We start from the raw sequence: 112608 nt of genomic DNA, 5'->3' as shown, positions 1-112608 counted from the left end.
AGGCGATTGCGCTCGACGGAGAGCTTTACGCTCTTTTTCCCGATAACCAACCCAAGACGGGGGTGATCAAGATCGTTGTTGCGCGCAAGGAGCAGGAGATTTTTCCCCGGAACCTTGCCGGTAGGGGAGTCAAAGACTGCCTTGAAATGCCGGGGAGTAAGCAGACGCTTTTCCCGACTGAAGTCCTGACTCACCTCCAGTGCCGGATTATCAAACTGCCAGACGCGCACGACCTTTGGCGCGACGACGCGACAGGACGGCACGACCGTTCTTGGTAGCCATGCGAGCACGGAAACCGTGGGTACGAGCGCGTTTGATAGTGCTTGGTTGGAAAGTACGTTTCATTGTCGTGTTACCTGGTTCGTCCACAACGGGCCGGAATGGCCCCCGTTTTAAGAGACCGGGGATTCTAGAGAAAGCAAGCCTCTAGGTCAATTTCCAACCAGCGTTTCCTTATAAATAGATCTCCAGACGTTTTGGTCGAGTCTCACTCCTTCGCTAAACATAAAAATAAAGAAGGAGAGTATTTAAAGCTTTTCTGTAAAGCTTATAAAGGCTAGGGGCACGATCATCTGTGGATAAGTGACCTCTGCCCTTATTTCACGTGCTGTACAGAGAATGACAACTACAGTGGAAAACGGTGATCAGGCTGTGCTGCGCTGTCGGAAAACCTGTGTGTGAAAGGTGCTGTTATCCACAGGCAGGTTATCCACCGAGTTTCACCCCCGGTTGTGCAATGAGCTCAGACCGGGTTATCCACAGAGCTTATTCACAGACCATTGGTCGTCTTTTTTGCGTATAAAACGTTGATTCTTCTTGGTCGATGGCCCACCTACGTGTGGATAAGTCAGCGACTGGTCGTTACAATGGGCGCTTGTTTTTGCCTCACCGGCTTTCAACTTAGGGGATATCCGTGTCAGTGGAACTTTGGCAGCAGTGCGTGGAGCTTTTGCGCGATGAACTGCCTGCCCAACAATTCAACACTTGGATCCGTCCACTACAGGTCGAAGCCGAAGGCGACGAGTTGCGTGTCTACGCACCCAATCGGTTTGTCCTGGACTGGGTCAACGAAAAGTACCTGGGTCGCGTTCTGGAATTGCTGGACGAGCATGGCAACGGGATGGCGCCTGCACTCTCCTTATTAATAGGCAGTAAACGCAGTTCTGCGCCGCGTGCTGCTCCGAATGCACCTTTGGCCGCCGCTGCTGCTGCGTCCCAGGTCCAGGCGGCTCCGGCCTCAATCAGTACTCCGGCACAAGCACCGGTTAGCGCCCCGACCAAGCGTGCGACGCAAAAAGCCACTGAGGTCATTGAGGAGGAGCCGTCGCGCGACAGCTTCGACCCGATGGCCGGCGCCAGTTCGCAACAGGCTCCGGTTCGTGCTGAACAACGCACCGTGCAAGTTGAAGGTGCGCTCAAGCACACCAGCTACCTGAACCGCACCTTTACCTTCGAAAACTTCGTTGAGGGCAAGTCCAACCAACTGGCCCGGGCTGCGGCCTGGCAAGTGGCGGACAATCCCAAGCATGGCTATAACCCGCTCTTCCTTTATGGTGGTGTGGGTCTGGGTAAAACCCACTTGATGCACGCTGTGGGTAACCATCTATTAAAGAAGAACCCGAATGCCAAGGTCGTTTACCTGCATTCCGAGCGCTTCGTGGCCGATATGGTCAAGGCCTTGCAACTGAATGCCATCAACGAGTTCAAGCGTTTCTACCGCTCGGTGGATGCCTTGCTGATTGACGACATTCAATTCTTCGCCCGCAAGGAACGTTCTCAGGAAGAGTTTTTCCACACCTTCAATGCCCTGCTTGAAGGTGGCCAGCAAGTCATTCTCACCAGTGACCGCTACCCGAAAGAAATCGAAGGCCTTGAAGAGCGCCTGAAATCCCGCTTTGGTTGGGGGTTGACGGTAGCCGTCGAACCGCCGGAGCTGGAAACACGTGTGGCGATTCTGATGAAGAAGGCCGATCAGGCCAAAGTCGAACTGCCCCACGACGCGGCGTTCTTTATTGCCCAACGCATTCGCTCCAATGTCCGTGAACTGGAAGGCGCGCTTAAACGCGTCATCGCCCATTCGCACTTCATGGGCCGCGATATCACCATCGAGCTGATTCGTGAATCCTTGAAGGATCTTTTGGCGCTGCAAGACAAGCTGGTCTCTGTGGATAACATTCAGCGCACCGTCGCCGAATACTACAAGATCAAGATCTCCGACTTGCTGTCAAAACGTCGTTCGCGTTCGGTCGCCCGCCCGCGTCAGGTCGCCATGGCGTTGTCCAAAGAACTGACCAACCACAGTTTGCCGGAGATCGGCGATGTGTTTGGCGGACGTGACCACACAACGGTTTTGCACGCCTGCCGCAAGATCAACGAACTTAAGGAATCCGACGCGGACATCCGCGAGGACTACAAGAACCTGCTGCGTACACTGACCACTTGATGAACACCAGCGCAGCTAATTAAGGCAAGGGACTAGACCATGCATTTCACCATTCAACGCGAAGCCCTGTTGAAACCCCTGCAACTGGTCGCAGGCGTCGTCGAGCGCCGACAGACCTTGCCGGTGCTTTCCAACGTGCTGCTGGTTGTCGAAGGCCAGCAACTGTCGCTGACCGGTACCGACCTGGAAGTCGAGCTGGTCGGCCGTGTTCAACTCGAAGAGCCCGCAGAACCGGGTTCCATCACCGTGCCTGCACGCAAGCTGATGGATATCTGCAAAAGCTTGCCCAATGATGCGCTGATCGACATCAAGGTCGACGAGCAGAAGCTTGTGGTGAAGGCTGGTCGTAGCCGCTTCACCCTGTCGACCCTGCCGGCCAATGACTTCCCGACGGTGGAAGAAGGTCCAGGCTCGCTGACTTGCAGCCTCGAGCAAAGCAAGTTGCGTCGCTTGATCGAGCGGACCAGCTTCGCCATGGCCCAGCAGGACGTGCGCTACTACCTCAATGGCATGCTGCTCGAAGTCTCTGCCGGTATCATCCGTGCCGTGGCCACCGACGGCCATCGCCTGGCCATGTGCTCGATGCAGGCCGATATCGGTCAGCCTGATCGCCATCAGGTCATCGTACCGCGCAAAGGTATTCTGGAATTGGCTCGTCTACTGACCGAACCGGATGGCATCGTCAGCATCGTCCTGGGTCAGCACCACATTCGCGCCACCACTGGCGAATTTACCTTCACCTCGAAACTGGTCGACGGCAAGTTCCCTGACTACGAGCGCGTGCTGCCGAAGGGCGGCGACAAACTGGTGCTGGGTGATCGTCAGGCGCTGCGCGAAGCCTTCAGCCGTACCGCAATTCTGTCCAACGAGAAGTATCGCGGTATTCGTCTGCAACTGGCCAACGGCCAACTGAAGATCCAGGCGAACAACCCGGAGCAGGAAGAAGCGGAAGAGGAAGTGGGTGTTGAATACAACGGTGGCTCCCTGGAAATCGGCTTCAACGTGAGCTACTTGCTCGACGTGTTGGGCGTGATGACCACCGAGCAGGTTCGCCTGATCCTGTCCGACTCCAACAGCAGTGCGCTGGTGCAAGAGTCCGACAACGACGACTCGGCCTACGTTGTTATGCCGATGCGTCTGTAATCATGCCCAGCAGAACCTAGATGTCCTTAAGTCGCGTCTCGGTCACCGCGGTGCGCAATCTGCACCCGGTGACCTTCTCCCCCTCCCCCCGAATCAATATTCTTTACGGCGCCAACGGCAGCGGCAAAACCAGTGTTCTGGAAGCCATCCACCTGCTGGGGCTTGCCCGTTCGTTTCGTAGCACCCGGCTGTTGCCGGTCATTCAGTATGAGCAATTGGCGTGCACGGTGTTCGGTCAGGTCGAACTGGCCGAGGGTGGGCACAGCGCCCTCGGTATTTCGCGCGATCGCCAAGGGGAGTTCCAGATCCGTATCGACGGGCAAAACGCTCGCAGTGCTGCGCAGTTGGCGGAAATCCTGCCTCTGCAGTTGATCAACCCCGACAGTTTTCGCTTGTTGGAAGGTGCACCCAAGATTCGCCGGCAGTTTCTCGATTGGGGTGTGTTCCACGTGGAACCCCGGTTCATGTCTACCTGGCAGCGTTTGCAGAAGGCCCTGCGCCAGAGAAACTCTTGGCTGCGGCATGGTACACTTGACGCCGTTTCGCAAGCGGTTTGGGACAGGGAACTGTGCCAGGCCAGCGCTGAAATCGATGAATACCGTCGCGCTTATATCAAAGCCTTGAAACCAGTCTTTGAACAGACCTTGAGTGAACTGGTTGAACTCGAGGGCTTGACGCTCAGCTATTACCGAGGATGGGACAAGGACCGTGAGCTGAGCGCTGTGCTCGCCGGTTCCCTCCAACGGGATCAGCAGATGGGGCATACCCAAGCCGGACCGCAACGTGCAGATTTGCGTCTCAGACTGGGCGCACACAATGCCGCGGACATCTTGTCCCGCGGACAGCAGAAGCTGGTGGTTTGTGCGTTGCGGATTGCCCAAGGGCATCTGGTTAGCCAGGCCCGGCGCGGTCAGTGTATTTATCTGGTGGATGACCTGCCGTCCGAACTGGACGAGCACCACCGTCGCGCGCTTTGCCGCTTGCTGGAAGACTTACGCTGCCAGGTGTTTATCACCTGTGTAGATCACGAATTATTGAGGGAAGGCTGGCAGACGGAAACGCCAGTCGCTCTGTTCCACGTGGAACAGGGCCGTATCACCCAGACCCACGACCATCGGGAGTGAAGGCATTGAGCGAAGAAAATACGTACGACTCAACGAGCATTAAAGTGCTGAAAGGCCTGGATGCCGTACGCAAACGTCCCGGTATGTACATTGGCGACACCGATGATGGCAGCGGTCTGCACCACATGGTGTTCGAGGTGGTCGACAACTCGATCGACGAAGCTCTGGCCGGTCACTGCGACGACATCAGCATCATTATCCATCCGGATGAATCCATCACCGTTCGCGACAACGGCCGCGGTATCCCGGTAGACGTGCATAAAGAAGAAGGCGTCTCGGCAGCCGAGGTCATCATGACCGTACTGCACGCCGGCGGTAAGTTTGACGACAACTCCTACAAAGTTTCCGGCGGCCTGCACGGTGTAGGTGTCTCTGTAGTTAACGCCCTGTCTGAACAGCTTGTACTTACCGTGCGCCGCAGCGGCAAGATCTGGGAACAGACTTACGTTCATGGTGTTCCTCAAGAACCGATGAAAATCGTCGGCGACAGTGAATCCACGGGTACCCAGATTCACTTCAAGGCTTCCAGCGAAACCTTCAAGAACATTCACTTCAGCTGGGACATTCTGGCCAAGCGGATTCGTGAGCTGTCCTTCCTCAACTCCGGCGTGGGTATCGTCCTCAAGGATGAGCGCAGCGGCAAGGAAGAGCTGTTCAAATACGAGGGTGGCCTGCGTGCATTCGTTGAATACCTGAACACCAACAAGACTCCGGTCAACCAGGTGTTCCACTTCAACATTCAGCGTGAAGACGGCATTGGCGTGGAAATCGCCCTGCAGTGGAACGACAGCTTCAACGAGAACCTGTTGTGCTTCACCAACAACATTCCGCAGCGCGATGGCGGTACTCACCTGGTGGGTTTCCGTTCCGCACTGACGCGTAACCTGAACACCTACATCGAAGCTGAAGGTCTGGCGAAGAAACACAAAGTTGCCACCACCGGTGACGATGCCCGTGAAGGCCTGACAGCGATCATCTCGGTGAAGGTGCCGGATCCGAAGTTCAGCTCCCAGACCAAAGACAAGCTGGTCTCTTCCGAAGTGAAGACCGCTGTCGAACAGGAAATGGGCAAGTACTTCTCCGACTTCCTGCTGGAAAACCCGAACGAAGCCAAGCTGGTTGTTGGCAAGATGATCGACGCCGCGCGTGCCCGTGAAGCGGCGCGCAAGGCCCGTGAGATGACCCGCCGTAAAGGCGCGCTGGACATCGCCGGCCTGCCGGGCAAACTGGCCGACTGCCAGGAAAAAGACCCTGCCCTGTCCGAACTGTACCTGGTGGAAGGTGACTCCGCGGGCGGCTCTGCCAAGCAGGGACGTAACCGCAAGACCCAGGCGATTCTGCCCCTCAAGGGTAAAATCCTGAACGTCGAGAAGGCACGTTTCGACAAGATGATCTCGTCCCAGGAAGTGGGCACCCTGATCACCGCCCTGGGCTGCGGCATCGGTCGCGAAGAGTACAACATCGACAAGTTGCGCTATCACAACATCATCATCATGACCGATGCTGACGTCGACGGTTCGCACATTCGTACCCTGCTGCTGACCTTCTTCTTCCGTCAGCTGCCGGAGCTGATCGAGCGTGGCTACATCTATATCGCCCAGCCACCGCTGTACAAGGTCAAGAAAGGCAAGCAAGAGCAATACATCAAAGACGACGACGCCATGGAAGAGTACATGACGCAGTCGGCCCTGGAAGACGCGAGCCTGCACCTGAACGAAGATGCACCGGGTATTTCCGGTGAAGCGCTTGAGCGCCTGGTGAATGATTTCCGTCTGGTAATGAAGACCCTCAAGCGTCTGTCGCGCCTGTATCCGCAGGAACTGACCGAGCACTTCATCTACCTGCCGGCCGTCAGCCTGGAGCAACTGTCCGATCACGCAGCGATGCAGGATTGGCTGGCTCAATACGAAGTACGTCTACGCACCGTCGAGAAATCCGGCCTGGTTTACAAGGCCAGCCTGCGTGAAGACCGTGAACGTAATGTCTGGCTGCCAGAGGTCGAGCTGATCTCCCACGGGCTGTCGAACTATGTCACGTTCAACCGCGACTTCTTTGGCAGCAATGACTACAAAACCGTCGTTTCCCTGGGGGCTCAGCTGAGCACCCTGCTGGACGAAGGCGCGTACATCCAGCGTGGCGAACGTAAGAAAGCGGTCACCGAGTTCAAGGAAGCCCTGGACTGGTTGATGGCGGAAAGCACCAAGCGTCACACCATTCAGCGATACAAAGGTCTGGGCGAGATGAACCCGGATCAGCTGTGGGAAACCACCATGGACCCAAGCGTACGCAGGATGCTGAAGGTGACGATCGAAGACGCCATCGGTGCAGACCAGATCTTCAACACCCTGATGGGTGATGCGGTCGAACCTCGTCGTGACTTCATCGAAAGCAACGCCTTGGCGGTTTCCAATCTGGATTTCTGAGTCCGGACCCCGCCAAACGAAAAGGCCAACGCACCCTCGTTGGCCTTTTTTATTGTGTGCGAAGAATGTCTGGGCACTGTTTTCACTTCGCTTTCTACGGCGATGAAACAGCACAATCGCAGGCATAAAAAAACCGGCTATATCAGCCGGTTTTTTTGCGTCCGAAAAAAACTTATGCACGTTTTTCGGCGTTTTATCTGTTTATGAAATATGTATATAAATCATATGGTTGCAGTAAAAATACGACGTCTTTACGGAAAACGGTACACAGGTTATCCACAGAATCTCAGACAACCGCCTGATCGTTGGAAACCGGTGCTTGCGGCGCCGGTGGCAGCGAGCCCATTTCCCGTTGCATCTGCTCGTTCCAGGCCTGGACCCGATCGTTCAAATCGGCAATGGCGCGGGGTCCGTTACCTTCGGCATACATCGGTGCGCCGATGATCACGGTAATCACCCCCTGCTTCTTCGCCCAACCGGTCTTCGGCCAGAACTTGCCGGCGTTGTGGGCAATCGGCAGCACCGGTAGCTCTGCATTGACCGCCAACGCCGTCCCGCCCCGGGAGAATTTGCCAATGGTGCCGTAAGGCACGCGCGTGCCTTCGGGGAAGATCAGCACCCAGACGTTATCCTTGAGCAGCTCGTCGCCCTTTTTCGCCACGTGCTTGAGTGCCGCTTTCGGGTTATCACGGTCGATGGCGATAGGACGCAGCATGGCCATGGCCCAGCCAAAGAACGGCACATACAGCAACTCACGCTTGAGCACCTGGCTCAAAGGCTCGAAGTACGCCGAGAGAAAGAATGTCTCCCAGGTGCTCTGGTGGTTCGATTGAATCACGCAAGGCCGGTCAGGCACGTTCTCTGCGCCCTTCACTTCGTAGCGGATACCGAGAAACACCTTGCTCAGCCACAAGGCGCAGCGACACCAGTACACATTGATGAAGCGATAGCGCGCCTTGAACGGCAGAAAGGGCGCGATGAAAAAGCTCAGGCTGCACCACAGCAAGGAGCTGGTGCCCAGCAGCAGGTAAAAGAGGAAGGTTCTGATGGCCTGCAGTATCGACATGGCGACGTTTACCGTTACGGGCACTGCCCGACTGTTCAAGCGCACTCCCGATCTGTCGAAAGCGCTCTAATTGTGGATAAGTTCTGCGGCAATCGCCGCCAGATCGTCGAAAATCAAAGTGCCTGCCGGTAGGGTCTTGCCCAAAGTCTTTTCGCCTTTCCCGGTCTTAACTAAAACAGGCTGAGAATCGACGGCTTTGGCGGCTTCCAGGTCACCGAGACTATCGCCGACGAACCATAGATTAGTCAGCGACACGTTGTAATGTGCGGCGATGTTTTTCAACATCCCGGGTTTTGGCTTGCGGCAATCGCAACCCTCGTCCGGCCCGTGCGGGCAATAGACGATCAGCCCGACTTCACCACCCTGCTGCGCCACCAGCGAACGCAAGCGTTCGTGCATGGCATCCAGGGTGGCGATGTCGTAATAGCCGCGAGCGATGCCCGACTGGTTGGTAGCGACCGCTACCGTCCAGCCGGCCTTGCTCAACTGCGCGATGGCTTCGATCGAACCGGGCAGTGGAATCCACTCCTCCACCGACTTGATGTAAGCGTCGGAGTCGTAATTGATCACTCCGTCCCGATCGAGAATCAGCAGTTTCAAACAGTCTTACCCCAGCAACGAAATGTCGGCGACGCCAAGGAACAAGCCACGCAGACGCGCCAGTAGCGCATAGCGGTTGGCGCGGACCTTGGCATCTTCAGCGTTCACCATGACTGCTTCGAAGAACGCATCGACCGGCTCTCGCAAGGCAGCCAGGCGTGCCAGGGATTCGCTGTACTGACGCGCCGCAGCCATCGGCTGAACAGCCTGGTCTGCCTGCTGGATCGCCGAGTACAGGGAGAACTCGTTGGCATTGTCGAAGTACTTGGCTTCCACGACCGTCGGCACGGAGCCTTCGACCTTGCTCAGCAGGTTCGACACACGCTTGTTCACTGCAGCCAGTGCGGCGGCTTCCGGCAATTGGCGGAACGCTTGCACCGCTTGCACGCGCTGGTCGAAGTCCAGGGCGGAGCCCGGCTTCAGCGCGCGAACCGACAGGTAGGTCGCGACATCAACGCCTTCGTCTTCGTAACGGGCACGCAGGCGATCGAAAATGAATTCCAGCACGGCATCGTTCAGACCGGCCGCCTTGACCTTGGCACCGAACGCATTCACGGCGAAAGCCACGGCGTCGTTCAGGTCCAGATCCAGTTGCTTCTCGATCAGGATGCGCAGCACGCCCAGTGCGGCACGGCGCAGGGCATACGGGTCCTTGCTGCCGGTCGGCAGCATGCCGATGCCGAAAATGCCGACCAGGGTGTCGAGCTTGTCGGCGATGGCCACCGCAGCACCGGTCAGGGTGGAAGGCAGTTCAGCGCCAGCACCGCGCGGCATGTACTGCTCGTTCAGCGCCAGCGCGACATCTTCCGGCTCACCGTCATTAAGGGCGTAGTAGTAGCCGGCGACACCTTGCATCTCCGGGAACTCACCGACCATTTCGGTCGCCAGGTCGCACTTGGACAGCAAGCCGGCGCGAGCGGCCCAGGAAGCATTGCCGCCAATCCGCGCGGCAATGTAGGCGGCGAGTTTGGAAACGCGCTCGGCCTTGTCATAGACGGTGCCGAGTTTTTCCTGGAACACCACGTTTTGCAGGCGCTGGTTGAAGTCTTCGAGCTTGTGCTTCTTGTCTTGCTTGAAGAAGAACTCGGCGTCGGTCAGGCGCGGGCGAACCACTTTCTCGTTACCTGCGATGATCTGTTGCGGGTCTTTGCTCTCGATGTTGGCCACGGTAATGAAGCGTGGCAGCAACTTGCCGTCGACATCCAGCAGGCAGAAGTACTTCTGGTTGTCCTGCATGGTGGTGATCAAGGCTTCTTGCGGCACATCGAGGAAACGTTCTTCGAACGAGCACACCAGTGGCACTGGCCACTCGACCAGCGCGGTCACTTCGTCGAGCAGGTCCGGTGGAACGATGGCGGTGCCTTCCTGGCGGGTCGCCAGCTCTTCGGTGCGTTTGCTGATGATGTCGCGACGCTCATTGGCATCGGCCAGTACGTAAGCGGCACGCAGGTCGGCCAGGTAGCTGGACGGCGAACCGATGCGCACGTTTTCCGGGTGGTGGAAACGGTGACCACGGGAGTCGCGGCCGGCCTTCTGGGCGAGGATGGTGCAATCGATGACCTGGTCACCGAGCAGCATCACCAGCCACTGGGTCGGACGAACGAATTCTTCCTTGCGCGCGCCCCAGCGCATGCGCTTGGGAATCGGCAGGTCGTTCAGGGAGTCTTCGACGATGGTCGGCAGCAGGCTCGCAGTCGGCTTGCCGGCGATGCTCTGGCTGTAGCGCAGTTTCGGGCCGCTCTGATCGATTTCGCTCAGGTCGACGCCGCACTTCTTGGCAAAGCCCAGTGCTGCTTGCGTCGGATTGCCTTCGGCATCGAACGCCGCCTGACGTGGCGGGCCATCGAGGTTGATGCTGCGATCCGGCTGCTGGGTGGCCAGCGCGGTGATCAGCACGGCCAGGCGACGTGGCGCGGCATAAACGGTTTTGGTCTCGTAGTTCAGGCCGGCAGCTTGCAGGCCCTTGTCGATACCGGCAAGGAACGCCTCGGCCAGGGTGTTCAGGGCTTTGGGTGGCAGTTCTTCAGTGCCCAGTTCAACCAGAAAATCCAGAGCACTCATTGTGCAGCCTCCAGCTTGGCCAGTACTTCGTCACGCAGGTCCGGGGTCGCCATCGGGAAGCCCAGCTTGGCACGCGCCAGCAGGTAGGCTTGCGCAACGGAACGCGCCAGGGTGCGAACACGCAGGATGTATTGCTGACGCGCGGTCACGGAAATCGCCCGGCGCGCATCCAGCAGGTTGAAGGTATGGGAGGCCTTCAACACCATTTCGTAGCTTGGCAACGGCAGCGGCTGGTCGAGTTCGATCAGGCGCTTGGCTTCGCTTTCATAGAAATCGAACAGCTCGAACAGTTTTTCGACGTTGGCGTGCTCGAAGTTGTAGGTCGACTGCTCCACTTCGTTCTGATGGAACACGTCGCCGTAAGTCACCTTGCCGAACGGACCGTCAGCCCAGACCAGGTCGTAGACCGAGTCCACGCCTTGCAGGTACATGGCCAGGCGTTCCAGACCGTAAGTGATCTCGCCGGTCACCGGGTAGCACTCAATGCCGCCCGCTTGCTGGAAGTAAGTGAATTGCGTCACTTCCATGCCGTTGAGCCACACTTCCCAGCCCAGACCCCAGGCGCCCAGGGTCGGCGATTCCCAGTTGTCTTCGACGAAACGGATGTCATGCACCAATGGGTCCAGGCCAACGTGCTTGAGGGAGCCCAGGTACAGTTCCTGGAAGTTGTCCGGGTTCGGCTTCAGGACGACCTGGAACTGGTAGTAGTGCTGCAGACGGTTCGGGTTTTCGCCATAGCGGCCGTCAGTCGGGCGACGGCTTGGCTGCACGTAGGCGGCGTTCCAGGTTTCCGGGCCAATGGCGCGCAGGAATGTAGCGGTGTGGAAAGTGCCGGCGCCTACTTCCATATCGTAGGGCTGAAGTACCACACAACCTTGCTCGGCCCAGTATTGCTGGAGGGCGAGGATCAAGTCTTGGAAGGTACGCACGGCTGGCGTAGGCTGGCTCACGAAATTCACCTGTTTCTTGGGCTGCGATTTAAAGAGCGGGAGTATACCCGATTCATTGCTGCGCACGCCCCCTGGAGCCTTATGCCACGCTGCTTTTGGTGTTCCGAAGATCCGCTGTACATGGCTTATCACGATCAGGAGTGGGGCACGCCGCTACGCGATGCGCAGGGTTTGTTCGAGTTGCTTTTGCTTGAAGGGTTCCAGGCCGGGCTTTCCTGGATCACCGTGCTGCGAAAACGCGAGCACTATCGCCAGGTGATGTACGGCTTCGACGTGCAGCGTGTGGCCCAGATGAGCGACGCGGAAATCGATGAATTGATGCTTGATCCGGGCATCATCCGCAATCGTCTGAAGCTCAATGCGGCGCGGCGCAATGCCCAGGCCTGGCTGGCGCTGGATGAACCGGTGGCATTTCTCTGGTCCTTCGTCGGTGGTGTGCCGAAGATCAATCATTTCAAGGATCGCAGTGAAGTGCCGGCCATCACGCCCGAGGCGGTGGAGATGAGCAAAGGCCTGAAAAAGGCTGGCTTCACCTTCGTGGGGCCGACTATTTGCTACGCGCTGATGCAGGCCTCGGGCATGGTCATGGACCACACGCAGGATTGCGATCGCTACGCGATGCTGGCCAACGGCGGTTAGAATAGCCGCCTCGCGCACAGCACAAGATCAGGAGTGACCTGTGGATAAGTTTAAAGGCGCCTTGCTGGTAGGCGCTCTGCGGCTGTTTGCCCTGCTTCCGTGGCGGGCAGTGCAGTCCGTCGGCTCGGCGATTGGCTGGGTGATGTGGAAAACCCCCAACCGTTCCCGCGATGTGGTGCGGATCAACCTCTCCAAGTGCTTTCCGGACATGGACCCCGCCGAACGCGAGCGTCTGGTCGGCCAGAGCCTGAAAGACATTGGCAAGTCCCTGACCGAAAGCGCCTGCGCCTGGATATGGCCCGCCCAGCGCTCCATCGACCTGGTGCGCGAGGTCGAAGGCCTCGACGTGTTGAAGGACGCCCTCGCCTCCGGTAAAGGTGTCGTCGGCATCACCAGCCATCTGGGCAACTGGGAAGTGCTCAACCACTTTTATTGCAGCCAGTGCAAACCGATCATTTTCTATCGTCCGCCCAAGCTGAAGGCGGTGGATGAATTGCTGCAAAAGCAGCGGGTGCAACTGGGCAACAAGGTGGCTGCGTCCACCAAGGAAGGCATCCTCAGCGTCATCAAGGAAGTGCGCAAAGGTGGTGCAGTGGGCATTCCCGCTGACCCGGAACCGGCCGAGTCCGCCGGGATCTTCGTGCCGTTCTTCGCCACCCAGGCCCTGACGAGCAAGTTCGTGCCGAACATGCTTGCCGGCGGCAAGGCGGTCGGCGTGTTCCTGCATGCCCTGCGGTTGCCGGACGGCTCGGGCTACAAAGTGATTCTGGAAGCCGCGCCCGAGGCCATGTACAGCACCGATACCGCCACCTCTTGTGCTGCCATGAGCCAGGTCGTCGAGCGTTATGTGCGGGCCTATCCGAGCCAGTACATGTGGAGCATGAAGCGTTTCAAGAAGCGTCCTCCGGGTGAAGAACGCTGGTATTGAGGCGATTGGCATGATCTGTGGATAACCTTGGGTCCGAGGTTATCCACAACCGTTCATTCAAGGGCGCATCAGATGTCCGAACAGCGCAAATCATTTCGCATCAAGATCACTCACGAAAGCGTGGGCGAATGCCTGGGGCAGACGCGCAATCTGACGACCACGGGGGTTTACGTCAAACACCCGGCATTGTCTGCATTACCTAGAGGCGCCGTGGTTTACGGGCAGGTCCAGGGCCTACCCACAGGCGCGCCGCGGGTGCGCATGGAAGTGGTGCAGGTAGACGCCGATGGCATTGGGCTTCGCTACCTCTGATCAGTGCGCCTGACGGTCGAGCTTCTTCAGAAACACCGTCATTTCCTTCTCGGCCTGTTTATCGCCATGGGCTTGTGCGGCTTCCAATCCACGCTCCCAGGCCTGGCGCGCAGCCGCGTAGTCCGTCAGCGCCAGATGAGCCTTGCCCAGCAGTTTCCAGGCCGCCGAATATTTGGGATCGAGTTCGACGCAGCGCTGGAAATGTTCCACAGCCTTGGTGTTCTCCCCCAGATCCAGATAGCCCTTGCCCAGGCCGAAGCGCAGCAGCGGGTTATCCACACCCTTGGCGAGCATTTTTTCCAGGGATTCGATCATCGGTGGATTCCTTGTTGAAGTATGTCAGGGAGAGATCTGTTTTGGTGAGATTGCCTTCGCGAGCAGGCTCGCTCCCACAGTTGATCTTCTGTGAACACAAATGTTGCGTACAGCCGAGAACTCCTGTGGGAGCGAGCCTGCTCGCGAAGGCGCCCGCCCGGCAACCCCAAATGCCGTTCAGAAAAAGCTCAACCCCACATGAAACAGTTTTTCCACATCGCGAATATGCTTTTTATCCACAAGGAACAGAATTACATGGTCCCCGGTCTGGATCACCGTGTCGTCATGGGCGATGATCACTTCTTCGTCGCGGATGATCGCGCCAATGGTGGTCCCCGGCGGCAGGCCAATGTTTTCGATGGCCTTGCCGACGACTTTGCTCGATTTCGCATCGCCGTGGGCAATCGCCTCGATGGCTTCCGCGGCGCCCCGGCGCAGTGAGTGCACGCTGACGATATCGCCCCGCCGCACATGGGCCAGCAGGGTGCCGATGGTTGCCAGTTGCGGGCTGATGGCGATGTCGATATCGCCGCCCTGGATCAGATCGACGTAAGCCGGGTTGTTGATGATGGTCATCACCTTCTTCGCACCCAGGCGCTTGGCCAGCAGCGACGACATGATGTTGGCCTCGTCGTCGTTGGTCAGGGCCAGGAAGACGTCCGCGTCGGCGATATTCTCTTCCAGCAACAGATCGCGGTCCGAGGCGCTGCCTTGCAACACGACGGTGCTGTCGAGGGTGTCCGAGAGGTGGCGGCATCGCGCCGGATTCATCTCGATGATCTTCACCTGGTAACGGCTTTCGATGGCTTCGGCCAGACGTTCACCGATCTGCCCGCCTCCCGCGATGACAATGCGCTTGTATGTTTCGTCGAGACGGCGCATTTCACTCATGACCGCGCGAATGTTCGCCCGGGCGGCAATGAAAAATACTTCGTCGTCCGCCTCGATCACGGTATCGCCCTGGGGCAGGATCGGCCGGTCACGACGGAAAATCGCCGCGACGCGGGTTTCGACGTTTGGCATGTGCTCACGCAACTGCCGCAGTTGCTGGCCCACCAGCGGTCCGCCGTAGTAGGCACGCACAGCCACCAGTTGCGCCTTGCCTTCGGCGAAGTCGATCACCTGCAACGCGCCCGGATGCTGGATCAGGCGCTTGATGTAATGGGTGACCACTTGCTCCGGACTGATGAGTACGTCGACCGGAATCGCTTCGTTATCGAACAGCTCGTCGGCGCGAGTCAGGTACGCGGCTTCGCGCACCCGAGCGATTTTTGTCGGCGTATGGAACAGCGTGTGGGCGACCTGACAGGCCACCATGTTGGTTTCATCACTATTGGTCACGGCGACCAGCATGTCGGCATCATCCGCACCGGCCTGGCGCAGCACGCTAGGTATGGAGCCGCGCCCCTGGACCGTGCGGATGTCCAGGCGATCACCCAAGTCGCGCAGGCGTTCGCCGTCGGTGTCGACCACTGTGATGTCGTTGGCTTCGCTGGCCAAGTGTTCCGCCAGCGAACCACCGACCTGCCCCGCACCGAGGATGATGATTTTCATCCAGTCACTCCATTGAATCCGGTTAACCGCGCGCGGCGGCGATCTTGATCAGCTTGGCGTAATAGAAGCCATCATGGCCGCCTTCCTGTGCCAGCAATTGGCGTCCATGGGGTTGCTTGATACCGGCCGCGGTCGCCAGGTCCAGCTCACGGGCACCCGGTGTGCGGGCGAGGAACGCTTCGATCACTTCGGTGTTCTCGGTCGGCAATGTCGAGCATGTCGCGTAGAGCAAGATGCCGCCGACCTCCAGGGTATTCCACATGGCGTCGAGCAATTCGCCTTGCAGCAGCGCCAGTGCGGCAATGTCATCCGGTTGGCGGGTCAGCTTGATGTCCGGATGGCGACGAATTACCCCGGTGGCCGAGCACGGTGCGTCCAGTAGAATGCGCTGGAATGGCTTGCCGTCCCACCAGGCTTGAGTGTCGCGGCCGTCGGCGGCGATCAGTTCGGCACTCAGGCCGAGGCGTTCGAGGTTTTCCCGTACCCGCACCAGACGCTTGGCTTCCAGGTCCACCGCCACCACGCCGGCCAGTTTTGGCTCGGCTTCGAGGATGTGGCAGGTCTTGCCGCCCGGCGCGCAGCAGGCGTCCAGCACCCGCTGGCCCGGCGCCAGGTCGAGCAGATCGGCCGCCAGTTGCGCCGCTTCGTCCTGCACACTGATCCAGCCTTCGGCGAAACCCGGCAGGCTGCGTACGTCGGCGGCGGCGTCGAGGATGATACCGTCGCGGCTGTAAACGCACGGTTGGGCGGTAATGCCGGCCTGGCTCAGCAGCTCCAGATAGGCATCGCGCGTTTGATGGCGGCGGTTGACCCGCAGAATCATTGGCGGGTGCGCGTTGTTCGCCGTGCAAATGGCTTCCCACTGCTCGGGCCAGAAGGCTTTCAGGGATTTTTGCAGCCAGCGCGGGTGGGCAGTGCGTACCACCGGGTCGTGTTCCAGCTCTGCCAGCAGCGCTTCGCTTTCCCGTTGGGCGCGGCGCAGCACGGCATTGAGCAAGGCTTTGGCCCAGGGCTTTTTCAGCTTGTCGGCGCAACCGACGGTTTCCCCGATGGCGGCGTGCGCCGGAACGCGGGTATAGAGCAGTTGGTAGAGGCCGACCAGCAGCAGTGCTTCGACATCGGCGTCGGCGGCCTTGAACGGCTTCTGCAGCAGCTTGGCCGCCAGCGCCGACAAGCGTGGTTGCCAGCGTGCGGTGCCGAACGCCAGGTCCTGGGTGAAACCTCGGTCGCGGTCCTCTACCTTGTCCAGTTGCGTCGGCAGTGAACTGTTGAGCGAGGCTTTTCCGTTAAGAACAGCAGCCAGTGCCTTGGCGGCGGCCAGACGCGGGTTCATTGAGTGTCCGCCGTTTGACCCAGTACGGTACCGGTGGCGAATTTCTCACGACGGCTGTTGAACAAATCGCTGAAATTCAGCGCCTTGCCACCGGGCAATTGCAGGCGGGTCAGGCACAGGGCCTGTTCACCGCAGGCGACGAGCAGGCCGTCCTTGCTGGCGCCGAGGATTTCCCCCGGTGCGCCCTTGCCTTCAGCCAGGTTCGCAGCCAGGACTTTCAGCGCTTCGCCGTTCAGCGTGCTGTGGGTGATCGGCCACGGGTTGAAGGCGCGTACCAGCCGCTCCAGCTCAACGGCCGGGCGCGTCCAGTCGATGCGGGCTTCGTCCTTGTTCAATTTGTGCGCGTAGGTGGCGAGGCTGTCGTCCTGCACTTCGCCCTCCAGGGTTCCGGCGGCGAGGCCGGCAATTGCCTGCACCACCGCCGGCGGACCCATTTGCGCCAGACGGTCGTGGAGACTGCCGCCAGTGTCTTCGGCGCTGATTGGCGTGGTGACTTTCAGCAGCATCGGCCCGGTGTCCAGGCCTGCTTCCATGCGCATCACGGTCACGCCACTTTCGCGGTCGCCCGCTTCGACGGCGCGCTGGATCGGCGCCGCACCGCGCCAGCGTGGCAGCAGGGAGGCGTGGCTGTTGATGCAACCCAGGCGCGGAATATCCAGCACCACCTGCGGCAGGATCAGGCCATAGGCGACCACTACCATCAGGTCCGGTTTCAGCGCGGCCAGTTCGGCCTGCGCGTCTGCGTTGCGCAGCGTTGGCGGTTGTAGCACCGGGATGCCGTGCTCCAGCGCCAACTGCTTGACCGGGCTCGGCATCAGCTTTTGCCCACGACCTGCCGGGCGGTCCGGTTGGGTATAGACGGCGACGATCTCATAAGGGCTATCGAGCAGGGCCTTGAGGTGTTCGGCGGCGAATTCCGGGGTGCCGGCAAAGACAATGCGCAGTGGCTCGGTCATGGGGGGCTCTCTATTGCAAAGCTTCTTGAAAAGAAAAAGGCTTGCCGCGGCAAGCCTTTGAAGAGGGGCATCAGGCGTTCTGGCGATGAAGCTTTTCCAGTTTCTTCTTGATGCGGTCGCGTTTGAGCGTGGACAGGTAATCGACGAACAATTTGCCGTTGAGGTGGTCGCATTCGTGTTGGATGCACACGGCGAGCAGATCCTCGGCGATCAGTTCGTAAGGCTGGCCGTCGCGGTCCAGTGCCTTGACCTTGACCCTTTGCGGGCGATCGACGTTTTCGTAGAAGCCCGGTACCGAAAGACAGCCTTCCTGGTACTGGCCCATCTCGTCAGTCAGCGGTTCGAGCTCGGGGTTGATGAACACTCGTGGCTCGGTGCGGTCTTCGGACAGGTCCATCACGACGATGCGTTTGTGTACGTTGACCTGGGTCGCGGCGAGGCCGATGCCCGGTGCCTCATACATTGTTTCAAACATGTCATCGACCAACTGACGCACTTCGTCGTCCACTACGGTCACCGGTTTGGCGATGGTGCGCAGGCGCGAGTCAGGGAATTCGAGGATGTTCAAAATGGCCATAGGCTTGATGACTGCACGTGTGAAGTAAGGTCGGGCCGGTGGCCTGGCGAGTCCGAAGAGGCAGGCTACCGTTGTAAAACGTAGCTCCCTTCTTTTCATAAGCAAGCGGGGAGCGAGCCACTGACGGCTCTGGCGTTTCACGCGAACGTACATAATAAAGGGATTCACCGCATGAGGAAATCACTACTCGCCCTGCTCCTTCTGGTGTCCGCCGGTTTGGCGCACGGGCAAGTGCAACTCAGGGAAGGTTTTCCACAGCAATACACCGTGGTATCGGGGGACACACTCTGGGATATCTCGGGAAAATTCCTCCGTGAACCGTGGCAGTGGCCGCAGTTGTGGCAAGCCAATCCGCAAATCGAAAATCCCAACCTTATCTATCCCGGCGATACGCTTTCGCTGGTCTACGTCAACGGTCAGCCACGCCTGACCCTCAATCGCGGCGCCTCCCGGGGCACCCTCAAACTGTCGCCACGGGTGCGTAGCAGCCCGGTGGCTGAGGCGATTCCGAGCATTCCGCTGAAATCGATCAACAGTTTTCTGCTGAGCAATCGCATCGTCGACAAGGTCGAGGATTTCGACAAGGCGCCTTACATCGTGGCCGGTGATGCCGAGCGCGTGCTCAGCGGTACGGGTGACCGAATCTTCGCCCGCGGCCACTTCGATCCGGCGCAACCGGTGTACGGCATCTTTCGCCAGGGCAAGGTCTACACCGATCCACAGACCCGGGAGTTTCTCGGAATCAATGCCGACGACATCGGCGGCGGCGAGATCGTCGCCACTGAAGGCGACGTGGCTACCCTGGCGTTGCAGCGCACGACCCAGGAAGTGCGCCTTGGTGACCGGTTGTTCAGCGGCGAAGAACGCTCGATCAATTCAACGTTCATGCCCAGCTCACCGAAAAACCAGATCGACGGATTGATCATCGATGTGCCGCGCGGGGTGACCCAGATCGGCGCACTGGACGTGGTCACGCTGAACAAGGGCCAGCGTGACGGCCTGGCCGAAGGCAATGTGTTGGTGGTGATGAAGACCGGCGAAACCGTGCGCGACCGGATCACTGGCCAGCCGCTGAAAATTCCTGATGAGCGCGCCGGTCTGCTGATGGTTTTCCGTACCTACGACAAGCTCAGCTACGGACTGGTGCTAAAAGCCTCGCGCTCGCTGGCGGTGATGGACAAGGTGCGAAACCCGTAAGCGTGCTTCACAAGTTACCAACAGAGTTATCCACAGCTTATTCCCGCTTGGGCGGGTGCTTATAACGATCAAGGATGATCCATGCCGCAATCTGCATTTACACCCGTTTCCCCGGCGGAACTGGAAGCTCGTTTACGCCTGCATCGTTTGCCGGAACTCGGTGCGGCGCGGTTCAAGAAGTTGCTGGAGGCCTTCGGTTCGGCGTCAAAGGCCATCAGCGCGCCGGCCAGTGCATGGCGTGCGCTGGGCTTGCCGCTGGCCTGTGCCGAGGCTCGGCGCTGCGCTGATGTTCGTGATGGCGCGAGCCATGCATTGGCTTGGCTCGAGCGTCCGGCCCAGCATCTATTGATGTGGGACCAGCCTGACTACCCGGCGCTGCTGGCGCAAATCAGCGATGCTCCACCATTGCTGTTCGTCGCAGGCAACCGCGAAATTCTGGAAAAGCCGCAACTGGCGATGGTGGGCAGTCGACGTGCGTCAAGGCCGGGCATGGACACCGCCGCCGCGTTTTCCCGCAGCCTGGCCAGCGCCGGTTTTGTCATCACCAGCGGTCTCGCCCTGGGTATCGACGCCGCCGCACATCAGGCGGCATTGGACGTTGGCGGGCAAACGATCGGTGTGCTTGGCACGGGGCTGGAAAATTTTTATCCACAGCGCAATCGACGGCTGGCGGATGCGATGATCGCCTCCGGCAGCACAGTGCTTTCCGAGTTCCCGCTGGACGCTGGCCCGACTGCCAGCAACTTCCCGCGGCGCAATCGAATCATCAGTGGTTTATCCCTCGGCGTTCTGGTGGTCGAAGCCAGCATCGCCAGCGGTTCATTGATCACCGCGAGGCTGGCGGCGGAACAAGGACGTGAGGTGTACGCGATTCCGGGGTCGATCCATCACCCCGGCGCCAAGGGCTGCCATCAGTTGATTCGTGACGGCGCGGTGCTGGTGGAAACCATCGAGCATATCCTCGAAGCCTTGCGCGGCTGGCAACAGCTGCCTTTATCCACAGGCACGCCAGCGACCGCTGTGCCCCATCCTTTGTTGTCGTTGCTCCACGCCGCACCGCTCACCAGTGAAGCGCTGGCCGATGCCAGCGGCTGGGCGTTGCCCAAAGTGCTGGTGGTGCTGACCGAGCTGGAAATGGAGGGTTGCGCAGTCTGCGAAAACGGGCGCTGGTTTGCGCGGGTGAGCTAGGTTTTATAAGGAAGATCGGTAAACTGCACAGAGCCTTATTCTGGAGCGTTTTTCATGGTCAACAGTTGGCGTGTGCAACAAGCCGCACGAGCCGTTCGCGCAGGGGCGGTCATTGCCTACCCAACCGAAGCCGTCTGGGGTCTGGGTTGCGACCCGTGGGACGAAGAAGCGGTGGATCGATTGCTACTGATCAAGGGCCGGTCTGTGGATAAGGGCTTGATTCTGGTCGCCGACAACATTCGCCAGTTCGACTTCCTGTTCGAGGACTTTCCCGAGCTGTGGATGGATCGCATGGCCAGCACCTGGCCGGGGCCGAACACCTGGCTGGTGCCACATCAGAATCTATTGCCGCAGTGGATTACCGGCGTGCATGAAACGGTGGCCCTGCGGGTCAGCGATCACCCGCAAGTGCGGGATTTGTGCGCCCTTGTCGGCCCCCTGGTGTCGACATCCGCCAATCCGCAGGGACGGCCGGCGGCGCGCACGCGGATTCGCGTCGAGCAGTATTTCCGTGGGCAGGTCGATTTGGTGTTGGGCGGGAATCTCGGTGGGCGCAAGAACCCGAGCGTGATTCGTGATCTGGCAACGGGCCACGTTGTGCGCCCGGATTAATACCGCGGCGACCCCAATCGCGGGCAAGCCCGCTCCCACAGGTATTTGGTTGGAATACAGATTTGTGACCCAACCGAGATCCTGTGGGAGCGGGCTTGCCCGCGATGAGGCCCAGGCAGACGCTGAAAATTTTAAGGCAACAGAACAACCGAACCCGTCGTACGCCGCGCCGACAACTCGGTCTGCGCCTTCGCCGCATCCGCCAGTGGATAACGCTGGCTGATGTCCACCTTCAGCTTGCCGCTGATGATCATCTCGAACAGCTCATCGGCCATGCGCTGCAGGTTTTGCGCATTGTTGGCGTAGGTCCCCAGGGTTGGCCGGGTGACATACAGCGAACCCTTCGCCGCCAGAATCCCCAGGTTCACGCCATCCACCGCGCCGGATGCATTACCAAAGCTCACCACCAGTCCCCGTGGCGCCACGCTGTCGAGGGAGGTCAGCCAGGTGTCCTTGCCGACGCCGTCGTACACCACCGACACTTTTTTGCCGTCAGTCAATTCCAGTACGCGTTGTGCGACGTTTTCATGGCTGTAGTCGATGGTCGCCCAGGCACCATTGGCCTTGGCCAGTGCGGCTTTCTCTGGCGAACTTACCGTGCCGATCAACTTGACGCCCAAGGCTTTGGCCCATTGGCAGGCCAAAGAGCCCACACCGCCGGCCGCGGCGTGGAACAGGACGGTTTCGCCACCCTTGAGCTCATAGGTCTGACGCAGCAGGTACTGCACGGTCAGGCCTTTGAGCATGACCCCGGCAGCCGTTTCGAAGCTGATGGCGTCCGGTAGTTTGACCAGATTGGCTTCGGGCAAGACGTGAACGTCGCTGTAGGCGCCCAATGGGCCACTGCCGTAAGCCACGCGATCACCGACCTTGAACCGGGTGACTTCGCTGCCGACCGCCTCGACCACGCCTGCGCCTTCGGAACCCAAGCCCGATGGCAAGGCTGGCGGTGGATAGAGACCGCTGCGGTAATAGGTGTCGATGAAGTTCAGGCCAATGGCCTTGTTGGTCACGCGGACCTGCTGCGGGCCGGGCTCGGCGGGTTGGTAATCCACATACTCGAGCACTTCGGGGCCGCCGTGGGCGCGGAACTGGATACGCTTTGCCATTTGCCTTCTCCTTGGGTCGTCAATGCGAAGCTCCCTATCGGACTCCTAAGCTTGATCTTCGTCAACTGCGACGAGCGTATCGGCGGTGGTATGCTACGCGCCCATTTGCGCAGGCCGGCTCCAATGGAGCGCCGCGTAGCTTTGCCCGATTCAAGGTGATGCCATGACTACCCGCACAGAGGCCGTAAAAGCCTACCTGCTCGACCTGCAAGACCGTATTTGCGCCGCTCTGGAAGCCGAAGACGGCGGCACGCGCTTCGTCGAAGATGCCTGGACCCGGCCTGCCGGCGGTGGCGGGCGGACGCGGGTCATCGAAAACGGTACGGTCATCGAAAAGGGCGGCGTCAACTTTTCCCACGTGTTCGGTAGCGGTCTGCCACCGTCCGCCAGTGCCCATCGGCCGGAACTGGCCGGGCGTGGTTTCGAAGCCCTGGGCGTGTCGCTGGTAATTCACCCGCACAACCCCCACGTACCGACTTCCCACGCCAACGTGCGTTTTTTCATCGCCGAGAAGGAAGGCGAAGAGCCGGTCTGGTGGTTCGGCGGTGGTTTCGACCTGACGCCCTACTACGGCAACATCGATGACTGCGTGCACTGGCACCGCGTGGCCGAGCAGGCCTGCGCGCCGTTCGGTCCGGACGTCTACCCGCGATACAAGGCGTGGTGCGACAGCTATTTCCACATCAAGCATCGCCACGAGCCGCGGGGCATCGGCGGCCTGTTTTTCGATGACCTGAACGAGTGGGATTTCGACACCAGTTTCGCGTTCATGCGCGCCATTGGTGATGCGTACATCGATGCTTACCTGCCGATCGTGCAGCGCCGCAAGAACGATGCGTTTACCGCCCAACAACGGGAATTCCAGGAATTCCGCCGTGGGCGCTACGTCGAGTTCAACCTGGTTTATGACCGCGGCACCTTGTTCGGCCTGCAATCGGGCGGGCGTACCGAGTCGATCCTCATGTCCCTGCCCCCGCAAGTACGCTGGGGTTACGATTGGAAAGCCGAGCCTGGCAGCGAAGAGGCGCGCCTGACCGAGTACTTCCTGCAAGATCGCGATTGGTTGGCCGAGGCCTGAACGAGGAATGTTGATGGACCGTTATGTCGTTTTCGGTAATCCGATTGGCCACAGCAAGTCGCCACTGATTCATCGGCTGTTCGCCGAGCAGACCGCGCAGAAACTCGACTACAGCACCCTGCTGGCGCCTCTCGACGATTTTTCCGGCTGCGCCCGGGCATTTTTCCTCGAGGGCCGCGGAGCGAATGTGACGGTCCCGTTCAAGGAAGAAGCCTATCGCCTGGCGGATCACCTGACCGCCCGTGCGCAACGGGCCGGTGCGGTGAATACCCTGAGCAAGATGGACGACGGCAGCCTGCTGGGTGACAACACCGACGGCGCCGGCCTGGTGCGGGATCTGACGGTCAACGCCGGGTTCAGCCTCAAGGGTAAACGCATTCTGCTGCTCGGTGCCGGCGGCGCGGTACGCGGGGCACTGGAGCCTTTGCTGGCCGAGCAACCGGCGTCGGTGATCATCGCCAACCGCACCGTGGACAAGGCCGAGTTGCTGGCGGAACTGTTCTGCGATCTGGGACCGGTATCGGCCAGCGGTTACGACTGGTTGCAGGAATCGGTGGACCTGATCATCAATGCCACGTCCGCGAGCCTGACCGGCGATGTGCCGCCGATCGCCGCCAGCCTGATCGAGCCGGGCAAAACGGTGTGCTACGACATGATGTATGGCAAGGAACCGACCTCGTTCTGCCGCTGGGCCAGCGAAAACGGCGCGGCAGTGGCAATGGACGGCTTGGGAATGCTCGCTGAACAAGCGGCGGAAGCGTTCTTCCTGTGGCGTGGAGTGCGTCCGGACACGGTGCCGGTGTTGGCCGAGCTGCGCCGACAACTGGCCGTATAAAACGCGCCCTGTGGGAGCAAGGCTTGCCCGCGATGGCGATCTCAAGAACGCCATCGCGGGCAAGCCTTGCTCCCACAGGGTTCAGTGTTTCAATCTTCGAATTGGATCGGGCACTTCTCCGCCCCTTCGAGCTTCCTCAACTCTTCCACCACCTGCGGCCGTGCCCGGCGCAGGGTCAGGCTGCGGTCCTGGCGCAGCAGCCGCCGTGCTTCCTGATGCAGCATTTCCACCCCTGAATAATCGATGAAGTTGATCTGCTGCGCCTCGATCACCACGCGCGCGCCGTGCATCCGTTGCAGGCGTACCTGCAGGTAGTGACTTGCGCCGAAAAAGATCGAACCGCCCACCCGCAAAATGTCTTCATCGCCGTCGCGCACATGTTGTACCCGCGGTTGCGAAGTCCGCTTGAGGTAAAAGAATAGGGAGGCCAGCACCCCGGCATAGATTGCCGTCTGCAGTTCCAGCAACAGGGTGGCGACACAAGTGAGGGCCATGACCACGAACTCGGCGCGACTGACCCGCAGCAGCGCGCGAATGCCACGATGATCCACCAGGCCCCAGGCGATCAGCAGAATGCTGCCGGCCATGGCCGGAATCGGAATGTGCGCGATCAGATTTGCACCGAAGATCGCGAAAAGTGCCACCCACAGCGCCGAAAAAATACCCGCCAAGGGTGAGCAGGCTCCGGCTTCGTAACTCAGGCCCGAGCGGGTGAAAGAACCGGCAGATAGCGATCCGGAAAAAAATGCACCGACGATGTTGGATAAACCCTGGGCGCGAACTTCCTGATTGGCGTCGAGCAATTGCTGCGAGCGTGCCGACAACGAGCGGGCGATCGACAGGCTGGTGACCAGCCCGAGCATGCCCACTGCCACGGCACTCGGCAGTAGACGCAGGATCAGGTCAAGGTCCAGCGGCAGCGGGCTGAAGGGCGGCAACTTTCCGGTGAATGCGCTGACCAGCTCCACATGGCCGAACATCGATGGCCAGAGCCAGACCAGCAACGCGCCCAGCACGAGGGTGATCAACAGTGTCGGCCAACGCGGCAGCCACAGCTTGAGGATGACGCCTACCACCACGGTCGCCAGCCCCAGCATGAGCGATGGCTTATCGATTTCCTCGAGGTGTCTGAACAGCAGAATGAAGCTGTCCAGTGCAGTGGCCTGGCTGGGCAAGTCCAGCCCCAGCAGGTTGGGCAACTGGCCGATGGCAATGACTACCGCGGCACCGAGGGTAAAGCCGAGCACCACTGAATGCGAGACGAAATTCACCAGCGCCCCAAAGCGCAGCAGGCCCAGCAGCCACTGGAAAATCCCGGCCAGCAACGTCAGCAACAGGATCAAGGTCACGTAGTCCTGTGTCGCCGGAACGGCCAGAGGACTGACGCTGGCGTACAGGACAATGGAGATCGCCGCCGTAGGACCGCAGATCAAATGCCACGACGAACCCCACAGACAAGCGATCAATACCGGGATGATCGCCGCGTACAAGCCGTATTCCGGTGGGAGACCGGCGATCAGGGCGTAGGCAATGGATTGCGGCAACGCGAGAATCGCGCCGCTGAGGCCGACGATCAGGTCACGGCCGACGCTGGCGCGGGTTTGCCGGGGCAACCAGGTGAGGAAGGGGAAGAGTGAATGGCGGCTGGGAAGGGCCATGAAGCCTCTCGGGTTGGGTTTTGCACAAGGGTATCAGCACCAGACATTGTGGGAGCGAGCCTGCTCGCGAATGCGGAGTTTCAGTCGATGCAAATTTTGGATCTGATGGCCCCTTCGCGAGCAGGCTCGCTCCCACAGGTTCAGAGCTTGGCTTTCACCGCCGGCAACGCATCCTTGCCATCCACGGTTTTCACGCCATCGAGCCATTTATCCAGCACGGCCGGATTGGCCTTGATCCACGCCTTGGCCGCGTCGGTATTGCTGACTTTCTTGTTCACCACCTCGGCCATGATGCTGTTCTCCATCTCCTGAGTGAAATTCAGGTTGGTCAGCAGTTTGCCAACGTTCGGACAGGCCTGTGCATAACCTTTGCGGGTCAGGGTGTGAACGCTACCGGTGTCACCGAAGTATTGCTCGCCGCCCTTGAGGTAATGCATTTTCAGCTGCACGTTCATCGGGTGTGGGGTCCAGCCGAGGAAGGTCACGAATTTCTGTTTCTTCACTGCGCGGGACACTTCGGCGAGCATCGCCTGCTCACTGGATTCGACCAGTTTCCACTGGCCCATGTCGAAATCGTTTTTCTTGATGATCTCTTGCAGGGAAATGTTGGCCGGTGCGCCAGAGCCAATACCGTAGATCTTCCGGTCGAATTTGTCCGCGTATTTGTTCAGGTCGGAAAAGTTATGCACACCCGCGTCCCAGACGTAGTCTGGAACGGCGAGGGTGAATTCGGTGCCGTCGAGGTTTTTCGCCAGTTGAGTGACGTCGCCCGTGGCCACGAACTTGTCGTAGAAGCCCTGCTGCGCCGGCATCCAGTTACCCAGGAACACATCGACCTGGCCATCCTTGAGCCCGCCAAAGGTGATCGGCACCGCGAGGGTATCGACCTTGGCCTTGTAGCCCATGCCGTCCAGCAGAAAGCCGGTGATGGCGTTGGTCGCGGCGATGTCGCTCCAGCCAGGGTCGGCCATCTTCACTGTCTCGCAGCTTTGATCGGCGTATGCCGACGCGCTGCCCAGAGCCAGAAGCCCGACCGTCAGTACTGTGGATAACCTTTGCATGGACTTCCCCTTAACATTATTGGTTTTGGCAGGGTTGTGGATAACGTGCTTTACGCTCCAGATCATCAAGGTCGATGTGGTTGCGCATGTATTGCTGGCTGGCGTCCACCAGCGGCTGGTGATCCCAGCTCTTGAGCTTGCCGATGGTCAGGGCGTCGGCGACGAAGCGCCGGCGCCGCTGGCTCGCGAGCACCTGTTGGTGTATCGCCGGGATATCCCATTTTGCCCGTGCTTCGGCGAGAAAGTCGTCGAACAGCTGGCGATATTGCGGTGATTGGCTGAGTTCTTCCAATTCGTGCGGATCATTGTGCACGTCGAAGAGCAGGCAGGGATCATCTTCGCTGTAGATGAATTTGTAGTTGCCACGGCGAATCATCATCAGCGGGCCGATGGTGCCTTCGGCCATGTATTCACCAAACACTTCGTCGTGACCGCCCTGCCCTTGCAGATGCGCAACCAGCGAGCGGCCATCCAGCGGCAAGCCCGGTTCCAGTGTGCCGCCTGCCAGCTCCACAAAGGTGGGCAGCAGGTCGGCGGTGGACACCGAGGCGCTGACCCGTCCGGCAGCGAATTGCCCCGGCGCACTTATCAACAGGGGCACCCGCGCGGCCATTTCATACCAGTGCATTTTGTACCAGAGGCCACGCTCGCCCAGCATGTCGCCGTGGTCGCCGGAGAACACGATGATGGTGTTATCGATCAGCCCGGTATCTTCGAGCGTTTGCAGGAGTTTGCCGACGTTGCTATCGATATAGCTGCATGCACCGAAATAGGCGCGACGTGCGTCGCGGATCTTATCCACAGGCAGTGGCTTGTCCCACAGGTCATAGACCTTGAGCAAACGCCGGGAATGCGGATCGAGATCGTGCTGCTCTGGTGTTGCAGGCAATGGGATGTCGGCGTCGTCGTACAGATCCCAAAAGGCCTTGGGAATCGTGTAAGGGTCGTGAGGATGAGTCATCGAGACCGTCAGGCAGAACGGCTGATCGCCCTCCTCTCGAATGTGATCGAACAAATATTGCTGGGCCTTGAACACTACTTCTTCGTCGAAATCCAGCTGATTGGTGCGTACACAAGGCCCGGCTTGCAGCACTGACGACATGTTGTGGTACCAGGTCGGACGGACATCCGGTTCATCCCAATTCACCGCCCAACCATAGTCAGCGGGATAGATATCGCTGGTCAGGCGTTCTTCATAGCCGTGCAATTGGTCCGGGCCGCAGAAATGCATCTTGCCCGATAGCGCGGTGCGGTAGCCGAGACGGCGCAGGTAGTGGGCATAGGTGGGTACATCGGCCGGGAAATCCGCCGCGTTGTCGTAGGCGCCGATCTTGCTCGGCAGTTGACCGCTGACCAGAGTAAAGCGTGACGGCGCGCACAAGGGGCTGTTGCAATACGCAGAATCGAACACCACGCCTTGGGCGGCAAGGCGGCTCAAGTTCGGCAACTTGACGGGCGAAGGGCCGTAGAACGGCAACATTGGCGCGGCCATTTGATCGGCCATGATGAAAAGAATGTTCTTGCGCTTCATGTGATCGCGGCATTCCATAGTCGATGTTTATGCGAAAGTGCTGGGATCGAGAATGAAACCCCCACACTTTGCGGTAAAGCCCATGCGTGGCAATGACTAGGATAAGCACAGCTTATGTATGACGCCCTCGGTGACCTGTCCCTGGATCTGCTCCGCGCTTTCGAAGCGGCCGCGCGACAACGCAGCTTCACCGCTGCGGCGGTTGAGCTGGGCACCACGCAACCGGCCATCAGCCAGCAAATCAAACGCCTGGAGGAACAACTGGCAATCCGATTGTTCGATCGCATCTACCGCGGCATCGAATTGACCGAGGCCGGGATTATTCTTTTTGAGCAGGTTCAGCTCGGTTTACAGCAAATTGATGGCGGATTGAGCGCGATCAGCGCCCAGCAACAACATGAGGTGCTGCAGGTCGCCACCGATTTTGCTTTTGCCGCGTATTGGTTGATGCCGCGTCTGCACCGCTTTCACGCGGCCAATCCGCAGGTGGATGTCAGCCTGGTAACCAGTGAGCGCAGCCACAACATGCTGCGTACCGATATCGATGTGGCAGTGTTGTTCGGCGATGGTCGCTTCAAACAAGGCGAAAGCCATTGGTTGTTCAGCGAAGAAGTGTTTCCGGTCTGCAGCCCGCAACTATTGAATGAGCGTCCCCTGCCCTTGCCCGTTCAGGCATTGCTGGAGTTTCCGCTGCTGCACTTGCGCGGTGAGCACAGCAGCAACTGGTTTGACTGGAGTGGCGTGTTTCGCGAGTTGGGGATTACCTCGCCTCCCGCCCCCGGGCAGTTACGCTTCGACAATTACACACTGCTGATTCAGGCAGCGATTGGTGGTCAGGGCGTGGCCATCGGTTGGCGGCATCTTGTGGATAACTTGCTGGCGCAAGGATTGTTGTGCCGACCGATTGCCGAAACGGCGATGTCCAGGCTGGGATATTACGTAGTATTGCCGCAGCGCAAGCGGCGGGGGGCGTTGATTCAGCAGTTTGTCGATTGGTTGATGGCCGAGCAGGCCGGCAGTGCGCAATCGCTCAATGGTCTGGCGCTGCCATCTATTGCGGTTTAACCATCAGTTGCGACAAAACTGACGTGCTCACCGATGTGCAGGTTCAAATGCAATTCATCGGCAATTCCTGTAGCCGTGCGCCTCAGGCGTTCCAGCGGTTCGGTCAGACCGGGCTCCAGGGTGCTGCCGACCTGGCTGAAATGCTCGATGGTCAATCCGGGCACTCCGCGCGGAGCATTCACCAGTGTCCACTTCAAGGCGCTGCTTTGCAGGGCCTCGCGGATTTCCTCGGCAGCATGACGTTGCAGTGGATCGAAAGTGTCGGGATCGTCCAGTACGTCGAAGTCCCCCACCAGAAACAACCGGGCAATGCCCGCCGCCTGCATGCCATCGATCAATGCATCCGCCGCCAATACCTGCTCGACCGGCCCCGGCACGATGTTCTTTTCCACGTGCTCACTGTTGTACGGCAACCCCGGTGCGTCCAATAGACAAATGACCGCCGAACTGCCCGCCACGCTTTGCTTCACCCGTTCAGCCTCGAACAAATCGCCGGTCTTGGTGCGCAAACCCGGACGCGCCGCGAGCGCCGTCAGGTCATCGAGAATGGCGATCACTTCATGTTGGCGCCGCAGCATTTCCACCATCAGCGCACTGCCCAGGCTACTCATGGCACCATAAAGCACCACTTTTACTACCGGGGTTTCGGCATTCTTCATGGCTGCGCTCCCTGTTTTTCACCAATATGGCGTCTGACCTTTAGGTAACACCGAGGGTTCGAACCGATTCAGAGGCTTTCAGATGCGAACGATCAAGGGTTACCACGCCCATGTCTATTTCAACGCCGGCACCGTCGAGCAAGCACGCGCCTTGTGCGAGCAGGCAGCGCAGTTGTTTGCGCTGAAGATGGGCCGCATGCACGAGCGCCCGGTCGGTCCGCATCCGGACTGGAGTTGCCAGCTAGCCTTCGGGCCGGAGTTGATCGGCGACGTGCTGCCGTGGCTGGCGCTCAACCGCAAGGGGCTCGTGGTGTTTCTGCATCCGGACACCGGCGACGACTTGCTGGACCACAGCGAGCACGCGATCTGGATGGGTGCGATTCGCCCGCTGGATCTGTCTATTTTTTGATCATATTCATTATAAACCTAGAGGGTTTCTTCCGGCTCGCCGGGTAAATGCTCATCCAGGTGCAGCCACGGCAAGCGGCTGTCGGTCCAGATGTGCCGCTCGGCGGGAGCCAGTTCGGGGTGGTCGAGGGTTGCGATGGTCACGTCGATGCTCTCGGGGCTGAGGTGTGTGGTCAGCGCCAGTTGCGCCCCACAGTTACCACAGAAATAGCGCACGCTCGTTGATGAAGAGTCGTACAGCGCCGGTGTCCCGGTCAGCCAATGGAAAGCCGACGCGGGCACGGTGATCCATGTGGTCACGATGCCGCCGCTGACCCGTCGGCAAATCGAGCAGTGGCAGTGGGCGATATCGCGTAATGGCCCGCTGAATTGATAGCGCAACTGCCCGCAGTGGCAGCCGCCTGTATGAATTTTTGCCATGCAGTTCCTCCTGATGTGTATTGACGGACGCCTTCGGCGAGCAGGCTCGCTCCCACAATGATTTTGCGTACGACACAAAGCCTCTGTGGGAGCGAGCCTGCTCGCGAAGAACTCGACTCGGTCTACCTCCCTGCCCCCGTCCGACGACCGGTCGTACTTCCGGTCAACGCTTTCATTGCCGAAAGCTGGCTGAAAGCTTCCCCGATTAGGATCGCCCCCACTGCCGGCAATAGACCGGTTGGCCAATGCGAGTGTTCGATTGCTCGCCAGGTCCATTTAACAACAACAATGGTGATCCTGATGTCCTTTACTACCCGCCGCTTCGCTGTCACTCCGTCCGTACGCCTCGTGCTTCCCGTTTTGCGCTGATCACACCCGGTCCGCTCATTCCCTAGCCGCGCCACGCCTGGAGTATTCCCATGCTGACTTTCCTTGGCTTCGCCATGGTCATCACCTTCATGTTCCTGATCATGACCAAGCGCCTGTCCGCGCTGATCGCCCTGATCATCATTCCGATCGTCTTCGCCCTGTTCGGTGGCTTCGCCCCGAAAATCGGCCCGATGATGCTCGAAGGCATCACCAAGCTCGCCCCGACCGGCGTGATGCTGATGTTTGCCATTCTGTACTTTGCCCTGATGATCGACTCCGGCCTGTTCGACCCGGCCGTGCGCAAGATCCTGAAGATGGTCAAGGGTGACCCGCTGAAAGTTTCGGTCGGCACCGCCGTACTGGCGCTCGTCGTTTCCCTCGATGGTGACGGCGCGACCACTTACATGATCTGCGTGGCCGCCATGTTGCCGCTCTACAGCCGCATTGGCATGAGCCCGCGAATCATGGCCGGTCTGATCATCCTCGCCGGCGGCGTGATGAACATGACCCCATGGGGTGGCCCGACCGCCCGTGCGGCCAGTGCGCTGCACGTGGACCCGTCGGCGATCTTCGTTCCGATGATCCCGGCGATGGCTGCCGGCGTCGTGGCCATCCTGGCCATCGCTTACTTCTACGGCAAACGTGAACGTGCGCGTCTGGGTGAGTTGCACCTGATCGGTGATGAAATCGACCACAGCGAAATCAGCGTTTCGCAGTTCCCGGATGCCCGTCGTCCCAGCCTGATCTGGTTTAACGGTGCTCTGACCCTGGCGCTGATGTGCACCCTGGTCGCCGGCCTGCTGCCGCTGCCGGTGCTGTTCATGGTGGCCTTCAGTATCGCGATGATCGTCAACTATCCGTGCCTGCAAGCACAAAAGGATCGCGTTGCAGCTCACGCCGGTAGTGTGCTGGCAGTGGTGGGGCTGATCTTTGCCGCTGGTATCTTCACCGGTATCCTGTCGGGCACCGGTATGGTTGATGCCATGTCGAAAAGCCTGTTGTCGGTGATCCCGGATTTCCTCGGCCCGTACCTGGCCGTGATCACGGCGCTGGTGAGCATGCCGTTCACCTTCTTCATGTCGAACGATGCATTTTATTACGGCGTGTTACCGGTACTTGCCGAAGCCGCCAGTCACTACGGTATAACCGCCGTGGAAATGGCACGTGCCTCGATCGTCGGTCAGCCCGTCCACTTGCTGAGCCCGCTGGTACCCTCGACTTACCTGTTGGTGGCCCTGGCCGGGATCGATTTTGGTGATCACCAGCGTTTCACCCTGAAGTGGGCAGTGCTGGTGTGCATGTGCATACTGGTCGCCGCGTTGCTGATGGGGATTTTTCCGCTGTTCAGCACTCTATAAGCCCAAGACTCACCACCTGGGGTCCAGGCTTCGCTGATTGAAGTCCGGGCCCCTTGTGGTTTAACACTCGCTCAAAGGAATACACATGGAATGGCTGACCAACCCTGAAATCTGGGTTGCCTTCTTCACCCTGACCGCCCTGGAAATCGTCCTGGGTATCGATAACATCATCATGATTTCGATTCTGGTCAGCCGCATGCCCAAGCACATGCAGGCGCGCACCCGGATCTTCGGTCTGGCGCTGGCGATGGTCACGCGGATTCTGTTGCTGTTGTCGATCACCTGGGTCATGCGTCTGACTGCCGACCTGTTCGTAGTGTTCGGCCAGGGTATTTCCGGGCGTGACCTGATCCTGTTCTTTGGTGGTCTGTTCCTGCTGTGGAAGAGCTCGCAGGAGATGTACCACGCGCTGGAAGGTGAAGACGAAACCAACGACGAGCCGAGTGGCAAGGGCGGTAACTTCCTCTACACCATCATCCAGATCGCGATCATCGACATCGTGTTCTCCCTCGACTCGGTGATTACCGCGGTCGGCATGGTGTCCCACGTACCGGTCATGGTTGCGGCGATCATCGTGGCGGTGCTGGTGATGATGTGGGCTTCCGGCACCATCAGCGAGTTCATCGACAAGCACCCGTCGCTGAAAATGCTGGCACTGGCGTTCCTGCTGATCGTCGGTACCGTGCTGATTGCCGAATCCTTCGACGTGCATGTGCCAAAAGGCTACGTCTACTTTGCCATGGCGTTCTCGCTGGCGGTTGAAGCGATCAACATCAAGATGCGTACCGCGATTGCGAAAAAGAAAAAGCAGCAGGATCCGGTGAAACTGCGCAAGGACATTCCGGGGCAGTAAATCAGGATGTGAGAAAGGGGCCTTCGGGCCCCTTTTTCATGCCTGCATGAAGCTGTTTTCATGACAGTTTTATTTCAATCACTTGTTTAGCTATGCGATGCTGGCGCCCAGACCGTTAGCCAACTACAGCTTAAGTACAAAACGTAGAACGTCGCGGTACCGTCAACTTGCTCCTTTGGGGCGATACCATCACAGGGGGCCGTCATGCTCACCCTGCTCAATTTGCTCTCAGCCGTGGCCTTGCTGATCTGGGGCACGCACATCGTCCGAACCGGCATCCTGCGGGTCTACGGCTCCAACCTGCGCCATGTGATCGGCCGGAACATGTCCAAGCGCTGGCTGGCCTTTATCTCAGGGATCGTGGTCACCGCCATGGTGCAGAGCAGCAATGCCACCGCCATGCTCGTCACCTCGTTCGTCGGTCAGGGCCTGATGGCGCTGACTCCGGCGCTGGCGACCATGCTCGGGGCAGATGTCGGTACGGCGCTGATGGCGCGGGTGCTGACCTTCGACCTGTCCTGGCTGTCGCCGCTGCTGATCTTTATCGGGGTGATTTTCTTCCTGTCGCGCAAACAGACCCGATTGGGCCAGCTGGGCCGGGTTGCAATCGGTCTGGGGTTGATCATTCTGGCGCTGCAGCTGATCGTCGAAGCCGCCGCGCCAATCACCCATGCCAAAGGGGTAAAAGTGATCTTTGCCTCCCTGACCGGCGACATCCTGCTCGATGCCCTGATGGGGGCACTGTTCGCCATGATTTCCTACTCCAGCCTGGCGGCGGTGCTGCTGACCGCGACGCTGGCCGGTGCCAAGGTGATCGGCCTGCCGGTGGCCCTCGGCCTGGTCATCGGCGCCAACATCGGCAGCGGTGTGCTCGCGTTCCTCAGCACCAGCATGCAGAACGCCGCCGGGCGTCAGGTGGCACTGGGTAGCCTGTTATACAAACTGATCGGCCTGTTGCTGATCATTCCGGTGCTCGGCCCCTTGGTGCACTGGATCGACAGCCTCGACTTCAGTCCTCAGGAAATGGTCATCGGCTTCCACCTGCTCTACAACACCACGCGCTGCCTGATCCTGTTGCCCAGCGTCGGGCCGATGGCCAGGTTCTGCGCCTGGGTGCTCCCGGAGCGAGCGCAAGTCAATGGCATGGCCAAACCGCGTCACCTTGATCCGAGCGCGCTGGTAACCCCCAGCCTGGCGCTGGCTAACGCGGCTCGGGAAACCTTGCGCATGGGCGATCTGGTCGACAGCATGCTCGAAGCCATGCTCGATGTGTTACGTGGCAAGCAAACCGCCGTCACCCAGGAAGTGCGTCGCCTGACCGATGATGTGGAATCGCTCTATAGCGCGATCAAACTCTATCTGGCGCAAATGCCCCGGGAGGACCTCAGCGACCAGGACAGCCGGCGCTGGGCCGAGATCATCGAGCTGGCGATCAACCTGAAATTGGCCAGCGACCTGATCGAACGCATGTTGCGCAAGGTCCAGCAGCAGAAAACCGCGCAGCGACGGTCGTTTTCCGAGGTTGGCCTTGAAGAATTGGCGGGGCTGCACGCTCAGCTGATTTCCAACCTGCGCTTGGGGTTGTCGGTGTTTCTGAGCGCCGATAAGGAAAGTGCCCGCCAGTTATTGCGTGAGAAACGTCGCTTTCGCGCACAGGAGCGCCGTCTGGCCCACGCTCATGTCAGTCGTTTGCAACGTAAGATTGTGCAGAGTATCGAGACCAGTTCGCTGCACCTGGAACTGATCGCCGACATGAAGCGTCTGAATTCGCTGTTTTGCAGCAGTGCTTACGTGGTGTTGGAAACGTCCGACACGGGGGCACTGGCTGCCGACGATTTGGCGGACACCACGCATTCGCCTTGAACGTCTGGCAGTGTGGTCAGTCAGTAACATGGATTCGGGTTCAAAATCATCGCGAGCAGGCTCGCTCCCACAGTTGATAAGTGGCCAATGTGGGAGCGAGCCTGCTCGCGATGGCTGCCTGGAAAGCGACACGGATCTCCAATCAGCTGTATGGAAGCTCGTTATGCGTTGCCTGTTGTTCGTCTGCCTGTTGCTGGGCTCAATACCATCATTTGCCCTGGATCGCTTCCAGGTCGAGGGCTACACCCTGCGCAATGGTTTGCAATTGCTGCTCAAGCCCGGCACGGAACGGGGGCACGTGGCGATTCGGCTGGTGGTGGGCGTCGGTATCGATGATTTCAGCTGCGCCGAGAAAGAACTGCCACACCTGCTCGAACACTTGCTGTTCAGTGGCATCGACGCCAGCGGCGAAGGCGGTCTGGAGGAGCGCATGCAAGCGCTGGGGGGAGAATGGAACGCCTTCACCAGTAACGCCGACACCACCTTCGTGATCGAAGCCCCGGCCAAAAACCAGCGCAAGGTCCTCGACCTGCTGTTGGCGTTGCTGACCCAGACCCGCTTCGATGACAACGCCATCAACGCCGCCAAGCAAGTGGTCGAGCGCGAAGACGGCGGCCACTACTCGCATTTGCAGCGCTGGCTGGATCGCCAGGATCTGGGGCATACCGCCAGTAAGCAACTGGCCGTCGAACTGGGCCTCAAATGCCCCGAGCGCGCGGAAGTCGATCAACTGACCCGCGAACAACTGGAGAAATTGCGCAAGGATTGGTACGCGCCCAACAACATGACACTGATCGTGGTCGGTGATCTTGACCGCTTGCTACCGGCCTATCTGGATCGAACCTACGGCGCGCTGAAGCCGATCGAGCCGACGGGCCATCCGGCACTGCCACAAATCCAGGCCAGTGCCGCCCATGAGCGCAACTTGACTCGTGGCTTTGTCGGCGGTGGGGCCAAGCTGCACTGGCTGGTACCGGAGCCGGTGCTGGAAGATCAGCACGACGAAACCTTCGATTTGCTCAAGGACTATCTGGATTGGGCGCTGTATCGCCAGTTGCGCCTGGCGCACGGCTTGTCTTACGGACCATGGGCCGAGCGTGAAGTGTTCGGTGGTGTGGGCTTCATGAGCCTGAATGCCGATCTGGAGCGCGACGACGTCGACGAGGCGCTAAAGGTACTGGATGAGTTGAAGGCCGGCTTGCTCAAGGACGGCCTGAATGCCGAGACCTTCAACCGCCTCAAACAAGCCGCCATCGCCCGCCAGGCCTGGGCGGTGCAAGGCAACAGCGCGCTGGCCGATTACTACTGGAGCGCCATCGGGGACTACGAGGATGGCCGCTTCGCCGACCCGGCCCGGGAACTGCAAGGGGTGACCCTGGCGGAAGCGAACAAGGCGATGCGCGAACTGCTCCTGCAACCGGGGTATGTGCGGATCGAAAAGCCTTTGCTGAGTGATGATCAGGTGCTGTGGGCGATTGCCGGGGTGTTGGGGTTGTTGGTATTGAGCTTGGCGGCCTGGCGTTTTCATCGCAGAGAATAACCGGTCCTTGTGGGAGCGAGCCTGCTCGCGAAGAGGACGGCCCTTCCAACATTGATGTCGACTGTTAAGCCGCCTTCGCGAGCAGGCTCGCTCCCACAGGTTATGTGCGTTGCTAACCACCGCCCCTCGCCATACCGCCCCTCCAGCGTTACCCTGTCGAGGTTTTTTCCTACGACTATTGTGAACCTCCGAATGCCGACCCTGACCCTTTTCGTACAGCGCATCCTCGAACTGATGAAGCGCTACCCCGGGGTCATTGCGCTCGGTGGTTTCATCTCCGGGGTCGGCAGTTTCATCCTGGTGGATCGGCAGCAGGGGCTGGCAAGCTGGATCACCACCATCATGCTGATCAGTTGGGTCTGGCTGATGCTGGAAAACAGCCTGACCAGGCTGTTCACCCGGATCTTCAAGCGGGAAATTCCTCAACCACTGCTGCGTTATGCGACGCAGATGATCCACCAGGAAAGCCTGTTCTTCGTCCTGCCGTTCTTTTTCATCACCACCACCTGGAACAGCGGCCAACTGTTTTTCACCGGGCTATTGGGCATCGCGGCGCTGATTTCCATCATTGATCCGCTCTACTACAAGTGGTTGGCGCCGCGGCGCTGGGCGTTCCTGGCGTTGCATACGCTGACGCTGTTCGCCGCCCTGCTCACCGCGTTACCGGTGATCATGCACCTCACCACTTCGCAAAGTTTCAAATGGGCGCTGGGCATCGCCGTGGTGCTGTCATTCCCGAGCCTGGCGTCGATTTTCCCGATCCGCACGGTACGCAACGCACTGGCGATCCTGAGTATCACCCTCGGTATCGGCGGCGTGGGTTGGGTGCTGCGCTCGTGGGTACCGCCGGCGACACTGTGGATGACTGACGTGGCCATCAGCACGCAAATGCAGGACCGTACGCCCGGCAAGAGCCTGGAAGAAGTCAGTGCCGAACAGATCCGTGGAGACGGGTTGTATGCCTATACCGCCATCAACGCCCCGCGCGGCCTCGACGAGCGGATTTATCACGTCTGGCAGTTCAACGGCAAAGAGGTCGATCGCATCGCGCTGGATATCCATGGCGGGCGCAAGGAAGGCTATCGTGCCTGGACTCACAAACAGAACTTCCCCGGCAACCCGGCGGGCGAATGGCAAGTCAGGGTGCTGACCGAAGACGGGCAGTTGATCGGCGTGTTGCGTTTCACCATCACCGACAGCACACCGATCAAAGAAAAGTAAGGCGGTTCGTGCTATTACGTAGGTCTGCGTAAATAGCCGAGAAAGCACGGAGTTTATGACCAGCAATACAGTGGCCGGCAATGCCCGACTGGACACCTCGCACACCCCGCCTCAGATACGGGTGACGGGGGACTGGACGCTCGCCCATTACGCCGACCTCAAGCGCCTGAGCGAAAAGCTCGAAGGCCAGTACGACGACAGCACCCGCATCGACCTCAACGGCCTCGGCGCCCTGGATACCGCAGGTGCATCGCTGTTGGTCGAGCTGCTGGGTTCCGAGCGCCTGAGCCGTTCCGCCGAACACCCCGACTGCACGCTCTCTTCCGCCGACCGCGCACTGTTGCAAACGATCTATCGCTCCCTGACGGATTTTTGCGTACCCATCAAGGAACCGGAAATCAGCGTCGGCATTCAATTGCTGACTCGCATCGGCCGCGCTGTGGAAGTGGTCTGGCAGGACACCCTGCAACTGCTGGGTTTCGTCGGCCTGATTCTGGAAACCATTGTCCGCGGTCTGTTTCGTCCGAAATGCTGGCGGGTCACGCCGATGGTTGCGCACATCGAACAGACCGGCCTCGACGCGGCGCCCATCGTCGCCCTGCTGACATTTCTGGTGGGCGCCGTTGTGGCCTTTCTAGGAGCGACGGTATTGGCCAACTTTGGTGCCACGGTGTTTACCGTGCATCTGGTGGCATTCTCCTTCCTGCGTGAGTTCGCGGTGTTGCTGACGGCGATCCTGATGGCCGGACGAACCGCCAGTGCCTTCACCGCGCAGATCGGTTCGATGAAAGCCAACGAAGAAATCGACGCTATCCGTACCCTGGGTCTCGATCCCATGGAGCTGTTGGTGGTGCCCCGGGTCCTGGCCCTGTTGGTCGCGTTACCGATGCTGACGTTTCTGGCGATGGTGTCGGGGATTGTCGGTGGTGCCTTGGTCTGTGCGGTGTCGCTGGATATTTCCCCGGCGATGTTCCTGTCGTTGCTGCAATCGAACATCGGTGTTCAGCACTTTCTGGTGGGGATCATCAAAGCGCCGGTGTTTGCCTTCCTGATCGCTGCCATCGGTTGCCTTGAAGGCTTCAAGGTCAGTGGCAGCGCCGAGTCCGTCGGCGCGCACACTACCTCCGCTGTGGTGCAATCGATTTTCGTGGTGATCGTGCTCGACGCCGTGGCCGCGTTGTTTTTCATGGAGATCAGCTGGTGAGCCGTATGCCCCGAGTGCCCGCCGACGCGGTGATCGAAGTCCGCGGGCTATGCAATCGCTTTGGCCGGCAGAGTGTGCACGAGAACCTCGATCTGGATTTGTACAAGGGCGAAATCCTTGCGGTGGTTGGAGGCTCCGGTAGCGGCAAGTCGGTGCTGTTGCGCAGTATTGTCGGCCTGCGCCAGCCCAGCGAAGGCATGGTGAAGGTCTTCGGTAAAAACCTGCCGAGCTTGTCCGAGCGCGAACGCTCGTTGGTGGAACGGCGCTTCGGCGTGCTGTTTCAAAAAGGCGCCCTGTTCTCTTCGTTGACCGTGACCGAGAACGTCGCCCTGCCCCTTATCGAACACGCCGGTTTGAGTCGTGACGACGCCGAGCATCTGGCGGCGGTGAAAATGGCCCTGGCCGGTTTGCCACTGTCCGCGGCGGACAAATACCCCGCATCCCTGTCCGGCGGCATGATCAAGCGAGCCGCACTGGCACGGGCCTTGGCGCTGGACCCGGACATCCTGTTCCTCGACGAACCCACCGCCGGCCTCGATCCGATCGGTGCCGCCGCCTTCGATCAACTGATTCTGACCCTGCGCGATGCCCTGGGCCTGAGCGTTTTCCTGGTGACCCACGACCTCGACACCCTCTACACCATTACGGATCGGGTGGCGGTGTTGGCGCAGAAGAAAGTGCTGGTGGCCGATGCCATCGATATCGTCTCGGAAACCGATGACGCGTGGATTCACGAATACTTCCATGGCCCTCGCGGCCGCGCGGCGCTGACAGCCGCCCAACAGCTCAACGAGGTCTGACGTGGAAACCCGAGCCCATCATGTGTTGATAGGCCTGTTCACCGTTATTGTGGTGGCAGGTGCCCTGCTCTTCGGCCTGTGGCTGGCCAAGTCCAGTGTCGACACCGAGTTCAAGGATTACGAAGTAGTGTTCAACGAAGCGGTCAGCGGCCTGTCCAACGGCAGCTCCGTGCAATACAGCGGGATCAAGGTTGGCGATGTAGTGTTGCTGCGTCTGGACCCGGAAGATCCGCGTCGGGTGCTGGCGCGGATTCGCCTGGCCGGCGATACACCGGTCAAGGAGGATACCCAGGCCAAACTGGCGCTGACCGGCGTCACCGGCACGTCGATCATCCAGCTCAGTGGCGGCACACCGCAGAGTCCGGCGCTCAAGGGTAAGGACGGCAAGCTGCCGGTGATCGTTGCCATGCCCTCGCCCATCGCTCGTTTGATCAACGACAGCAATGATTTGTTGTCCGGGGTCAACTCGCTGATGCAGAACGCGAACCAGATGTTTTCCGAGCAGAACATCGAACATATCAGCAAGATCCTTGAACATCTGGACGTCACCACGGGCACCATCGCCGACCAGCGCGAAGATATTCGCCAGGCCATGCAGCAACTGGGCTCGATCGGCAAGCAGGCCGGCGGCATGCTGGAACAGACGACGGCGTTGATGCGTAATGCCAACGGGCTGCTCAACGACCACGGCAAGGAAATGATCGGCAGTGCCGAGCAAGCCATGAAGTCGCTGGAACAGAGCAGCGCGACAATCAACAAGCTGATCACAGCCAACCAGGACTCGCTCAACAGTGGCATGCAGGGCCTTAATGGCCTGGCGCCTGCGGTGCGCGAGCTACGTGAAACCCTGACCTCACTGCGGACCATCACACGACGCCTGGAGGCCGACCCCAGCGGTTATCTGCTGGGTAGCGACAAGCACAAGGAATTCACCCCATGAAGCTGACCCGGCTTGCCCTCCTCGCCAGCTTCACGCTGCTCGGCGCCTGCTCTATCCTGCCCGAGCCCGAGCCGTTCACCCTGTATCGATTGCCCTCGGCGCAGAGCGCCATGCCCGCCAATCATGGCGCGTCGCAGCGCTGGTCGTTGCGCTTGAACAAACCCCAGGCCAGTGAGGCGTTGAACAACCCGAACATTGCTGTCATCTCCCAGGGCGACGTGATCAGCAGCTACAAGGGCTCGCGTTGGAGTGACCCGGCACCCGTCCTGCTGCGTAATCGTCTGCTGGATGGTTTCCAGCGCGATGGCCGGGTGACGTTGCTCAGCACCGACGACAGCAACTTCCAGGCAGACCTGGAGCTGGGCGGCAGCTTGCAGGCGTTTCAGACCGAATACCAGGGCACCAGCGCTGGCGTGGTGGTGCGCCTGGATGCGTTGCTGGTGCGTGGCTATGACCAGCGCATCCTCGCCAGTAAACGCTTTGAAGTGCGCCAGCCATTGAGCGACGTGAAGGTGCCGGCGGTGGTCGCCGGGTTTGGCCAGGCCAATGATCAACTGACGGCGCAGGTGGTGGCCTGGGCGGTGGAACAAGGGCAGAAACTCGCGCCGGCACCAAGGCCATAAGATCAGCGCAGGACCATTGTGGGAGCGAGCCTGCTCGCTCCCACAGGGGATTTGTGGTTAGCCGAAGAACCAGTAGCAGACGCCAATAGCGCCCAACACACCCGCCAGTTCCGCCAGCAACGCACACCCCACCGCATGCCGTGCGCGCTGGATGCCCACTGCGCCGAAATACACCGCCAGTACATAGAACGTGGTTTCGGTACTGCCCTGAATCGTCGCCGCCACCAGCGCCGGAAAGCTGTCCACGCCGGACGTTTTCATGGTTTCGATCAGCATCGCCCGGGCGGCGCTGCCTGAGAAAGGCTTGACCATCGCGGTCGGCAGCGCATCGACAAAGCGTGTATCCCAACCGGCCCATTCCACCAGGTGACGAATCCCGTCCAGGCCGAAGTCCAGTGCCCCGGAGGCTCGCAGTACGCCGACGGCACAAAGCATCGCCACCAAATACGGCAGCAGGTTCTTCGCCACGTCGAAACCTTCCTTGGCACCTTCGACGAATGCCTCGTAAACCTTCACCTTGCGCAGTGCACCAATCACCAGAAATAGCATGATCAAGCCAAATAGCGTCAGGTTGCCGAGGATCGACGACAAACCGGCCAGCGCACTGGCCGAGAGCGTTGCCAGCAGCGCCATGAAACCACCGAGGGCGAGGGCACCGGGAATCAAATAGGCCAGTACCACCGGGTCCCAGACGCGCAGGCGTTGCATGACGGCTACCGACAGGAAGCCCACGATGGTCGAACAGCTGGTGGCCAGCAGGATTGGCAGGAACACCAGGGTCGGGTCGGGCGCGCCTTGTTGGGCGCGGTACATGAAGATTGTCACCGGCAGCAGGGTCAGGGATGAAGCGTTGAGCACCAGGAACAGGATCTGCGCGTTACTGGCGATGGTGTCGCTGGGGTTGAGTTCCTGCAGGGCTTTCATGGCCTTCAGGCCGATGGGCGTGGCGGCGTTGTCCAGGCCCAGGCCATTGGCGGCGAAGTTCAGGGTGATCAGGCCGATGGCCGGGTGGCCGGGCGGCACTTCCGGCATCAACCGAAGAAACAACGGCCCAAGCGCTTTTGCCAGCCACTCGACGATCCCGGCTTTCTCGGCGATCCGCAGAAAGCCCAGCCAGAGGGTGAGGGTGCCGAACAGCAGGACCATGACTTCGACCGACAACTTGGCCATGGCGAAAATGCTTTCCACCATCGCTGCGAAGATCCCGGCGTTGCCACCGATCAGCCATTGCGCCAGCGCCGACACGGCGGCCACGATGAAGAAGCCAAGCCACAGGCCATTAAGCATCAGTCAAATCCCCCAAAAGATGGGCGAATGATAGCGGGGTGGCCAGAAACGACAAACCCCGGATTTCTCCGGGGTTTGGTTTGTTGAATACATGCAGATCATTGTGGGAGCGAGCCTGCTCGCGAAAGCGGTGTGTCATTCGACGCATATGTTGAATGTGCCGGCCTCTTCGCGAGCAGGCTCGCTCCCACAAGGGGTATTGCGTTAGTTGCTGGAGGTCTCGCCCGCCGGCAGCTTCTCTTTGCTGCGCCAGTGCGGCAGGGAGTTCCAGTAGCGCTGACCCTTGGCCTCGTCGTACATGCCTTCCCAGCGGGAGACGACCAGTACGGCCAGGGCGTTGCCGATCACGTTCAGTGCGGTACGGGCCATGTCCATGACGCGGTCGACACCGGCGATGAACGCCAGGCCTTCCAGTGGAATACCCACGCTACCCAGGGTGGCCAGCAGTACCACGAAGGACACGCCAGGCACACCGGCGATGCCTTTGGAGGTGACCATCAGGGTCAGGACCAGCAGCAGCTGCTGGCTGATCGACAGGTCGATGCCGTACAGCTGGGCGATGAAGATGGCCGCGATGCTTTGGTACAGGGTCGAACCGTCGAGGTTGAACGAGTAACCGGTCGGCACCACGAAGCTGCAAATGGCTTTCGGCGCACCGTAGGCTTCCATCTTCTCGATCACGCGTGGCAACACGGTTTCGGAGGAGGCGGTGGAGTAGGCCAGCACCAGCTCATCCTTGAAGATGCGCATCAGCTTGATCACCGAGAAGCCGAACAGGCGGGCGATCAGGCCCAGTACCACGAATGCGAAGAAGGCAATGGCGAAGTAAACCAGGATCACCAGTTTCGCCAGCGGTAGCAGCGAGGCGAAGCCGAAGTTGGCCACGGTCACCGCGATCAGTGCGAATACGCCGATCGGGGCGTAGTTCATGATCATGTGAGTGACCTTGAACATGCTTTCCGATACGCCCTGGAACATCGTCACCAGCGGATCGCGCAACTCGGGCTTGAGGCTCGACAGACCGAGACCGAACAGCACGGAGAAGAAGATGATCGGCAGCATTTCGCCGCGGGCCATGGCCGCGAAGATGTTGGACGGGATCAGGTTGAGGATGGTTTCGATGAACGCGTGTTCATGCTGAACTTCGGCCGCCGTTGCCTGGTACTTGGAGATGTCCACGGTACCCAGGGTGCTCATGTCGATGCCGGCACCCGGATGGAACAGGTTGGCCAACAGCAGGCCGACGACGATGGCGATGGTGGTGACGATTTCAAAATAGACGATGGTTTTCAGGCCGATGCTACCGAGCTTCTTCGCATCGCCCACGCCGGCAATACCGACAACCAGCGAGGAAATCACGATCGGGATCACGATCATCTTGATCAGACGGATAAAGATATCGCCTGCTGGTTGCAGGATATTGCTGATCCACCAGGCTTTCTCGGCACTGAAATGGTTGAGCAGCGCACCAATTGCAATCCCCAATACCAGACCGATGAGGATCTGCCAGGCGAGGCTAAGCTTTGCCTTCTTCATATCTTTACCCTTACTTCAGTTTGACTCGGGCAGATGCGCGAACTGGAGCGCTTGTGGCGCAAAAGTCGTGTGCATCTGCCCCCGTATAAGGAGCCCCGGAGCGTTTGTTGATAGCTCTCTGGCAGGCGAAAAAAGGCGCAACTATTCCGATGCAAGGAAGCGACGTCTAATGCCGTAAACGCCTACCCTATGCCGAATCGGCATGAGGTTTTTTAACTAAAACCGACGTCGCAAACGGTTCGAATATGACATTTCGGCGGGTATAAGTGCCGTGAACCGGCCATCACAGCGTATATTGAGTGTTTTTTGATCAGTCGGATTCGAGGGGAATTTCAGGAAAATCCCGCAGCGTACGGGAAGGATTCCCGGCAAAAGCCGGGCAATTTTTCTCGATATACGGTCGCTGGCGAGTCATCGGGAAAAGCATTTTCCCGGAAAAGGCGGCCGGTTTATCGAGAGGAGGGGACGAATAGGGTGGATCGCTCTAATTCAACGCTTTGCGTATAGAAGCCCTTCGCAAGTTCGTCGGGTCATGTTTGACCGGCGAACTTGCTACGCAGCTTTCCTGACCCGGCCCTTGCGCAGGCACTCCCTGTACCCGTAGGTCACTCCGCCCCTGAAACAGGCAGAACGTCCCGACCCCTTGGTCATGCGCCGACCTTCCTCGGGTGGGCGCAAGGGAAAGAAGCGATGGCTCCTTTCGTGTATCTGAAATCAGTACCAGTTGCGGTCCGTCTTTAACTTCTCCATCAACAATTCCTGCAGACCCTGGTCCGGTTTGCCGAGGAATCGGTCGTGTGACTGCCCGTCAATGGCGGCAATCGCCACGGCACTTGCACTTGGGGCAGCACCGCCCAACAGTCGGGCGGCTGCCAAAGTCTTTACCTGAACGCTCATGTTCAGCTTCGGCCGCGACGGCCAAAGAAGAAGGAAGCAATGAACATCACCAGGAACACGACAAAGAGAATCTTGGCGATACCCGTGGCGGTGCCCGCGATACCACCGAAGCCCAGTACGGCGGCGACAATGGCAATGATCAAGAATGTGATTGCCCAGCTCAACATGGTGATTCTCCTTACGCTTGTTATCAGAGGTGCGATTCCCGGCGCATCGAGCGCGCCAAGTGTGTGTACTTAGAACACCCAGCGCTCCTGACGAGGCATTTCATTCGCCTGGTGTTGGTCGACGTCCATCATTCGCATCGAAGTGTTGTCGGCCATGCCGCTGCCGGCGGCGCTAAAGTGGGTTTGGGTCGGGTGCTGAAACGACACGCTAGGCCCTTCTTGCTGCTGACTCTGCTCCCAGCGCATGAACTGTTGGCCGCCGATCAACGTGATCAACAGGGCCAGTACGGCAAACAAACCTTGGCGCAGAAGCAGTGGCGAGAGATGCAATGGGGTGGCACGTTGGCGATTCATCCTGAAGCTCCTCCCACACGGGGGTAATCGGTTTGAGGGCGTTTTTTATTGCCCTGCGATATTTGTGTCGTTGCAGTCGCCATGCCAGATTTTTTTCATAAAAAAACATATAAAAATCAACTGGTTATAGGTGTGCACCCAGGGGGCTCGGACGCATCCTGCACGATGGGCCATGACGCGGTCGTGCGTAATGCACGATCCGCGAGGCATGCCGTGCAATATTTTTGAATTGAGAGGAGGGCGTAGCTGTCAGAAAGGGACGTGCTCGTCATGTGAAAAGCAGCTATCTATAAAAGGCATCAAAAATCAGGGGAAAACCGGCGTCAGGGAGATCACTACCTGCCATGACGGGAATGGATCAGAATGAACCATGCAACTTGCCCGATTTTTCCGAGACTAACCAAGATCATTCATTAGGGAGCGTAGGAAAATGGAATCCGCCACTGAGCATCAAGGCCGCATTCTTCTGGTGGATGATGAGTCCGCCATCCTGCGTACCTTCCGTTATTGCCTCGAGGATGAAGGCTACAGCGTGGCAACCGCCAACAGCGCTGCCCAAGCCGATGCGTTGCTGCAACGTCAGGTGTTCGACCTGTGCTTCCTCGATTTACGCCTGGGTGAGGACAACGGCCTCGATGTGTTGGCTCAGATGCGCATTCAAGCGCCCTGGATGCGCGTGGTGATCGTCACCGCGCACTCGGCGGTGGACACTGCCGTCGATGCCATACAGGCCGGTGCTGCCGATTACCTGGTCAAGCCGTGCAGCCCCGATCAATTGCGTCTGGCCACTGCCAAGCAGCTGGAAGTGCGGCAATTGTCGGCGCGCCTGGAAGCCCTTGAAGGCGAAGTGCGCAAACCCCAGGATGGCCTGGACTCCCATAGTCCGGCCATGAAGGTGGTGCTCGAGACGGCCCGCCAGGTCGCCAGCACCGATGCCAATATCTTGATACTCGGCGAGTCCGGCACCGGTAAAGGCGAGCTGTCACAGGCGATTCACGGCTGGAGCAAGCGGGCGAAGAAGTCCTGCATTACCATCAACTGTCCATCGCTGACCGCCGAGCTCATGGAAAGTGAACTGTTCGGCCACAGTCGCGGAGCGTTCACCGGAGCCAGTGAAAGCACCTTGGGTCGTGTCAATCAGGCTGATGGCGGTACGCTGTTTCTCGATGAAATCGGCGATTTTCCCTTGGTTTTGCAACCCAAGTTGCTGCGTTTCATTCAGGATAAAGAATACGAACGTGTGGGTGACCCGGTCACCCGTCGCGCCGATGTGCGCATCCTCGCGGCCACCAACCAGAACCTCGAAGACATGGTCCGCGATGGCCGTTTTCGTGAAGACCTGCTCTATCGCCTGAACGTCATCACCTTGCACCTGCCGCCGTTACGCGAGCGCAGGGAAGACATTCTCACCCTTGCCGACCGCTTTCTGGCGCGCTTTGTCAAAGAGTACGCACGCCCGGCCCGGGGGTTCAGCGACGAGGCCCGCGAAGCACTGTTGAGTTATCGCTGGCCGGGGAACATTCGCGAACTGCGCAACGTGGTGGAGCGGGCGAGCATTATTTGCCCGCAGGAGCGGGTCGAGATCAGTCACTTGGGCATGGCCGAGACGCCGGTCAACAATGCGCCGCGCATTGGCGCGGCCTTGAGCCTGGATGAACTGGAGAAAGCCCATATCGGCGCCGTCCTCGCCACCGCAGGCACTCTGGATCAAGCCGCCAAGACCCTGGGTATCGACGCTTCGACTCTGTACCGCAAACGTAAACAGTACAACTTGTGAGCCGCCACCGATGAAACTGGCGATGAAGTTGCGGTCCCGGTTGTTCCTGAGCATTTCCGCGCTGATCACCGTTGCGCTGCTTGGGCTGATGCTCGGGCTGGTCAGCGTGATGCAAATGGCCGGGAGCCAGGAAGCGCTGGTGCGCAACAACTTCGTCACCCTGGATATAGGGCTCAAGCTGCGTCAAACGCTGGGTGATCAGTTGATCATCATGCTCAGCGAGCAGCATGATGCTTCCGCCTTCGAAGCCTCCAAGCAGCATTACTTCCAATTACTGGAGGAAGGCATTGCCCAGGAGCCGGTGGGCGAGGGCAGCGAATACGGTTTCAAAAAAGCCAAGGCCGACTATCTGAGCTTTATCAAGGCGTATGAAGTTTCGCCTGATACGACGCATGTGCTGAGCGGCAACGATGAACTCACCGAAAAATTCAACGCGCTGCGCAATGGATTGATCACCGAACACAAGCGCGCGCTGGATAACATCAACGATACCGAGCGCCAGGCCCGCGAACACGCATTGCTGATTGCCGGGCTGTTGGGTCTGGTTGGGCTGGCCGTGCTGATCATCGGCTTCGTGACTGCCCATGCCATCGCCCGGCGTATCGGCGAGCCCATCGAGGCTCTGGTACAGGCGGCAGACAACATCGGCCAAGGCAATTTCGACGTCACCCTGCCGGTTTCCTCGGCGGTTGAACTGAGCCAGTTGACCAAGCGCTTCGGGATCATGGCCGAAGCGCTGCGTGAGCATCAAGCCACCAATGTCGATGAACTGCTTGCCGGTCAGCAGCGTTTGCAGGCGGTACTCGACAGTATCGACGACGGTTTGCTGATGATCGATCGCCAGGGGCATCTGGAACACCTCAACCCGGTGGCGCAGCGCCAGTTGGGCTGGGATGACGACCGGGTCGGCCTGGGGCTGGGCGCGGCGCTGCAACGTCCCGAGCTCGATGAACAGCTGCAATTGGTACTGCGTGGCGGCACGCTGGAGCGAGTCCCGGAGGACTTGAGTGTCGAGGTCGATGGCGAGACGCGGTTACTCACCTTTAGCCTGACGCCGGTCATCCATACCCAGGGGCATATTCTCGGCGCGGTGATGGTGTTGCATGACGTTACCGAACAGCGGGCGTTCGAACGGGTGCGCAGCGAGTTCGTATTGCGCGCCTCTCACGAGCTACGCACGCCGGTCACCGGCATGCACATGGCGTTCGGCCTGTTCCGCGAGCGCGCGCACTTTGCCCCGGATACCCGCGAAGCCGATCTGCTGGATACGGTGAACGAAGAAATGCAGCGACTGATGCAGTTGATCAACGACCTGCTGAACTTCTCGCGTTATCAGAACGGGTTGCAGAAACTCACACTGGCGCCGTGTTCCATCGAGGACTTGCTGGAGCAGGCGCAGATTCGTTTCACCAGCGGCGCCGAGGAGAAGGGCATCGAGCTGTTGGTGGAAGTGCAGGGGCCATTGCCGCGGCTGCAGGCCGATCAGCCGCAATTGGACCGGGTGCTCGACAATCTGCTCGACAATGCGCTGCGTCACACCGCCTCGGGTGGCCTCATACGTTTGCAGGCCCGGCGTCATGGCGAGCGGGTGATCATCAGTGTTGAAGATAATGGGGAAGGCATTGCCTATGGGCAACAGGGAAGGATCTTCGAGCCCTTTGTACAGGTCGGTCGCAAAAAGGGCGGGGCCGGGCTTGGCCTGGCACTGTGCAAGGAAATCGTGCAACTGCACGGCGGGCGGATGGGGGTTTATTCGCGGCCGGGGCAGGGCACGCAGTTCTACATGGCGTTGACGGTGTAACGCGCTTTACGCTTCGTCATCCAGTCGTCGACTGGTCCGCCGGCGACCACGGGTAATCAGCTCGATCAACTGCACAGCACTCAACGCATGGGCGAACAACCAGCCCTGACCGAACTTCACACCTTCACTGCTGAGGAGCGCCGCCTGGGCTTCATGTTCGATGCCTTCGGCAATGACGGTCAGGTGCAGTGATTGCGCCATGTGGATGATGTGCGGGGCCACTCCGCTACTGGCCGCGTCATGGCCCAGTGCATCAATGAAGGCCTTGTCGATCTTCAGGCAATCTATCGGCAGGGTTTGCAGATAGGCGAGGCTGCAATAGCCGGTGCCAAAGTCATCGATCAGCACCTGATGCCCGACATCGCGCAAGGCCTGCAGGTTTTCCCGGGCGACCACCACATCGATCAGTCCCCGTTCGGTGACCTCAAAAGCAATCTGTTTGGCGGCGACCCGGTGCAGGGTCAGCAGGCGCGCCATTACCTGGCCAATTCGCGGCACCATCACATCACAGGCCGCCAGGTTGACCGAGATGTACAGCTGCGGATTGGCCCGCAGCAATTGCCCCAATTGCTCCAGCAAACGTTGCAGGACGAAGTCGGTCATCTGGCGGATCTGCCCGGTGTTTTCCGCCATCGGAATGAACAGGTCAGGGCTGGTCAGGGTTCCGTCCGGCCGACGCCAGCGCAGCAAGGCCTCGGCTCCGACGCAATTGCGGCTGTCGAGGTCGAAAATGGGTTGATACAGCACCTGCAATTCGCCCCGGCGTATGGCGCCCGTCAATTCGGCATCCAGAGACTGGCGCTGGCGCACCAAAAGAAACACCAGGAAACCCACGCATATGGCCAACCCCAGGCAGACCGGCAATAACCACCACCAGACTGGCGGTATGTGGGCACCGCCACGCGGGCTGATCAACACCAGTTGGTATTCCGGGTTGTCGGTAGGCATGCGGTAAATCAGACGCGAATGCGTGACTTGCAGCGCATCACGGCTTTTCGGCGGCCAATGCTCAATCGGTGGCCAGGCCTGGGATACACCCAGCACCGGAATCGCCCGAGTGCCATGGTCAAGTACCACCAGCAGGCTGCTGCCCGGAGACAGGTCGACCATATCGGTCAAATGCCCACGCGATGTCGCGACCCGGAAATTGCCGCGCCCGAGCATCAGCGCAGCCCGGTTTTCATCGGGTTCGGTGGTGGTGTTCAGCCAGTAGCTGTAGGTGGGGCCTTTGATGTCCGGTGGTTGTGTCAGCGACAAACCTTCCTGGCGCGGGCGATTGGTGCATACCCGCGAGCCGTCCATGTAGGCGGCTTCGTACACGAAGCGGTAATTGAAACTGACCTGCTGCAGCGTCGCGACCATTTCGTCATTGCAGCTGCGTAGCGGCTGGGCTTCGAGGTCGTCTAGGCTTTCGCGCAATTGCCCGAACAATTGCTCCAGGCGGGCGAGGAAGCGTTCACCCTGGGCGTTCATTTCCTGGCTTTCGTTCTGCTCGACCTGATGCAGGGCGATGAACAGGCTGCCGGTCATCAGTAGTGTTGCGCTCAGGACAGCCGCCAGCATCGCCAAAAACCATGGGCGATAGAACCAACTACGGAGCGTCTCTCGAGCAGCAGCCATTATGAAAATATCCGACGAATTACCAATGAGTTATAGCTGCTGATTGGGAAAACGCGCTGACCGTCGGGCGGGCGTCATTATTTTGTCTGATTCAACACCTGTAGCAGCGCCGCCGTTTGCGCATCCGGCGTACCGTCGAAACGGGCCGGACGGAAATGCATCTGGAAGGCGGCGATCACATGGCGCGTGGCGACATCCAGTTCGCCGGTCTGGGGTGTTTCATAGCCGACGCGGGCCAGTTGTGCCTGGTACCAACTGATGCTTGGCAGCTGTGTTTCGAACCCTGCCTGCTGTCGCGCCACGGCCTGTTCGTTCGGCCAGATACCGATACCTTCCGCAGCCAGGCGCTTCCAGGGAAACAGCGGCCCCGGATCGAGCTTGCGCAGCGGTGCAATGTCGCTGTGACCGACGAAGCTGCGAGGACTGATGGCGTAGCGTTTGCTGATGTCCTTGAGCAGGACAATCAGCGACTGGACCTGCGCTTCGCTGTAGGGATACCAGAGGCGCCCGGTCGGTGTGTCCTTGAAGCCCGGGTTGACGATTTCGATGCCTATGGAACTGGAGTTCAGCCAGGTCCGACCTTGCCATTGGCTTTCCCCGGCGTGCCAGGCCCGCAGGTTCTCATCCATCAATTTGTAGATGGTTGCCTTCTTGTCGTCGCCGATCAGGTAATGACTGCTGACTTCTCCACGGGTCAGCAGTTGCAGCGAGCGCTCCATTGAGGCGTTGGTGTAGTGCATCACCACGAACTGGATACGGCTGTCGTGATTGGCTGAAGGATGACTGGTGTCGTAGCGGGGGCCGCTGGCACAACCGGCCAGGAGCAGAAGCGACACAATGAGAGAGAGAAATTTCATGGTGGGAGGCGATACACGCAAGACAGTAATGCAACAGTGTAACGTACTGTCCTGCGTACAGAGGGCAATCCGGCAGTTTTAAACAAAATGGAACAATTGCCTCAGCCCAGCTCCACCCGGTTACGACCGGCATTCTTTGCACGATAGAGCGCCTGATCGGCTCTTTTGAGTACCAGGTCGCTATGCTCGCCAGGTTTGAACGCTGTCAGGCCCATGGAAATAGTGATCGTTACCCGCTCACCCTTGAAGTGGAACGGGCAGGCTTCGATCGACGCGCGCAGGTGTTCCAGCAATTTCATACCCGCTGCCGGCACTGTCGAAGGCAGCAACAGGACAAACTCTTCACCGCCAAACCGGGCAATGAAATCCGTCCCGCGCAGACGTTTGCTCAGCACCGTGGCAATGATTTTCAGCACTTTGTCACCCGCCAGGTGACCGTAGTTGTCGTTGATACGCTTGAAGTGATCGAGGTCGAGCATGGCCAGCATCAATGTGTTGCCGTGTTGTTGCCATTGGCTGATTTCATGGTCGAGCCGCTCGCTCCAGGCTGCGCGGTTGGGCAGGCCGGTCAATGGGTCGATCAAGGCTTTCTGGCGCTGCTCCTCGAGGTGTTCTCGAAAGCCAAGGGCTTCCTGCTCCATGTGCGCCACCCGTTCGGCCAGGCTGTGCAGGCGTGCCGCAACCTCCTGCTCACGCTCGTCGCGCTGCTTGCGATGCTGGTCCATGGTACCGAGCAGGCCTTCGAGGTGGTTTTCCAGTACGTGCTTGAGATCCTCCAGGTCGGCCGCTTCGTGCATGCTGGTCTGCAAGCCGTCGACCTGCTCGCGGATCTGCGTGTCCATGGCTTCTGCGGCGGAACGGCTGTCGGCATGCCCGGCGCTGGCGGCTTGCAGATTGCTCTGGAACGACTCGAGACGCTCATTGAGGCGCAGCAGGTAGGCTTCGAATTCATGTTGGCCACTGTCTGAAATCGCCAGCATCAAGGTAGCCAGATCGTCGAGAATCGGCAGTAATTCGTACCAGTTCAAACCGTTTTTCAGCCGATCGCGCATCGACTCGGCTTGCGGGCGGTGACGCTCGGGGAGCGTCAGGTCGTCGAGCAGGCCCAGCAATGTGTCTTCGATGTGCCTGGCCACCGAGCTGTAGGAGGGTTCGGGGGAGTCCGGCAGCGCGTAAAGCAGTTCGTGCCCTGTCAGGTCCTGCTCACCGGAAGCCAGGGCTGAAGGCTGTGGCAGGGGGGCGGGAAGCGCAGCGGGTGTCAGTTCGTCGGGATTGATTGTCGGCTCGAATTGGGGCGCTGGTGCCTCGGCAAGTACTGACGCCCCGTCAGGCTGATCAACATGAGCGGGTGCCGTGGGGAGTGGCGCAGACTCCTGCTGCGAATCGAGGGGTTCTGGCGAATCGGATGATGCCTGGATGACTTGTGGCTTGGCGGCCACGACGCTCGGATCTGAAGCTTCGACGTGCGGTTCATCGACAACCGGTGCGGGTTCGGCGGTTGCGGACGGTGTCGCTGCCATTGTCACGGGGATCGTTTCCGCAGACTTTTCGACAGGGTCATGCCCGGCGACAGGCGTGAGCGGTGTAGCGGCATCCTCGGCGTCCCGATGACCGAACAGCCGTTGCAACAAGCCAGGGCGACCGGATTCAGCAGGGCTCTCCACCTGACTCAAGGCTTTACCTTGCAAGCCGCTCAGTTCACTGAGCAGCAACGGAATCTCGCGAGCCTGGCTGACGCGGCTATCCAGCTGTTTGGCGAAACTCTTCAGCGGTCGGCTGACTTCCCGAGGCAGCGGCAATGTTTGCAGCTGAGTGACCAGTGCGGTCAGTGCCGCGCTGGTCTGGTTCACTCGGGTTTCCCGGCGTTGCTCGGAGTCGAGCACGGCTTTTTCCAGGCGCGGGATCAGGGCGGCCAGTCCGGCGTCCATGTCATCGGTACGCACGACTTCACGCATTTCCTTCATGCACTGGTCGACGGCGCGGTCGGTACCTTCTGCCGCCAGGGTGCTGCGTACCAGTCCGCGACGCAACAAGTCGAGGCGGGCATCCCAACGACGTTCGAGTTTTTCCTGTTGTTCGATGCTTTTGAGGTACTTCTCTTTCCAGCGCTGTGCTTCGTCGCTCATTCAGGGGTTCCGCGAAGGGCAGGACTCAGCGCGGGCAATGCATCGGCCGTGAGCGAACCCGGCAGACGAATCTCTACCGCGACCGGCAGGTGATCGGAAATGGGTTGAGCCAATACCTCGACCTTTTCAAGGGTCAGGGTCGGGCTTAGCAGAATATGGTCCAGGCAGCGTTGCGGGCGCCAACTGGGGAATGTCGCTTCCAGTTGCGGCGCGAGCAGGCCGAGGTCGCGCAATGGCGAGTGCTGCAGCAGGTCACTGGCATGGGTATTCATGTCACCCATCAGGACCTGATGTTTATAACCGCCAATGACTTCGCGGATATAGGCCAATTGCATGCTGCGGGCTCGCGCACCCAGTGCCAGGTGCATCATGACCACTACCAGTGCTTCCGGACCTTCGCCGAAGCGCACCAGAATCGCCCCGCGACCCTTGGGCCCCGGCAGCGGATGGTCTTCGATCGCCCACGGGCGCAGGCGACTGAGCACACCATTGCTGTGCTGGCCGAGGCGTCCGAGATTGCGATTGAGTTGTTGATACCAGTAGGGGAAGGCGCCGAGCTGGGCCAGGTGCTCGACTTGATTGACGTAGCCTGAGCGCAGGCTGCCGCCATCAGCTTCCTGCAAGGCGACCAGATCGAAGTCACCCAGCAGGTTGCCGATTTTCTGCAGATTGTCGGCGCGCCCTGTGTGCGGCAACAGGTGCTGCCAGCCCCGGGTCAGGTAATGCCGATAGCGCTCGGTACTGATGCCGACCTGGATATTGAAACTGAGCAGGCGCAAACGGCTGTCTGCGGGCAAGCCCGTCGATTCCAGGTGATGCTCGTTGACCCGCGGATCATGCAGGCCAACGACGCGTTCGGTTCCCCAGCGGCGCATGGCGGGTACTGCCCTTAGTTGGCGGCAGCCTTGTTAGCCGCTCGCTCTTTGTCGATCAGTTTGTCGGCCAGTTGCAGGGCTTGTTCTGCACCGCCGGCGGAGCCTACGTCAAAGCGGTATTTGCCGTTGACGATCATGGTTGGAACGCCAGAGATTTCATACTTTTTGGCCAGTTCACGGGCCTTGACGATCTGGCCCTTGATAGCGAAAGAGTCGAAAGTCGCGAGGAACTTGTCCTTGTCCACGCCTTGGGTGGCGAGGAAGTCGGCCATGTCATTCTTGTCGGTCAGTTTTTTGTGCTCTTTCTGAATCGCGTTGAACACCGCTGCGTGAACATTGTGCTCCACGCCCATGGCTTCAAGGGTCAGGAACATTTGCCCGTGGGCATCCCATGGGCCGCCAAACATGGCAGGAATACGCACGAAATTCACATCGGAAGGCAGCTTCTCGACCCAAGGATTGATCACCGGCTCGAACGCGTAGCAGTGCGGGCAGCCGTACCAGAACAGCTCCACCACTTCGATCTTGCCCGGAACGGCGACCGGAACCGGGTTGCTCAGTTCGACGTAAGGGGCGGCGGGGGCTTCGGCGGCCTGGGCAGTCATGCCGAACAGGCTGGCAGCGACGAGTGCGGCGCTGATGATCAGATTACGCATGCTTTACTCCTGGACAAATTTTTTCGCCTCGCGTGACCTGTATTCAGACAGGTCATGGCGGGCCAGAGTTCTGTAGTGTAACGGCAGCGGCCACAAAAAAGGGCGGCCAAAGCCACCCTTTTTATACTTGCTGCGACGGATTAATCGAGCGTTAACGTTGCAGGCGTTGGATGCCTCGCGCATCGCCCGGTTCGTCAGACTTAGTGCAGGCCTTGAATGTAGCTGGACACGGCGGCGATGTCTTCGTCGCTCAGTTTCTTGGCAATGGTCTGCATCGGTTTGGTATCGCCGTCGTTCGCCCGGCCACCTTCTTCTTTGCGGAAGTCAGTCAGTTGCTTGGCGATGTATTGAGCGTGTTGGCCACCCAGGTGCGGGAAGCCGGCGGCCGCGTTGCCGGCGCCGTTTGGCGAGTGGCAACCGGTGCAGGATGGCAGGCCCTTGTTCAGATCGCCGCCACGGAACAGGGCTTCACCACGAGCCACGACTTTCGGGTCGGCGGCGCCGACGCTGCCTTTCTGGCTGGCGAAGTAGGCGGCGATGTCCGCCAGGTCCTGATCGCTCAGGTTGGTCAGCAGGCCGGTCATTTCCAGAACGGTGCGCTTGCCCGACTTGATGTCGTGCAGCTGCTTGGTCAGGTAGCGTTCACCTTGCCCCGCCAGTTTTGGAAAGTTTGGCGCCATGCTGTTGCCATCCGGGCCATGACAGGCGCCACATACGGCGGCTTTTGCCTGGCCTGCGGCGGCGTCACCAGGTTTCACTGGCTCACCTGCAGCATGGGCAATGCCGGAGATTCCCACGGTCAACAGCAGACTCACGATCAATTTGTTCATCAGCTAATCCAACTACGGCTAAGGGTTAAGAGTTATGGACCGGGTTTACTCGCTCATCCACTGGATGATGGCGCGGTAATCCTCGGCACTGCAGTCCATGCACAAACCACGCGGCGGCATCGCCTTGAAACCCTGGGTCACGTGTTGCACCAGCGTCTCCATACCTTTCGCCAACCTCGGCGTCCAAGCTTCCTGATCGCCTTTTTTGGGCGCCATGGGTAGTTGGCCGGAATGACAGGCACCACAAACACGGTTGTACACAGCTTCCGGATCCTGTGTAGCCTGAGCGCTGTAAAGCGGCATCAAGACACCGGCAACTAGCAGCCACTTCGTCATAAAACGACCTTTTCAGGGTTGAGAGCGTGTTGCGTTCTAGTGCGCAATCAAGGTCTGTCGCTCTCGTGAACTTCATCCTACGCTGGGACAAAGCGCACACAAAATCTGCGGCATTATATACTGGCGTCACTGAAACGGAAGCGACACTGCTTGCCGCGCCCATTCCCGGCGCCACCCACATCGGAAATCCCATGCAACTCAAGAATCCCATCCTCGGTCTGTGCCAACAGTCCACCTTCATGCTCAGCGCCGCCAAAGTCGACCAATGTCCGGACGACGAAGGTTTTGAAGTCGCCTTCGCCGGGCGTTCCAACGCCGGCAAGTCCAGTGCGCTCAACACCCTGACCCATGCCAGCCTGGCGCGTACCTCGAAAACACCGGGACGCACACAGCTGTTGAACTTCTTCAAGCTAGACGATGAACGCCGTCTGGTCGACCTGCCGGGTTACGGTTACGCGAAAGTACCTATCCCGCTCAAGCAACACTGGCAGCGTCACCTTGAGGCTTATTTGGGTGGCCGCGAGAGTTTGAAGGGGCTGATTCTGATGATGGACATCCGTCATCCAATGACTGACTTCGACTTGTTGATGCTTGATTGGGCCGTCGCTGCCGGCATGCCGATGCACATTCTGCTGACCAAAGCGGACAAATTGACCTACGGCGCAGCCAAGAACACGCTGCTCAAGGTGCAGTCGGAAATTCGCAAGGGTTGGGGTGACAGCGTGTCGATTCAGCTGTTTTCGGCGCCGAAACGCATGGGTCTGGAAGATGCCTATACTGTACTGGCTGGCTGGATGGAGCTGGCGGACAAGGGCGCCGAGGTTGCCGGATAAAAAACTGGCTGTGATGCGTTCAGGTAAGGCAAAAGCTTTGCCTGAGCGCGCCACAGCCAGTTTTCAGGCAAAAAAAACCCCGGACTTCTATGGGGAGGGGGAAGTTCCGGGGTTCAAGTTCTAGACCGCTAGGGCGGGGTCCAGATATCTGCCAACACTTAACACAACATAGGAGCATCGAAGGGCTTCACCAGCCATTCAGTAACTCTGAGTAGCAAATCTTCGGATTAGTTCATAATTTTTTCAAATACGTTTGGAATAACCCTAAGCGCGTTCTGGACTAAGAGCTCTTCGCCCACTGCCGCGGCGCTATCTGTAGGAGCTTGCTCGCGATGATGTATCGGGCGTAGCGATCAGCCTGACACTCTTTCGCGAGCAAGCTCGCTCCTACAGGGAGTCAGTGAGCCTCATCCCAGTTATTGCCCACACCCACTTCGACCAGCAGCGGAACATCCAGCTTCGCCGCACCACTCATGTGGATTCGAATTTCATCTCGGACCTGCTCGACCAGGTCTTCGCGCACCTCAAGCACCAGTTCATCGTGCACTTGCAGGATGACTTTGGCGTCGAGGCCCGACTCTGCCAGCCAGTTGTCCACCGCCACCATGGCTTTCTTGATGATATCGGCCGCGGTGCCCTGCATCGGCGCGTTGATCGCCGTGCGTTCGGCAGCGGCACGCTCTTGCGGCTTGTTGGAATTGATCTCCGGCAGATACAACCGGCGCCCGAAGAACGTTTCCACGAAACCCTGATCCGCCGCTTGGGCGCGTGTGCGGTCCATGTACTCACGCACGCCCGGATAGCGGGCGAAGTACGTATCGATGTAAGCCTTGGCGGTCTTGGTATCGACACCAATGTCTTTGCCCAGTTTCTGGGCACCCATGCCGTAGATCAGGCCGAAGTTGATCGCCTTGGCACTGCGGCGCTGGTCGGAGGTCACGTCTGCCAACTCGACTTTGAAGACCTCGGCGGCGGTGGCGGTGTGCACGTCCAGATTGTGGCGGAAGGCGTTCATCAGGCCTTCGTCACGGGACAGGTGCGCCATGATCCTCAGTTCGATCTGCGAGTAGTCCGCCGCCAGCAATTTGTAACCGGTCGGCGCCACGAAGGCCTGGCGGATGCGACGCCCTTCAGCGGTGCGCACCGGGATGTTCTGCAGGTTCGGGTCACTGGAAGACAGGCGTCCGGTGGACGCTACTGCCTGGTGATACGAAGTGTGGATGCGCCCGGTGCGCGGGTTGATCTGCTCCGGCAGACGGTCGGTGTAGGTGCTTTTCAGCTTGCTCATGGAGCGGTATTCCATCAGCACCTTGGGCAGCCGGTAGTCGTCCTCGGCCAGCTTGGCCAACACCTCTTCGGCGGTGGACGGCTGGCCCTTGGCGGTTTTCTTCAGCACCGGCAGGCCGAGCTTCTCGTAGAGGATCACGCCAAGCTGCTTTGGCGACCCCAGATTGAACTCCTCGCCGGCAATCTCGAAGGCTTCACGCTCCAGCGCCACCATCTTGTCGCCCAGTTCGATGCTTTGCACGCCCAACAGCGCGGCATCGACGAAAGCTCCCTGGCGTTCGATACGCGCCAGCACGGGCACCAGCGGGATTTCGATGTCGGTCAATACACTGGCCAGGCTTGGGATGGCGGTGAGCTTCTCGAACAGCGCCTGGTGCAGACGCAAGGTAACGTCGGCATCTTCAGCGGCATAAGGGCCGGCCTGCTCCAGGGCGATTTGATCGAAGGTCAGCTGCTTAACGCCTTTGCCGGCGATGTCCTGGAAACTCACTGTGGTGTGATCCAGGTACTTCAGCGCCAGGCTGTCCATGTCGTGGCGGGTGGCTGTGGAGTTGAGCACGTAGGATTCGAGCATGGTATCGAACGCAATGCCGCGCACGGTGATGCCGTTGGCCTGATCGCCACCGATGGCGCAGTTGGCCAGGATGTTCATGTCGAACTTGGCGTGCTGGCCGACCTTGAGTTTGTTCGGGTCTTCCAGGATCGGCTTGAGCGCGCGCAGGACCGTGTCGCGATCCAGTTGCTCGGGCACGCCGATGTAGGAGTGGGTCAACGGGATGTAGGCGGCTTCGTTGGCCTGCACCGCAAACGACAGGCCCACCAGTTGCGCCTGTTGCGCGTCGATGCCGGTGGTTTCGGTGTCGAAGGCGAACAGCGGGGCGTTATTGAGTTTCTCCAGCCAGGCGTCGAACCGTGCCTGATCGAGGATGGTCTCGTAGCGGGTTTCAGACGTTGCCACCGGCGCTTCGGCCTCCGCGATGGCTTCGGCGGCGCTGAACAGGTCGACGACTGGCTCAGGTTCGGCGGCAGTGCTCAGTTCAATGCGCTTGGCGTCCCGTTGCAGATCGTTCAACCAGCTCTTGAATTCCAGCAGGTTGTAGAGCTCGGTGAGCTTGACCGGATCTTCCGGGCCCATTTGCAGGTCATCGAGGCCGACGTCCAGCGGCACATCCACTTTGATCGTCGCCAGTTGATAGGAGAGGAACGCCATCTCCTTGTGTTCTTCAAGCTTGGCCGGCAGCGTCTTTGCACCGCGGATCGGCAGGGTCGGGACAATATCAAGCTGCGCGTAGAGCTCGGTCAGGCCGCCATTCACGCCGACCAGCAGCCCGGAAGCGGTTTTCGGACCGATGCCCGGAACGCCTGGAATGTTGTCGGAAGAATCGCCCATGAGTGCCAGATAGTCGATGATCTGTTCCGGAGCGACGCCGAATTTCTCCTTCACGCCCTCCACGTCCATGCTGCTACCGGTCATGGTATTGACCAAGGTAATGTGGCCGTCGACCAGTTGCGCCATGTCCTTGTCGCCGGTGGAGATGACGACCGGACGATCGGCGGCGGCACTGCTGCGGGCCAGGGTGCCGATCACGTCATCGGCTTCGACACCTTCGACGCACAGCAGCGGGAAGCCCAGGGCGATCACGCTCTGATGCAGCGGCTCGATCTGCACGCGCATGTCATCGGGCATGCTCGGGCGGTTGGCCTTGTATTCGGCGTACATTTCATCGCGAAATGTCCCACCCTTGGCGTCGAACACCACGGCGAACGGGCTGTCCGGGTACTGCTTGCGCAGACTCTTGAGCATGTTCAACACGCCCTTGACCGCGCCGGTCGGCAGGCCTTTTGAGGTGGTCAGCGGTGGCAGCGCGTGAAAGGCGCGGTACAGGTAAGACGAACCGTCCACCAGGACGAGGGGGGCTTGGCTCATGAGCAGGATCAACCTTTTCGGCGGGTCCGGCGCTAGAATAGCGGGACCGTTGACGACAAAGGGACAAGGTTATCATGCGCACACTAAATCGCCTGTTGCTGGCTGGGTTGTTTGCAACCGCACCGTTGGCCGTGATGGCGGCGAACGATGCGCCATCGCCTGAACCGGATGTAACCATTCGCACGGAAGGCGATAACACCATCAAGGAATACCGCCAGAATGGCTTTCTGTACGCCATTCAAGTAACGCCGAAAGGCGGAAAGCCGTACTTTCTGGTGCGCGCCGATGGATCGGACGGTAACTTCATCCGCTCGGATCAGCCGGATATGCTGATTCCGTCGTGGAAGATTTTTGAGTGGAAATAGTTTCTTAATTTCAATCGGCGCTGGCTCAACAGCGGCGCCCGTACTGGCAGTTTAAACATGTCTGTGTTCACCCCCCTGGCTCGGCCCGAGCTGGAAACTTTTCTCGCCCCTTATGGCCTCGGCCGCCTGCTTGATTTCCAGGGGATTGCCGCCGGTAGCGAAAACACCAACTTCTTTATCAGCCTGGAGCAGGGCGAATTTGTCCTGACTCTGGTCGAGCGTGGCCCGGTCCAGGAGATGCCGTTCTTCATCGAATTGCTCGACGTGCTGCACGAAGCCGATCTGCCGGTGCCCTACGCCCTGCGCACCACTGATGGGATCGCGTTGCGTGAACTGGCGGGCAAACCTGCGTTGCTGCAACCGCGTCTGGCCGGCAAGCACATCAAGCAAGCCAATGCTCAGCATTGCGCGCAGGTGGGCGAGTTGCTTGCCCACCTGCATCTCGCGACCCAAGCCAACATGATCAAGCGCAAAACCGATCGTGGCCTGGACTGGATGCTGGAGGAGGGCACGCAGTTTCTGTCGCACCTCAATACCGAGCAGAAAGATCTGCTGGAACGGGCGCTGGATGAAATCACACTGCAGAAAGAGAAAATTCTGGCGCTGCCACGGGCCAACATCCACGCCGATCTGTTCCGCGATAACGCGATGTTTGAAGGCACGCACCTGACCGGTCTGATCGATTTCTACAACGCCTGCTCGGGGCCGATGCTCTATGACGTGGCGATTGCGCTGAATGACTGGTGTTCGGACGATGAAGGTCTGATCGACGGACCTCGGGCGCGGGCGTTGCTCGGCTCTTACGCAGCGCTGCGTCCATTCACGGCCGCCGAAGCCGAGCTGTGGCCGACCCTGTTGCGGGTGGCCTGTGTGCGCTTCTGGTTGTCGCGCTTGATCGCGGCGGAGTCATTCGCCGGGCAGGATGTGTTGATTCACGATCCGATGGAGTTTCAGCAGCGGTTGGCGCAGCGGCAGACGGTCAATACGCCGCTACCGTTCGCCCTCTAAAAGCTTCGCGAGCAGGCTCGCTCCCACAGTTGACCGATGTGAACACAGATTTTGTGTCCGCGAGGGATCCCTGTGGGAGCGAGCCTGCTCGCGAATGGGGCGACACAAGTTCCGGAGTTACAACGACTCCAGACACCCCGCCAAATCATTCCCCAACTTCTCCAGCACCTGCTCATACCCCTGAGCGGTTGCCGGCGTGTACCCACCCAGCGCATCCAGCTCCGCCAGTTTCACGGGCAGGCCGGCCACCAGGGTTTCCGCCAGGCGCGGGCGCAACGGGGGTTCGCTGAACACACAGGTCTTGCCGACTTCCTGCAACCGCGCACGCATCGCTGCGACATGCTGGGCGCCGGGTTGCACCTCGGCGGCGACGCTGAACACCCCCGCGTGCTTGAGACCGTAGGCGTCCTCGAAGTAGTCGAAGGCTTCGTGGAACACAAAGTAAGGTTTGCCTTCAACACCGGCCAGGCGCTTCTTCAGCCGCAGGTCGAGGGCATCGAGGCGTTCATCAAAGGCCTTGAGGTTGCTCTCATACCGCGCGGCATTGGCAGGATCGGCCGCGCTGAGGTCGGCGGCCATTTTCGTGGCGATGACGCGTGCGTTGATCGGCGACAGCCACAAATGCGCATCCAGGCTGCCCGGACGGTGATCGTGGTCGTGCTCGTCGGCTTCTTCGGCGTGGGAGTGACTGTCCTCGGCGAAACGGCGCAGTTTCATACCGGGCAAATCCTGCACGGCGACGCTAGGCAGCGTACGACCATTGAGCACCCGAGGCAGGAAACCTTCCATGTCCGGCCCGATCCAGTAAACCAGATCCACGGACTGCACCTTCCGTACGTCGGAAGGGCGCAAGGCATAGTTATGCGGCGACGCTCCGGGTGGCAACAAGACTTCCGGAATCGCTACGCCGTCCTGCACCGCCGCGGCGATCAGCTGCAGCGGCTTGATGCTGGTGAGGACCTTGACCTCGGCTTGCGCCTGACCGATCAGCAGAAAACTTGCGAAAAATGCGACAAAGATTGAAAAAAGTCGGGACACGATGACCACTCGAAGAGGCGAGAACGGGTAACATAATAACGTCTCTCACAATAATCGTCGCCGCTCATGCCTAAAACACCGATTGCCAGCCGTCCCCACGACCACTCTCATTGCGTGCACAGCGCATTGTCTGAGGCCGATGCCCTGTGCGCGCGTCAGGGTTTGCGCCTGACTGCATTGCGGCGGCGGGTGCTGGAACTGGTGTGGCAAAGCCACAAGCCGCTGGGTGCCTACGACATTCTCGCGGTGCTCAGCGAGCAGGATGGTCGCCGTGCGGCGCCGCCGACCGTGTATCGCGCGCTCGACTTCCTGCTGGAAAACGGCCTCGTACACCGCATCTCTTCGCTCAACGCCTTCATCGGCTGCAATCACCCGGAACACGCGCACCAGGGGCAGTTCCTGATCTGCCGCGACTGCCACGCTGCCATTGAGCTCGAGCAGAAATCCATCAGCGACGCGATCATTGCCAGTGCCCAGGATGTCGGGTTCGTCGTTGAAGGCCAGACCGTCGAAGTGATCGGTCTCTGCTCGGGTTGCCAGGAGGCTTGATGAGCAACGCGCTGATCCGCCTCGAGCAGGTTGCTGTCACGTTTGCCGGGCAAAGTGTGCTGGATAACATCGAGCTGAGCGTCGAGCCAGGTCAGATTGTCACCCTGATCGGCCCCAACGGCGCCGGCAAGACCACGTTGGTGCGCGCCGTGCTGGGGCTGTTGAAGCCCGACAGTGGCAGTGTCTGGCGCAAACCGAAATTGCGGGTCGGCTACATGCCGCAAAAACTGCATGTCGATCCGACCTTGCCGCTCTCGGTCCTGCGTTTCTTGCGACTTGTGCCTGGGGTGGATCGTGCGATGGCCTTGGCCGCGCTCAAGGAAGTCGGCGCCGAACAGGTGATCGACAGCCCCGTGCAAAGCGTCTCCGGCGGTGAAATGCAGCGCGTCCTGCTGGCCCGTGCGCTGTTGCGCGAACCGGAGTTGCTGGTGCTCGACGAGCCGGTGCAAGGTGTCGACGTGGCCGGCCAGGCCGAACTCTATAGCCTGATCACCCGCCTGCGCGACCGTCACGGCTGCGGTGTGCTGATGGTCTCCCACGATCTGCATCTGGTGATGAGCACCACCGATCAGGTGGTTTGCCTCAATCGTCACGTTTGCTGCTCCGGCCATCCCGAGCAGGTCAGCGGCGATCCGGCCTTCGTCGAGCTGTTCGGGAAAAACGCACAAAGCCTGGCGATTTATCACCACCACCACGACCATGCCCACGATTTGCACGGCTCGGTGGTCAAAGCGCCCGGATCGGGCCATACCCATGTTCACGGAGATAGCTGCAAGCATGGCTGATTTTCTGCTCTACGCCCTGCTTGCAGGTCTGGCCCTGGCAGTGGTCGCGGGTCCGTTGGGTTCTTTCGTGGTCTGGCGGCGCATGGCCTATTTTGGCGACACCCTGTCCCACGCGGCGTTGCTCGGGGTTGCGTTGGGCTTCCTGCTGGATGTCAGCCCCACCGTTGCGGTCACCGTAGGCTGTTTGCTGCTGGCGGTGATGCTGGTGACGTTGCAACAGCGTCAACCGCTGGCGTCCGACACGCTTTTGGGAATTCTCGCACCGAGCACCCTCTCTCTGGGCCTGGTCGTACTAAGCTTCATGCACGAAGTGCGGATCGACCTGATGGCCTATCTGTTCGGTGACCTGTTGGCGATCAGCCCTGTCGATCTGGCCTGGATTCTGGGTGGCAGTGCGGCAGTGCTGGTGTTGCTGGTGACGTTGTGGCGGCCACTGTTGGCAATCACCGTGCATGAGGAGTTGGCCAGGGTCGAAGGCTTGCCCGTGGCGGGGTTGCGCATGGCGTTGATGCTGCTGATCGCCGTGGTGATTGCCGTGGCGATGAAAATCGTCGGTGTATTGCTGATTACTTCGTTGCTGATCATTCCGGCGGCTGCGGCACAACGACACGCCCGCTCGCCGGAACAGATGGCACTGGGTGCGAGCCTTCTGGGCATACTCGCCGTATGCGGCGGGCTGGCTCTGTCCTGGTTCAAGGACACTCCGGCCGGCCCGTCGATTGTAGTGACAGCCGCCGCGCTGTTTCTGCTGAGTTTTGTTCTGCCCCGCCGAGGGGTGTAGACTTGCTCGTTTTTTGCGCATATAGAGAGTCGCAGGAATGAAGTCGTTCCCCTCCCGTTATCTGCTCCTTGTCGCATTTTCTGTGCTGCTGGGCGCTTGCCAAAGCACGCCACCGGCAGCCACCGAGGCCCCGGATGCACGGGCCACGGCTATCGCACAGCTTGAGCAAAGCCTGGCCAGCAGCGAACTGGCCACCGCCGAAGATCAACTGGCCGCTTTGCAGGCTCAATCGCCCAACGATCAATCCCTGGAGCAATACCAGCGGCAATTGGCCGAAGCCTATCTGATGCGCAGCCAGATCGTGCTGCAAAAAGGTGACGTCAACGCAGCTGCTACTGCCCTGGCTCGGGCCCGCGCGCTGATGCCCAAGGCTCCGGCGCTGACTGGCGGGGTCAACGGTGCCATCGCTCAAGCCCGTAAGGCTGAACTGGATAAGGCCGAAGCGGACCTCAAGTCTGCCGAAGCCAAGCGCAAAGCCAAGGTCATTGACCCGGAGGCTGAAAGCACCACGGTGAAGCTGAAAATCACCGATATGGGGAAAGTGCGTCGTCAATTGGATGCCATCGCCGCCGATGTGGTGAATTTTCAGTGCGACGTGAGCATCCAGGTGCCGCGTACCGATGATTATCCTTGGTTGGCGAACTTGCTGACCAAGCGGGTGAACAAGCTTGATCCACAGTTTGATCTGAAGCTGGACCGACAGATCAATCGCAGCGTTCCGGCACAGATGGTTTTGAGTCCGCGCAAACAGCCTTAACAGCATCGCGGGCAAGCCTTGCTCCCACAGGTTTTGAGTCGCCCACCTGATTGATGAACGACCCATACCCTGTGGGAGCAAGGCTTGCCCGCGACGGCGTCCTCTGAATCAACACAAAAACCTAAGCCGGAATGGCTTTGGCCTTCGGCTCCCTCTCCCAAACCCGATGCTGCCCGATCGCCGCAAAAAACGCCTTGAACAGCTTGGCGTCCGTTCCCACGATCAACCCCGCATCAACCTCCAGCTTCAACACATCCATCAACTGCTTCGCCTCGCCATGCAACGCAATCGCCTTCAAATGCTTGTAAGCCTCCAGCAAGTAGTGCAACGCCACGCCATCAGTGCTCAGCGCTTTGATCGAGGCCGCGCCACCGGGCACGAACACCGCATCGAACGCCACTGACGGCAAGCCTTCCATCGATGCGTCCACCGGCAACGATTTGCCTTCGGCGGTCTTCACCGGGGCCGAGCTCGGGCCGAGCAATTTGGCGTGCGCACCTTCAGCCTTCAGCGCTTTCTTGAGCACATCAATCGCTGCGCCATCTACCCCATTGGCCGCCAGAATCGCCACTTTACGGGTCTTGATATCGGCGGGCAGCAAGTTGACCTGGCTCAACGCCGGTGAATGCTCCAGGGACGTTTTGGGTACATCCACCGTCCCGGCTTTCGGCGCCGGCAGGCCCAGGTTCTGTGCGACCCGCCTGGCCAGTTCCAGATCAATGTTGGCCAGAATCTCATTCACCTGCCGTTCGCGGATGAATTCACGTTCCACCTTGCCCAGCTCAAAGCTGTACGCCGAAATGATGTGTTCCTGCTCGTGCTTGCTCATGCTGTGGAAAAACAGCCGCGCCTGGGAGAAGTGGTCGCTGAACGACTCGCTGCGCTGGCGGATTTTGTTGGCGTCGATGCGCTCCGGATAACTCTCGAAACCGCCATCCTGTGCAGACGGCGGGGTTTCCTTCGGCCAGCCGCCATCGATGGAGTTGGGCTCGTAGGCCGCGCGCCCCTTGTCGATGGTGGTGCGGTGCAGCGCGTCTCGCTGGCCATTGTTCAGGGGGGAAATCGTACGGTTGATGGGAATCTCGTGAAAGTTCGGCCCACCGAGTCGGCTGATCTGCGTATCGGTGTAGGAAAACAACCGGCCTTGCAGCAGCGGGTCGTTGGAGAAATCGATCCCCGGCACGATATGCCCCGGGCAGAACGCAACTTGCTCGGTTTCGGCAAAGAAGTTGTCCGGGTTGCGGTCGAGCACCATTTTGCCCAGCGGCGTAATTGGCACGATTTCTTCGGGGATGATCTTGGTCGGGTCGAGTATGTCGAAATCGAAGGCGTGTTCGTTTTCTTCCTCGATGACCTGAACACCCAATTCCCATTCCGGGTAGTCCCCCATCTCGATGGCTTCCCAGAGGTCGCGTCGGTGGTAGTCGGTGTCTTTTCCCGCGAGTTTTTGCGCTTCATCCCACACCAGCGAACAGGTGCCGGCAGTGGGTCGCCAGTGGAATTTGACGAAGCGCGATTTGCCTTCGGCATTGATCATGCGAAAGGTATGCACGCCGAAACCCTGCATGCTGCGCAGGCTTTTGGGGATCGCCCGGTCGGACATGGCCCAGATCACCATGTGCGCCGATTCTGGTTGTAGTGAAACAAAGTCCCAGAAAGTGTCATGGGCCGAGCCGCCGGTGGGTATTTCATTGTGGGGCTCGGGTTTGACCGCGTGTACGAAATCAGGAAACTTGATGGCGTCCTGAATGAAAAACACCGGCATGTTGTTGCCCACCAGGTCGTAGATGCCTTCGTCAGTGAAGAACTTCACGGCGAAACCTCTGACATCACGCACCGTATCGCCTGACCCGCGAGGGCCTTGCACCGTGGAAAAGCGCACGAACACGGGCGTCTTTTTGCCGGGATCCTGCAGGAAACCGGCCTTGGTCAAAACACTGTGATTCTCATAACTCTGGAAATAGCCATGGGCACCCGTCCCGCGGGCGTGGACGATGCGTTCGGGAATGCGCTCATGGTCAAAATGCGTGATCTTTTCACGCATGATGAAGTCTTCCAGCAGTGACGGCCCACGGGCGCCGGCTTTCAACGTGTTCTGATTGTCGGCCACCTTCACGCCTTGATTGGTGCGCAGCGCTTCACCTGTGGCATCGGAGCGGAATTTTTCCAGGCTATCGAGCTTGGCGTTGGTGTTGCTGCGGTCCAGGGTATCGGTCCCGGCCAGTGCGCTCTTGGTGACGGCAGGTTTCTTGGTGCTCATCAGGCATGACTCCTCGGCTGTTTTCGAGTTGCCTAAGTAGTGACTGATGACGTTTTTAGCCGTTCCTTTTATCTGACCTTTGATCGCGTTATTGCCAAATCGCTGGTTGAATACGAAATAAATGCTAAGAACCTCTATACGGACAGGCTAAAATGCGCGCCCCGGCTAACCGCTGATCCTTTTTCAACGCGCCCCACAAGGTTCGCTACGTGATCGAGTTTCAAAACGTCCATAAAACCTACCGCGTCGCCGGTAGGGATATCCCCGCCCTGCACCCGACCAATCTGACGATTGAGAACGGCCAGGTCTTTGGCCTGATCGGCCATTCCGGTGCGGGAAAAAGTACCCTGCTGCGTCTGATCAATCGCCTGGAAAATTCCAGTGGCGGCAAGATCATCGTCGATGGCGAGGAAGTCACAGCGCTCGACGCCAACGGGCTGCGCCGTTTCCGTCAGCAGGTAGGCATGATTTTCCAGCACTTCAACCTGCTGGCCTCTAAGACCGTGGCCGATAACGTCGCGCTGCCGCTGACGCTGGCCGGTGAATTGTCCCGCAGCGACATCGACCGGCGCGTCGCCGAGTTGCTCGCCCGAGTTGGTTTGTCCGATCACGCCAACAAGTACCCGGCGCAGTTGTCTGGTGGCCAGAAGCAGCGTGTCGGCATCGCCCGCGCCCTGGCAACCAAGCCGAAAATCCTGCTGTGCGACGAAGCCACCAGTGCACTGGACCCGCAGACCACGGCGTCGGTCCTGCAATTGCTGGCCGAGATCAATCGCGAGTTGAAGCTGACCATTGTGCTGATCACCCATGAAATGGACGTGATTCGCCGGGTCTGCGACCAGGTAGGGGTGATGGACGCAGGCGTGATCGTCGAGCAAGGTTCGGTGGCCGAGGTGTTCCTGCATCCAAAACACCCGACCACCAAGCGATTCGTACAGGAAGACGAGCACATCGACGAAAGTGAACAGCGCGACGACTTTGCGCATGTGCCGGGTCGCATCGTGCGTCTGACCTTCCAGGGCGAAGCGACCTACGCGCCATTGCTGGGCACCGTCGCCCGCGAAACCGGCGTGGACTACAGCATTCTCGCCGGTCGTATCGATCGCATCAAAGACATCCCTTACGGGCAACTGACCCTGGCCGTGACGGGCGGTGACATGGAGGCGGCTTTCGCCCGCTTCACCGCAGCGGACGTCCACATGGAGGTGCTGCGTTAATGGAAGCCCTGACAAGTTTCTTCGCCAATATCGACTGGTTTGAAATCTGGCTGGCCACCGGCGATACCCTGCTGATGCTCGGCGGTTCGCTGTTGTTCACCGTGTTGCTGGGCCTGCCGCTGGGCGTGTTGCTGTTCCTCTGCAGTCCGCGTCAATTGCTGGAAGCCAAAGGCGTCTACGCGATGTTGTCGTTGGTGGTGAATATCCTGCGTTCGCTGCCGTTCATCATTCTGCTGATCGTGATGATCCCGTTCACTGTGTTGATCACCGGCACCTCGCTGGGTGTCGCCGGTGCGATCCCGCCACTGGTGGTAGGCGCCACGCCGTTCTTTGCGCGACTGGTGGAAACCGCGTTGCGTGAAGTGGATCGCGGCATCATCGAAGCGACCCAGTCGATGGGCGCGACCACGCGGCAGATCATCACCAACGCTTTGTTGCCCGAAGCCCGTCCGGGCATCTTCGCGGCGATTACGGTGACAGCTATTACACTGGTTTCCTACACGGCAATGGCTGGTGTGGTGGGCGCCGGTGGTCTGGGTGACCTGGCGATCCGTTTCGGTTACCAGCGTTTCCAGACCGATGTGATGGTGGTCACGGTGGTATTGCTGCTGGTGCTGGTGCAGGTTCTGCAAACCGTCGGCGACAAATTGGTCGTCCACTTTTCCCGTAAGTAAGACATGAGCCGGCCATTCGCTGGCAGGCGCCCAACGGGCGCCTCACATGGAGTTAGCTGAATGAAAAAACTACTCGTCGCCTTCGCTGCCGTTGCAGCCTTTTCCGCCCACGCTGCCGACACTTTGACGGTCGCCGCCACACCGGTGCCGCACGCGGAAATCCTCGAGTTCGTTAAACCGGCGCTGGCCAAGGAAGGCGTGGACCTGAAGGTCAAGGTCTTCACCGATTACATCCAGCCGAACGTGCAAGTGGCGGAAAAACGTCTGGACGCCAACTTCTTCCAGCACCAGCCATACCTCGATGAGTTCAACAAGGCCAAGGGCACCCACCTGGTGTCGGTTGCCGGCGTGCACCTGGAGCCGCTGGGCGCTTACTCCAGCAAGTACAAGAAGCTGGATGAGCTGCCAAGCACCGCCACTGTGGTTATCCCGAACGATGCCACCAACGGCGGCCGCGCGCTGTTGCTGCTGGACAAGGCAGGCGTGATCAAGTTGAAGGATGCAAACAACATTCTGTCGACCGTCAAGGACATCACCGAGAACCCGAAGAACCTGAAATTCCGTGAGCTGGAAGCCGCGACCATCCCGCGCGTGCTGACCCAGGTCGACCTGGCGCTGATCAACACCAACTATGCGCTGGAAGCCAAGCTCGATCCGGCCAAGGATGCGCTGGTCATCGAAGGCAGCGACTCGCCTTACGTGAACATCCTCGTTGCCCGTCCTGACGACAAGGACAGCGACGCGATGAAGAAACTGGTGGCTGCCCTGCACAGCCCGGAAGTGAAGGCCTTCATCATCGAGAAGTACAAAGGCGCGGTCGTGCCGGCGTTCTGATTGGCGGATGCAACGAAAAAGGGGACGCCGTGAGCGTCCCCTTTTTTGTGCCCGAAACACCGTAACTGTGGGAGCGAGCCTGCTCGAGAAAGCGGTTTGCCAGTCAACGATGATGTTGAATGTTATGGCCTCTTCGCGAGCAGGCTCGCTCCCACAGGGTTTTGTGTGGTTATTTGCGGTTAACCATCACCGGCAACTGCGCCACAAGCTTCGCATTGTTCAAAGGCGCTCGAATAAACCCGCGCTGCGTACCGTCCGGGCCGATGACCGCGAGGTTGCCGCTGTGGTCGACGGTGTAGTTCGGCTTGCTGGTGTCCGCCGGAATGAACGGGATGCTCACGGCGTTGGCGACCTTTTGCAGCTCCTGGGTCGACGTCGCTGTCAGGCCGATGAACTGCGGATCGAAGTAACCCAGGTACTGCTTGAGTTGCTTGGGCGTATCGCGGTTCGGGTCGACGCTGACCAGAATGATCTGCAACTTGGCCACAGCCTCGGGCGGCAGTTCGCTCTTGATCTGGCGCAGTTGGGCGAGGGTGGTCGGGCAGATGTCCGGGCAGAAGGTGTAACCGAAGAACAGCACGCTCCACTTGCCCTTGAGCTCGTTGATCGCCACCGGTTTACCGTCCTGGTCTGTCATCGTGACATCCGGCAGATTGCGGCTTTGCGGTAGCAGGATAATACCGGCATCGATCAGCGCCGTCGGGTCGCCCTGGCCTTTGCCGGAGAGCACTTTATTGATGGTCAGGCCCAGGACAAGCGCGATCAGGGCGACAAGGATGAAGACGGTTTTCTGGGTTCGGGTCATAGGTTCAACAATAAGTAGTGGTCTACGAGCAGGGCGATAAACAGCAGGAACAAGTAATAGATAGAGTACTTGAAGGTGTTGATCGCCGCGTGCGGCCGAGTGCCACGGTACAGCACCACGGCCCATTGCAGAAACCTCGCACCCAGGCCGATGGCGCAAATCAGGTAGAGCGGGCCGCTCATGTGGATCACGTAGGGCATCAGGCTGACGGCCAGCAGCGCGCCGGTATAAAGCAGAATATGCACCTTGGTGTATTGCTCGCCATGGGTCACCGGCAGCATCGGGATGTCGGCCTTGGCGTATTCCTCCTTGCGGTGGATAGCCAGTGCCCAGAAGTGCGGCGGCGTCCAGGCGAAGATGATCAGCACCAGCAACAGCGGTTCGGCGCTGACGTGTCCGGTGGCCGCGGTCCAGCCGAGCAGGGGCGGGGCAGCACCGGCCAGCCCGCCGATCACGATGTTCTGTGGCGTCGCACGTTTGAGGAAACCGGTGTAGACCACTGCATAACCGAGCAGCGAGGCGAGAGTCAGCCACGCCGTCAGCGGATTGGTGAAGGCCAGCAGCAAGGCCTGGCCGAGCAGTGCCAGTATCAAGGCAAAGGTCAGTGCGGCGGCAGGCGAGACCCGGCCCTCGGCCAATGGGCGCTTGTGGGTTCGGGCCATCACGGCGTCGATCCGCCGATCCACCACATGGTTCACCGCCGCCGCACCGCCCGCACACAATGCAATCCCCAGGTTGCCGAACACCAGCACGGTCCATGGCACGCCGGCGCGAGTGGCGAGGAACATCCCGACCAGCGAGGTGATGAGCATCAGCACCACCACCTTGGGTTTGGTCAGCTCCAGGTAGTCACGCCAGATCGCCTGGCTGTGACGCTCGCCAATCAGAATCGCCATGGCATCTCTCCTTTTATTGTTATGGGCCCGGCTGAGTGTTTACGCGGACTGAAGCGCCAGCGTGCCGGCTGCTTGACCCGAACCAGACTGGTTCGCGCGTGATAGTTGACCAGCACCATCGTCAGCAGCAGCGCCGCGCCCCCGGCGTTGTGCGCCACGGCCACCGGCAACGGCAGATGAAACAGCACGTTGCTGATGCCCAGCGTAATTTGCGCCGCGAGGGCGATCAGCACCAACCCGGCGAGCCGCGTCATGCCGACGAGTTTCAGTTGCCAGGCCAGGCCGAGCAATACCAAGGTCACCAGCAGCGCGCCGATACGGTGAGTCAGGTGAATCGCGGTGCGGGCATCGCTGTCCAGCTGCCCCCCGAGGTAGTTCGGACCGATGTGCTGGGTCAGGTGAAAACCATTGGCGAAATCCGCCGGTGGCAGCCATTGGCCATGGCACGTCGGGAAGTCGATACAGGCCACGGCGGCATAGTTGGAACTGACCCAGCCGCCGAGGGCGATCTGCAAAATCACCAGCAACAGGCCGGCGGTCGCCCAGTGTTGCAAGCGACGTGGCACCGTCAGCGCCGGCAATACGCCGGACAGGCGCAAGGTCAGCAGAAACAACAGACTCAAGGTGGCGAATCCGCCGAGCAAATGCCCGGTCACCACCTGCGGCCAGAGCTTGAGCGTGACCGTCCACATGCCGAAGGCCGCCTGGGCGAACACCACGGCCAACAGGAACAGCGGCAGCTTCACCGGTTGCCCCGGATGCTTGCGATGGACCCAGGCGCGACCGGCCAATATCGAGATAAGCAAGCCGAGGGTGCCGGCAAAGTAGCGATGAACCATCTCGTTCCAGCCCTTATGGGCTTCCACCGGGGCATCCGGGAAGTGCAGTTCGGCATGGGCCAGTTGGGCTTCGCTTTTCGGCACGCTGATAAAGCCATAACAGCCGGGCCAATCCGGGCATCCGAGACCGGCGTGGGTCAGGCGGGTGTAGGCGCCGAGCAACACCACCATCAGTGCCAGGAAGGTGGCAAACAGCGCGAGGCGAAATCCAGGTTTGGCCATGACGATGCCCTTATCCGATGTTCGACAGTTTCAGCAGGTGGCGCAGGTCGTTGAGCAGGTCCTTGCCTTTGACTGACGGGTCGTAGCGCAGCACCAGATTGCCGTGGGGGTCGATGATCCACAGGTGCGCGGTGTCATTGCCCTGGGCGCCTTTGGTGTAGATCTGCGGATCCAGGGAATAGCGTTGCAACTGCGGGTACTCGTGTTGAAGTTTAGTCTCGTAATCACTGCTCAGCGGTTGTGTCACCGCGAGTGCGTGACTGGCGCGACCGGCATCGCGACCGAGGCCGATCTGGATTTGTCGGGCCAGATAAACCAGTTGCTGGCAGTCCACCGAACACTCCTTGGGTGCCGTTACCAGCAACTGCCAGCGGTCTTCCTGCGCCTGCACGCCAAGGTCGGCGCGGGTCTGGCCGTTGCCGATCAGTTCGCCGTGATAACTGCGGCCTTCCGGCACCCAGAACTGCAATTTGTACATGCCGGTGGCGAGGATCATCGGACCGACTACCCCGAGCACAATCAGCAGTAGCTGCAAACGTCCCTTGCGCCGACTCGGCAGCGCTTTTGCCTCAGACATGCTGGGTGGATTCATGGCCGCTCCCATGGTGTTTCTCCTTTGCGTTGTGCCAGCCGAGGTAGAGATAGAGGCCGAGCAGGGCGATCGACATGGCAAACCACTGCACGGCATAAGCGATGTGTTTTTCCGGGCCCGTGGCAACCACCGGCCAATCGGCCTGGTAAGTCGCAGGTCCGGTTTCTGCGCGTAATTCGTAGGCAAAGCCCTCGCGGCCCAGGGCAGTCCAGAGGGCCTTGGGGTCAACTGCCGTCAGCAGTTTTGGCCAGGTACTGGTGCTTGGGTCGGCGTGGAGCTGGAAAGCCGCACCGGGTGGAACGTAGACCCAGGCGTCGAGGCTCAGGGGCTCAGCCGGTGTAGAAAATTGTGGAGGTGTACGGCGGTCCGGCCATGGCAGCCAGCCGCGGTTGACCAGCAGCCACAGTCCGGTCACCTGATCCTGAAACGGTTGCAGCAACTCGACCCCGACCTTGCCGCCACGCTGGCGGTTATCCAGCAACAGACTATGGGCGGCATCGAATTGGCCGTGCAGGCGCACCCGGCGAAAGGCCGGGTCTGCCGTGTGTTGCAGCTCGGTGCTGGCCATCGATTCGGCAACCCGACGCTCCGCGTATGTTTGCAGCAGCGCGCTTTTTTCCGCGCCCCGGTTCAATTGCCAGAACCCGAGCGACACCAGCAGCGGCAGCAGGATCGCGACCACCAGTGTTGGCACAACGCCCGGCCGGAAGCGCTTCATGGCGTCGCCAGAAAGTCGGTCAGTGCGATAGCTATACTCAAGTGCATCGCTTGTCTCCCCGGAGTCTCACCATGCTCAAAGCAGCTATCGTCCTGATGCTGATTGCCACGGTTGTCAGCCTGTTCAGCGGCCTGTTTTTTCTGGTCAAGGACGACAGCAGCTCGAACCGCCTCGTCATTGCCTTGAGTGTTCGTGTTGCCTTGGCCGCCTGCACCGTCGGCTTGATTGCCTGGGGTTTCTTCAGCGGCCAGTTGGTATCGCACGCACCTTGGTAGGGCGCGCAAATCACGCAGCTACAAGCTCAAAGCTCAAAGCTTGCAGCTGCTCTAAAGCACATAAACGAAAACGAACAACCCGATCCACACCACGTCCACGAAGTGCCAATACCAGCTTGCCGCCTCGAAGCCGAACTGATGCTCATTGTCGAAGTGCCCGCGCAAGATGCGCATCAGCATCACGAACAGGATGATGGTGCCGATGGTCACGTGCGCACCGTGGAACCCGGTGAGCATGAAGAACGTGGCGCCGTAGATGCCCGAGCCCAGGGTCAGGCCCAGTTCGTGGTAGGCGTGGATATACTCTTCGGCCTGGAAACTGAGGAACCCGCATCCCAACAGCACGGTGATCGCCAGCCAGAGTTTCAGCGCGCCGCGATGTCCCTTTTTCAAGGCGTGGTGGGCGATGGTGATGGTGACGCTGGAGCTCACCAGCAACACGGTATTGAGCAGCGGCAGACCCCAGGGGCTGATGACTTCCTTGGGGGGCGGGAACAGTTTGGAGTCCGGGTTGTTCAGTAACGGCCAGGTGAATTCGAAGTTTGGCCACAGCATGTGGGCGATGCCTTTTGTGCCTTCGCCGCCCAGCGCGGGACCGGCAATGTGGCGCACATAAAACAGCGCGCCGAAGAAGGCGATGAAAAACATGACCTCCGAAAAGATGAACCAGCTCATGCCCCAGCGAAACGAGCGATCCATCTGGGCGCTGTACAACCCGCTGCGGCTTTCCTTGATCACTGTGCCGAACCAGCCAAACAGCATGTAGGCCAACAGCAGGCCACCGACGAAAAAGATCAGCGGGCCGTGGGATTCCGGCCGCGCTGCTTTCAGGTCGTTGAACCAGGTGCCCAGGCCGAACACGGTGGTGACCATGCCGATCGTGGCGATGATCGGCCATTTGCTCTGGGCCGGAACGTAATAATGTTCATGAGTTGCCATTTATTGTTCTCCTTATCGGGCACGCTCAACCGCCAGTGTTTACAGCGACCGGTGGATGTCGGGCGGTGATATCGAACAGCGTGTAGGACAGCGTCAGGTGCTTCACATCCTTGGGCATGTCACGGTCAACGATGAAACGTACCGGCATCTCGATCCGTTGACCGGGCTGCAGCACTTGCTGGGTAAAGCAGAAACATTCGGTCTTGTGGAAATACGCTGCCGCCGCGCTCGGCGCGATACTCGGCACGGCCTGGGCGCTCATCGGGCGGTCGGTGGGGTTGTGCGCAATGAAGATCATCTCGCTCACCGCCCCCGGGTTGGCCGTGAGCTCATCGCTCTTGGGGTAGAAATCCCAGGGCATATCGACAGAGTTGGTCGTCAGGAACTGCACGCGAACCTGCCGCGAGGCATCGACTGTCTGCTCACCCTCGTACTGCCCGGCGGTCTTGCCATTGATACCGAACGCCTTGCACATCACGTCGTAGATCGGAACCAGGGCAAACCCGAAGACAAACATCGCCACCACCACGATCAATAAACGTGTGACCAATTTCTTCATCGAAATCGAGTCAGCCATGATTCGAATCCTCAACACCAAACCCTGTAGGAGCGAGCCTGCTCGCGAAGCAGGCTCCGCGGTTCAGCAGGCAAACCGCGTCATCGTTTTTCGCGAGCAGGCTCGCTCCCACAGTCATTTCACTTCCGGCGGCGTGGTGAATGTGTGATACGGCGCCGGTGACGGAATGCTCCACTCCAGGCCTTCAGCCCCGTCCCACGGTTTGGCCGGTGCTGGCGGACCGCCGCGGATAGTCTTGATCACGATGAACAGGAAGAAGATCTGGGTGGCGCCGAACATGAACGCACCGATCGACGACACCATGTTGAAGTCGGCGAATTGCAGGTTGTAGTCCGGAATCCGCCGCGGCATGCCCGCCAGCCCCACGAAGTGCATCGGGAAGAAGGCCATGTTCATGCCGATGAACGACAGCCAGAAGTGCAGCTTGCCGAGGGTTTCGTCGTACATGTGGCCGGTCCATTTCGGTAGCCAGAAGTAGGCCGAGGCGAAAATCCCGAAGATCGCTCCCGGCACCAGCACGTAGTGGAAATGCGCGACCACGAAGTAGGTGTCCTGGTACTGGAAGTCCGCCGGCGCAATAGCCAGCATCAGCCCGGAGAAACCACCGATGGAGAACAGGATGACGAACGCCACGGCGAACAGCATCGGTGTTTCGAAGGTCAACGAACCCTGCCACATGGTGCTGGCCCAGTTGAACACCTTGACCCCGGTGGGCACCGCGATCAACAGCGTGGCGTACATGAAGAACAACTCGCCCACCAGCGGAATGCCGACCACGAACATGTGGTGCGCCCAGACGATGAAGGACAGGAAGGCAATAGATGCCGTGGCGTAGACCATCGAGGTGTAGCCAAACAGCGGCTTGCGTGAAAAGGCCGGAATGATCGAGCTGACGGCACCGAAGGCCGGCAGGATCATGATGTACACCTCGGGGTGGCCGAAGAACCAGAACACATGCTGGAACAGCACCGGATCACCGCCACCGGCGGCACTGAAGAAGCTGGTGCCGAAGTGGATGTCCATCAGCATCATCGTTACGCAACCGGCCAGCACCGGCATCACCGCGATCAGCAGGAACGCGGTGATCAGCCAGGTCCAGACGAACAGCGGCATTTTCATCAACGTCATGCCGGGGGCGCGCAGGTTGAGGATGGTGGCGATCACGTTGATCGCCCCCATGATCGAACTGATCCCCATCAAGTGGATGGCGAAGATGAAGAACGTCACGCTTTCCGGCGCATAGGTCGTCGATAGCGGCGCGTAGAACGTCCAGCCGAAGTTCGGACCGCCACCTGGGGTGAACAGGGTCGATACCAGCAAAATGAACGCCGCCGGCAGCAGCCAGAAGCTGAAGTTGTTCATTCGCGGCAGGGCCATGTCCGGTGCGCCGATCATCAGCGGGACCATCCAGTTGGCGAGACCGACGAAGGCCGGCATCACCGCACCGAACACCATCACCAGACCGTGCATGGTGGTCATCTGGTTGAAGAATTCCGGCTGGACGATCTGCAACCCCGGCTGGAACAGTTCGGCGCGAATCACCATCGCGAACGTACCGCCCAGGAGGAACATGGAGAAGGCAAACCACAGGTACAGCGTGCCGATATCCTTGTGGTTGGTGGTCAGCACCCAGCGCATCAGACCCTTGGCAGGGCCGTGGGCGTGCTCGGTGTGGGTATGGACAGGGTCATCGATTACAGCAGTCATGTTCTGTCTCCTGCAAACAGACGGGCTGGGCAGGCCGGGGTGCATTGCCCCGGCCGGTTCCTGGTGTGCGCAATGGACCGGGTCATTTGCTTTCCGCCTGTTTCAACTCCAGCACTTCTTTTGGCGTGACCATGTCGCCCTTGTTGTTGCCCCAGGCGTTACGTTCATAGGTCACGACCGCCGCGATATCGACTTCCGAGAGCTGCTTGCCGAACGCCGCCATGGCGGTGCCGGGCTTGCCGTGGAAGACCAGGCTCAGGTGCGCTTCTTTTGGCCCGGTGGCGATTTTCGAGCCTTTGAGAGCCGGGAACATCGGCGGCAGGCCCTGGCCTTCGGCCTGGTGACAGGCTACGCAGGTGGTGTGATAAATCTTGTCGCCGCGCTCCTTGAGCTCGTCGAGGGTCCATTCCTTGCTGGTCAGCTCTTTGAGTTGCGCGGCTTCTGCCTTGCGCTCACCCAGCCATTTTTCGTAGTCAGGCTTGTCCTTGACCTCGACCACGATCGGCATGAATCCGTGATCCTTGCCGCACAGTTCGGCGCACTGACCACGGTAGATGCCGGGCTTGTCGATGCGGGTCCAGGCTTCGTTGACGAACCCCGGAATGGCATCGCGCTTGACCGCGAAGGCCGGCACCCACCAGGAGTGAATCACGTCGGCGGACGTCACGAGGAAGCGCACTTTGGCGCCGATCGGCAGCACCAAAGGCTTGTCGACCTCGAGCAAGTAGTGCTCGCCCTTGGTTTCCTTGTTGTGGATCTGGTCGGCGGGCGTGGTCAGGTTGCTGAAGAATTCGACGTCCTGGCCCAGGTACTTGTAATGCCACTTCCACTGATAGCCGGTGATCTGGATATCGATATCCGGTTCACTGGCGTCGTACATCTTGATCAGGGTGGCCGTCGCTGGAACCGCCATGACCACCAGAATCACGAAGGGCACGATGGTCCAGAGGATTTCGACGGTGGTGCTTTCATGAAATTTTGCCGCCACCTGCCCCGTCGAGCGGCGGTGAAGGATCATCGACCAGAACATGGCGCCAAAGACGATGATGCCGATCACTACACAGATCCAGAAAATGGTCATGTGCAGGTCAAACACAGCGTGACTGATTTCAGTCGCTCCAGGCGCCATATTCACAGTCCAGGCCGCTTGTGCCTGACTGAAAATCGACCACAACAGGAGGCCCATCCAGACATGTGGATGTCGCATCATTGCGGGTTCCCCTTATCGTTCTTGTTATCCCGCCGGCTTTCACCTGCGGCAAGGGAGCGGCTGCATCAGACTACGAACTTGAATCGCCGGGCCTTGCTGCAGTTGCAGTCGGGCGTCATCAGCTAACTCCATTCATGAGCGAGTATAGACAGCGGCTCTCACCTCGCAATGTGGCGGCGTAAATCATCTGAAACAGCATTAACTTGCGTTGCAGGTCACGAATGGAGAAGGATGCAGACGAGTGGTGGCAAACCGATATAACGGAGGCGTCTCAAGGATGAAATAATTATGACAAATGCGTCTTAGCATTTTTCATATGCCAGCTAAGTTATGTCTTCCCTATTTCATTGCCTTTGTTTCCTGGAGTTTTCATGAACACCGCCGCATTGCGCGAGCAGATCCAAAAAGCCCAACAACACGAAGCCGAGACCGGCCTGCTGACTCGTCAGCTGGAAAGCAAACTGCCTCATTTACACCCGGCGATCCAATTGCCGGAGACTGACGCCAACGGCGTGCTGACGCGTTTTGTCGCCGCCTATATTGATGAAGTACCTGACCTGCTGGATGCAGCCAATGAAGTCGCCAGGGAAGCGGGCATTGAGTCACAGATCAAACCGGTGCTGACAATCGCCGAGCAGTACTTCCTCCAGCCGCCGGCGATCATGGCCGGTCACGTCGGACTCGACAGCCTGCTGGATGAAGCCTACCTGGCGCACCGCTTTGTCGAAGAGGTCAATGACCTGTACATCAAGCATTTCGGCCAGCCACTGATCCCCTTGGACATGACGGTCGCCAATCTGATTGCTCACCAGTTGATCGGTGAAGAATTTGCCAACCAACTGGACGAGGCAGTGCATCACGCCGTGGACGAGATGCTCGACGACGAAAGCTTTGCGCTGGAATCGGTTGAAGCCTACCGCGAGAAGCTCAGCAGCCCCGACACCGGCGCCGCTTGGAAACGCTGGCCGTGCATGTCCCGCCGCCTTGGCGTGGGCCTGGAGCTGGATCAGACCGTGGCTTGATCCACCCCGGAACCTGTGGGAGCGAGCCTGCTCGCGAATGCTTTTGATCATTCAACATTTACGTCGATTGACAGAACGCTTTCGCGAGCAGGCTCGCTCCCACAGGGTTATCTACCCGACTGTACCTATGCCGGTATTGGTCCGCACCCGCCCCTCCAGCCTGCGTTTCAATCCGCGCGACTCAATCAACAACTTCGAACCCTTGGCCGCATTCGCCCGCCCCCATTCCTCCAGCAACTCCAGACACGAGTGATCGATGTAGCTCAGGTGATTGAGCGGCACATGCACCGTTGTGCCTGGCGCAATGCTGTCCAGCACCCGTGTCAGGGCCGGCACTTTGAGGAACGTCGCCGCGCCCACCAGGCGCAACTCCATTTCGCCGTCCCGGGGCAGGTCGATCAGGCTGATTTTCAGTCGTGAAGCCTTCAGTGCGAGTTTCACCAGTGTCAGGCCGAAACCGATCAGCACACCGGTCAGCAAGTCAGTGAAGATGATCGCCAATGCCGTCGCGGCATAGGTGAACATCGGCATTCGGCCATAGCGACCCAGGCCGCGGAAAGCCTTGAGGTCCACCAGTTTGAAACCGGTATAAACCAACACGCCGGCCAGGCTCGCCACCGGAATGCTTTGCAACACGCTCGACAGCAGCAATACGAACGCCAGCAGCCACAGCCCGTGGAAAATCGTCGAGTAGCGGGTGGTAGCCCCGGCCTGGACGTTGGCCGAACTGCGCACGATTACCCCGGTCATCGGCAACGCGCCGAGCAACCCGCAAAGCATGTTGCCGACACCTTGCGCTGACAATTCACGGTCGAAGTCCGAACGCTGCCCACTGTGCATACGATCCACGGCCGCGGCGGATAGCAAGGTTTCGGCGCTGGCGATGAAGGCCACGGCGAAGGCGGCGATCAACAGGGTGGGATCGGCCAGATTGAGCAGGTCCGCCGGTTTGAGCCAGTCGATGGCTTCGGCCAGGTTGGCTGGAACTTCAACCCGTTTGACCGGCAATGCCAGTAGCAGACTGGCGATCGTTGCCATACCGACCCCGAGCAACGCCCCGGGAATGAAGCGCAGTGCGTGCGGACGGAGTCTTTCCCACAGCCACATCACGGCGATGGTCGAAAGTCCGAGCAGTCCAGCCTGACAGCCGAACGATGGCAGTGCCTGGGCCACCGCGTTGGGGAACGCCGTGAGGTTATCCAGACCGGAGGGCTTGGGCGTAGCGTCGAGCATCACATGCACTTGCGAAAGCACGATCAGTACGCCAATCCCGGCGAGCATGCCGTACACCACCGCGGGCGCAGTGACCCGGAACCAGCAACCCAGCTTCAAGCGCCCGGCCAGCAGCTGCAGAAACCCCGCCAACAGCAGGATGGGGCCGAGCATGACCACCCCGTGCTGACGCACCAGTTCGAACACCAGAACGGCCAGGCCTGCCGCGGGACCGCTGACTTGTAACGGAGAGCCTGCCAACCAACCCACGATCAGGCCGCCGACGATCCCGGTGATCAGGCCTTTGGCAGGGGGCAGCCCCGAAGCGATGGCGATGCCCATGCACAGGGGCAGGGCGACCAGAAACACAACCACCGAAGCCAATAACTCCCGTGGCAGAACAGCTTTGAGTTGAGCAGCACGCATGATGAATCTCCCGAAGTTTTCTTCAGGCATGGCAAGGCCGGACCGCTGAAACAGCGGCCGGCGTCAAACCACACGGTTTTTTAGGAGGGTTTAGAAGCGCGCTTTTGGCGTCGCCATCGGAATCGGCAGGCTGCCATCGAGCGGCAGGAATCGACCCTGATCCGCGTCGTAGGCTTTGATCTTGCTGGTCTCGATGTCGTAGACCCAGCCATGGATGTACAAGTGACCGTTCGCGATGCGCGAGGCTACCGAGGGGTGGGTACGCAAGTGTTGCAATTGAGCGATGACATTTTCCTCAGTGAGGACATGCATCGTTTCGTTTTCGTCGGCGCAGTTGCAGTTGTCGTGCACCATGGTTTTCGCCACTTCCGCATGCTGCAGCCAGGCTTTGACCGTGGGCATTTTTTCCAGGGTGTGGGGGTTGAGCACCGCCCGCATCGCACCGCAATCGGAGTGGCCGCAAATGATGATGTGCTGCACGCCCAGTGCCAGCACCGCGTACTCGATGGCAGTGGAAACGCCGCCGTTCATCTGCCCGTATGGCGGGACGACGTTGCCGACGTTACGGGTGACGAACAGATCGCCAGGAGAGCTGTGGGTGATGAGTTCGGGGACGATGCGCGAGTCAGCGCAGGTAATGAACATTGCCCGTGGCGTTTGAGCCGTGGCGAGTTTCTTGAAGAGTTCTTCCTGTTGCGGAAAGATCTCCTGATGAAAATGCAAAAAGCCGTCAACGATATGCTTCAACGCTGCATCGGCGGTTTCCGCGCCAGGTTGCGCAGAAGCCGACGCAGCCAACGGCTGTTTATCCTTGTCACTCATGATTCATCCTCTTTGGCGAACGCTGGGAGTTATCCCGTGTTTTCCGGTGTGAAGCCAGTGGCTGGTTAAAAAACATCCAGGTCAAAAAGACTGACCCATCAGTCACTCGATGAACAAGGTAGCGGCCGAATCTTAACTCAAACTGAATCAAGCGCTCTAGAACGTATGTTCCAGGTCACGGAAAACGTGACCAGGCTAAAATTTGCCCAAGTTTTCCAGTACTCAACGATAGGCCAATTGTCCTTAAATCAACGACATTTGGCGACCCGGCGGACAAAAGGCTTCGCAGTCCAGATTAAAGCCTTCCCGATGATTGAGCCCCAGACGCTTGAGGGTTTTGGCAAAGCGTTGTGCCAGCAGGTCGGCAAAGGGGCCTTCACCACGCATCCGCGCCCCAAAGCGGCTGTCGTAAAGCTCCCCACCACGACTCTGGCGAATCAGGCTCAATACATGGGCGGCCCGTTGCGGATAGTGGGCGTCCAACCATTCTGAGAACAGCGGCGCCACTTCCAGCGGCAGGCGCAGCATCATGTAGGCCGCACTTTGCGCACCGGCTGCGTGGGCCTCGGTGAGCAGGTTTTCGAGTTCGCTGTCGTTGATCATCGGAATCATCGGTGAACACAGCACCCCAACCGTAATCCCCGCGTCGCGCATGACCCTGATCGCCCGTAATCGGGCCTTGGGCGCCGCAGCGCGGGGTTCGAGGATGCGTTTGAGCTCATCGTCCAGGGTGGTCAGGCTGATCATCACTGCCACCAATCTCTGCCGGGCCAGCTCGGTCAGCAGATCCAGATCACGAAGAATCAACGAGCCCTTGGTGACGATGGTCACCGGATGACGGTAACGCAGCAGCACTTCGAGGGTTTGCCGGGTGATTTTGTATTCGCGTTCGATTGGTTGGTAGGGATCGGTATTGGAACCGAGGTTGATCGGCGCGCATCGATAGCCGCGTTTGGACAGCTGTTCTTCCAGCACCTCTACGGCGTTGGTCTTGGCAATCAGCTTCGTTTCGAAATCCAGCCCGGGTGACATGTCCCAATAGGCGTGGCTGGGGCGCGCATAACAATAGATGCAACCGTGCTCGCAACCACGGTAGGGGTTGATCGAGCGATCGAAGGGCAGATCCGGTGAGTTGTTGCGGGTGATGATGGTCTTTGCCGTCTCGATGCGCACCTCGGTGCCTTGGGTCAACGGTACTTCCTGGTACCAACCGTCGTCCTCGGCGACCGAGCGATTGGGGGAGAAGCGATTGTGCGGATTGGTCGCGGTGCCGCGTCCACGGGGTGGCAAGGGAGTGCTCATGATCAACGCTCATTGCTGTATGTGCATACAGTATCCGAGGTTTGGCAAAGCGGCCAGTGCCGTTCGGCATATTTAGCCCTTATCCGCATTGAAACTCGTGATCGTTGGATTAATCAGTTCAACTTTGGTCATTCGTGGAAATACATGTCGAATAGCTTGAGTGTGTAAGTACTCAGTATATTTACCGCTCACACAGTGGTTGTTGATTGCTTAATAAATGGAGTTATTGAATGTCGACTTTTAATCAACGTGGTATTTTTTTGCAATTGCTGACTCCCAGTCCGGTCAACCCTCGAGAAGCGCGAGTTTCGATGCAGCTTGCCCGCAAGGAGTCAGGCTGGGATCCGGTAAACCAGGAGCAGACAGAGGCTTTGGTGGATTGCCTCTGCATCGAGGCTGTATCCAGTGATGGCGGAAAGTCCTTTCGTATTAATACTGTTCGCCAGGATGTGGACGGTGATGGCGATATTGATAAAGATGACGAAGCAAAACTGTTGGCACTGGCCAAGGCTTATTCCAATATCTTGAATCCTTGATTTGTCGGGCTAAACCTATATGAAAAATCATGTGGGTTTAGTTGATAAACTTGCACGTCATAACAACGAAGTATTAATGATGTGTCCGAAGCGTGCTTTTGACCGACGGCATTAAAACGGCGGGTTCACAATTCTTTGACAGTCGGCTCACGGGCCTTTGACCGCTTGTAGCTAAATATGGGTGTCATCATCCTGCTACTCCTGACGGTCATCCATTCATGTCCCTGATGCGCCTTATCCCTGCGATGTGCCTGTCGCTGGTCGCCTGCCTCAACCTGACACCGGTATTCGCCGACGACTCTGCCTCGCCTCGTCCATCGGAATGGGCGCAACCGGTAGAGAAACAATACAACCTCTTCCAGATGTCGCCGACGCTCTACCGTAGCGCTCTACCCGACCAAGGAGCGGTACCGTTACTGGAAAAACTCAAGGTCGCAACGGTGATCAGCTTTCTGCCCGAACCGGATTCACGCTGGTTGAGCACACCCGGTATCGAACAGGTGCAGTTACCCTATCGCACCAATCATGTAGACGACGCCGATGTGCTCAAGGCGCTGCGTGCCATTCAAACCGCCGAAGCCAAAGGCCCGGTACTGATGCACTGCAAGCACGGCTCGGACCGGACCGGGCTGATGGCGGCCATGTATCGGGTGGTGGTGCAGGGTTGGAGCAAGGAAGACGCGTTGAGCGAAATGACTCAGGGGGGCTTTGGTGACAGCACCCACTTCAAGGACGGCGTTCGCTACATGATGAAAGCGGATGTCGACAAACTTCGCACCGCGTTGGCCAATGGCGATTGCAGCACGAGCCCATTCGCGGCGTGTTCGATGAAGAGCTGGTTCCAGTCGGCCCACCTCCAGTAACAGCGCCTTCCACTGCATTGCGCAGTGGAAGGGTGTCTTTGTTACTCAGTGCTGCTCGTCAGGCTTTTTCTTCAGTTTTGGATTCGGAAAAAACTGCACGGCTTGAACTTTGACATCCGTGGATTTCACCACGGGTGTATTGACCCGTGTGCCCAACTCCTTGGGCACCGACAGACCTTGTTCATTCAGCGTATCGGAGTAACCGCAGGCCACGCACTCGCGATGTGGCACGTTGTCTTCGCTCCACATCATCAACTTGTCCGGCTCGCTGCAGGCCGGGCAAACCGCGCCGGCAATAAAACGTCGTTTGGTAATCACAGGACCCTCACTCATGCTGCCGCGCCTTCACTCAGGCCGCTATGGCGCAAGAGTGCGTCAATGGATGGCTCACGGCCACGGAAGTCGACGAACAACACCATCGGTTCCTGAGAACCGCCGCGCGCCAGGATCGCCTCGCGGAACGCGCGACCTGTAGCTGCGTTGAGCACGCCTTCTTCTTCGAACTTCGAGAAGGCATCGGCCGACAGCACCTCTGCCCATTTGTAGCTGTAGTAACCCGCGGCGTAACCACCGGCAAAGATGTGGGCGAAGCTGTTGGGGAAACGGTTATAGGCCGGCGGACGCATTACCGAAACTTCGTCACGTACACCTTCAAGCACTTGCAGCACGCTGCGACCGTCACCGTGGGTGGCGTGCAGTTCGAAGTCGAACAGCGAGAATTCCAGTTGGCGCACCATCATCAGGCCGGACTGGAAGTTTTTCGCCGCGAGCATTTTTTGCAGCAGGTCCTGAGGCAGTGGCTCGCCGGTTTCGTAATGGCCGGAGATCAGTGCCAGGCCTTCGGGTTCCCAGCACCAGTTCTCCATGAACTGACTCGGCAGCTCGACCGCATCCCAGGCCACGCCGTTGATGCCGGATACACCGGCATGTTCGACACGGGTCAGCAGGTGATGCAGGCCATGACCGAATTCGTGGAAGAGGGTGGTGACTTCATCATGGGTCAGCAGCGCAGGTTTGCCGCTGTCGGCCGGGGTAAAGTTGCACACCAGGTTGGCTACGGGGCTTTGCAGCACGCCCTCTGCAGTGCGGCGACGGTCGCGGGCACCGTCCATCCAGGCACCGCCACGTTTGTTGGCGCGGGCATACAGGTCGAAGAAGAAGCGGCCGACGTGCTGGCCGTTTTCCTTGATTTCGAACAGGCGAACATCCGGGTGCCAGGTGTCGAAACCTTTTTGCTCGGCGATCTCGATGCCGTAGAGGCGTTGCACGATGGCGAACAGGCCGCTCAGCACTTTATCGATCGGGAAGTAGGCACGCAGGGCTTCCTGGGCAACACTGTAGCGCTGTTCGCGGAGTTTTTCGCCGTAGAAACCGCTGTCCCAGCTTTGCAGATCCGGGCAACCTTGTTCGGCGGCGTACGCCCTGAGCTGTTGCAGATCTTGAGCGGCGAACGGTTTGCTGCGCTTGGCCAGATCGCGCAGGAAGCTCAGCACCTGATCGCTGGATTCGGCCATTTTGGTGGCCAGGCTCAGCTCGGAGAAACTGGCGAAGCCCAGCAATTTGGCAAGCTCCTGACGCAGGTCGAGGATTTCTTCCATGACCGGACCGTTGTCGTTCTGACCGGCATTCGGGCCTTGATCCGACGCACGGGTGCAGTAGGCGGCGTAGACTTCCTCGCGCAGGGCACGATCCTGGGCGTAGGTCATCACCGCGTAGTAGCTCGGGAATTCCAGGGTGATCAGCCAGCCGTCGAGGTCTTTGGCCTGGGCCGCGGCAGCCATTTGCGCCTTGGCCGAATCGGTCAGGCCGGCGAGGGCGGCTTCGTCGGTGATGTGTTTGGTCCAGGCCTGGGTCGCATCCAGCAACTGGTTGGAGAAGCGGCTGCCCAGTTCGGACAACTTGCTCTGTACCTCGGCATAACGCTTCTGTTCGGCTTCCGGCAGGTCGATACCCGACAGGCGGAAATCGCGCAGGGCGTGTTCCAGAATAGTTTTCTGCGCCACGTCGAAACCGGCGGCTTCCGGGCTGCTGGCCAGGGCTTCATAGGCCTGGAACAGCTCGCGGTTCTGGCCCATCTCGGTGGAGTAGGCGCTCAGGGCTGGCAGGCAGGATTCATAGGCTTCGCGCAATTCGGCGCTGTTGCACACGGCATTCAAGTGGCTGACCGGGCTCCAGGCCGCGCCCAGACGGTCATTGAGTTCATCCATCGCCAGCACCAGGCCGGCCCAGGTCGGCTGTTTGCCCTGGGTCTTCAGGATCTCGATAATGGCGGCGCGGTTGTCAGCCAGGATCTGTTCGATGGCCGGTTGCACGTGTTCGGCGCGGATCGCGGAGAACGGCGGCAGGTCGTAGGACTGCAAAAGAGGGTTGTTCACGCTCACGGTTGGCACCTTGGCTGGAAGAATCATGCAGCCATCTTAATTACAATCGGCACTCACCGCAGCTATCAGCGACAGAGAGAGAACCTATCGTGTCCCTTCGCAAGTATCAGAACCACACGCCATTACTCGGCAATGGCGCTTTTGTCGACAGCTCGGCGGTGGTGATCGGCGATGTTGAAATCGGCGAAGACAGTTCGATATGGCCATTGACGGTGATCCGCGGCGACATGCACCGCATCCGCATCGGTGCACGCACCAGCGTGCAGGATGGTTGCGTGTTGCATATCACCCACGCCGGGCCGTTCAACCTCGACGGTTTCCCGTTGCTGATCGGTGATGATGTGACCATCGCCCATAAGGTCATGCTGCATGGGTGCACTGTCGGTAGCCGGGTTTTGATCGGCATGGGCAGCATCGTCATGGACGGTGCGGTGGTCGCCGATGATGTGATCATCGGTGCCGGTAGCCTGGTGCCACCGGGCAAGCGCCTGGAAAGCGGTTTCCTGTATGTGGGCAGTCCGGTGAAACAGATCCGGCCTCTGACTGACAAGGAACAAGCCTTTTTCACCTACAGCGCGGCGAACTACGTGAAGCTCAAGGATCTGCATCTGGCCGAAGGCTACGACCGGATCTGAACTGTTGCACTCTGCCCAGGAATTTTCATGCATTACCAAACGATTTTGTTCGACCTCGATGGCACCCTGACCGATCCTCGCGAAGGCATCACGCGTTCGATTCAGTTTGCCTTGAGCAAGCTCGGCATTGACGAACCCGACCTGACCAGGCTCGAGCATTTCATCGGCCCGCCGTTGTTGCAGGCGTTCATGCAGTTCTATGACTTCGACGAAGCCAAGGCCTGGGAAGCGGTGAATTTCTACCGCGAACGCTTCAAGGTCACCGGGCTGTACGAAAACCGCGTGTTCGACGGTGTCACGCCGCTGTTGGAAACCCTTGGCGGACAGGGTCGACAGCTGTATATCGCGACCTCGAAACCATGGATCTTCGCCCGGGAAATCGCCCGTCATTTCGACTTCGCCAAACACTTCAAAGTGATCTACGGCAGCGAACTGGACGGCACCCGCACCAACAAAGTCGAACTGATCGCCCACTTGATGGCCGAAGAGGGCCTCGACCCGACCAACACCCTGATGATCGGCGATCGCAAGCACGACCTGATCGGTGCCCGTAGCAACGGGCTGGATGCGGCAGCGGTGGGCTACGGGTTTGGCAGTCACGAAGAGTTGAGCGCCGAAGCTCCGGCCTGGCATTTCGAAACACTTGAGGAGATGCATCAGGCGTTTTTGAGGAGTTAGTACCGTCGCCATCGCGGGCAAGCCTTGCTCCCACGGGTTTGTGTCGTTCGAAGCGTTGCGTACAACCGGAGCCCTGTGGGAGCAAGGCTTGCCCGCGATGACGTCAGCTCAGACACATCCCGATCAATTGATTAGCTCCGACCCTCCTTCAACCATCTAGCCTGATGACTCAGGCCAAGATCAAGGAGGATCACTCATGCCAAGCCAGCATCAATCCCATCGTTTGCGTTCGGGTCGCTACTCGGAGGAGGGGCAGATCTATTTGCTGACGGTTGTCGTTAACAACCGTCAGCCCGTCCTTTCCGGCTTTGAGGCGGGCCGATTGGTTGTCGACGCATTTCGCAAAGCGCAACAAGAGCAATCTGCCAACTCGTTAGCCTTCGTCGTCATGCCGGATCATTTCCATTGGCTGATCGAACTGAAAAGCATGCCATTGCGCACTTTAATGGGGCGCACGAAGTCGCGGACAACGGTCGCGCTCAACCGCTTGTTACAGAGAGAAGGTTCATTGTGGCAGTCGGGATTTCATGACCGCGCCATTCGAAAAGAAGAGGATCTACAGGCAGTAGCTCGTTACATCGTCGCCAATCCATTGCGTGCGGGATTAGTCGATAAAGTTGGAGATTATCCGCTGTGGGATGCGATCTGGTTGTGATCAGACATTAAATAAACCTTACGGGCGCCATCGCGGGCAAGCCTTGCTCCCACGGGTTTGTGTCGTTCGAAGTATTGCGTACAACCGGAGCCCTGTGGGAGCAAGGCTTGCCCGCGATGGCGTATGCTCAGGCGCCGGAAATGCTGGATTCCACCAACACTTTCAACGCCGCCTTACGCTCCTCAACCGGCAACGCCCCCACCCTCTCGACCTGCGCGTAAAACCTCACCCAATCCCCTCCCATCTGTTTAAATAGCGCCGAAAACGCGGGCACCCACTGGTCGTACAAGCCAAACGGCAGTAGCCGGGCATTGTTCAGCGGTGCATTGATCCAGGCGTCGTAACCTTTGTCACCCGCCCATTGGATGTCACGCAAATGTCGGTATTCGACGCGCAGACGCTCGAATTCCGCGGCCTTGCGCTGGCGCATTTGCTCGGGCGGCAGTGGCAGGGCGTAAAGCTTTTCGAGGCGGGCACGGGTGTCCAGCACCAGTTGAATGAACTGATCCCGTTGTTGCGCCTGCTTCCCGTTGTCTGGCGGCAGGCTCCGGTAAGCACGCCATTGGCGGGTGCCTTCCTGCTCGACGAAGGTGGCGAATGATTCGTTGAACTCAGTGTCGTCCTTCACATACACACGCTGATGCGCCAGTTCATGAAAAATCAGCGTGGCCAGGCGTTCATCGCCCCAGCCCATCATCGAGCTGATGATCGGATCGCTGAACCAGCCCAGCGTCGAATAGGCCTCGACGCCACCGATTGACACGTCCATGCCCTGCAGACGTTGCAACGCCGCCTCACCACGAGCCGCACTCTGGCTGTAGTAACCGCGATAGGCCACACAGCCCGCGACAGGGAAGCAATGGTTCTGTGGCTTCAAGGAAAACTCCGGCGTGACAAACACGTTCCAGACGACATAGGGCCGGCCGATGTCTGCGTACAACCGGTAACTTTGATTGTCCGGCAAATGCAGCTGCTGGCTGGCAAACGACCGGGCCTTTTGTGATTGGGCCAGGTGCGCGCGCAGTTTCTGATCGCGGTTGGGGTCGGCAATGACACTGGAAACCGGTTCCCGTGCGCGCAGCAACTGCCATTGGCCACTGGCCAATTGGCTGTAGTAGCCGACGCTGGAACAACCGTTGAGCAACAAAAGCAGCACACCCGGAAACAAAATGCGTAAAACGCGATCAAGTAACCCAAGGCTTGGACACGGCCTGATCAAAATAAAAAATTCCCTGGAAAGTCTGTTCGCAAGACTATCCCGCCTGACTGGAGCTCCGCTATGCGCAAGTTGATGCTGACGGGAGGCCTGCTGTTGCTGGCCGGTTGTGCTGGTTTCGGAATACCTCGCCATGATCCGACGCAGGCATGGATCGCACTGGAGTCGCATCAGGAAGACACCGCCCTGCAAGCACTGAAGGTGGATAACCAGGCAACCGATGACAAACGCTATTTCCAGGTGCAGCCCGGCAGTCATGAGTTGACGGTTCGCTATCAGTTCCCGGTCCAGTCCACCGATATCGGTCCGGGCGCCGGACCGCTGTGGCGCGATTGCCAGATGAATGTGAAGTTCAGCGGTTTCAGCGCCGGGGAGCGTTATGAGTTACATGCAGGGAATATCGGGTTTCGGCCATGGGCCAAGCTATACGATCAGCAGCGAAAAGTGATTGGCAAAGGCATACCGGCGGGCTGCCAACACACCTGATCGGCGCTATTCTGAATACCCTTACCTTGGGACATTCATCATGCGCAGGTTGATGCTGTTAATGGTCGCTAGTGCAATTGTGGGCTGTTCGACCCCCCCGTTGCCGGCGGCCAATCCACAAATGGCGTGGGTCGACTTCTCTACGCCATTTCCCAACGATAAATTGCTCATGGCCGAGCGACTGGATAACCAGCGCCTGCGCGACGGGCGTTTTTTCCAGGTCACTCCCGGTCGCCACGAATTGACTGTTCGCTTCGATTTCGAGGTGCCCAGTGGAGGTGGGATGGACATGTTCGGCGGTGGCAGGGAACGGCTGTGTTACTTGATCATCAAGTACGATCATTTCGAAGCCGGTCAGCGTTATTTGCTGCAAGCCCGTTCCATGGCGTTCACCCCTGAAGCTCGCCTGTATAACGCCAAACGTGAAATCGTCGCCGAAGATAGTCAGGCCAACTGTATTAATTAGAGCCTGTCAGCGGTCGTTCTTTTGGTAGATGATTTTTTTGGTGCCGTTTTCGCACGAGCCCACGACCATGTTCTGATCATGCACTTCGTCATTAGTGACGATCTCCAGGGTGTAGGACGTAACCCCGCGGGCCTGGATCTTGGCTTCGATTTCGGCCTTGAGTTCTTCGCAGGGTTTCGGTGCCGCCAGGGCCGAGGTGGCCAGTGCGCAACAGATAACCGTCAAGGCAAAACGTTTCATGGTTGAAGCTCCGTTGAGGCAGCACGCAGGAATCTGCGTTTTGGCTGCTGTCATTTATTCGACCACAAATTGATGAGCCTTGTTTTGTTTCAAGGCAAAAAAGATCGCAGCCTTCGGCAGCTCCTACAGGGGATCGAGTTTCAATGTAGGAGCTGCCGAAGGCTGCGATCTTTTCATTTCAACGCTTAATTGATCAACGTCGCATCCAGACTGATTTTCGCATTCAGCACTTTGGACACCGGGCAGCCTTCTTTGGCCTTGTTGCTCAGTTCCTCGAATTGCGCCTGGCTGGCACCAGGGATTTTTGCCTTGAGGATCAGTTTCACCGCTGTGATCGCAAAACCGCCCGCCACCTGGTCCAGGGTCACTTCTGCCTGGGTATCGATGCTGTCGGCCTTGAGGCCGGCATCACCGAGAATCATGGAAAAGGCCATGGAGAAACAACCGGCGTGGGCCGCGCCGATCAGCTCTTCCGGATTGGTGCCCTTGCCGCCTTCGAAACGTGCCTTGAAGCCGTAGGGCGCTTCCCTGAGTACGCCGGTTTCCGTGGAAATCGAGCCGATGCCGGTTTTCAGATCACCTTCCCAATGAGCCGATGCCTTCTTAATGATAGCCATGCCTGTCTCCTCAAGATCCGGCGCGAAGCGTCGCGCCTGTGGGGTTTCGGTTGCTCGTGTTGGTATCTAGGGTTCTGAGGATAGTCCGGGAAGCAAAGTTCACTTCATCTGATTGACCTACGTTTTTAGTAGGAAATTTTCCCGGTGCTATTGAAACTCGGGTATATGCCCACATTGCATGAAACACGCTTTTGGATTCGGCAGGTTTTCGTTCGCAAGAAAAAACCTGCGCCCTCAATTGGAGAAGCAGGTTCATGAAACGACTGTCCGATATCAAGTTCTCGACCCTCGATCTGGTGCCCGTGCGGGAAAATGGCAGCGCGGCTCAATCGCTGCGCAACTCGCTGGACCTGGCGCAGCACGTCGAGAAATTCGGCTACAACCGGTTTTGGGTCGCTGAACACCACAACATGGACGGCATCGCCAGTTCCGCGACTTCGGTGCTGCTGGGCTACCTGGCGGGTGGCACGTCGACTATTCGCGTGGGTTCGGGTGGGGTGATGTTACCCAATCACGCGCCGCTGGTGATCGCCGAGCAGTTCGGTACCCTTGAAAGCCTGTACCCGGGACGCATCGACCTCGGGCTCGGTCGCGCGCCGGGTTCCGATCAGATGACGGCCCGTGCGCTGCGCCGCGAGCGCTCCGGCAGCGCCGATGACTTCCCGGAAGATGTGGCCGAACTGGTGCGTTATCTTGGCCCGCGCACGCCGGAGCAGCGCGTCATCGCGATGCCGGGCACCGGTACCAATGTGCCGATCTGGCTGCTGGGTTCAAGCTTGTTCAGTGCGCAACTGGCAGGTGAACGGGGTTTGCCCTACGCCTTCGCTTCACATTTCGCACCGCGCTTCATGCACGAGGCGATTCGCGTCTACCGCAATCACTTCAAGCCTTCGGCGGTGCTGGACAAGCCCTACGTAATGCTCGGTGTGCCACTGGTGGCCGCCGACACCGATGAGCAGGCCGACTATCTGGCGACCTCAGTGTTCCAGCGCATACTCGCGCTGATGCGTGGCCATAGCCTGGTGCAGCGCCCGCCGGTGAAATCAATGGATGGCCTGTGGCTACCCCATGAGAGGGAGGCTGTCATGGACTTCCTGGGGCTGGCGATGATCGGCGGCCCGCAGAAAATTCGAGCCAAACTGGACGTGCTGATCGAGCAGACTCAGGCTGATGAGCTGATATTTACCTGCGACCTTTACGAGCATGCTGATCGTCTGCATTCCTACGAGCTGCTGGCGCAGGTCATGAAAGGCTGACATTTCGCTTTATCAATGTAGGAGCGAGCTCGCTCGCGATACTCGCCAACGATTACGTTGGAAGCCTGACACCCCGCGGTGGTCTCAGGTTCATCGCGAGCGAGCTCGCTCCTACAGGGTTCTGGTATTTAGCGTTTGTAGACGATTTCCTTGGTGCCCTTCTCACAGGTGCCGACGACTTTTCCGCCAGCCGCAGAGCCTTTATCGACAATTTCCAGCGAATAACCGGAAACGCCTTTGGCATCAAGCTTTGCTGCGATCTCGGCTTTCAGTTCTTCGCAGGATTTGACATCAGCGAAGGCTGTCCCCGCCAGACTCAACAAACCTGCCGCCAAAATAAACTTCTTCATCAGTCGCATTCTCTGGTCGGATCAAAAGGGAGCACCCAGCCTTTGGCCAGATTTAGTTATGTAGCGCCTCGCCATTCCCTATGGCACTCGGCCAGCGCGTATTCCAAGAAGGCTAGACTATTGTCAGCTGCTGGCAATCCGGAATCCGACCTTTAGCGTTACCTGAAAGTGCGCAGCCTTGCCGTCCTTGATGTGCCCGCGGGTTTCGGTCACTTCAAACCATTCCATGTACTTGAGACTTTTACTGGCCTCGGCCAGTGCGTTGTTGATCGCGTCTTCGATGCTGCTGGTGGACGAGCCAACCAGTTCGACTTTCTTGTAGGTGTGATGGTCAGTCATGGCGTTCTCCTTGGGGTGTGAAATACAGCCTAGCAGTGATTTTCTGTCTTACTTCTGTCGGTCGGTCCGGCAGGGAAGTTCACATTTACTGCACTTTCTCGAGCCCCTGAAGTCCCAACCAACACACGCCACTCATCAACAATGCAGGAGAGCCACCATGGCTAACAGCTCGTTACGTAAAGCCTCATTGCAAAGCATGGAAGCGGAGATCGAGAGTCTGCTCAAATCCTTGGAAAGCCTGAAGGACGACGCCTCGGACGAGTCGCGTAAAACCCTCAAGGTGCTCAAGGGCAACGCCGAGAACGCGCTGAGACATTCGCGTCATCTGCTCTCCGATGCGTATGAGGAGGTTAAAGTGAAAACCCGTGAGACCGGGATTGCCACCCGGGACTACGCCCAGGAACACCCTTGGACGACAGCCGGTGTCGCCGTGGGTGCATTGGGTCTGCTGGCTGCCTACTTGCTGATCAAGCGCGGTGACTGATCCGTCTGGCGCAACTCGTTCTTGAGCCATTGCGCCAGTTGTCGGGCGCGCCCGTCCGCGGCGCGCTTGGGCAGCCACAGCGCCAGTTGCGCCGGGGTTTCGCTGAAACCCCAAGGCGCAACGAGTCGCCCCGCCCTCAAGTCTTCGGCCACCAGCGGCTCAGGGGCAATCGCCACGCCCAGCCCGGCCACGGCGGCCTCCAGCAAGTAATACAAATGTTCGAAACCCTGACCGTACCTCAGCGCATTGGCGTCGAGGCCGCTTTGTTGCGCCCAGCTGGGCCAGGCTTGCGGGCGCGAGGTGGTATGCAGCACTGATTCATTGAGCAGGGCTGTGGCCGGCGCGGCTTTGAGCTTATCGAAGCCGACGAATCGAGGACTCATCACCGGGCCGATCCGCTCACTGGCGAGCTCGAACACTTGCATATCCGCCGGCCATGGCGGCTCGGCAAACACCAGCAAGGCATCCAGGCCGGGGCGACGGGGATCGAGATCGCCTTCTCCGGCCGACAAGTGCAGGCGCAGGTCCGGCAGATCGGCGTTCAACCGTCCAAGGCGCGGAATGAACCAGCGTGCCAGCAGGCTTCCCGAGCAGCCGAGCACAAAAGGCGCATCGGCGGTGCTCTGGGTAAGCTCGGCGCACACGGTGCGCAGGCGCTCGAAGGCTTCAGCGCTGGCATCGCGTAAACGAATGCCGGCATCTGTGAGTTTCAGGCCGCGGCCATCCTTGCTGAACAGACTCACCCCGAGGTGTTCTTCCAGCACCTTAAGCTGCCGGCTGACCGCGCCATGGGTGACGTGCAGCTGTTCCGCCGCCTGACTGACACTGTTCAGGCGGGCGGTGGCTTCGAAGGCGCGCAGGGCATTAAGCGGTGGCAGGTCGTGGCTCATGATATCTGTGAGTTTTCCTGACAGGTTGTGGCGATCTTATCGGTTTTCAGAGCGCAGTGTCAGAGGTAGAGTGAAGCCCATTGTCATATCACGCATTCAATTGGAGCGCCCCATGACCCAGACTAATCTGCGCAACGGCCCTGACGCCAACGGCCTGTTCGGCTCGTTCGGCGGCCGTTACGTCGCTGAAACCCTGATGCCGCTGGTCCTCGATCTGGCTCGCGAATATGAGGCGGCCAAAGACGATCCTGCATTCAAGGAAGAATTGGCCTACTTCCAGCGCGACTACGTCGGTCGTCCGAGCCCGCTTTATTTCGCCGAGCGCCTGACCGAGTTCTGTGGCGGTGCGAAGATTTATCTCAAGCGTGAAGAGCTGAATCACACCGGCGCGCACAAGATCAACAACTGCATCGGCCAGATCCTGCTGGCGCGGCGCATGGGCAAGAAGCGCATCATCGCCGAGACCGGCGCCGGCATGCACGGTGTGGCGACCGCTACCGTGGCCGCGCGTTTTGGCCTGGACTGCGTCATCTACATGGGCACAACCGACATCGAACGTCAGCAGGCCAACGTGTTCCGCATGAAGCTGTTGGGCGCCGAAGTGATTCCGGTCGTGGCCGGTACAGGCACCCTCAAGGACGCGATGAACGAAGCCTTGCGTGACTGGGTGACCAACGTCGACAACACGTTCTATCTGATTGGCACTGTGGCCGGTCCGCATCCTTATCCAGCGATGGTCCGCGACTTCCAGGCTGTCATCGGCAAGGAAACCCGCGACCAGTTGCAAGCTCAGGAAGGCCGTCTGCCGGACAGCCTGGTGGCCTGTATCGGTGGTGGTTCCAACGCCATGGGCCTGTTCCACCCGTTCCTCGACGACAAGAGCGTGGAAATCATCGGCGTTGAAGCGGCCGGCTACGGCATCGAAACCGGTAAACACGCGGCCAGCCTGAACGGCGGCGTACCGGGCGTGTTGCACGGTAACCGCACCTTCCTGTTGCAGGACGACGATGGCCAGATCATCGACGCCCACTCGATCTCCGCAGGTCTGGACTACCCGGGTATCGGCCCGGAACACGCCTGGTTGCATGACATCGGTCGTGTTCAGTACACCTCGGTGACTGACGACGAAGCGCTTGCCGCCTTCCACCAGTGCTGCCGCCTCGAAGGGATTATTCCGGCGCTGGAAAGCGCCCATGCCTTGGCTGAAGTGTTCAAGCGCGCACCGACGCTGCCGAAGGATCACCTGATGGTGGTCAACCTGTCCGGCCGTGGCGATAAAGACATGCAGACCGTGATGCACCATATGGAACAATCAAAGCAGGAGAAACACTGATGAGCCGCCTGCAAACGCGTTTTGCCGAACTCAAGGAACAGAACCGTGCCGCCCTGGTGACCTTCGTCACCGCTGGCGACCCGGGCTACGACACGTCCCTGGCGATCCTCAAAGGTTTGCCGGCCGCTGGTGCCGACGTGATCGAACTGGGCATGCCCTTCACCGATCCAATGGCTGACGGCCCGGCGATCCAGCTCGCCAACATTCGCGCCCTGGCTGCCAAGCAGAACCTGGCGAAAACCCTGGAAATGGTGCGTGAGTTCCGCAAGGACAACAACGAAACGCCGCTGGTGCTGATGGGCTACTTCAACCCGATCCACAAATACGGCGTACCGCGTTTCATCACCGATGCAAAAGAGGCCGGTGTCGATGGCCTGATCGTGGTGGACATGCCACCCGAGCACAACGGCGAACTGTGCGACCCGGCGCAGGCTGCCGGTCTGGACTTCATCCGCCTGACCACCCCGACCACCGACGATGTACGCCTGCCGACCGTGCTCAACGGCAGCTCCGGCTTTGTGTACTACGTGTCCGTTGCCGGTGTGACCGGTGCCGGCGCGGCAACTCTGGAGCATGTTGAAGAGGCGGTCGCTCGCCTGCGTCGCCATACCGATCTGCCGATCAGCATCGGTTTTGGTATTCGCACGCCGGAGCAAGCGGCGTCTATCGCACGTCTGGCCGATGGTGTGGTTGTGGGTTCGGCACTGATCGATCACATCGCCGATGCCTCGACACCGGAACAGGCGATCGATGGCGTGCTGAGCCTTTGCTCGGCATTGGCCGACGGCGTGCGTAAGGCTCGCGTCAGCTGAAGGTAAAGTTCCTGATACAGAGGAATTAGAGCCTTCCGACACAGACTAATCAGCAAGACCGAGGGCTTCATGACTGCGTTCTGAAGCCCTTTTTGCTGTGTGTGTTGTGAGGAAAACCTTGATGAAAATATCGAAGCGTCTGATTGCCGGCCTGGGCGTTCTGATGCTCAGCGCTACTCCGTTTTTGCCTGTCAGCGCAGACCAGCACGATGATCACGGCCGTTACGATAATCATGGTGACTACCATGGCGATGAACATCACGACCATGACAACCATCGTGGTGGGCCCCCACCACGGGACTTCGGTCCGGTTCGCCAGACGATCCACGACAATCACGGCTACTTCGTTCGGGGCGCACCGCCACCACCCGGAGTCTATGTGGTGCGTGGTCGGCCGCTGCCCCGTGGCTATTACGGCGAACGGCTGGATAATCGAGCATTGAGCCGGCTGCCGTATTACCCGGGTTACGAATGGCGCCGTGCCGGCGCAGACGTGGTACTGATTGCTGCGGGCACCGGGATTGTCTATGAGGTTCTGCAGGGGGTTCTGTACTGACGGATCACATTGGACCGAACCCTGAGCCACTGTAGGAGCGTGCTTGCTCGCGATGGCGTTGTATCAGTCAACCTGGATGTTGAAGCTGATGGCCCTTTCACGAGCAAGCTCGCTCCCTCAGGTCGTGGGGTCAAGGTAGCTCTATCCCGCCCGACGCCTTGTGCAGTTTGCGCAGATGCTCGCCAATCTGTTTTACGTTGGCCTCGTTGGCGGCCATTTCGGCGGCGCGGCTCGGTTCCAGCAATGCTCTCACTTCTTTATCCAGAGCCCCGGACAGCGCCAGGAGCTGCTTCTGGCGCTGGCTGCTTTCCGCTTCCAGATGCTGCCACTCGCTCGGTTGCGGCAAGCCATAACCGTTGGTGCCCAGCAGTTCCGCCGGCCGACTGAGGAAGCCACTGTTGGCGAGAATGTCCTTGAGTGTCTCGTTGGCCTTGTCCATGCCGCCATTCTTCAGCTCTCGGGCACCCAGATAGCGTTGCTTTACTTCATCCTGGGCCAATAGCAACTGTTGACGGAAACTCGCTTGCTCCAGCAGAAGCAACGCCGCACTGGTGCGCAAATCGGCCTGTTCGAACCATTGCCGACGCTCCGAGGCTTTCAAGTCGAGCCATTCTTCGACGGTGTCCTGTTTGATCGGCAACTGCTTTTTCAGGATCTCGAACATGGCCTGATAGCGTTCGCGGAAGGAATCAAAACGATAACCCAGGCGCAAGGCCTCTCGCGGATCGTCCAGCACGCTGGTATCCGCCAGTCCACGGCCCTTCAGCACTTCCAGCAAACCGTTGGGCATGATGTTGTCGAGCCCCACCAGTTGCGGGTTGTTGGTGCCACCACGCAGTAATTTCAGTTCCTCCACCGCGCAGTTGTTGGACAGGAAGAAGTAGTTGCCGTCGTAGCTCCAGTGCATCTCCGCGGCACGTTCCACCACGTCTTCAATCTCTTGGCGTGACAGGTTCAGGGGCACGGAGGCGAGGCTGCGCAGTTCGGTCTTGGTGTATTCGTCGATGACCTGGGACAGCGGCAGGATAAACAGCCGCGAAGGGTATTTACCGACCAGGCCATCCCAGCTCGACAACTGTACGTCGCCGACGAAGGCGCGGTACGACAGCACCAGATGCTGGTCCAGGTCCAGTCGACAATCCGGTCCGCGTGGTCGGCCCGGCGCGCAAATCACCAGGCGCAACATGCTGTGGCCCCAGCGACTGAACAGGTTCTGGTTGGCCTCGGCCAGCAGATAGTCAACGGCATAGACCCGCTCCGGATCGACCTGGCCCAAAGGTGTCTTGGCGAAGTCGTTGCCGGCATTGAGGAAAGCGAAGGTTTTGCCGCAGGCCTCTTTGGCGGCGGGTGCCCAGCCGAAATGTTCCTTGTAGTAGCGGTACAGTGCCGGGCGGCGGCAGGCGTAGCTCGGGTCGAGGAGGAAATACTCCATGTTGACCGCGACGAATTCCTTTGGGCTGCTGGTTTCGTAGATATCCGGGCTGCGGGCAGTCTGGCGGTTGTGCTGCTCGCGTTCGCCGCGACGGCCCACGTATTGCTGCCAGCCGGCGAGGTCGAGCAGACGCGGGTCGTCGCTGAGGGTAAAGCGCCGATCGGACTGCCCGCGACATTGGTCGGGAATGCCAACCAGCCCTGAGCTGTTGCTGCGCTGGGTGCAGCGTTGGATCAGTTTGCGTTCTGCTTCCGGCCAAAGGCGCGCCCGATCGTAGATGTGTGTCAGTTCGTGCAACACCGTGGCCAGCAGTTCCAGGCGCACGGTGCCATGGGGGCGATGGGTTTTCCGGGTCGCGGCGCTGCCATCGGTGAGGCCGGCCAGCAGTTTACGGTTGAGATCGAGCTCGGACACCGGTGATGCCTGGCCGTAGGCGTCGTGCGGCATGTCATCGGTCCAGCCAACGTCGATGCGCCGGTCCAGTTGCTCGATAAAGCGTGGCGGCAGTGCCTGCATGGCTTCATCGAGCAACGCCTGGCTGGCTTGTTGTTGCGCGGGAGTCAGACCTTCGGTCTTGAGATGTAACTGAAGGCCTGCATGGGCCGTGTTGCCAAGCAGCAACAGGGCCCCGGCCAGCAGCCAGGCGCCTGGACGCCTCACAGTGCGAGGATGGCTTCGGCGAGATCCTGATCACTGGCGTCACGGGCTTCCGGTACGCGGGTGCGCAGCAAATCGAAAGCGGATTCCAGGTGAGCGCCACGAATGTCGCCATTGCTGGCAACGAAACTGGCGGCGTCGTCCTGGGCTTCGCGCACGATTTTCGAATCGCGAATGGACGTGGTGGTGTCGGAGGTGAAATCGAGGGTGCGCTGGGTAGCACGGATCAGCATGTTACTGGTGGCAACCAGAGTATGTGCCTGGGCCACATCGGCTAACAGCAACAGGCCTAAGGTGGCAGCAATCAGCGGGTTACGCATGGAACGACTCCAGAAAAGCAGGGATAACTATTGGACGAGAATTGCTTGTGCCAGTTCAAGGTCGCTGGCATGAAGTTTTGCCTGGGTTCGGCGCAGATAACGCAGGGCCGACTCCAGTCGTGCGCCTCTCAGTTGGCCGTCACTGGCAATGAATGCCGCAGCATCATCCTGGGCGGCGAACAGCAGTTTATGGTCGAAGGGCGCGCTGGTCACCAAACTTGTGGCGTAACCGCTGGCGACGATGCCTTGGGTGGACAGGTTGAAGGCGTCATAAGCGTGGGCTGATCCACAGTAACCAAGGGTAAGCAGGACGGGAGCGATCAACAGATTTGAAGGAAAACGCATGAGACTCGACAGTTGAAAGTGAGCCCCAAGGCTAACGCAAGGTCCGACCTGGATCCAGCCACGAAACGCTGGGGCACGCCGGGCGTACCCCATGTCTGTGCTGCCGCTTAGATGGTCAGGATCGCTTGCGCCAGTTGTGCGTCGCTTGCGTTCAATTGAGGTGCCTGGTGGCGAATGTGGTCGAGGGCGCTTTCGAGTTTCACGCCGCGGATGGAACCTTCGCTGGCGACGAAGCTGGCAGCGTCGTCACGGGCCGCGAGCACGATTTTGTCATCCTTGAACGACGACGAGACGACGTCGGTGGTCGCATCGGACGTGGCTTTGAGCGCGTTGACCACAGCGTCGGTGGTCACGATGAAGCTGGTTGCGCTGGCATTGGCGGCCACGGCAAACAGGGCAGCAGCACTGAGCAGACGAAGACGGGACATGGGTAACTCCTTTGGGTAAAACCGATTGAAAGGTGGCGCAGTGTCGAATGAGTCAAACGTTAGACACTCAATATTCGCCACGTTCTGAATGGATAGTAGGCCGGTGCGTATTACCGCGACAATCTGATCGTGTGAAGGATCATCTGGTGAAGCTTTTAACGAGTATGAGCTTATCGGTATAACTGTACAGGTCTGATTCACGTTTTATCAAACTGTACTGATGCCGCCTTTTCTTACCCCTTAAACGACAAAACCCGCCGTGGTATCCCACGACGGGTCTTGTTTGTTCAATTCGGGTTGCTGGCGGCGGACCTTAAGGTCAAAGCCAGCGACGCTAACTTAGCGCCAGAACGGCTTGCTCAGCTCTTCGTAGCGTTGTGCTTCGCTAATCCCGGCGTCAGCCAGCAGACGCGAATCCAGACGAGCCAGTTGATGGCGGCTGGAGATGCGGCGCTGCCACAGCATCAGGTTGGCGATAACGCGCAGAGGCATGGAAGCCTGGGTTTTTGCAGCGGTGTCTTCGAAGAACAGATCGGAACTGAGTGTACGTTCCATGGTTTTCATCCTTCCGCTTGTGGCGGGATTAGGTAGTGGTTTAACTGGTGCCCATGATCCTCCTGTTTGCCTAGTCTCTGTAGATACAGTTCACCTGTATTGTGAGAGCTCAGTTAACTGTTTATAGGGGGTGTACTGGTCAAAATTGAGGCAACTGTACCTATCTGCACCGTTACAGTGCGTTTTTGCTGATTTGATGTCAGGGGGTGGGGTATTTCGGTAGGAAATGACCGGTACAGCAGTACAGTTTTTGACGGGATATGGCTTGGCAATAGCAAGCTGACGAAACTGTGTTTTCGTCAGCTGCTATCTGTATCAACTACGAGGTGAGCATTCGTCCGGTTTCTTCCAGCTTGATGTGCCAACTCAGGGCATCGCGCAGGATGTGTGGCGTGTGTCCACCGAGGGCGCAGGCGGCAGTGAAGTAATCATTCAGTGCCTGGCGGTAGTCAGGGTGTACGCACTTGTCGATGATGACCCGGGCACGCTCCCGAGGCGCGAGGCCTCGCAAGTCTGCCAGGCCCACTTCGGTCACGAGGATGTCGACGTCATGTTCGGTATGGTCGACGTGGCTGACCATCGGAACCACGCTGGAGATCGCACCGCCCTTGGCGATCGACTTGGTCACGAACACGGACAGGTGCGCGTTGCGCGCGAAGTCGCCCGAGCCACCGATGCCGTTCATCATCCGCGTGCCGCAGACGTGAGTGGAGTTGACATTGCCATAGATGTCGAACTCCAGTGCCGTGTTGATCCCGATGATGCCCAGGCGGCGCACGACTTCAGGGTGGTTGGAAATCTCCTGCGGGCGCAGGACCAGTTTGTCCTTGTAGCGCTCCAGATTGCCGAACACGTCGGCATTGCGCCGGCTCGACAGGGTGATCGAGCTGCCCGAAGCAAAGCTCAGCTTCCCGGCATCGATCAGGTCGAAGGTCGAGTCCTGCAGCACCTCGGAGTACATCGTCAGGTCTTCGAACGGCGAGTCGATCAGGCCACACATCACCGAGTTGGCGATGGTACCGATGCCGGCTTGCAACGGGCCGAGCTTGTTGGTCATGCGCCCGGCGGCCACTTCCTGTTTGAAGAAGTCGATCAGGTGGTCGGCAATGGCTTGGGTCTCGGCGTCCGGTGCCAGCACGGTGGAAGGTGAGTCAGCCTGGTTGGTGACCACGATGGCGACGATTTTTTCCGCTGGAATCGGGATGGCGGTGCTGCCAATGCGGTCGTCGACTTTGACCAATGGAATCGGGGTGCGGGTCGGGCGATAGGTCGGAATATAGATGTCGTGCAGGCCCTCGAGGTTCGGGTTGTGCGCCATGTTGATCTCGACAATCACATGTTTGGCGAAGATCGCGAAGCTGGCCGAGTTGCCCACCGAGGTGGTCGGCACGATATGGCCTTGCTCGGTGATGGCGACGGCTTCAATCACGGCAATGTCCGGCAACTTCAGTTGCTGGTTGCGCAATTGCTCCACGGTTTCCGACAAGTGCTGGTCGATGAACATGACTTCACCGGCGTTGATCGCCTTGCGCAGCGTGCTGTCGACCTGAAACGGCATACGTCGCGACAGCACGCCGGCTTCGGTCAGTTGCTTGTCCAGGTCATTGCCCAGGCTGGCGCCGGTCATGAGGCTGATCTTCAGTGGCGTGACCTTGGCGCGCTCGGCCAGCGCTTGAGGGACGGCCTTGGCTTCGCCGGCGCGAGTAAAGCCACTCATGCCGACGGTCATGCCGTCTTCAATCAGAGCGGCAGCGTCGGCAGCGCTCATCACTTTGTCCAACAACGAAGGCAGGCGAATACGGTCACGGTACATGGGTTTTTATCTCGGGCAACAGGTAGCAGGACGTGCAGTCTAGTGAATTGCGCCGACTTCTGTCCCGCTACCAAGGTCGCAATCGAGGCGTCTATTCCGGGCCTTTTAAGCAAAACACCGTTACCGGATCGGTAACAAAAGAATAGTTTGTCTGACGATTTGCGCAAACAAAAACGCCCTGACAAGTCAGGGCGTTCTGTGTGCCGTGCGGGGTTACTCGACAGCCTTGACCATGTCTTCGATGACCTTTTTAGCGTCGCCGAACACCATCATGGTTTTGTCCAGGTAGAACAGCTCGTTGTCCAGGCCGGCATAGCCGCTGGCCATCGAGCGCTTGTTGACGATGATGGTCTTGGCCTTGAACGCTTCGAGAATCGGCATGCCGGCAATCGGCGATTTCGGATCGTTCTTGGCGGCCGGGTTGACCACGTCGTTGGCGCCCAGCACCAGCACCACGTCGGCCTGGCCGAACTCGGAGTTGATGTCGTCCATCTCGAACACCTGGTCGTACGGCACTTCGGCCTCGGCCAGAAGTACGTTCATATGTCCCGGCATACGACCGGCCACCGGGTGGATCGCGTACTTCACGGTCACACCGCGATGGGTCAGCTTCTCGGTCAGTTCCTTCAGCGCATGTTGCGCCCGTGCTACCGCCAGGCCGTAGCCCGGAACGATGATCACGGTGTCGGCGTTGGTCAGCAGGAAAGTCGCGTCGTCAGCCGAGCCGGATTTCACCGGACGGGCTTCTTTCGAACCTGCAGGGCCGCCTGCGTCGGCCGTATTGCCGAAACCACCGAGCAATACGTTAAAGAAGGAGCGGTTCATCGCCTTGCACATGATGTACGAGAGAATCGCACCGGACGAACCCACCAGAGAGCCGGCAATGATCAGCATCGAGTTGTTCAGCGAGAAGCCGATACCCGCTGCTGCCCAGCCGGAATAGCTGTTGAGCATCGACACGACGACCGGCATGTCGGCACCGCCAATCGGGATGATGATCAGCACGCCGAGCACGAAGGCCAGCGCCAGCATCAAGCCGAAAGCGGTGTAGTCGCCGGTTAGCATGAAGGTCACGCCCAGTGCCAGCGTGGCCAGGCCCAGCAGCAGGTTGAGCTTGTGCTGGCCGGAGAACTGTACCGGTGCGCCCTGGAACAAGCGGAACTTGTACTTGCCCGCCAGTTTGCCGAAGGCAATGACGGAACCGGAGAAGGTGATTGCACCGATGGCGGCACCGAGGAACAGTTCCAGGCGGTTACCGGCCGGGATCGCGTCACCGAGTTGCTGGACGATGCCCAGCGACTGTGGCTCGACCACGGCGGCCACGGCGATGAATACCGCTGCCAGGCCGATCATGCTGTGCATGAAGGCGACCAGCTCAGGCATTTTGGTCATCTCAACGCGTTTGGCCATGATCGAGCCAGCAGTGCCGCCGATCAACAGGCCGACGATCACGTAGACGATACCGTCATGGGCCAGTTCGGCACCGAGTTTGTAGATCAGGCCGACGGTGGTGAGGATCGCCAGGCCCATGCCGAGCATGCCGAATAGATTGCCGCGACGCGACGTGGTTGGGTGCGAGAGGCCCTTGAGCGCCTGGATGAAGCAGACCGAGGCGATCAAATACAGGGATGTAACCAGATTCATGCTCATGCTTGCTGCACCTCAGCCTTGACTGCTTCGGCCTTGGCTACCGGAGCTTTTGCTGGAGCCGCTTTCTTCTTGAACATTTCCAGCATGCGCCGGGTGACCAGGAAACCACCAAACACGTTGACGGCGGCCAGGGCCACGGCCAGGGTGCCCATGGTCTTGCCCAGCGGGGTTACGGTGAGGGCGGCGGCCAGCATGGCGCCGACGATCACGATGGCGGAAATGGCGTTGGTGACTGCCATCAGTGGTGTGTGCAGTGCAGGGGTCACGTTCCAGACCACGTGGTAGCCGACATAGATAGCCAGTACGAAGATGATCAGGTTGTAGATACCGTGAGAGATCAGCATGTCTTCCATTGTTTTTATCCTCAGCCGTTCTTGCGCACGATCTGGCCGTCGCGGCACATCAGGCACGCGGCGACGATATCGTCTTCAAGGTTGATCACCAGTTGTCCATCTTTATCGAACAACAGTTTCATGAAGTCCAGCAGGTTGCGTGCGTACAGCGCCGAGGCATCGGCAGCCACCGCAGCTGCCAGATTGGTCGGGCCGACGATGGTCACGCCGTGCTCGACGACTACCTGGTCAGCCACGGTCAGCGGGCAGTTGCCGCCCTGGGCTGCCGCGAGGTCGATGACCACCGATCCTGGCTTCATTTGCGCCACGGTTTCCGCGCTCAATAGCGTTGGCGCCTTGCGGCCCGGAATCAGTGCGGTAGTGATGACAATGTCAGCCTGCTTGGCGCGTTCGTGCACGGCCACGGCCTGGCGCTGCATCCAGCTGGCCGGCATGGGGCGTGCGTAACCGCCGACACCGACTGCGCATTCACGCTCTTCATCGGTTTCGTAAGGCACATCGACGAACTTGGCGCCGAGGGATTCGATCTGCTCTTTTACCGCAGGGCGTACGTCGGACGCTTCGATTACCGCTCCCAGGCGTTTCGCCGTAGCGATCGCCTGCAACCCGGCAACACCGGCACCGAGAATCAGCACGCGCGCCGCTTTGACGGTGCCCGCAGCAGTCATCAGCATCGGCATGAAGCGCGGATAGTGGTGAGCCGCCAGCAGCACGGCCTTATAGCCGGCGATGTTGGCCTGCGAGGACAACACATCCAGGCTTTGGGCGCGGGAGGTGCGCGGCGCGGCTTCCAGCGCAAACGCGGTAATCCCGCACTCGGCCAGTTTGGCGATGGTTTCATTGCTGAACGGGTTGAGCATGCCCACCACAATCGTGCCGCGCTTGATCAGCGCCAGCTCGCTGTTGCTGGGTGCGACCACTTTGAGAATCAGCTCGGCGCCAAACGCATCATTGGCGCTGCCAATGGTTGCACCTGCCGCTTCATAGGCACTGTCGATAACGCTGGCATTAATGCCGGCGCCACTCTGAACAGTGACCTTATGGCCCTGGCCGATCAGCTTCTTAATGGTTTCGGGGGTAGCAGCAACCCGCGTTTCACCCGTCTGGGTTTCGAGAGGAACACCAATGTGCACGTCAAATCTCCTGCGTGATCTTATTAAGTAAACCCATGCACTACGGATGGTGCGGCTGGGGCGGCCGATCAGCACGGCCCCGCCAAATCAAGGCGGGGCGCGGCATTTTGCAGGCGAACTTTGTGCCCTTCAAGAGATTATGACGCGTGACGGAAAATTAACTACAAGTCACCCCGTGACCGAATGTCGCATCAATTCGGTTCAATCCCTTGCCCAGCGTGCCTTTCAGACGATTTTGCCAAAATTCAGCAATTTTCACATCGGCCATATGAATGATGCTTTATTGCTACGAGATAGCGGCGCAAAGCCATGTGTTCAGGCGCTTGTGGAACGTTTGTACTGCTTTCTCGTACAGTCTTCGAATATGCGACAAATACTTATATCTGTAGGGTTTTTATTTTACTGACTACGAGGTCAGCTAATGCTCGTAAGCCTTTATCCTTCTAGGCTGTAGCTGTGCGCCTGATTGACCAGCCAATCCCGAAAAGCCCGTAAAGACGCCGATTCGACCTTTCGCTCAGGAATCATCAGGTAATAAGCCTTGATGCTGGAGAGTGCCTGAGGGTTGGCGATCACCAATCGTTTCTCGGCCAGTTCGCGCTGAATCAGAAACGGTGGAATCAAGGCGATGCCCATGTCGTGTATGGCCGCTTGGGCCAGCATGGAGAATAGCTCGTAGCGCGGTCCTGTCATGTCGCGAGGGACATTCAGTCGCTGGGAGTTAAACCAATGTCGCCAGGCATAGGGGCGAGTAGTCTGCTGTAGCAGGGGTAATTCGGCGATTTCGCCGGCTGTCAGGAGGGTCTTTTTTCCCAGCAGGTTGGGACTGCACACGGGCAGTGGGTGTTCGCCCATCAAGCGGTGGGACTCTGTGCCGGACCAGTCCGCATCGCCGAAGTAAATCGCCGCGTCGAAGTCGGTATCGGCAAACAGGAACGGGCGCGTGCGGTTCGTCAGATTGACCGTCACCTCCGGGTGTTTTTGCTGGAAGTCCTTGAGTCGAGGCAGCAGCCATTGAGTGCCGAAGGTCGGTACCACGGCCAGTTCGATCACGTTGGCTCCCTGTTGCCCCATTACGGACAGGGTGTCCCGCTCGACCGCGTCGAGTTGAGTGGCAACCCGGCGGCTGTAGGAAAGTCCGGCTTCGGTCAGCTTCACTCCGCGTCGCGAGCGTCGGAACAATTCAACATTGAGGAACTCCTCAAGGCTGGCGATCTGTCGGCAAATCGCGCCCTGGGTAAGCGACAGCTCTTGTGCTGCCTTGGTAAAGCTCTCGTGTCGTGCAGCCGCCTCGAAGCTGATCAGGGCGGTTGTACTGGGTATCTTCCTGCGCATGTACGTCAACCTCACTAATACATCGCATTAATTGCGTTATGCGACGTTTCGAAGTGAGAAATTAGCACAACAGTATGCGAAATCCTCGTTTGCCGGGACGACGAACCCGGCCTAGGATCAGTCCACGTTATTTGACCTGTTTCGAGAGGACACACTCATGGCCGGTAAAGCTAGCTTCAACTGGATCGATCCCCTTCTGCTGGATCAACAGCTCACCGAAGAAGAGCGCATGATCCGTGATACTGCTGCGCAGTTCGCCCAGCAGAGCCTTGCGCCGCGAATTCTCGAAGCGTTCCGTCATGAAAAAACCGATCCGGCCATCTTCCGCGAAATGGGCGAAGTGGGTCTGCTGGGTGCAACCATTCCCGAGCAGTACGGTGGCAGCGGCCTGAACTACGTCAGCTACGGCCTGATTGCCCGTGAAGTCGAGCGTATCGATTCCGGCTACCGCTCGATGATGAGTGTGCAGTCCTCGCTGGTAATGGTGCCGATCAATGAGTTCGGTACTGAAGCGCAGAAACAGAAGTACCTGCCAAAACTGGCTTCGGGTGAATGGATCGGCTGCTTTGGCCTGACCGAGCCTAACCACGGTTCCGACCCGGGCGCGATGATTACCCGTGCACGCAAAGTCGAAGGCGGCTACAGCCTGACCGGTAGCAAGATGTGGATCACCAACAGCCCGATCGCCGATGTGTTTGTGGTGTGGGGCAAGGACGATGCGGGCGATATCCGTGGTTTCGTCCTGGAAAAAGGCTGGAAAGGCCTGAGTGCCCCGGCGATTCACGGCAAGGTCGGCCTGCGGGCATCGATCACCGGCGAGATCGTCATGGACAACGTCTTTGTTCCGGAAGAGAACATTTTCCCGGATGTCCGCGGCCTGAAAGGTCCTTTCACCTGCCTCAACTCCGCGCGTTACGGCATTTCCTGGGGCGCTTTGGGTGCCGCAGAGTTCTGCTGGCACACTGCCCGCCAGTACACCCTGGATCGTCAGCAGTTCGGTCGTCCGTTGGCCGCCACTCAGTTGATCCAGAAGAAACTGGCCGACATGCAGACGGAAATCACCATGGCGCTGCAAGGCTGCCTGCGTCTGGGGCGCATGAAGGATGAAGGTACTGCGGCCGTGGAAATCACTTCGATGATGAAACGCAACTCCTGCGGCAAGTCCCTGGACATCGCGCGCATGGCCCGTGACATGTTGGGTGGCAACGGTATCTCCGACGAGTTCGGCGTTGCTCGCCACCTGGTCAACCTGGAAGTGGTCAATACCTATGAAGGTACTCACGACGTGCATGCGCTGATCCTTGGTCGTGCGCAAACCGGCATCCAGGCGTTCTATTAATAGGGGGACGTCCATGGGCGCGCTTTCGCATCTACGGGTACTGGATTTATCGCGGGTGCTGGCCGGGCCTTGGTCCGGGCAAATCCTTGCCGACCTTGGCGCCGAGGTGATCAAGGTCGAGCGTCCGGGCAATGGCGACGACACGCGCGCCTGGGGGCCGCCTTTCCTTAAAGACGCCTATGGCGAGAACACCAGCGAGGCCGCCTATTACTTGTCGGCCAACCGCAACAAGCAATCGGTGACCATCGATTTCACGCGCCCTGAGGGGCAGAAGTTGGTGCGTGATCTGGCGGCCAAGTCGGACATCCTGATCGAAAACTTCAAGGTCGGTGGCTTGGCAGCTTACGGGCTGGACTACGAATCGCTGAAGGCGATCAACCCGGACCTGATCTATTGCTCGATCACCGGATTCGGCCAGACCGGTCCTTATGCCAAGCGCGCTGGTTATGACTTCATGATCCAGGGCTTGGGCGGCCTCATGAGCCTGACAGGGCGGCCTGAAGGGGATGAGGGGGCAGGGCCGGTGAAGGTGGGGGTGGCGCTGACCGACATTCTGACCGGGCTGTACTCGACGGTGGCGATCCTGGCGGCGCTTGCGCATCGGGATCATGTTGGCGGCGGACAGCACATTGATATGGCATTGCTGGATGTTCAGGTGGCGTGCCTGGCTAATCAGGCGATGAACTACCTGACGACGGGCAATGCTCCCAAGCGTTTGGGGAATGCGCATCCGAACATTGTGCCTTACCAGGATTTTCCTACGGCTGATGGTGACTTCATTCTTACCGTGGGTAATGACGGGCAATTCCGTAAATTCGCGGAAGTTGCCGGGCAGCCTCAGTGGGCAGATGATCCGCGCTTTGCAACCAACAAGCTGCGGGTTGCGAATCGGGCAGTACTGATTCCTCTAATCCGCCAGGCTACGGTATTCAAGACCACAGCGGAATGGGTGGCCCAGTTGGAGCAGGCGGGTGTGCCATGTGGGCCTATTAATGATCTTGCGCAGATGTTCGCTGACCCTCAGGTCAAGGCGCGTGGGTTGGCGATAGAGCTGCCGCATGTGTTAGCCGGGTTGGTGCCACAGGTGGCGAGTCCGATACGGTTGTCGGAAACGCCGGTGGAGTACCGTCATGCGCCTCCTTTGTTGGGTGAGCATACGCTGGAGGTATTGCAGCGAGTGCTGGGGTTGGATGCGGGGGCAGTGGCTGCCTTTAAAGAGTCCGGCGTGCTCTGAAGTTTCCCTCTATATAGAAAGGTCTGCTTTTCTCCCTCGGGTTGCAGGGGCATGGGCTGTTTTTCTGCCGTCTGTAACTTATTGAAAGAAAGCTGGAATTAAGTGTTGACGGCAGATTCTGGAAGCCTATAATTCGCCCCACTTCCGGCGCAGTCGAAACGGAAAACTCCTTGGTAAACAATGAGTTATGCAGTTTTCGACAGTGAG

The 112608-nt window shown here is 59.3% G+C and carries 113 protein-coding genes (1 of these 113 only partly in view); 51 read left to right on the top strand and 62 right to left on the bottom strand.

All coding sequences use genetic code 11. The features are described from left to right. Positions 1-194, bottom strand: partial view of a ribonuclease P protein component gene (gene rnpA / locus BJ917_RS30850; RefSeq protein WP_197677877.1) — the 5' portion only. 208 nt of this gene lie to the left of the window's left edge; only the first 194 of its 402 coding nucleotides appear in the window; its start codon is at positions 192-194; its stop codon lies beyond the left edge, outside the window. Between the two features lie 16 nt (positions 195-210). After that, positions 211-345, bottom strand: a complete 135-nt coding sequence (rpmH, locus tag BJ917_RS30845) for a 50S ribosomal protein L34 (protein ID WP_003213577.1) — start codon at positions 343-345, stop codon at positions 211-213. Between the two features lie 568 nt (positions 346-913). Between rpmH and dnaA the strand changes: the two genes are divergently transcribed. Genes dnaA through gyrB form a run of 4 tightly spaced genes read left to right on the top strand, consistent with a single transcriptional unit; the run spans position 914 to position 7133 of the window. Next, a complete protein-coding gene (gene dnaA / locus BJ917_RS30840; protein ID WP_096514124.1) occupies positions 914-2443 on the top strand; it encodes a chromosomal replication initiator protein DnaA in 1530 nt (509 codons plus the stop codon). 39 nt (positions 2444-2482) lie between these two features. Further along, positions 2483-3586: a DNA polymerase III subunit beta gene (dnaN, locus tag BJ917_RS30835; protein WP_034149405.1), complete on the top strand. Its 1104-nt coding sequence runs from the start codon at positions 2483-2485 to the stop codon at positions 3584-3586. A 20-nt stretch (positions 3587-3606) separates the two neighbouring features. After that, entirely contained in the window at positions 3607-4710 is a 1104-nt protein-coding gene (gene recF / locus BJ917_RS30830; protein WP_007969883.1) for a DNA replication/repair protein RecF, read from the top strand. 5 nt (positions 4711-4715) lie between these two features. After that, positions 4716-7133 carry a DNA topoisomerase (ATP-hydrolyzing) subunit B gene (gene gyrB / locus BJ917_RS30825; RefSeq protein WP_096515614.1) on the top strand — a complete coding sequence of 806 codons (2418 nt, stop codon included), beginning with the start codon at positions 4716-4718 and terminating at the stop codon, positions 7131-7133. Between the two features lie 286 nt (positions 7134-7419). On the opposite strand, the gene BJ917_RS30820 is transcribed toward gyrB, so the two are convergent. From BJ917_RS30820 to glyQ, 4 genes are all read right to left on the bottom strand, one after another. Further along, positions 7420-8199, bottom strand: coding sequence for a 1-acyl-sn-glycerol-3-phosphate acyltransferase (locus BJ917_RS30820; RefSeq protein WP_096514123.1), 780 nt, complete (start codon positions 8197-8199; stop codon positions 7420-7422). Between the two features lie 66 nt (positions 8200-8265). Continuing rightward, on the bottom strand, positions 8266-8799 hold the full coding sequence (gmhB, locus tag BJ917_RS30815; RefSeq protein ID WP_096514122.1) for a D-glycero-beta-D-manno-heptose 1,7-bisphosphate 7-phosphatase: 534 nt from the start codon (positions 8797-8799) through the stop codon (positions 8266-8268). A gap of 6 nt (positions 8800-8805) precedes the next feature. Beyond that, positions 8806-10860, bottom strand: coding sequence for a glycine--tRNA ligase subunit beta (gene glyS / locus BJ917_RS30810; RefSeq protein ID WP_121106025.1), 2055 nt, complete (start codon positions 10858-10860; stop codon positions 8806-8808). Continuing rightward, a complete protein-coding gene (gene glyQ, locus BJ917_RS30805) occupies positions 10857-11810 on the bottom strand; it encodes a glycine--tRNA ligase subunit alpha (RefSeq protein WP_003213601.1) in 954 nt (317 codons plus the stop codon). The genes glyS and glyQ overlap by 4 nt, the downstream gene beginning before the upstream one ends. A gap of 81 nt (positions 11811-11891) precedes the next feature. On the opposite strand from glyQ, the gene tag reads away from it, so the two are divergent. From tag to BJ917_RS30790, 3 genes are all read left to right on the top strand, one after another. Then, complete coding sequence (gene tag / locus BJ917_RS30800; RefSeq protein ID WP_096514120.1) at positions 11892-12449, top strand: DNA-3-methyladenine glycosylase I; 558 nt, start codon at positions 11892-11894, stop codon at positions 12447-12449. A gap of 40 nt (positions 12450-12489) precedes the next feature. Continuing rightward, positions 12490-13377 carry a lysophospholipid acyltransferase gene (locus BJ917_RS30795; protein ID WP_096514119.1) on the top strand — a complete coding sequence of 296 codons (888 nt, stop codon included), beginning with the start codon at positions 12490-12492 and terminating at the stop codon, positions 13375-13377. 72 nt (positions 13378-13449) lie between these two features. After that, on the top strand, positions 13450-13689 hold the full coding sequence (locus tag BJ917_RS30790; protein WP_096514118.1) for a pilus assembly protein PilZ: 240 nt from the start codon (positions 13450-13452) through the stop codon (positions 13687-13689). Here the strand turns inward: BJ917_RS30790 and BJ917_RS30785 are convergent, their stop codons facing one another. The 5 genes from BJ917_RS30785 to def all read right to left on the bottom strand — a co-directional run bounded on the left by BJ917_RS30785 (position 13690) and on the right by def (position 18424). Next, positions 13690-14004 carry a tetratricopeptide repeat protein gene (locus tag BJ917_RS30785; RefSeq protein ID WP_121106024.1) on the bottom strand — a complete coding sequence of 105 codons (315 nt, stop codon included), beginning with the start codon at positions 14002-14004 and terminating at the stop codon, positions 13690-13692. A 177-nt stretch (positions 14005-14181) separates the two neighbouring features. Continuing rightward, positions 14182-15558 carry a Trk system potassium transporter TrkA gene (gene trkA, locus BJ917_RS30780; protein WP_121106023.1) on the bottom strand — a complete coding sequence of 459 codons (1377 nt, stop codon included), beginning with the start codon at positions 15556-15558 and terminating at the stop codon, positions 14182-14184. Positions 15559-15580: 22 nt separating this feature from the next. Continuing rightward, positions 15581-16891 carry a 16S rRNA (cytosine(967)-C(5))-methyltransferase RsmB gene (gene rsmB, locus BJ917_RS30775; protein WP_096514115.1) on the bottom strand — a complete coding sequence of 437 codons (1311 nt, stop codon included), beginning with the start codon at positions 16889-16891 and terminating at the stop codon, positions 15581-15583. Continuing rightward, positions 16888-17847 carry a methionyl-tRNA formyltransferase gene (fmt, locus tag BJ917_RS30770; protein ID WP_121106022.1) on the bottom strand — a complete coding sequence of 320 codons (960 nt, stop codon included), beginning with the start codon at positions 17845-17847 and terminating at the stop codon, positions 16888-16890. The genes rsmB and fmt overlap by 4 nt, the downstream gene beginning before the upstream one ends. Before the next feature lie 70 nt (positions 17848-17917). Continuing rightward, positions 17918-18424, bottom strand: a complete 507-nt coding sequence (def, locus tag BJ917_RS30765; RefSeq protein WP_096514113.1) for a peptide deformylase — start codon at positions 18422-18424, stop codon at positions 17918-17920. Between the two features lie 171 nt (positions 18425-18595). On the opposite strand from def, the gene BJ917_RS30760 reads away from it, so the two are divergent. The 3 genes from BJ917_RS30760 (at position 18596) to BJ917_RS30750 (ending at position 21421) form a co-directional block, all read left to right on the top strand. Further along, positions 18596-19621: a LysM peptidoglycan-binding domain-containing protein gene (locus tag BJ917_RS30760; protein ID WP_121106021.1), complete on the top strand. Its 1026-nt coding sequence runs from the start codon at positions 18596-18598 to the stop codon at positions 19619-19621. Positions 19622-19702: 81 nt separating this feature from the next. Further along, a complete protein-coding gene (gene dprA, locus BJ917_RS30755; RefSeq protein WP_121106019.1) occupies positions 19703-20809 on the top strand; it encodes a DNA-processing protein DprA in 1107 nt (368 codons plus the stop codon). 54 nt (positions 20810-20863) lie between these two features. Further along, positions 20864-21421 (top strand): L-threonylcarbamoyladenylate synthase, encoded by a 558-nt coding sequence (locus tag BJ917_RS30750; RefSeq protein WP_096514110.1) that lies wholly within the window; start codon positions 20864-20866, stop codon positions 21419-21421. Between the two features lie 131 nt (positions 21422-21552). On the opposite strand, the gene BJ917_RS30745 is transcribed toward BJ917_RS30750, so the two are convergent. Beyond that, positions 21553-22530 carry an NADPH:quinone reductase gene (locus BJ917_RS30745; protein WP_096514109.1) on the bottom strand — a complete coding sequence of 326 codons (978 nt, stop codon included), beginning with the start codon at positions 22528-22530 and terminating at the stop codon, positions 21553-21555. A gap of 163 nt (positions 22531-22693) precedes the next feature. On the opposite strand from BJ917_RS30745, the gene hemF reads away from it, so the two are divergent. Next, positions 22694-23608, top strand: a complete 915-nt coding sequence (gene hemF, locus BJ917_RS30740; RefSeq protein WP_096514108.1) for an oxygen-dependent coproporphyrinogen oxidase — start codon at positions 22694-22696, stop codon at positions 23606-23608. 13 nt (positions 23609-23621) lie between these two features. Beyond that, positions 23622-24443: a shikimate dehydrogenase gene (aroE, locus tag BJ917_RS30735; protein WP_121106018.1), complete on the top strand. Its 822-nt coding sequence runs from the start codon at positions 23622-23624 to the stop codon at positions 24441-24443. A gap of 89 nt (positions 24444-24532) precedes the next feature. Here the strand turns inward: aroE and BJ917_RS30730 are convergent, their stop codons facing one another. The 3 genes from BJ917_RS30730 to betC all read right to left on the bottom strand — a co-directional run bounded on the left by BJ917_RS30730 (position 24533) and on the right by betC (position 28693). Next, positions 24533-26101: a SulP family inorganic anion transporter gene (locus tag BJ917_RS30730; protein WP_096514107.1), complete on the bottom strand. Its 1569-nt coding sequence runs from the start codon at positions 26099-26101 to the stop codon at positions 24533-24535. 140 nt (positions 26102-26241) lie between these two features. After that, a complete protein-coding gene (gene choX / locus BJ917_RS30720) occupies positions 26242-27162 on the bottom strand; it encodes a choline ABC transporter substrate-binding protein (protein ID WP_096514106.1) in 921 nt (306 codons plus the stop codon). 16 nt (positions 27163-27178) lie between these two features. Beyond that, a complete protein-coding gene (gene betC, locus BJ917_RS30715) occupies positions 27179-28693 on the bottom strand; it encodes a choline-sulfatase (protein ID WP_121106016.1) in 1515 nt (504 codons plus the stop codon). Positions 28694-28807: 114 nt separating this feature from the next. Here betC and BJ917_RS30710 point away from each other — a divergent pair, with 114 nt between their 5' ends. Then, the gene (locus BJ917_RS30710; RefSeq protein ID WP_121106014.1) at positions 28808-29758 is read left to right on the top strand and encodes a LysR family transcriptional regulator; all 951 of its coding nucleotides are present in this window, start codon (positions 28808-28810) and stop codon (positions 29756-29758) included. On the opposite strand, the gene BJ917_RS30705 is transcribed toward BJ917_RS30710, so the two are convergent. Further along, a complete protein-coding gene (locus BJ917_RS30705) occupies positions 29755-30417 on the bottom strand; it encodes an NAD(P)-dependent oxidoreductase (protein ID WP_121106012.1) in 663 nt (220 codons plus the stop codon). The genes BJ917_RS30710 and BJ917_RS30705 overlap by 4 nt on opposite strands. An 82-nt stretch (positions 30418-30499) precedes the next feature. Between BJ917_RS30705 and BJ917_RS30700 the strand changes: the two genes are divergently transcribed. Then, complete coding sequence (locus BJ917_RS30700; protein WP_121106010.1) at positions 30500-30826, top strand: DOPA 4,5-dioxygenase family protein; 327 nt, start codon at positions 30500-30502, stop codon at positions 30824-30826. A gap of 17 nt (positions 30827-30843) precedes the next feature. Here BJ917_RS30700 and BJ917_RS30695 read toward each other — a convergent pair whose 3' ends face one another. Further along, positions 30844-31245 (bottom strand): GFA family protein, encoded by a 402-nt coding sequence (locus BJ917_RS30695; RefSeq protein ID WP_096514101.1) that lies wholly within the window; start codon positions 31243-31245, stop codon positions 30844-30846. 419 nt (positions 31246-31664) lie between these two features. On the opposite strand from BJ917_RS30695, the gene BJ917_RS30690 reads away from it, so the two are divergent. From BJ917_RS30690 to BJ917_RS30650, 9 genes are all read left to right on the top strand, one after another. Next, positions 31665-32972 carry a CitMHS family transporter gene (locus BJ917_RS30690; RefSeq protein WP_096514100.1) on the top strand — a complete coding sequence of 436 codons (1308 nt, stop codon included), beginning with the start codon at positions 31665-31667 and terminating at the stop codon, positions 32970-32972. An 85-nt stretch (positions 32973-33057) separates the two neighbouring features. Continuing rightward, positions 33058-33825: a TerC family protein gene (locus BJ917_RS30685; RefSeq protein ID WP_096514099.1), complete on the top strand. Its 768-nt coding sequence runs from the start codon at positions 33058-33060 to the stop codon at positions 33823-33825. Positions 33826-34029: 204 nt separating this feature from the next. After that, entirely contained in the window at positions 34030-35688 is a 1659-nt protein-coding gene (locus BJ917_RS30680) for a Na/Pi cotransporter family protein (RefSeq protein ID WP_121106008.1), read from the top strand. Positions 35689-35851: 163 nt separating this feature from the next. Then, a complete protein-coding gene (locus tag BJ917_RS30675) occupies positions 35852-37228 on the top strand; it encodes a pitrilysin family protein (RefSeq protein ID WP_096514097.1) in 1377 nt (458 codons plus the stop codon). 192 nt (positions 37229-37420) lie between these two features. After that, positions 37421-38449 carry a DUF5924 family protein gene (locus BJ917_RS30670; RefSeq protein ID WP_096514096.1) on the top strand — a complete coding sequence of 343 codons (1029 nt, stop codon included), beginning with the start codon at positions 37421-37423 and terminating at the stop codon, positions 38447-38449. Between the two features lie 55 nt (positions 38450-38504). Beyond that, positions 38505-39653 (top strand): ABC transporter permease, encoded by a 1149-nt coding sequence (locus BJ917_RS30665; protein ID WP_096514095.1) that lies wholly within the window; start codon positions 38505-38507, stop codon positions 39651-39653. Between the two features lie 5 nt (positions 39654-39658). Continuing rightward, positions 39659-40453: an ABC transporter ATP-binding protein gene (locus tag BJ917_RS30660; protein WP_172901696.1), complete on the top strand. Its 795-nt coding sequence runs from the start codon at positions 39659-39661 to the stop codon at positions 40451-40453. 1 nt (position 40454) lies between these two features. Further along, complete coding sequence (locus tag BJ917_RS30655) at positions 40455-41393, top strand: MlaD family protein (RefSeq protein ID WP_096514093.1); 939 nt, start codon at positions 40455-40457, stop codon at positions 41391-41393. Beyond that, positions 41390-42016: an ABC-type transport auxiliary lipoprotein family protein gene (locus BJ917_RS30650; RefSeq protein ID WP_096514092.1), complete on the top strand. Its 627-nt coding sequence runs from the start codon at positions 41390-41392 to the stop codon at positions 42014-42016. Before BJ917_RS30655 ends, BJ917_RS30650 begins: the two co-directional genes overlap by 4 nt. A 57-nt stretch (positions 42017-42073) precedes the next feature. Here BJ917_RS30650 and BJ917_RS30645 read toward each other — a convergent pair whose 3' ends face one another. The 5 genes from BJ917_RS30645 to BJ917_RS30625 all read right to left on the bottom strand — a co-directional run bounded on the left by BJ917_RS30645 (position 42074) and on the right by BJ917_RS30625 (position 46257). After that, entirely contained in the window at positions 42074-43303 is a 1230-nt protein-coding gene (locus BJ917_RS30645; protein ID WP_096514091.1) for a nucleoside recognition domain-containing protein, read from the bottom strand. A 204-nt stretch (positions 43304-43507) separates the two neighbouring features. Further along, positions 43508-44839 carry a glutamate/aspartate:proton symporter GltP gene (gene gltP, locus BJ917_RS30640; protein ID WP_096514089.1) on the bottom strand — a complete coding sequence of 444 codons (1332 nt, stop codon included), beginning with the start codon at positions 44837-44839 and terminating at the stop codon, positions 43508-43510. Positions 44840-45553: 714 nt separating this feature from the next. Continuing rightward, entirely contained in the window at positions 45554-45736 is a 183-nt protein-coding gene (locus BJ917_RS32475; RefSeq protein ID WP_121106006.1) for a hypothetical protein, read from the bottom strand. Between the two features lie 2 nt (positions 45737-45738). Continuing rightward, positions 45739-45903 (bottom strand): DUF1328 domain-containing protein, encoded by a 165-nt coding sequence (locus BJ917_RS30630; protein ID WP_096514087.1) that lies wholly within the window; start codon positions 45901-45903, stop codon positions 45739-45741. A gap of 69 nt (positions 45904-45972) precedes the next feature. Then, positions 45973-46257: a hypothetical protein gene (locus BJ917_RS30625; RefSeq protein WP_121106004.1), complete on the bottom strand. Its 285-nt coding sequence runs from the start codon at positions 46255-46257 to the stop codon at positions 45973-45975. Between the two features lie 430 nt (positions 46258-46687). Here BJ917_RS30625 and algB point away from each other — a divergent pair, with 430 nt between their 5' ends. Next, entirely contained in the window at positions 46688-48034 is a 1347-nt protein-coding gene (gene algB, locus BJ917_RS30620; protein ID WP_096514085.1) for a sigma-54-dependent response regulator transcription factor AlgB, read from the top strand. 10 nt (positions 48035-48044) lie between these two features. Next, positions 48045-49835 (top strand): KinB sensor domain-containing domain, encoded by a 1791-nt coding sequence (locus tag BJ917_RS30615; RefSeq protein WP_096514084.1) that lies wholly within the window; start codon positions 48045-48047, stop codon positions 49833-49835. Positions 49836-49841: 6 nt separating this feature from the next. Here BJ917_RS30615 and BJ917_RS30610 read toward each other — a convergent pair whose 3' ends face one another. The 7 genes from BJ917_RS30610 to BJ917_RS30575 form a co-directional block, all read right to left on the bottom strand. Next, on the bottom strand, positions 49842-51455 hold the full coding sequence (locus BJ917_RS30610; protein ID WP_096514083.1) for an EAL domain-containing protein: 1614 nt from the start codon (positions 51453-51455) through the stop codon (positions 49842-49844). Positions 51456-51532: 77 nt separating this feature from the next. Then, the gene (locus BJ917_RS30605; RefSeq protein WP_096514082.1) at positions 51533-52312 is read right to left on the bottom strand and encodes an N-acetylmuramoyl-L-alanine amidase; all 780 of its coding nucleotides are present in this window, start codon (positions 52310-52312) and stop codon (positions 51533-51535) included. Between the two features lie 101 nt (positions 52313-52413). Next, complete coding sequence (locus tag BJ917_RS30600) at positions 52414-54438, bottom strand: GGDEF domain-containing protein (RefSeq protein ID WP_121106002.1); 2025 nt, start codon at positions 54436-54438, stop codon at positions 52414-52416. After that, a complete protein-coding gene (locus BJ917_RS30595) occupies positions 54435-55313 on the bottom strand; it encodes an endonuclease/exonuclease/phosphatase family protein (RefSeq protein ID WP_096514080.1) in 879 nt (292 codons plus the stop codon). Before BJ917_RS30595 ends, BJ917_RS30600 begins: the two co-directional genes overlap by 4 nt. A gap of 14 nt (positions 55314-55327) precedes the next feature. Further along, positions 55328-55969: a thiol:disulfide interchange protein DsbA gene (gene dsbA / locus BJ917_RS30590; RefSeq protein ID WP_096514079.1), complete on the bottom strand. Its 642-nt coding sequence runs from the start codon at positions 55967-55969 to the stop codon at positions 55328-55330. A gap of 200 nt (positions 55970-56169) precedes the next feature. After that, complete coding sequence (locus BJ917_RS30580) at positions 56170-56799, bottom strand: cytochrome c (RefSeq protein ID WP_096514077.1); 630 nt, start codon at positions 56797-56799, stop codon at positions 56170-56172. A 45-nt stretch (positions 56800-56844) separates the two neighbouring features. Beyond that, on the bottom strand, positions 56845-57135 hold the full coding sequence (locus tag BJ917_RS30575) for a cytochrome c5 family protein (protein WP_096514076.1): 291 nt from the start codon (positions 57133-57135) through the stop codon (positions 56845-56847). Positions 57136-57326: 191 nt separating this feature from the next. On the opposite strand from BJ917_RS30575, the gene yihA reads away from it, so the two are divergent. After that, positions 57327-57968, top strand: a complete 642-nt coding sequence (gene yihA / locus BJ917_RS30570; protein WP_096514075.1) for a ribosome biogenesis GTP-binding protein YihA/YsxC — start codon at positions 57327-57329, stop codon at positions 57966-57968. A gap of 397 nt (positions 57969-58365) precedes the next feature. Here the strand turns inward: yihA and polA are convergent, their stop codons facing one another. After that, positions 58366-61182: a DNA polymerase I gene (gene polA, locus BJ917_RS30565; protein WP_096514074.1), complete on the bottom strand. Its 2817-nt coding sequence runs from the start codon at positions 61180-61182 to the stop codon at positions 58366-58368. A 74-nt stretch (positions 61183-61256) separates the two neighbouring features. Here polA and BJ917_RS30560 point away from each other — a divergent pair, with 74 nt between their 5' ends. Both BJ917_RS30560 and BJ917_RS30555 read left to right on the top strand, forming a co-directional pair. Next, entirely contained in the window at positions 61257-61547 is a 291-nt protein-coding gene (locus tag BJ917_RS30560; protein ID WP_096514073.1) for a DUF2782 domain-containing protein, read from the top strand. A 57-nt stretch (positions 61548-61604) separates the two neighbouring features. Beyond that, complete coding sequence (locus BJ917_RS30555; RefSeq protein WP_096514072.1) at positions 61605-62555, top strand: homoserine kinase; 951 nt, start codon at positions 61605-61607, stop codon at positions 62553-62555. Positions 62556-62672: 117 nt separating this feature from the next. Here the strand turns inward: BJ917_RS30555 and znuA are convergent, their stop codons facing one another. Further along, positions 62673-63593, bottom strand: coding sequence for a zinc ABC transporter substrate-binding protein ZnuA (gene znuA / locus BJ917_RS30550; protein ID WP_172901639.1), 921 nt, complete (start codon positions 63591-63593; stop codon positions 62673-62675). Between the two features lie 66 nt (positions 63594-63659). On the opposite strand from znuA, the gene zur reads away from it, so the two are divergent. The 4 genes from zur to BJ917_RS30530 are packed head-to-tail and all read left to right on the top strand — an operon-like array spanning position 63660 to position 66465. Then, positions 63660-64142 (top strand): zinc uptake transcriptional repressor Zur, encoded by a 483-nt coding sequence (gene zur / locus BJ917_RS30545; RefSeq protein WP_096514070.1) that lies wholly within the window; start codon positions 63660-63662, stop codon positions 64140-64142. After that, positions 64142-64927 (top strand): zinc ABC transporter ATP-binding protein ZnuC, encoded by a 786-nt coding sequence (gene znuC, locus BJ917_RS30540; protein WP_096514069.1) that lies wholly within the window; start codon positions 64142-64144, stop codon positions 64925-64927. Before zur ends, znuC begins: the two co-directional genes overlap by 1 nt. Further along, on the top strand, positions 64920-65708 hold the full coding sequence (gene znuB, locus BJ917_RS30535) for a zinc ABC transporter permease subunit ZnuB (protein WP_096514068.1): 789 nt from the start codon (positions 64920-64922) through the stop codon (positions 65706-65708). The genes znuC and znuB overlap by 8 nt, the downstream gene beginning before the upstream one ends. Before the next feature lie 37 nt (positions 65709-65745). Then, positions 65746-66465: a PA5502 family lipoprotein gene (locus tag BJ917_RS30530; protein ID WP_096514067.1), complete on the top strand. Its 720-nt coding sequence runs from the start codon at positions 65746-65748 to the stop codon at positions 66463-66465. Between the two features lie 121 nt (positions 66466-66586). On the opposite strand, the gene katE is transcribed toward BJ917_RS30530, so the two are convergent. Beyond that, on the bottom strand, positions 66587-68728 hold the full coding sequence (gene katE, locus BJ917_RS30525) for a catalase HPII (RefSeq protein ID WP_256658587.1): 2142 nt from the start codon (positions 68726-68728) through the stop codon (positions 66587-66589). A 206-nt stretch (positions 68729-68934) separates the two neighbouring features. On the opposite strand from katE, the gene BJ917_RS30520 reads away from it, so the two are divergent. From BJ917_RS30520 to BJ917_RS30510, 3 genes are read left to right on the top strand one after another with little or no spacing between them, the layout of a single operon-like run. After that, positions 68935-69942: a methionine ABC transporter ATP-binding protein gene (locus BJ917_RS30520; protein ID WP_121105995.1), complete on the top strand. Its 1008-nt coding sequence runs from the start codon at positions 68935-68937 to the stop codon at positions 69940-69942. Continuing rightward, complete coding sequence (locus tag BJ917_RS30515) at positions 69942-70616, top strand: methionine ABC transporter permease (RefSeq protein ID WP_095194468.1); 675 nt, start codon at positions 69942-69944, stop codon at positions 70614-70616. Before BJ917_RS30520 ends, BJ917_RS30515 begins: the two co-directional genes overlap by 1 nt. Positions 70617-70676: 60 nt before the next feature. After that, entirely contained in the window at positions 70677-71450 is a 774-nt protein-coding gene (locus BJ917_RS30510) for a MetQ/NlpA family ABC transporter substrate-binding protein (RefSeq protein WP_096514063.1), read from the top strand. Between the two features lie 169 nt (positions 71451-71619). On the opposite strand, the gene BJ917_RS30505 is transcribed toward BJ917_RS30510, so the two are convergent. The 5 genes from BJ917_RS30505 to BJ917_RS30485 are packed head-to-tail and all read right to left on the bottom strand — an operon-like array spanning position 71620 to position 75522. Further along, the gene (locus BJ917_RS30505; protein WP_096514062.1) at positions 71620-72255 is read right to left on the bottom strand and encodes an SCO family protein; all 636 of its coding nucleotides are present in this window, start codon (positions 72253-72255) and stop codon (positions 71620-71622) included. Next, positions 72252-73151 (bottom strand): heme o synthase, encoded by a 900-nt coding sequence (gene cyoE, locus BJ917_RS30500; protein WP_121105993.1) that lies wholly within the window; start codon positions 73149-73151, stop codon positions 72252-72254. The genes BJ917_RS30505 and cyoE overlap by 4 nt, the downstream gene beginning before the upstream one ends. Continuing rightward, positions 73139-74212, bottom strand: a complete 1074-nt coding sequence (locus BJ917_RS30495; protein WP_121105991.1) for a heme A synthase — start codon at positions 74210-74212, stop codon at positions 73139-73141. Before BJ917_RS30495 ends, cyoE begins: the two co-directional genes overlap by 13 nt. A gap of 10 nt (positions 74213-74222) precedes the next feature. Continuing rightward, positions 74223-74816, bottom strand: a complete 594-nt coding sequence (locus BJ917_RS30490; protein WP_096515610.1) for a hypothetical protein — start codon at positions 74814-74816, stop codon at positions 74223-74225. After that, positions 74782-75522, bottom strand: a complete 741-nt coding sequence (locus BJ917_RS30485) for an SURF1 family protein (RefSeq protein ID WP_096514059.1) — start codon at positions 75520-75522, stop codon at positions 74782-74784. Before BJ917_RS30485 ends, BJ917_RS30490 begins: the two co-directional genes overlap by 35 nt. A gap of 71 nt (positions 75523-75593) precedes the next feature. On the opposite strand from BJ917_RS30485, the gene BJ917_RS30480 reads away from it, so the two are divergent. Further along, positions 75594-75797: a twin transmembrane helix small protein gene (locus BJ917_RS30480; protein ID WP_096514058.1), complete on the top strand. Its 204-nt coding sequence runs from the start codon at positions 75594-75596 to the stop codon at positions 75795-75797. Between the two features lie 51 nt (positions 75798-75848). On the opposite strand, the gene BJ917_RS30475 is transcribed toward BJ917_RS30480, so the two are convergent. From BJ917_RS30475 to coxB, 4 genes are all read right to left on the bottom strand, one after another. Further along, positions 75849-76736, bottom strand: a complete 888-nt coding sequence (locus tag BJ917_RS30475) for a cytochrome c oxidase subunit 3 (protein ID WP_096514057.1) — start codon at positions 76734-76736, stop codon at positions 75849-75851. A gap of 25 nt (positions 76737-76761) precedes the next feature. Further along, a complete protein-coding gene (locus tag BJ917_RS30470; RefSeq protein ID WP_096514056.1) occupies positions 76762-77313 on the bottom strand; it encodes a cytochrome c oxidase assembly protein in 552 nt (183 codons plus the stop codon). A 114-nt stretch (positions 77314-77427) separates the two neighbouring features. Further along, a complete protein-coding gene (gene ctaD / locus BJ917_RS30465; protein WP_096514055.1) occupies positions 77428-79020 on the bottom strand; it encodes a cytochrome c oxidase subunit I in 1593 nt (530 codons plus the stop codon). Between the two features lie 82 nt (positions 79021-79102). Next, a complete protein-coding gene (gene coxB, locus BJ917_RS30460) occupies positions 79103-80230 on the bottom strand; it encodes a cytochrome c oxidase subunit II (RefSeq protein ID WP_096514054.1) in 1128 nt (375 codons plus the stop codon). A 371-nt stretch (positions 80231-80601) separates the two neighbouring features. Between coxB and BJ917_RS30455 the strand changes: the two genes are divergently transcribed. Continuing rightward, entirely contained in the window at positions 80602-81252 is a 651-nt protein-coding gene (locus BJ917_RS30455; protein WP_096514053.1) for a hypothetical protein, read from the top strand. Positions 81253-81363: 111 nt separating this feature from the next. Here BJ917_RS30455 and BJ917_RS30450 read toward each other — a convergent pair whose 3' ends face one another. The 3 genes from BJ917_RS30450 to BJ917_RS30440 all read right to left on the bottom strand — a co-directional run bounded on the left by BJ917_RS30450 (position 81364) and on the right by BJ917_RS30440 (position 85014). Beyond that, positions 81364-82890 carry a SulP family inorganic anion transporter gene (locus BJ917_RS30450; RefSeq protein ID WP_121105989.1) on the bottom strand — a complete coding sequence of 509 codons (1527 nt, stop codon included), beginning with the start codon at positions 82888-82890 and terminating at the stop codon, positions 81364-81366. A gap of 90 nt (positions 82891-82980) precedes the next feature. Then, positions 82981-83712, bottom strand: coding sequence for a carbonic anhydrase (locus BJ917_RS30445; protein ID WP_121105986.1), 732 nt, complete (start codon positions 83710-83712; stop codon positions 82981-82983). 243 nt (positions 83713-83955) lie between these two features. Continuing rightward, positions 83956-85014, bottom strand: coding sequence for a PA0069 family radical SAM protein (locus BJ917_RS30440; protein WP_121105984.1), 1059 nt, complete (start codon positions 85012-85014; stop codon positions 83956-83958). A gap of 230 nt (positions 85015-85244) precedes the next feature. Here BJ917_RS30440 and BJ917_RS30435 point away from each other — a divergent pair, with 230 nt between their 5' ends. Both BJ917_RS30435 and BJ917_RS30430 read left to right on the top strand, forming a co-directional pair. Further along, complete coding sequence (locus BJ917_RS30435) at positions 85245-85550, top strand: hypothetical protein (protein WP_096514049.1); 306 nt, start codon at positions 85245-85247, stop codon at positions 85548-85550. Positions 85551-85768: 218 nt separating this feature from the next. Next, on the top strand, positions 85769-86413 hold the full coding sequence (locus BJ917_RS30430) for a tyrosine-protein phosphatase (RefSeq protein WP_096514048.1): 645 nt from the start codon (positions 85769-85771) through the stop codon (positions 86411-86413). Positions 86414-86458: 45 nt separating this feature from the next. On the opposite strand, the gene BJ917_RS30425 is transcribed toward BJ917_RS30430, so the two are convergent. Both BJ917_RS30425 and prlC read right to left on the bottom strand, forming a co-directional pair. Then, positions 86459-86746, bottom strand: a complete 288-nt coding sequence (locus BJ917_RS30425; RefSeq protein WP_096514047.1) for a YheV family putative zinc ribbon protein — start codon at positions 86744-86746, stop codon at positions 86459-86461. Further along, positions 86743-88821 (bottom strand): oligopeptidase A, encoded by a 2079-nt coding sequence (prlC, locus tag BJ917_RS30420; RefSeq protein ID WP_177435626.1) that lies wholly within the window; start codon positions 88819-88821, stop codon positions 86743-86745. Before prlC ends, BJ917_RS30425 begins: the two co-directional genes overlap by 4 nt. A 62-nt stretch (positions 88822-88883) precedes the next feature. Here prlC and BJ917_RS30415 point away from each other — a divergent pair, with 62 nt between their 5' ends. The 3 genes from BJ917_RS30415 to BJ917_RS30405 all read left to right on the top strand — a co-directional run bounded on the left by BJ917_RS30415 (position 88884) and on the right by BJ917_RS30405 (position 90762). Beyond that, a complete protein-coding gene (locus BJ917_RS30415; RefSeq protein ID WP_121105982.1) occupies positions 88884-89429 on the top strand; it encodes a gamma carbonic anhydrase family protein in 546 nt (181 codons plus the stop codon). Between the two features lie 27 nt (positions 89430-89456). Next, positions 89457-90107 carry an HAD family hydrolase gene (locus BJ917_RS30410; protein WP_121105980.1) on the top strand — a complete coding sequence of 217 codons (651 nt, stop codon included), beginning with the start codon at positions 89457-89459 and terminating at the stop codon, positions 90105-90107. Positions 90108-90303: 196 nt separating this feature from the next. Further along, complete coding sequence (locus BJ917_RS30405; RefSeq protein WP_096514044.1) at positions 90304-90762, top strand: transposase; 459 nt, start codon at positions 90304-90306, stop codon at positions 90760-90762. Between the two features lie 127 nt (positions 90763-90889). Here BJ917_RS30405 and BJ917_RS30400 read toward each other — a convergent pair whose 3' ends face one another. Continuing rightward, positions 90890-91981, bottom strand: a complete 1092-nt coding sequence (locus BJ917_RS30400) for an aminopeptidase (RefSeq protein ID WP_121105978.1) — start codon at positions 91979-91981, stop codon at positions 90890-90892. A 60-nt stretch (positions 91982-92041) separates the two neighbouring features. Between BJ917_RS30400 and BJ917_RS30395 the strand changes: the two genes are divergently transcribed. Together BJ917_RS30395 and BJ917_RS30390 are read left to right on the top strand one after the other, a co-directional pair. Then, positions 92042-92464 (top strand): hypothetical protein, encoded by a 423-nt coding sequence (locus BJ917_RS30395; RefSeq protein ID WP_121105976.1) that lies wholly within the window; start codon positions 92042-92044, stop codon positions 92462-92464. 40 nt (positions 92465-92504) lie between these two features. After that, positions 92505-92930: a hypothetical protein gene (locus BJ917_RS30390; protein WP_121105974.1), complete on the top strand. Its 426-nt coding sequence runs from the start codon at positions 92505-92507 to the stop codon at positions 92928-92930. A 6-nt stretch (positions 92931-92936) separates the two neighbouring features. Here the strand turns inward: BJ917_RS30390 and BJ917_RS30385 are convergent, their stop codons facing one another. Next, positions 92937-93170, bottom strand: coding sequence for a DUF1161 domain-containing protein (locus BJ917_RS30385; RefSeq protein ID WP_095194445.1), 234 nt, complete (start codon positions 93168-93170; stop codon positions 92937-92939). A gap of 185 nt (positions 93171-93355) precedes the next feature. Next, a complete protein-coding gene (locus tag BJ917_RS30380; RefSeq protein ID WP_121105972.1) occupies positions 93356-93787 on the bottom strand; it encodes an OsmC family protein in 432 nt (143 codons plus the stop codon). Between the two features lie 254 nt (positions 93788-94041). Between BJ917_RS30380 and BJ917_RS30375 the strand changes: the two genes are divergently transcribed. After that, positions 94042-95043 (top strand): LLM class flavin-dependent oxidoreductase, encoded by a 1002-nt coding sequence (locus BJ917_RS30375; protein ID WP_121105970.1) that lies wholly within the window; start codon positions 94042-94044, stop codon positions 95041-95043. A gap of 128 nt (positions 95044-95171) precedes the next feature. Here the strand turns inward: BJ917_RS30375 and BJ917_RS30370 are convergent, their stop codons facing one another. Both BJ917_RS30370 and BJ917_RS30365 read right to left on the bottom strand, forming a co-directional pair. Continuing rightward, the gene (locus BJ917_RS30370) at positions 95172-95393 is read right to left on the bottom strand and encodes a DUF1161 domain-containing protein (RefSeq protein WP_096514038.1); all 222 of its coding nucleotides are present in this window, start codon (positions 95391-95393) and stop codon (positions 95172-95174) included. Positions 95394-95516: 123 nt separating this feature from the next. Beyond that, positions 95517-95732, bottom strand: coding sequence for a dodecin (locus BJ917_RS30365; RefSeq protein ID WP_008027736.1), 216 nt, complete (start codon positions 95730-95732; stop codon positions 95517-95519). A gap of 157 nt (positions 95733-95889) precedes the next feature. Here BJ917_RS30365 and BJ917_RS30360 point away from each other — a divergent pair, with 157 nt between their 5' ends. Beyond that, entirely contained in the window at positions 95890-96216 is a 327-nt protein-coding gene (locus BJ917_RS30360; RefSeq protein WP_096514037.1) for a YqjD family protein, read from the top strand. On the opposite strand, the gene BJ917_RS30355 is transcribed toward BJ917_RS30360, so the two are convergent. Next, entirely contained in the window at positions 96189-97106 is a 918-nt protein-coding gene (locus tag BJ917_RS30355; protein ID WP_121105968.1) for a LysR family transcriptional regulator, read from the bottom strand. The genes BJ917_RS30360 and BJ917_RS30355 overlap by 28 nt on opposite strands. Before the next feature lie 112 nt (positions 97107-97218). On the opposite strand from BJ917_RS30355, the gene trpB reads away from it, so the two are divergent. The 3 genes from trpB to BJ917_RS30340 all read left to right on the top strand — a co-directional run bounded on the left by trpB (position 97219) and on the right by BJ917_RS30340 (position 99807). Then, positions 97219-98439 carry a tryptophan synthase subunit beta gene (gene trpB, locus BJ917_RS30350; protein ID WP_121105966.1) on the top strand — a complete coding sequence of 407 codons (1221 nt, stop codon included), beginning with the start codon at positions 97219-97221 and terminating at the stop codon, positions 98437-98439. Continuing rightward, positions 98439-99251, top strand: coding sequence for a tryptophan synthase subunit alpha (trpA, locus tag BJ917_RS30345; RefSeq protein ID WP_096514034.1), 813 nt, complete (start codon positions 98439-98441; stop codon positions 99249-99251). Before trpB ends, trpA begins: the two co-directional genes overlap by 1 nt. Before the next feature lie 121 nt (positions 99252-99372). After that, positions 99373-99807 carry an anti-virulence regulator CigR family protein gene (locus tag BJ917_RS30340; protein ID WP_096514033.1) on the top strand — a complete coding sequence of 145 codons (435 nt, stop codon included), beginning with the start codon at positions 99373-99375 and terminating at the stop codon, positions 99805-99807. A gap of 130 nt (positions 99808-99937) precedes the next feature. Here the strand turns inward: BJ917_RS30340 and BJ917_RS30335 are convergent, their stop codons facing one another. The 10 genes from BJ917_RS30335 to BJ917_RS30290 all read right to left on the bottom strand — a co-directional run bounded on the left by BJ917_RS30335 (position 99938) and on the right by BJ917_RS30290 (position 109828). Beyond that, on the bottom strand, positions 99938-101899 hold the full coding sequence (locus BJ917_RS30335) for a DUF4105 domain-containing protein (protein ID WP_096514032.1): 1962 nt from the start codon (positions 101897-101899) through the stop codon (positions 99938-99940). Further along, on the bottom strand, positions 101896-102216 hold the full coding sequence (locus BJ917_RS30330) for a DUF2388 domain-containing protein (protein WP_008002141.1): 321 nt from the start codon (positions 102214-102216) through the stop codon (positions 101896-101898). The genes BJ917_RS30335 and BJ917_RS30330 overlap by 4 nt, the downstream gene beginning before the upstream one ends. Before the next feature lie 27 nt (positions 102217-102243). Further along, positions 102244-102561, bottom strand: coding sequence for a DUF2388 domain-containing protein (locus tag BJ917_RS30325; protein WP_096514031.1), 318 nt, complete (start codon positions 102559-102561; stop codon positions 102244-102246). Between the two features lie 107 nt (positions 102562-102668). Further along, complete coding sequence (locus BJ917_RS30320) at positions 102669-102989, bottom strand: DUF2388 domain-containing protein (protein ID WP_085716020.1); 321 nt, start codon at positions 102987-102989, stop codon at positions 102669-102671. 339 nt (positions 102990-103328) lie between these two features. Beyond that, positions 103329-103544: a DUF1127 domain-containing protein gene (locus tag BJ917_RS30315; protein WP_007947887.1), complete on the bottom strand. Its 216-nt coding sequence runs from the start codon at positions 103542-103544 to the stop codon at positions 103329-103331. Between the two features lie 319 nt (positions 103545-103863). Further along, the gene (locus BJ917_RS30310) at positions 103864-105357 is read right to left on the bottom strand and encodes an acetyl-CoA hydrolase/transferase family protein (protein WP_096514030.1); all 1494 of its coding nucleotides are present in this window, start codon (positions 105355-105357) and stop codon (positions 103864-103866) included. 213 nt (positions 105358-105570) lie between these two features. Continuing rightward, positions 105571-107007 (bottom strand): NAD(P)(+) transhydrogenase (Re/Si-specific) subunit beta, encoded by a 1437-nt coding sequence (locus BJ917_RS30305; protein ID WP_096514029.1) that lies wholly within the window; start codon positions 107005-107007, stop codon positions 105571-105573. Beyond that, the gene (locus BJ917_RS30300; RefSeq protein ID WP_096514028.1) at positions 107004-107360 is read right to left on the bottom strand and encodes an NAD(P) transhydrogenase subunit alpha; all 357 of its coding nucleotides are present in this window, start codon (positions 107358-107360) and stop codon (positions 107004-107006) included. Before BJ917_RS30300 ends, BJ917_RS30305 begins: the two co-directional genes overlap by 4 nt. A gap of 11 nt (positions 107361-107371) precedes the next feature. Then, positions 107372-108493, bottom strand: a complete 1122-nt coding sequence (locus BJ917_RS30295; protein ID WP_096514027.1) for a Re/Si-specific NAD(P)(+) transhydrogenase subunit alpha — start codon at positions 108491-108493, stop codon at positions 107372-107374. A gap of 435 nt (positions 108494-108928) precedes the next feature. After that, positions 108929-109828: a LysR family transcriptional regulator gene (locus BJ917_RS30290; protein ID WP_121105964.1), complete on the bottom strand. Its 900-nt coding sequence runs from the start codon at positions 109826-109828 to the stop codon at positions 108929-108931. A 157-nt stretch (positions 109829-109985) separates the two neighbouring features. Between BJ917_RS30290 and BJ917_RS30285 the strand changes: the two genes are divergently transcribed. After that, the gene (locus BJ917_RS30285) at positions 109986-111167 is read left to right on the top strand and encodes an acyl-CoA dehydrogenase (protein WP_077047085.1); all 1182 of its coding nucleotides are present in this window, start codon (positions 109986-109988) and stop codon (positions 111165-111167) included. A gap of 13 nt (positions 111168-111180) precedes the next feature. Beyond that, positions 111181-112401 (top strand): CaiB/BaiF CoA-transferase family protein, encoded by a 1221-nt coding sequence (locus tag BJ917_RS30280; RefSeq protein WP_096514025.1) that lies wholly within the window; start codon positions 111181-111183, stop codon positions 112399-112401. Positions 112402-112608: the final 207 nt, after the last annotated feature.

This window comes from Pseudomonas sp. WPR_5_2, assembly GCF_003634475.1.
GTDB lineage: Bacteria > Pseudomonadota > Gammaproteobacteria > Pseudomonadales > Pseudomonadaceae > Aquipseudomonas > Aquipseudomonas izuensis.
This window is presented reverse-complemented; position numbering and strand designations above follow the sequence as displayed.

Bases quoted from the DNA above. Each gene is read 5' to 3' on its own strand.
- rpmH (WP_003213577.1), bottom strand. From the start codon at position 345: ATGAAACGTACTTTCCAACCAAGCACTATCAAACGCGCTCGTACCCAC.
- dnaN (WP_034149405.1), top strand. From the start codon at position 2,483: ATGCATTTCACCATTCAACGCGAAGCCCTGTTGAAACCCCTGCAACTG.
- recF (WP_007969883.1), top strand. From the start codon at position 3,607: ATGTCCTTAAGTCGCGTCTCGGTCACCGCGGTGCGCAATCTGCACCCG.
- BJ917_RS30820 (WP_096514123.1), bottom strand. From the start codon at position 8,199: ATGTCGATACTGCAGGCCATCAGAACCTTCCTCTTTTACCTGCTGCTG.
- glyS (WP_121106025.1), bottom strand. From the start codon at position 10,860: ATGAGTGCTCTGGATTTTCTGGTTGAACTGGGCACTGAAGAACTGCCA.
- tag (WP_096514120.1), top strand. From the start codon at position 11,892: ATGCCACGCTGCTTTTGGTGTTCCGAAGATCCGCTGTACATGGCTTAT.
- BJ917_RS30790 (WP_096514118.1), top strand. From the start codon at position 13,450: ATGTCCGAACAGCGCAAATCATTTCGCATCAAGATCACTCACGAAAGC.
- BJ917_RS30785 (WP_121106024.1), bottom strand. From the start codon at position 14,004: ATGATCGAATCCCTGGAAAAAATGCTCGCCAAGGGTGTGGATAACCCG.
- trkA (WP_121106023.1), bottom strand. From the start codon at position 15,558: ATGAAAATCATCATCCTCGGTGCGGGGCAGGTCGGTGGTTCGCTGGCG.
- rsmB (WP_096514115.1), bottom strand. From the start codon at position 16,891: ATGAACCCGCGTCTGGCCGCCGCCAAGGCACTGGCTGCTGTTCTTAAC.
- fmt (WP_121106022.1), bottom strand. From the start codon at position 17,847: ATGACCGAGCCACTGCGCATTGTCTTTGCCGGCACCCCGGAATTCGCC.
- def (WP_096514113.1), bottom strand. From the start codon at position 18,424: ATGGCCATTTTGAACATCCTCGAATTCCCTGACTCGCGCCTGCGCACC.
- BJ917_RS30760 (WP_121106021.1), top strand. From the start codon at position 18,596: ATGAGGAAATCACTACTCGCCCTGCTCCTTCTGGTGTCCGCCGGTTTG.
- dprA (WP_121106019.1), top strand. From the start codon at position 19,703: ATGCCGCAATCTGCATTTACACCCGTTTCCCCGGCGGAACTGGAAGCT.
- BJ917_RS30750 (WP_096514110.1), top strand. From the start codon at position 20,864: ATGGTCAACAGTTGGCGTGTGCAACAAGCCGCACGAGCCGTTCGCGCA.
- BJ917_RS30745 (WP_096514109.1), bottom strand. From the start codon at position 22,530: ATGGCAAAGCGTATCCAGTTCCGCGCCCACGGCGGCCCCGAAGTGCTC.
- hemF (WP_096514108.1), top strand. From the start codon at position 22,694: ATGACTACCCGCACAGAGGCCGTAAAAGCCTACCTGCTCGACCTGCAA.
- aroE (WP_121106018.1), top strand. From the start codon at position 23,622: ATGGACCGTTATGTCGTTTTCGGTAATCCGATTGGCCACAGCAAGTCG.
- BJ917_RS30730 (WP_096514107.1), bottom strand. From the start codon at position 26,101: ATGGCCCTTCCCAGCCGCCATTCACTCTTCCCCTTCCTCACCTGGTTG.
- choX (WP_096514106.1), bottom strand. From the start codon at position 27,162: ATGCAAAGGTTATCCACAGTACTGACGGTCGGGCTTCTGGCTCTGGGC.
- betC (WP_121106016.1), bottom strand. From the start codon at position 28,693: ATGAAGCGCAAGAACATTCTTTTCATCATGGCCGATCAAATGGCCGCG.
- BJ917_RS30710 (WP_121106014.1), top strand. From the start codon at position 28,808: ATGTATGACGCCCTCGGTGACCTGTCCCTGGATCTGCTCCGCGCTTTC.
- BJ917_RS30705 (WP_121106012.1), bottom strand. From the start codon at position 30,417: ATGAAGAATGCCGAAACCCCGGTAGTAAAAGTGGTGCTTTATGGTGCC.
- BJ917_RS30700 (WP_121106010.1), top strand. From the start codon at position 30,500: ATGCGAACGATCAAGGGTTACCACGCCCATGTCTATTTCAACGCCGGC.
- BJ917_RS30695 (WP_096514101.1), bottom strand. From the start codon at position 31,245: ATGGCAAAAATTCATACAGGCGGCTGCCACTGCGGGCAGTTGCGCTAT.
- BJ917_RS30690 (WP_096514100.1), top strand. From the start codon at position 31,665: ATGCTGACTTTCCTTGGCTTCGCCATGGTCATCACCTTCATGTTCCTG.
- BJ917_RS30685 (WP_096514099.1), top strand. From the start codon at position 33,058: ATGGAATGGCTGACCAACCCTGAAATCTGGGTTGCCTTCTTCACCCTG.
- BJ917_RS30680 (WP_121106008.1), top strand. From the start codon at position 34,030: ATGCTCACCCTGCTCAATTTGCTCTCAGCCGTGGCCTTGCTGATCTGG.
- BJ917_RS30675 (WP_096514097.1), top strand. From the start codon at position 35,852: ATGCGTTGCCTGTTGTTCGTCTGCCTGTTGCTGGGCTCAATACCATCA.
- BJ917_RS30670 (WP_096514096.1), top strand. From the start codon at position 37,421: ATGCCGACCCTGACCCTTTTCGTACAGCGCATCCTCGAACTGATGAAG.
- BJ917_RS30665 (WP_096514095.1), top strand. From the start codon at position 38,505: ATGACCAGCAATACAGTGGCCGGCAATGCCCGACTGGACACCTCGCAC.
- BJ917_RS30660 (WP_172901696.1), top strand. From the start codon at position 39,659: ATGCCCCGAGTGCCCGCCGACGCGGTGATCGAAGTCCGCGGGCTATGC.
- BJ917_RS30650 (WP_096514092.1), top strand. From the start codon at position 41,390: ATGAAGCTGACCCGGCTTGCCCTCCTCGCCAGCTTCACGCTGCTCGGC.
- BJ917_RS30645 (WP_096514091.1), bottom strand. From the start codon at position 43,303: ATGCTTAATGGCCTGTGGCTTGGCTTCTTCATCGTGGCCGCCGTGTCG.
- gltP (WP_096514089.1), bottom strand. From the start codon at position 44,839: ATGAAGAAGGCAAAGCTTAGCCTCGCCTGGCAGATCCTCATCGGTCTG.
- BJ917_RS32475 (WP_121106006.1), bottom strand. From the start codon at position 45,736: ATGAGCGTTCAGGTAAAGACTTTGGCAGCCGCCCGACTGTTGGGCGGT.
- BJ917_RS30630 (WP_096514087.1), bottom strand. From the start codon at position 45,903: ATGTTGAGCTGGGCAATCACATTCTTGATCATTGCCATTGTCGCCGCC.
- BJ917_RS30625 (WP_121106004.1), bottom strand. From the start codon at position 46,257: ATGAATCGCCAACGTGCCACCCCATTGCATCTCTCGCCACTGCTTCTG.
- algB (WP_096514085.1), top strand. From the start codon at position 46,688: ATGGAATCCGCCACTGAGCATCAAGGCCGCATTCTTCTGGTGGATGAT.
- BJ917_RS30615 (WP_096514084.1), top strand. From the start codon at position 48,045: ATGAAACTGGCGATGAAGTTGCGGTCCCGGTTGTTCCTGAGCATTTCC.
- BJ917_RS30610 (WP_096514083.1), bottom strand. From the start codon at position 51,455: ATGGCTGCTGCTCGAGAGACGCTCCGTAGTTGGTTCTATCGCCCATGG.
- BJ917_RS30605 (WP_096514082.1), bottom strand. From the start codon at position 52,312: ATGAAATTTCTCTCTCTCATTGTGTCGCTTCTGCTCCTGGCCGGTTGT.
- BJ917_RS30600 (WP_121106002.1), bottom strand. From the start codon at position 54,438: ATGAGCGACGAAGCACAGCGCTGGAAAGAGAAGTACCTCAAAAGCATC.
- BJ917_RS30595 (WP_096514080.1), bottom strand. From the start codon at position 55,313: ATGCGCCGCTGGGGAACCGAACGCGTCGTTGGCCTGCATGATCCGCGG.
- dsbA (WP_096514079.1), bottom strand. From the start codon at position 55,969: ATGCGTAATCTGATCATCAGCGCCGCACTCGTCGCTGCCAGCCTGTTC.
- BJ917_RS30580 (WP_096514077.1), bottom strand. From the start codon at position 56,799: ATGAACAAATTGATCGTGAGTCTGCTGTTGACCGTGGGAATCTCCGGC.
- BJ917_RS30575 (WP_096514076.1), bottom strand. From the start codon at position 57,135: ATGACGAAGTGGCTGCTAGTTGCCGGTGTCTTGATGCCGCTTTACAGC.
- yihA (WP_096514075.1), top strand. From the start codon at position 57,327: ATGCAACTCAAGAATCCCATCCTCGGTCTGTGCCAACAGTCCACCTTC.
- polA (WP_096514074.1), bottom strand. From the start codon at position 61,182: ATGAGCCAAGCCCCCCTCGTCCTGGTGGACGGTTCGTCTTACCTGTAC.
- BJ917_RS30560 (WP_096514073.1), top strand. From the start codon at position 61,257: ATGCGCACACTAAATCGCCTGTTGCTGGCTGGGTTGTTTGCAACCGCA.
- BJ917_RS30555 (WP_096514072.1), top strand. From the start codon at position 61,605: ATGTCTGTGTTCACCCCCCTGGCTCGGCCCGAGCTGGAAACTTTTCTC.
- zur (WP_096514070.1), top strand. From the start codon at position 63,660: ATGCCTAAAACACCGATTGCCAGCCGTCCCCACGACCACTCTCATTGC.
- znuC (WP_096514069.1), top strand. From the start codon at position 64,142: ATGAGCAACGCGCTGATCCGCCTCGAGCAGGTTGCTGTCACGTTTGCC.
- znuB (WP_096514068.1), top strand. From the start codon at position 64,920: ATGGCTGATTTTCTGCTCTACGCCCTGCTTGCAGGTCTGGCCCTGGCA.
- BJ917_RS30530 (WP_096514067.1), top strand. From the start codon at position 65,746: ATGAAGTCGTTCCCCTCCCGTTATCTGCTCCTTGTCGCATTTTCTGTG.
- BJ917_RS30515 (WP_095194468.1), top strand. From the start codon at position 69,942: ATGGAAGCCCTGACAAGTTTCTTCGCCAATATCGACTGGTTTGAAATC.
- BJ917_RS30510 (WP_096514063.1), top strand. From the start codon at position 70,677: ATGAAAAAACTACTCGTCGCCTTCGCTGCCGTTGCAGCCTTTTCCGCC.
- BJ917_RS30505 (WP_096514062.1), bottom strand. From the start codon at position 72,255: ATGACCCGAACCCAGAAAACCGTCTTCATCCTTGTCGCCCTGATCGCG.
- cyoE (WP_121105993.1), bottom strand. From the start codon at position 73,151: ATGGCGATTCTGATTGGCGAGCGTCACAGCCAGGCGATCTGGCGTGAC.
- BJ917_RS30495 (WP_121105991.1), bottom strand. From the start codon at position 74,212: ATGGCCAAACCTGGATTTCGCCTCGCGCTGTTTGCCACCTTCCTGGCA.
- BJ917_RS30490 (WP_096515610.1), bottom strand. From the start codon at position 74,816: ATGGGAGCGGCCATGAATCCACCCAGCATGTCTGAGGCAAAAGCGCTG.
- BJ917_RS30485 (WP_096514059.1), bottom strand. From the start codon at position 75,522: ATGAAGCGCTTCCGGCCGGGCGTTGTGCCAACACTGGTGGTCGCGATC.
- BJ917_RS30480 (WP_096514058.1), top strand. From the start codon at position 75,594: ATGCTCAAAGCAGCTATCGTCCTGATGCTGATTGCCACGGTTGTCAGC.
- BJ917_RS30475 (WP_096514057.1), bottom strand. From the start codon at position 76,736: ATGGCAACTCATGAACATTATTACGTTCCGGCCCAGAGCAAATGGCCG.
- BJ917_RS30470 (WP_096514056.1), bottom strand. From the start codon at position 77,313: ATGGCTGACTCGATTTCGATGAAGAAATTGGTCACACGTTTATTGATC.
- ctaD (WP_096514055.1), bottom strand. From the start codon at position 79,020: ATGACTGCTGTAATCGATGACCCTGTCCATACCCACACCGAGCACGCC.
- coxB (WP_096514054.1), bottom strand. From the start codon at position 80,230: ATGATGCGACATCCACATGTCTGGATGGGCCTCCTGTTGTGGTCGATT.
- BJ917_RS30455 (WP_096514053.1), top strand. From the start codon at position 80,602: ATGAACACCGCCGCATTGCGCGAGCAGATCCAAAAAGCCCAACAACAC.
- BJ917_RS30450 (WP_121105989.1), bottom strand. From the start codon at position 82,890: ATGCGTGCTGCTCAACTCAAAGCTGTTCTGCCACGGGAGTTATTGGCT.
- BJ917_RS30445 (WP_121105986.1), bottom strand. From the start codon at position 83,712: ATGAGTGACAAGGATAAACAGCCGTTGGCTGCGTCGGCTTCTGCGCAA.
- BJ917_RS30440 (WP_121105984.1), bottom strand. From the start codon at position 85,014: ATGAGCACTCCCTTGCCACCCCGTGGACGCGGCACCGCGACCAATCCG.
- BJ917_RS30435 (WP_096514049.1), top strand. From the start codon at position 85,245: ATGTCGACTTTTAATCAACGTGGTATTTTTTTGCAATTGCTGACTCCC.
- BJ917_RS30430 (WP_096514048.1), top strand. From the start codon at position 85,769: ATGTCCCTGATGCGCCTTATCCCTGCGATGTGCCTGTCGCTGGTCGCC.
- BJ917_RS30425 (WP_096514047.1), bottom strand. From the start codon at position 86,746: ATGAGTGAGGGTCCTGTGATTACCAAACGACGTTTTATTGCCGGCGCG.
- prlC (WP_177435626.1), bottom strand. From the start codon at position 88,821: ATGATTCTTCCAGCCAAGGTGCCAACCGTGAGCGTGAACAACCCTCTT.
- BJ917_RS30410 (WP_121105980.1), top strand. From the start codon at position 89,457: ATGCATTACCAAACGATTTTGTTCGACCTCGATGGCACCCTGACCGAT.
- BJ917_RS30405 (WP_096514044.1), top strand. From the start codon at position 90,304: ATGCCAAGCCAGCATCAATCCCATCGTTTGCGTTCGGGTCGCTACTCG.
- BJ917_RS30395 (WP_121105976.1), top strand. From the start codon at position 92,042: ATGCGCAAGTTGATGCTGACGGGAGGCCTGCTGTTGCTGGCCGGTTGT.
- BJ917_RS30390 (WP_121105974.1), top strand. From the start codon at position 92,505: ATGCGCAGGTTGATGCTGTTAATGGTCGCTAGTGCAATTGTGGGCTGT.
- BJ917_RS30385 (WP_095194445.1), bottom strand. From the start codon at position 93,170: ATGAAACGTTTTGCCTTGACGGTTATCTGTTGCGCACTGGCCACCTCG.
- BJ917_RS30380 (WP_121105972.1), bottom strand. From the start codon at position 93,787: ATGGCTATCATTAAGAAGGCATCGGCTCATTGGGAAGGTGATCTGAAA.
- BJ917_RS30375 (WP_121105970.1), top strand. From the start codon at position 94,042: ATGAAACGACTGTCCGATATCAAGTTCTCGACCCTCGATCTGGTGCCC.
- BJ917_RS30370 (WP_096514038.1), bottom strand. From the start codon at position 95,393: ATGAAGAAGTTTATTTTGGCGGCAGGTTTGTTGAGTCTGGCGGGGACA.
- BJ917_RS30365 (WP_008027736.1), bottom strand. From the start codon at position 95,732: ATGACTGACCATCACACCTACAAGAAAGTCGAACTGGTTGGCTCGTCC.
- BJ917_RS30360 (WP_096514037.1), top strand. From the start codon at position 95,890: ATGGCTAACAGCTCGTTACGTAAAGCCTCATTGCAAAGCATGGAAGCG.
- BJ917_RS30355 (WP_121105968.1), bottom strand. From the start codon at position 97,106: ATGAGCCACGACCTGCCACCGCTTAATGCCCTGCGCGCCTTCGAAGCC.
- trpB (WP_121105966.1), top strand. From the start codon at position 97,219: ATGACCCAGACTAATCTGCGCAACGGCCCTGACGCCAACGGCCTGTTC.
- trpA (WP_096514034.1), top strand. From the start codon at position 98,439: ATGAGCCGCCTGCAAACGCGTTTTGCCGAACTCAAGGAACAGAACCGT.
- BJ917_RS30340 (WP_096514033.1), top strand. From the start codon at position 99,373: ATGAAAATATCGAAGCGTCTGATTGCCGGCCTGGGCGTTCTGATGCTC.
- BJ917_RS30330 (WP_008002141.1), bottom strand. From the start codon at position 102,216: ATGCGTAACCCGCTGATTGCTGCCACCTTAGGCCTGTTGCTGTTAGCC.
- BJ917_RS30325 (WP_096514031.1), bottom strand. From the start codon at position 102,561: ATGCGTTTTCCTTCAAATCTGTTGATCGCTCCCGTCCTGCTTACCCTT.
- BJ917_RS30320 (WP_085716020.1), bottom strand. From the start codon at position 102,989: ATGTCCCGTCTTCGTCTGCTCAGTGCTGCTGCCCTGTTTGCCGTGGCC.
- BJ917_RS30315 (WP_007947887.1), bottom strand. From the start codon at position 103,544: ATGGAACGTACACTCAGTTCCGATCTGTTCTTCGAAGACACCGCTGCA.
- BJ917_RS30310 (WP_096514030.1), bottom strand. From the start codon at position 105,357: ATGTACCGTGACCGTATTCGCCTGCCTTCGTTGTTGGACAAAGTGATG.
- BJ917_RS30305 (WP_096514029.1), bottom strand. From the start codon at position 107,007: ATGAGCATGAATCTGGTTACATCCCTGTATTTGATCGCCTCGGTCTGC.
- BJ917_RS30300 (WP_096514028.1), bottom strand. From the start codon at position 107,360: ATGGAAGACATGCTGATCTCTCACGGTATCTACAACCTGATCATCTTC.
- BJ917_RS30290 (WP_121105964.1), bottom strand. From the start codon at position 109,828: ATGCGCAGGAAGATACCCAGTACAACCGCCCTGATCAGCTTCGAGGCG.
- BJ917_RS30285 (WP_077047085.1), top strand. From the start codon at position 109,986: ATGGCCGGTAAAGCTAGCTTCAACTGGATCGATCCCCTTCTGCTGGAT.
- BJ917_RS30280 (WP_096514025.1), top strand. From the start codon at position 111,181: ATGGGCGCGCTTTCGCATCTACGGGTACTGGATTTATCGCGGGTGCTG.